The sequence below is a fragment of the Vibrio tarriae genome, from assembly GCF_002216685.1.
GTDB lineage: Bacteria > Pseudomonadota > Gammaproteobacteria > Enterobacterales > Vibrionaceae > Vibrio > Vibrio tarriae.
In genome coordinates this window covers 1,441,789-1,557,131 of record NZ_CP022353.1, presented here as the reverse complement: position 1 = coordinate 1,557,131, position 115,343 = coordinate 1,441,789, and the positions used below count along the sequence as shown (strand labels likewise).

Below are 115,343 nucleotides of genomic sequence, written 5' to 3'. Positions count from 1 at the left end.
GGATCGCCAGAGAGTGCCGCCCAGCGGAACGGTCCTATCCCTTCACAAAATAGGGGACGAATATAGGCCGGCACAAAACCGGGGAAATCGAACGCATTGGCAACACCTTCTTCCAGCGCCATTTGGCGAATGTTATTGCCATAGTCTAGCGTCGCAGCGCCGCGAGCTTGCAAATCAAGCATAGCGCGCACTTGGATCGCCATCGAAGCTTTGGCGGCTTTGACGACGTCGGCTTCATTTTGCTGACGCATCTGCGCGGCTTTTTCCATGCTCCAGCCGAGTGGTAAATAGCCGTTGAGTGGATCGTGTGCCGAGGTTTGATCCGTCACCACATCAGGCGTGATGTTGCGTTTGACTAATTCGGGGAAGACGTCAGCGGCATTACCCAGTAAGCCAACAGAAATTGGGCGATCGGTATCGGCGATCATTGCCAGCGCTTCATCAAGCGTGTTGGCTTTTTTGTCGACATAACCAGTGCGCAGACGATAGTCGATGCGCGATTCATCGCATTCCACCGCAATCATCGAGAATCCTGCCATCGTCGCCGCCAAAGGTTGCGCGCCGCCCATGCCGCCCAATCCGCCAGTCAAAACCCAACGGCCTTTGGCATCGCCGTTGAAATGCTTTTTCGCAACTGCGACAAACGTCTCGTAAGTGCCTTGCACTATGCCTTGCGAGCCAATGTAGATCCAAGAACCCGCCGTCATCTGGCCGTACATCATCAAGCCTTGTTTATCGAGCTCGTTGAAATGTTCCCAGTTTGCCCAGTGAGGCACCAAGTTGGAGTTGGCAATCAACACACGTGGCGCATTTTTGTGGGTGGGGAAAACCCCAACTGGTTTACCCGATTGCACCAGTAAAGTCTGGTCATCTTCGAGGCGCTCCAGCACTTCGACGATTTTATCAAAGCACTCCCAGTTACGCGCCGCGCGGCCAATGCCACCATACACCACCAGTGCATGAGGGTGTTCGGCCACATCGGGGTCGAGGTTATTCATCAGCATGCGAAGTGGGGCTTCAGTGAGCCAAGATTTGGCGCGCAGCTGTGTGCCACGAGGGGCGCGAATGGTGCGCTGAGTGTCCAGTCTTGTTCCTTGTGCAGATGACTGTGTCATGTTGAGACTCCTTTTGATTCACGGGTGACGGATGGATTGCACTTGTTCGGCCATGGCGTTAGCAATGTCCCAACACAAACGAGCGGCTAAGCGCGCCGTATGTTGATCGATATCGAAACTCGGGTTGTACTCGGCGATATCGGCAATCATCAGTTTGTTTTTGTTATGAAGAATTTGGTCGAAATAGGGGGCAAGCGCTTCTATGCTCACACCGCGCGCGGCAGGCGCACTGACGCCGGGCGCACTGGCCGCCGGAAACACGTCCAGATCAATGGTGAGATAGAGGTAATCACAATCATCAATAAAGTGTTGTAATTGAGTCAGGTGATCCTTGAGTGACAAAGGCGAAAACGCTTTATCTTCAACATACCAAACCCCTAGCTTATCTGCGCGTTCAAACAGCGCGGGCGTATTGCTGGCGCGGCTCACTCCCAAGCAGGCGTAATGAAAATCCCAACCTTGCTGCTGGCAAAAATGGTGGATTTGATTAAACGGCGTGCCTGAGCTTGGGCGTACTGGAACGAACGCTGTTTCAACCCCAGATTCAAACGCGCGCAAGTCAAAATGCGCATCAAAATTGATGATGCCGATCCGGGGTTGCTTTACGCCTGTTGCTAGAAAGTGTTGTGCCAAACCCTGAAAGGTTGCCCAAGCAATCTCGTGTCCGCCGCCGAGCACGATGGCCCGCGCGTGAGGCAGAGCCTGTTGAATCACTTGCGCGCATTCTTGCTGAGCTTGCTCTAATTCATCACCCTCACAACGAATGTTGCCCAAATCGTAAATGGGGGTGGGATGGTGCCACGCGAGATTGGCCAGCGCTTGCTTAATAAGGTTGGGCGCGTGCTTGGCTCCGGTGCGACCTTTGTTGCGTTGCACGCCCGCATCACACTCAAAACCGATCAACGCCACACCCGGATCTTGGTTCGCTAGCTCGCCCACTTGAATGGGACAAGCGATATAGTGCACACGACGCCCAGCTTGGCCATCTTCGACATCATGGCGGCCTTGCCAAGTGTGCTCTGTGGTGAAATTAGGATTCATAGCTTAGCTCTCCATTCACCATGCGAGCATGCAGGCGAGAAACGCCGACTTGATAGCTCAGCTCGGCGGGGTGATCGATATTCCAAATCGCTAAATCGGCATCGTAACCTTCTACGATTTGTCCACGATTTGCGGCGTAACCCAAGGCTTGCGCTGCATGGCAAGTGACACCGCGTAGCGCCTCTTCCGGTGTTAGGCCAAACAAGGTACAGCCCATATTCATCATCAATGACAGATCGGCAAACGGTGAGGTGCCGGGGTTTAAATCGGTGGATATCGCCATAGGTACGCGGTGTTGGCGCAGCCATTCAATCGGCGGCTTTTGTGTTTCGCGCAAAAAGTAGAATGCGCCGGGAAGTAAGGTCGCAACCGTGTTGTATTGCGCTAAAGCTTTCACGCCCGCTTCATCAAGATATTCGATATGGTCAACGGAGATCCCCCCCATGCGAGCGGTGAGTGCGCTGCCGCCTAAGTTGGAAAGCTGCTCAGTATGACCTTTGATTTGCAAGCCATGCGCTTGCGCAGCATGAAACACGCGTTCAGTTTGCGCCACGCTAAAGCCAATCGACTCACAAAACACATCCACGCTGGTGGCCAGTTGTTCTTCGGCAACCCGAGGAATGATCTTTTGGCAAATATGCGCGATATAGTCATCACTACGGCCTTGAAATTCAGGAGGCAGTGCGTGCGCGGCAAGTAATGTGGTGGTGATTTTTACGCGGCGATGCTGCTCCAGCGCTTTGGCGGCACGCAGCATTTTAAGTTCATCCTTGAGTGTTAAACCGTAGCCGGATTTCACTTCAACGGATGTCACACCGCTACGCAGTAGACCATCCAAACGCGGCAGCGCGAGTTCGATCAACGCTTCTTCACTGGCCTTACGAGTGGCATTCACGGTAGAAAGAATGCCGCCACCTTGGGCGGCGATGGTTTGGTAGGGCACACCTTGTAAACGCAGCTCGAATTCGTTGGCGCGGCTGCCGGCATAGATCAAGTGGGTGTGGCAATCAATCAATCCCGGTGTGACTAACTTGCCGGCACACGAGATAGGATGCGCATCGCTGGGAAGGTCAATATGTTGGCCTATGTGCTGAATGCGTCCCTGCTCAATGATGAGGGTTTGCGGCTCGGTTATCTGATAACCTTGCACGCCCGGTTGCATGGTTACTAAACGTGCTTCGGTCAACACACAATTCATCGCTTTCCATCCAGATATCGACATTTCAAATGTATATACAAATAAATAGTGGAAAGCGTAAAAGTTCGCAACTTGAATGTTGCGAAAATGTGATCATGTGGGGCTATTGGTTGAATAGAATTTTCGAGCTGAGTTTATAGCGCGAACCCGGATGATAGAGCAGGGCTGAGCTCACCAGCTTGTCACCACTCCAAGTACGGCGATTGAGTAGCAAGCAAGGTTCATTGGCCGTCAGCGCAAGTGCTTGTTTGACATGGGCATCTGCGATAATGGCTTCTACAGTATGCTCAATCGCGCTCAGTGGACAGTTTTGCGACAAATATTGGTTGGGCGTAATTTGGGTAAAATCTTGATCCAAATAGTGCGGTACCGAACGGCTGTTTACCCAGCGCACTTCCAGCTGCATCGGGATATCGTTAGCGTAGTGAATGATTTCACTGTAAAACACTGGGCTACCCACCATCACACCGAGCTTGATGGCGACAGCTTCATCGGCGCTTAGCGCACGCTGTTCAACCACTTTATTGTGATACTGCTTACCGCGACTGAGGATTTCATCCGCGATGTTGCGAATATCCAGCAAAGGCGATTCGGCTTTCTCTTCTGTCGCACAAACAAAGGTGCCTAAACGTGGGCGGCGCTGTAATTTTCCCTCACTGACCAGATCGCGCAGCGCTTTGTTGACCGTCATGCGGCTGACACCAAATTGCTCCGTTAACTCTAATTCAGTGGGGGTACGATAACCGACTGGCCAACGACCCGACTCGATGTTATCGAGCATAAATTGTTTGATTTGCAGATAGCGTGGAGACAAGTTTCAACTCTTTCAAAAAATCATTTGCATAGACAAATCATTTCTTTGAAATCGAAGTTTTGCAACTTTTTGTGTGTAAGTTGCCACATTGCGCAGATTTTACTGAGTGATAACGCCTACAAGCGATAGCGATAACTGATGTGCAGCGCAATATCCGTGCTGTTATCGGTGCTGAAGACGTTTTCAGTTAACGCAAGCTCCAAGGCGCTGGATGGCATTACGTAGCGATAACCCAGCACATATTCTGTTGCGGGTTTCTCAAGCTCCTTGGGGCTTTCCACTGTGCCTTGATAAAAATGAAAAGAGCTAAACAAGTGGTGCTTGGTATTGAGCTGGTACTCATAACCCGCTGCCAGAGTGAGGGTCGATTTTTTCGTTGGTAGCGTGCCTGTCGCACTATTGTGATGAACTACGCCGAGCAGGCCATAAATTCGATGCGCGTCCTGCTGATAGGTGTAGTTCAGTTGCAGTGCTTGCTCAAAACGGTTTAAGCGTAATAAGCCATTTTGGTTGTAATAGAGCGTAGCACCGAGTGAAAGACCATGCTGCTCGGAAGTGTGGATTTGGTACTGCGTGTAAACAGAAAAGGCGCTGCTGAGAGTGGAGCCAGAAAAGTCATCCCATGCAATCTTGTGCTCTGGAACGGCAATATGAAAACGGTGTTTATCAACACTATCACGCCCATTTTGATCCAGACCAAACAGGTCATGAAAGCCCATGGTCAGCGAATCCAACTGGTTATCCCACGCCTGACTAAACCGATAGCTCAGCTCCGCCTGCCAACGGGGTGCAAACTGCCATTTAAGACCTAAGGTGAACTGGTTTTGGTAAAAATCTCCCTCATAACCCGGACTATCACTCCAGATACTGGCAGCAGAAAATCCACCAAATAGCTCTTGGCTATCCAGCGGGAGTGAAAATCCGTCGCGTAGCTGTGGAGTAAGGGAATGGCTGGCGAGAGGCGCTTGGGCGTAATTGATGAATGGCCCGTAACGGTATTCGTTAGCCAGACTAGGAAAAGCCACCAGAGTACAAATAAGGCTAAGCAATGGGATGAATCGCATCGTCTAACTCACAGTTTGATTGCACTTGAGTTAAGTTTAGCGGAATTTTTTGTGATAAGGCTTGGGTTTATGTCTCAATCTAACATCTTGGAATGTCAATAAAGAGCAACGCCAGCTCGAAAGCTGGCGTTGAGAAGTTTAGTCACGCTTCCACAGCATATGGCAAAACTTCTGATCTGGGTCACGACTGATCAACATACGGGCGAACACATCGTCCAGCACATCATTTTCTTCGTTCACCAGACCAATGCGTACTTCGGCATAGATTTCTTTATCGACGTCGAAACCCACTTGGTCATCCCAGTCATCACCGACATCGACCAGCTCAGCCGCGCCGCGATCATCAAACTGCGCCGTGAACAGAATCACGTCAGCAGGTTCGAGGTTATCTGGCGCCATTTCCAAGAAAATGTCGTATGCGGTATCAATAGTGTCGTCGATAGAAATAAGCTCAGCCATAAGATTACGCTCGGTTCATGAATTTGCGTTCAGCAGTATTGATAACGATACGATCGCCCGTTGCAATGTACTCTGGAACTTGAACCACTAATCCAGTTGGCATACGCGCTGGTTTAGTACGAGAAGAGGCAGAAGCACCTTTGATTGATGGATCCGTCTCTTCAATCACCATTTCAACAGAAGATGGCAGTTCAATCGCAACCGCTTCACCGTCAACCAATACTACGCTCATGCCTTGAATTTCTTCAGTGATGAACAGCAGTTCGTCTTCGATTTCATCTTTCTTGAAGTTGTATGGGGTGTAGTCGTCATTGTTCATGAAGACATACTCATCGCCATCAATGTAAGAGAAAGAGATCGGACGTTTGTTCATTTCTACGGTATCCAGAACGTCATCAGATTTGTAACGCTCATCTACGCGTGCGCCTGTGTTTAGGTCAGTACAACGTAGTTTGTAGATTTTAGAACCGCCGCGACCACCAGGAGTGGTCACTTCGATATCTTTGATCAGCAGAGTCTTACCGTTAGAAATGATGGCAAAACCTTTTTTGAGTTCACTTGCCTTTGGCATGAAATATATCCTTCGTGTAAAAAGTGGCAGCATTATAACTAAAGGAAGGGGAGAAAAGGAATATCTCTCCCCCTGCTACGTGACGTGGTGCGTGCACCGTGGCTAAGAATTAAGGTTTGACTGATTGATTGCTCGCCAGTGAGGCAAGTCTGCTATTGATTGATGGTCACGCATCATAGAACATAAGGCCTGTGCAAATTAAGCGAGTATGGAGCGGTATGACTCTGCCGGTGATTGACCCCAAGCAACCTTTTCAACCTGAATATCAAAACGCGATTGCCGATTTGGTGCGCTTTTGGCGCGCAGGGGCAGGGCAGGCATTACACAGTATTTATCTCTACGGCAGCGTGGCACGAAAAACGGCCAAGCCGAATCGCTCCAACCTCGATGTCGTGGTAGTGACCTATGGCTCTTTTGAAGAAAACCGCGCGACGTTAATTAACACCATCCGTTGGCGTTTTCAAAAAAAGCTACCCGTGGATCACCGATGTCTCCTTTAAGATCGCAGCCGTTGAGGAAGTGGCGACCTTAGAGGCGATTTTTTCTTGGGGTTTCATGCTGCGCCACTGCTGTGTTTGTGTGTATGGCGATAATCTGGCCGAATGTTTTGGCCATTACGAGCCAAGCTGGGAAATTGCTAAGCATTGGAATATGGATGTAGGGGATTGGCTTGCCTATTACCGAGATAAAATTGCCAAAGCCGCAACCGAGCAAGAACAGATCATGGCTCAGCAGATGGTGGCCAAAAAGCTACTGCGTGCCAGCTATTCGCTGATTATGTACCGCGACAAGCAGTGGTTTGATGACCCTATCGAATGCGGTACCCATTTCCTACGCTATCACCCAGAGAAGCAGCTTGAAATTGACCGCCTTGGCTTGCTACTAAAACCCCGTGCAATTCCCAAACGCTCGGTGGTTGGTTTACTCGATAGTTTTGGCCCTTGGCTGGTGTCTCAATATCAAAAAACCGAGTTTCGAATTGGTTAGTCTTTTTTGAGAATAAGCAGTAAGTATAAGTTTTAACCGCTGAATCATTTATTGATAAAGAAATTAGTGTGCTAAGTTTTTAATACGCGTCACTTGAGCCTCTTTAGCATGCTGAGTTTTAATAAGTACTTACCCACGGTGAGAAAAAATGAGTTAACCAAGGTTTCTCAATACCTTGTTTCAGCGATGCATTCGATTCGTGAAGGGATGGTGTGGCTGATCCCGTGCTTAATGATCTCTTCCTTTGTCCTGTTTATTGCCAGCATGGGCGAGCTGTTTAGCGGTGGCCGTCCTGAATGGGTTTTGATTTTGTATCGCGCGAACCAAGTGATCGCCGAAACCTTTCCTTATTTGATGATGGCCACCATCTCATATCTACTGGCCATGCATTGGCATTTGCCACGTCCCCCGATTGCGCTATTGAGCATCATTTATTTGGTGGTCTCATCAGCTTCGGTGAGTGCCGAGAATAATTTGCCAACGTTTCAAATCATCACAGCACTGATCACACCGATTTATGCTATTCCGCTGATAGCTTGGTTGATGCGTTATCCGGTCTTACACTTAACCCACTCAAACAGTGCTGGCAGCATAGTACGTGAGTCACTCAATCTGGTGTTGCCTGCGGCACTGACGGCCATGGTTGTGGTGGGCATAAATTTAATTTTATTTGGCCCGATCACTCGTCAGATCTTTGCAAGCTTGATGCATTTTGATTATGCCAATGACCCTTATTCCTTCGGCTTAACATTCGCCAGCCTAAACTCGCTGCTTTGGTTTTTCGGCATCCACGGTTATTACGCTTTATTACCTTTAGTGGAATTATTGCAAGAAGCGAGTCGGCTGTCCGAGTCCTATTTTTTGATCGGTGAAACCGCCCCTTATCCAATGAATTTATCCTTTATGGGCACGTTTGTGTTTATCGGAGGCAGCGGTGCAACCTTTTCTTTAGCTTTAGCTATCCTATTGTTCGGAAAACAGAAAAACATTCGCTTGCTCGCGATTGCCAGTCTTCCGATCGGGCTGATTAATGTGAATGAGATTTTCCTATTTGGTTTGCCTCTGATCCTCAATCCGCGTTTATTCTTCCCCTTTCTCCTCGCACCTATGGTGAATGTGGTGGTATCACTCTGGGCGGTAGAGTCCGGTTGGGTCGCGTACCCGAGTGTTTCAGTGCCGTTCAATAGCCCGATTTTTCTCAATGCTTGGATTGCGACTAGCGGTGACTGGAATGGATTACTCTTGCAATTGGTCAATATTGTTCTTGGTTGTCTCTTATATTTGCCCTCGGTGCTGCGTCTTAATGAACAATATGGTCAGCAAACGATTCGAATTCCTTCGTTGGATACTATGTATACTCGCCGTCAAGAAGAGGCGGCTCATCTGCAAGATGATCCCATTGCGTTGGCGCAGAAACGGGAGCGTGAGCAGCTTAAAGTTGAACAGCAACTACAGATGATGAGCAGCAAAGAGTTCTGTTTGGAGTATCAACCGCAAGTTTGCCACCGAACAGGACAAGTGATTGGTTGTGAGGCATTAATTCGAGCCAAAGATCAACAAGATAACATTCTATCACCGGCAACCTTTTTACCCTCCCTTGCCAAAGCTGGGTTGATGAAGGAGATGGATTTATGGGTAGTGAAACAGGCTACGCGTGATGTTCGTAAACTAACGAATGTCGGAGTTTATGTGCCTGTCAGTATTAATCTGACGGCAGAAACCTTGATGGATTTGACTGTAATGGCTCAGATTGAAGAGATCATTCGCCCAGTGGCAGGATTAATTCATATTGAGCTGACGGAAGAGAGTTTACTGGCGGATGAACAGCGTTTGACTTGGGTGTTTAACCAACTTCATCAATTAGGCGTCAAAATTTACATTGATGATTTTGGTACCGGTTACTCTTCTCTCAGCTATCTGCACCGTTTTGATGTCGATGGCATCAAGATTGATCGCTCCTTTGTGCTGGCTTTGGCCTCTGAAAAAGGGCGCAAAGTGTTTGCAAATTTACAGCTCGTTGCTCATTCCCTTGAGCTGGAAACGATCGTCGAAGGGGTCGAAACCCAAGAGCAATTAGACGCGATGGGAGATGAATACCCATTCTCTGTACAAGGTTGGTTTTACAGTAAATCTCTGAATCGTGGTGATTTCGTCGAGTTTGTACAGCGTCGAAACGTTTCTAAAACAGTCCTAGTTGAGGCGCAATAAGCTCATCAAATTGTTTGCCAATAAAAGGCAAAATCGCATCTGCGACCGGTTTAAGCTGTTTATCGATGTAGTGCTGATAATCGATAGGGCTTTTGGAATACTCTTTCGGCTCAGGACCATTGATTGTAATCACATATTCAATCGTTCCGCGGTATTGGTATTGTAACGGTCGCCCAAGTTTGGCGTTAATGTCATCCGCCATTCTGGCCGCGCGTACTTGCGGCGGCACATTCTTTTGGTACTCATGTAACCGTCGGCGCAAACGCTTTTGATACACCAACTGCTCATCCAGTTGGCCTGCCAATGTCTGTTCTACGATAGTGCGAATATAGGACTCCGGATCCTGTCTGTGGAATATCAATTGATACAACTGATATTGAAAACGTTGCGCGAGCGGTGTCCAGTCGGTGCGTGCGCTTTCCAAACCTTTAAAAATCAGTTGCTCATTGTCACCATCCCCTTTTAAACCCGCATAGCGTTTTTTGGAGCCCGTTTCCGAACCGCGAATGGTCGGCATTAAAAAACGGCGATAGTGGGTTTCGTATTCCAGCTCTAAAATCGATGTCAGCGCATACTCTTGTTGAAGATGCGTTGTCCACCATTGGTTGATTTCGCGGACCAAAGCGTGACCAATGTTATCCGCTTCTTGCTGAGAGTATTGCCCACCGAGTGCGACAAACGTTGAATCCGTATCGCCATAGATCACTTGATAACCGCGCGCTTCAATCAACCGTTTTGTTTGGATCATGATTTCATGGCCGCGCATGGTAATGCTCGATGCCAATCGCGCATCGAAAAAGCGGCAGCCTGATGATCCGAGTACGCCATAGAACGAGTTCATGATGATTTTGATCGCTTGCGAAAAAGCCTTTTCTTGGTTGCGTTTGGCTTCATCGCGCGCTGCCCATAGCTTTTCGATCATCTCAGGTAAAAAGTGTTTGGTGCGATGAAATTGACCACCGCGAAATCCCGGAACCGCGTGATCGGCTTGTTTGCCTATCGGCAGTTTTAATCCTTCAATCAGCCCAAGTGGATCAATCAAAAACGAGCGAATAATCGAAGGGTAGAGGCTTTTAAAGTCGAGCACGAGTACCGAGTCATACAGCCCCGGAATCGAATCCATCACATAACCACCAGGGCTGGCAACCCAGTTTTCTGGCTGCAAATTGGGAGCAACATACCCTGCGCGGTGCAGTTGTGGTAGATAGAGATTGGTGAATGCGGCCACGGAGCCACCAATGCGATCTAACTCGACACCCGTTAAACGTGAACGCTGAATGGCGAAATCGAGCAGATGAGTGGCCGCAAAAATCTTATTCACTAATACGCAGTCTTGCAGGTTGTAGCGAGCGAGTGAGGGCTTATCGTGGCGAAACATCTGGTTAATTTCATCCATCCGATCATGTACGTTATGAATCGCTTTTCCTTCGCCGAGCAGCTCTTGCGAGACCGACTCCAAAGACCATGAACGAAAATGGTAAGTCGCGGTTTTTAACGTATCGATACCATCGAGCACCACACGCCCGGGAATACTGATAAAACCCTGCTGCGTTTGGCTCGCCGTACGGAAAAAGCTCGGTTGCTGAGCTCGGCCAATGGTGAGTTTCAGTTTGTGGAATTCCGCGCGTTTGTGCAGCAGCCGAAAATCGAAATCCACCACGCTCCAACCAATAATCACATCAGGATCAAACTGCTCAAACCATGCAATGAGCGCTTTGAGTAACTGGTATTCATCCTCGACCCATTGAATCGGCGTTTCTGCAGGCTCCGGCTGACCAACCATAATCACTCGGCTGTCCATCGGGCTATCCAAACCAATCGAGTAGAGCAGCCCTTTTTCGGAGCATTCGATGTCTAGCGACACCATATTCAGCGCCGGCAGGTAATCACCTTGGCGACATTTGGCTTGCTGAACTTGGCGATAATGGCCGAAATCGGTGATCTGACCAGTAAATTCGATGCTACCTTGGATAAAGCGTTCCATCAGAAAACGGTCAGCCAAACGAATATCCGCCTCTAAGGTCAACATGTCCGCTTGAGCGAGTTTCTCCGCTAAGATTTGGCTATCGCGAATTGTATTGCAGTAGCAAGCGGCGAGGGGATGGCCTGCAAAGCTACGTAATGACAGAGGCGCTAATGAGGGCGTTATTGATAATTCTGCGGCAATTCGCATCACTTCTTGGCTAGCTGATTGTTCAATAAAAAAAACCGGACGCTCACCGCGTATGATCAGTTGTGTTGGGCCTGAAGGTGTCGCGAGCCAAAGTTCAATTTGGGTTTGTCCAGCCACATCACGAGCGTGACGCGTTAATACAAACCCTTGTTCAATCTTCAATCTGGCCCACCTTTTTCAACACTCATACATTTTTGCGCTGGCACATTATACTGATAGTGAAGCTGATTACATCGCATTGTGGCATCACAAGCAGGAGTAGGCGAGCACCTAGGTGATTGCGACGCAAAAGTAGGCCAAAAATTACGGTTTATATTCACCAAACCTTTCAATTAGGCGAATATAATTTTTATTAACTTATTGATTTTTATGTGCCACATGTGCGATTCGACACTTTGAAAAATAAGTGCTTGCTAAAGTGTAGGTTTCAGATCATATTCACGGGAGAAAAGTTGCCCGCGTTGGTTTGGGGTAGCTTCGCTGTAATCCACTGTCTCGGTGGGTGCAGAGCCAATAGATAAGTGTGGAGATACAAGTTTGATTAGTGTTTTCCTTGTAGATGATCACGAGCTGGTTCGCACAGGGATACGACGTATTATTGAAGACGTCCGTGGAATGAAAGTAGCAGGGGAAGCTGACAGCGGTGAAGAAGCAGTAAAATGGTGCCGTACTAACCATGCGGATGTCATTTTAATGGATATGAACATGCCGGGTATTGGTGGCTTGGAAGCAACCAAGAAGCTGTTGCGTGTTAATCCGGACATTAAAATTATCGTATTGACGGTACATACCGAAAATCCGTTCCCAACCAAAGTGATGCAAGCGGGTGCCGCAGGTTATCTCACGAAGGGCGCGGCACCGGATGAAATGGTCAATGCGATCCGTATCGTTCACAGCGGTCAGCGTTACATTTCTCCAGAAATTGCGCAGCAAATGGCGTTGAGCCAGTTTTCGCCCGCCTCTGAAAATCCTTTTGCTGATCTCTCCGAGCGTGAATTGCAGATCATGTTAATGATCACCAAAGGTCAGAAGGTGACGGACATTTCCGAACAGCTCAATTTGAGCCCGAAAACCGTCAACAGCTACCGCTACCGTTTGTTCGCCAAGCTGAATATCAACGGTGATGTGGAATTAACCCACTTAGCTATCCGACACGGGATCTTAGATACTGAGAAGTTATAGTGTCGACACAGTTTGATTCTGCCCCTTTTCTTAAGACAGTCACCAACCAGCCCGGTGTATACCGAATGTATAACGCTGAGGCTGAAGTGATTTATGTCGGCAAAGCCAAAGACCTCAAAAAGCGTCTAACCAGCTATTTTCGCAAGAATCTCGACAGCGAAAAAACCAAAGCTCTCGTCAGCAACATCGCCAAGATTGACGTGACGGTCACCCACACCGAAACGGAAGCGTTGATCCTTGAGCACAATTACATCAAGCAGTATCTGCCTAAGTACAACGTGCTGCTGCGTGATGATAAGTCTTATCCCTACATCTTCTTAAGTGCGCACAAACACCCACGACTGTCCTCACATCGTGGTGCCAAAAAACGTCGTGGTGAATATTTCGGGCCTTATCCGGATTCGGGTGCAGTGCGTGAAACTCTGCATTTGATTCAAAAGATATTCCCAGTTCGCCAGTGTGAAGATACGGTGTACAGCAACCGTACTCGTCCTTGCTTGATGTATCAGATTGGGCGTTGTGCCGGACCTTGTGTTAAAGGGTTAATTTCTGACCAAGGCTATCAAGAGATCGTCCATTACTTGCGCCTTTTTCTGCAAGGTAAAGACAATCAAGTGTTGTCGATTTTGGTTGAGAAAATGGAGCAGGCGAGCCGTGAGCTGCGTTTTGAAGATGCCGCCAAAGCGCGTGACCAAATTCAAGCCATTCGCCGCGTACAAGAGCAGCAGTTTGTGTCGGATGACAGTTTGGAAGACATAGATGTGCTCGGTTTTGCGCAAGAAAATGGCATTGCTTGCATCCATATTTTGATGATCCGCCAAGGCAAAGTGCTCGGCAGTCGTAGCCATTTCCCGAAAATTCCAAGTGACACCTCGCAGGTCGAAGTGTTTGAGAGCTTTTTAAGCCAATATTATTTGAGTCACAGTGAAGCTCGCAGTATTCCGGCACGGATTATTTTAAATCGAGGATTGACCGAAGAAACCGAGGCGCTACAAACCGCGATCAGTGAACTTGCAGGGCGCAAAGTCACTTTCCATGTCAATCCCACCGGCACGCGAGGTCGTTATCTGAAACTCGCCAATACCAACGCGCTGACGGCGATCACGACTAAGATTAATCACAAGATGACCATCAGTCAGCGCTTCAAAGCCCTGCAAGAAGAGCTCGGAATGGATGCGATTACCCGCATGGAGTGTTTTGATATCTCGCATACCATGGGCGAAAGCACTATCGCCTCCTGTGTGGTGTTTAACCAAGAAGGACCGCTAAAGCAAGAGTATCGGCGTTACAACATCACGGGCATCACCGGTGGGGATGATTACGCGGCGATGGCGCAAGTGTTGGAACGTCGCTACAGCAAGCAGCTCGATAGCAGCAAGATCCCCGACATTATTTTCATTGATGGTGGTAAAGGGCAGCTCAATCGTGCCTATGAGATCATTTCGTCCTGCTGGCAAGATTGGCCTAAGTACCCAAAAATCATTGGTATAGCCAAAGGTGTGACGCGTAAACCCGGTTTGGAAACGCTGATCACCATTGATGGTGACGAGTTCCATCTGCCGAGTGATGCGCCTGCGTTGCACTTAATTCAACACATTCGGGATGAAAGCCATAACCACGCGATTGCAGGACACCGAGCGCAGCGCGGAAAAACTCGCCGTACTAGTACGCTTGAGGGTATCGAAGGGGTCGGGCCGAAACGGCGTCAAGCCTTGCTGAAATATCTGGGTGGTATGCAGGAGTTAAAACGCGCTTCTGTTGAAGAAATCGCCAAAGTGCCGGGCATCAGCCACGCATTGGCAGAAAACATTTATCAAGCATTGAAACAATAAGAAAAATACAGCAACATTAACGCGCCATCGAAAAGAGCCTATACATTATGCGTTTCAACATTCCTAACCTTCTCTCCTTGCTCAGATTATTTCTGATCCCCGTGTTTGTGGTGACCTTTTATCTCCCTTTTGAATGGGCTCCCTTTGTTGCCGCTATGGTATTTTGGGTCGCTGGATTCACTGATTGGTTAGATGGAATGTTGGCGCGAAAATTAGGCCAAACCTCGCGTTTTGGCGCGTTTATTGACCCAGTGGCCGATAAAGTGTTGGTAGCTACGGCGCTGATTTTGATCACCGAACATTATCACAGTATCTGGATCACCATTCCTGCGGTGACCATGATCGCTCGCGAAATCATCATTTCAGCACTGCGTGAGTGGATGGCAGAAATTGGCAAACGAGCCAGTGTCGCGGTGTCATGGGTTGGCAAAGTAAAAACTCTGACTCAAATGTTTGCGCTGTGGGTACTGATCTGGCGTTATGACGACTGGATGATTTGGCTTGGCTACATTTCTATCTATGTGGCGACTGTGCTGACCTATTGGTCAATGGTGCAATATTTGGCGGCGGCCAAAGACGACTTACTGAATGAAGAACATCATTAGAAAACGGGCGAAAGCCCGTTTTTTTATCGTTGCGCGATAGGCGAGTAAAACAAAAAAGTGAAGCTTGGGATCCAGTTATCTCTATAAAAATCCGGTGTTTTTTGCTAACAAAGTGAGCAAATATCGCGTTTTTGCACGTTAAATAGTCAAACGATTAGAAAGGCAAAAAAATTGTGTTGACTCAATAACTCGAATGCGTAGAATGCATTCCCGTAGTCAGGCAGCCACCGAAACAAGTGAAAGTCTGAAGTTACAGAGGCGCGTTGGCAGAGTGGCCATGCAGCGGATTGCAAATCCGTGGACCTCGGTTCGACTCCGGGACGCGCCTCCATTGCGACACTAGCTCAGTTGGTAGAGCGCAACCTTGCCAAGGTTGAGGTCACGAGTTCGAACCTCGTGTGTCGCTCCAAATTAAATGATATGGCGTTAAGCGGTATCACAAGATGGTGTCTTCCATCGCAAAGATTTTGCGTGCCCTGGTGGTGAAATCGGTAGACACAAGGGATTTAAAATCCCTCGACTTTCGAGTCGTGCCGGTTCAAGTCCGGCCCGGGGCACCATCTCCATTTCGCGACACTAGCTCAGTTGGTAGAGCGCAACCTTGCCAAGGTTGAGGTCACGAGTTCGAACCTCGTGTGTCGCTCCAAATCAAAACCCCGCTCATTGAGCGGGGTTTTGTATTTCAGAATTCTATTCATCAATGTTCGGTGCGATTTTTCTTCGATTTGATTAGCACTTGCTAACGTTTTCCAGTTTTTATGATTGAAGTCACGTTGAGCGATTCGCTTCCCGTTACAATTACCCTAAATTAACTAAGGACTAATCGTGACTTAGCGGTACAGGCTAAAGAGTTGAGCTCCGAACATGCAATCATTCAAATGGGATCAATACTTCGAAACAGGCTTGAATGAGGTTGATGAGCAGCACCAATATTTGGTGAACATTGTCAATCGCTATAGCTCTCTGTTGACTGAAAATCATGTCTCGCTAGAAGAGATCCGTCTCGCGTTATTCGAGTTGTCCCGCTATTCCGAATATCATTTCAAAGAAGAAGAGAAGCTAATGCGCGAAGTCGGCATTTCAGCACTTCATCTCGAAGAACACATTCAAGTTCATCGTACTTTTATGTCTGAAGTGTTTAGCATGCAGGCCTTTATCCACGATGTGGATGACCGTTCAGCGGTTCAGTTACTGGAATTTTTGATCCATTGGCTGGCGTACCACATCTTAGGTATCGATCAGAATATGGCGCGACAAGTGATTGCGATTCGCTCAGGCATGAGTGCCGAAGAGGCCTACGCTAAAGAGGAGCGTGAGAAAAATGCCGCGACGGAGCCATTACTCAATGCCCTTAATGCGTTATTTGATCAAGTCTCTGAACGTAATCGGGAACTCGTCAGGCTGAATCAATCACTGGAAGAAAAAGTGATTGAGCGCACTCAGCAGCTATACCAAGTTAATCGTCAACTTGAAGCGCTGTCGATGACCGACAGTTTGACGGGCTTACCGAACAGGCGTAAAGCCATGCGCCAGCTCGCGCTGCATTGGAGTCTTGCGCAAGACAACCAGCAGCCTTTTGTGTGTGTCATGATCGATATCGATGGCTTTAAAGCGGTTAATGATCATTACGGGCACGATGTAGGCGACAAAGTGTTAACTAGGGTGGCGCACATGTTGAGAGATCACTTTCGTAGTGACGATCTGGTATGTCGCTTAGGCGGTGATGAGTTTTTAGTGATTTGCCCTGAAACGGACAGCGCGGGTGGCGTCTATATCGCAGAGCAGGTCTGCTGTGCGATTCAACAGCAAGTGATCTCGTTTGAAAATAATATTCATTGGCAAGGCAGTGTCAGTATGGGGGTTGCCGCGTTTGCCTCAAACATGAAAGATCACCATGAGCTGCTGCGCGCGGCGGATCAAGCGGCTTACCTTGCCAAAAACAGCGGAAAAAATCGTGTTTGCGCTTTTGATGCGCCGAGCTAGTTGAGTGATTTCAGCATCCATACGTCGCAGCCATTATGCTCAGTTCCTGCCATGGGCTGCGTTAAGTGCTCAAAACCAAGCTGTTGGTAGAGCTTGATCGCTTGGGTCATGCTAGAAAGGGTATCTAAATAACATTTGGCATAGCCTTGTTGTTTCGCAAAATTCAAACAATGTTCACTGAGCGCTCTGCCTACGCCATGGCCGCGGCTTGTGGGGAGCAGAAACAACTTCTTCAGTTCACACAAATCCGTATGACCAGCAAAAGGGGCAATGCCACCACCGCCGACTACCTTCCCCTCCAATAACGCAACAAAATACGCGCTACGGTCTTGCTCTCGATAGTGCTGACTCATGGCAAGCACTTCGGCATCCGATGGGCCAAACCCTTCACCAATCGCGCCAAATTCAGCGCCGACGCTTTGAATAATTTGGCAAATTTCAGCGTCAAACTCAGGTCGAATCGGTACGATTTCTACTCTCATTGATAGTCCTTTTCTGGATGAAAAATGCGGTGATGTGGCTTTTTTAGCATGTCACCGCGTATTTCTAATTAGTGGGTATTGATGTAAGACTTTTCAAGTGCATGAATAATGCACCAATAATGCATACAGGATGGATTTCAATTTGGCTTTAATCCTGGCTTTCGGTACTATGTACAGCTATTTGAAAACCCCAAGAATCCCTTACGGTAACACTATTGGCGGTCTTGCGACTCCCAAAGAAACCTACTCGGGCTCCTAAAGGAAACTGCTGATTGGCAGACGAGGAAACGATGCAACATCTACAAGAGATTATTGCTAATGCGACCGCAGCGATTAACGCTGCAGAGTCGCTCGTCGCACTGGATGAAGTGCGTGTTCAGTATCTGGGCAAAAAAGGCGAACTGACGGTTCAACTGCAAAGCCTAGGTAAACTACCGCCGGAAGAGCGCCGTACTGCTGGCCAAGAAATTAACGTTGCGAAAGACGCGGTGCAAAAAGCGCTGGCTGAGCGTAAAGATGCGCTGCAAAGCGCAGAGCTGGAAGCCAAATTAGCGGCTGAAACCATCGATGTGACACTGCCCGGTCGCCGTATCGAAAATGGTGGTTTGCACCCAGTGACTCGTACTATCGAACGTATTGAAAGCTTCTTTGGTGAGCTTGGCTTTACTGTAGAGTCTGGCCCTGAAATCGAAGATGATTTCCATAACTTCGATGCTCTGAACATTGCCGCGGATCACCCAGCGCGTACTGATCACGATACTTTCTTCTTCAATCCGAAGCTGATGTTGCGTACTCACACCTCTGGCGTGCAAATCCGTACTCTGGAAGAGCGTCAGCCACCACTGCGTTTCATCGCTCCTGGCCGTGTTTACCGTAACGACTACGACCAAACGCATACCCCAATGTTTCACCAAGTGGAAGGTATGTTGGTTGATGAAAACGTTAACTTCGCACAACTGAAAGGCATCCTGCATGACTTCCTGTGCAACTTCTTTGAAGAAGATTTGGAAGTGCGTTTCCGTCCTTCTTACTTCCCGTTCACTGAGCCTTCAGCGGAAGTGGATGTGAAAGGCAAAAACGGCAAATGGCTAGAAGTGCTAGGCTGTGGCATGGTGCACCCAAATGTACTGCGCAGCGTAGGCATCGACCCTGAGAAGTACTCAGGCTTCGCGTTTGGTATGGGCGTTGAGCGTTTAACCATGCTCCGCTATGGCGTGAATGACCTGCGTGCATTCTTCGAAAACGATCTGCGTTTCCTAAAACAGTTCAAATAATTCAGGGTTCCCAAGAGGTATATACAATGAAATTCAGCGAATCATGGCTTCGTGAGTGGGTTAACCCGGCAATTACCACTGACGAATTAACTCACCAAATTACAATGGCGGGTCTGGAAGTGGACGACGTACTGGCTGTGGCTGGTGTGTTCGACGGCGTAAAAGTGGGTCACGTGGTTGAGTGTGCTCAACATCCAGATGCTGACAAACTGCGCGTCACCAAAGTCGATGTAGGCGAAGAAGAGCTTCTGGACATCGTGTGTGGTGCAGCCAACTGTCGTCAAGGTCTGAAAGTTGCGGTTGCAACCGTAGGCGCGACGCTGCCAGGCGATTTCAAAATTAAGAAAGCCAAACTGCGTGGCCAACCGTCACACGGCATGCTGTGTTCTTTCTCTGAGCTGGGTATCGATGTTGAATCAAACGGCATCATGGAACTGGCTGAAAACGCACCGATTGGTATGGATTTCCGCGATTTTCTGTCACTGAACGATGTGACTATCGATGTGGATTTGACGTCTAACCGCGCGGACTGTTTCAGCATCCGTGGTTTAGCTCGTGAAGTGGGCGTATTGAATCGTGCGGACGTGACTGCGCCTGCGGTGAATGCGATTGCTGCGACCATTAATGATACGATTTCAATTGACGTGAAAGCGCCAGCGGCGTGTCCACGTTACCTTGGTCGTATCGTAAAGAACGTGAACGTTCAAGCGCAAACGCCACTCTGGATGCAAGAAAAACTGCGTCGTTGTGGTATCCGCTCTATCGATCCGGTGGTTGATATCACTAACTTCGTGATGCTGGAGCAAGGCCAACCAATGCACGCGTTTGATCTGGCGAAGATTGAAGGCGGAATCGTGGTTCGTCTGGCTGAGCAAGATGAAAAACTGACACTGCTTGATGGCTCAGAAGCCAAATTGAACGCAGATACGCTAGTGATTGCTGACCAACAAAAAGCGCTGGCGATTGCTGGTGTATTCGGTGGCGAGCATTCTGGTGTCAGCACTGACACCAAAGATGTATTACTTGAGTGTGCGTTCTTCGCACCAGACCACATTCGTGGTCGTGCACGTAGCTACGGCCTACACACCGATTCTTCAATGCGTTTTGAACGTGGTGTGGATTATGCTTTGCAACACGCCGCGATGGAGCGTGCAACGCAACTGCTGGTTGAGATCTGTGGTGGTGACGTTGCGCCAGTGGTAGCTGCAGAATCTGCGGCCGATTTACCAAAACCAAACCAAGTTGCGCTGCGTCGTAGCAAGCTCGACAAACTGCTGGGTCATGCGATTCCGGATGCGGACGTCGTGGAGATTCTAGAGCGTCTAGGTATGCAGGTCGAAACCACCGCAGAAGGCTGGCAAGCGACTGCACCAACATGGCGTTTTGATATTGCTATCGAGCAAGATCTGGTGGAAGAAGTTGGCCGTATCTATGGTTACAACAACATTCCTAACCAAGCGCCAGTGGCCGCGTTGAACATGAACCTGCACAACGAAGCGAAATTACCGCTGAAGCGTGTACGCGATCTGCTGGTTGACCGTGGTTACCAAGAAGCGATCACCTATAGCTTCGTTGAGCCTGAGCAACAGAAACTGGTTGTACCGGGTGTTGATGCGTTGATCCTGCCAAACCCAATTTCTGCTGAAATGTCAGCGATGCGTTTGAGCTTGATCCAAGGTCTGCTGAACACTGTGGTTCACAACCAGAAACGTCAGCAACCTCGTGTTCGTCTGTTTGAATACGGTTTGCGCTTCATTCCTGATGCGGCGGCAGAAAATGGCATGCGCCAAGAGCCTATGCTGGCGGGTGTGATCTCTGGCGCTCGTGGTGAAGAGCACTGGAATATGGAAACGGCAACCGTTGATTTCTTCGATATGAAGGGCGATCTGGAAGCGGTTCTTGAACTGACAGCGAAAGGCAAAGCCTATAGCTTCGCAGCAACTAAGCATCCAGCGCTGCATCCAGGTCAAGCTGCAGCGATTATGGTGGATGGCAAAGCGATCGGTGTGATTGGTACGGTTCACCCAGAACTTGAGCGTAAGTTTGGCCTCAATGGTCGCACTATTGTGTTCGAGATCGAGTGGAATGCGATCAACACACGCGTGATCCCAGAAGCCGCAGCGATTTCTAAGTTCCCAGCCAACCGTCGTGATATCGCGTTGGTGGTCGATGGCAACATCGCTTCTGGCGACATCGTTGAAGCTTGCCGTGTGGCGGGTGGTGAGCTATTGAAAGACGCAAAACTGTTTGACGTTTATGTCGGTAAAGGCGTGGAAGAAGGCAAGAAGAGCTTGGCGATTGCGCTGACGTTGCAATCGGTTGAACGCACACTTGAAGAAGCGGATATCGCAGCAGCGGTAGAGGCGATTGTGCAAGCCGTATCTGCCCAATTCGGCGCGGCTCTGCGCGACTAAGCTTAGGTCTATCTTCGCTTTAAATCAGATGAAAACAGGCTCTTCGGAGCCTGTTTTTTTATCGTGATAATCTGGAACTGAGCCAACAACTCTCTGATTTTTAGATGAAACTAAGAAAAAATTTTTGGCGTATCGAAAAAAATTATCTACGCTAAATAGTGATGAGGGTCTGAAAATCATTTTAGTGACAATGATGTAAATAACTAAAAACTCAGATTTTTTTCCTCTTGTCATCCAAGAGAGAGTCAGTGATTTTTTGAAAGAGATGTAAATCGTAACGTTTTGAATCGCTTACTGAGTAATAAAAAAGTTGGCGAAAATCAGAAGGTTGGCATACACTTTCACTGTTCGGCAGTTAGGTTATTGATTGGCCGAATAAAAATTGCTTTGGCGCTGCCAACCAGCAGCAAGGTTTAACTTAGCTTTGAGGGAAGTTTTATGGCGCTCACAAAGGCCGAATTGGCTGAAGCCCTGTTCGAACAGCTCGGCATGAGCAAGCGGGATGCCAAGGATACGGTTGAGGTGTTTTTTGAAGAAATTCGTAAAGCACTCGAAAGTGGCGAACAGGTAAAACTCTCCGGTTTTGGTAATTTTGACCTACGAGATAAAAATGAACGTCCGGGTCGAAACCCTAAAACCGGTGAAGATATTCCTATTACCGCTCGACGTGTCGTAACGTTCCGCCCAGGGCAAAAATTGAAAGCCCGTGTCGAGAACATCAAAGTCGAAAAATAAGACCGAGCAATAGACCACGCCGATGAGCGTGGTCTTTTTGCTTTATCCCCATTTCAATAAAAAACGCAACCGAGATGTCTAGGCTGCGTGTTTTGTTTGTGCTGTCCGAAGCGGCTTGGGTCGGGTATTTATGCCGCTTGAATGTGCGTTGTGATGTAAGGCTGCCACGCTTGTTGATAGAGATCGCGTGAGGTTGAGCGCATCTTGGCAATTTGCGCATTTTCCCATTCGGTTAACTCACGTTGCTCTTGGCGCGCGGTGCGCTCAATGGTTTGGATCTGCTCATACAGCTCATGCTCTGCACCACTTTTTACTTGCGCAATCGCCGCTAAATGCAACTGAACCTCAGCAATAATCCCTGTTTTAGGTAGCTGAACTAAAACGTTAAGATCGCGATAACCAGATTCTGCTGGATTCTTGAAGCGGTTTTTCACTTTTACGACGGTCGCTTCTCGACTTAATGTCTCATAAGCGGTGACGAGACTCGCCACATCATTCGTCACTATGGTAGCTCGGGCTAAATCGGTAATACGTTCGGCCTGACCATCTAACTCTAACTCAACCTTTTCTAAAGCACGCTGACGAGATTTTGTGCCAGCAAAGTAGGCTTGAGTATGGGTCAAGAGGGCGGTGCTTTTGCACAGAGTTTCTAGCTCGATTTGCGCTTGATGTGCTTTACTGTATAGCACATCAAAATCTTGATAAGGCTGGACAATAGGATAATTTTGGTTAGCGATACCGTACAAACCACTTAAGCTATGACGAAACAGCTTAGAGCTGACTTCGTTTTGTTGTGACTCTTCGCGGTTATCTTCCGTTGAATTGGTGGTTAATGGCACAGCCGCCATGGCAGGAGCACGGCTCAGCAGCAATAACATTAAGGCTGTGGTACGTAGCAATAGACTCATTCACTCTCCTTAGCTTGCGCTGTTCAGTCAAAAAGTAGACCTAGAAGGCGTTTTCTGACAGTGCAATCAAAGTGGGTTTAGTGTTCCTTTCTGCTCACTATGATCAATTGGGCCTTGTTGTTCCTTTTCCAATTCAATCTGGATTTTCAGTTGTAAGAATTTGTTATCCATCACATATCTTCTTCCTATTTGAAGCTGCAAAGGCGATGTTCGCGCACACCAATCACATAGTCTGTCTGTGTTTATTGGAATTCACTCATCTGCGCCTATCTGCCATTTCAGGTTCTGCAACTTCAAATCGTTTGGAAAGAACATAGGCATTCATTCAGACTTCGAGTTTTCGATGGAGTTCCAAAGCCTTAGGTAAAGAAATGTAACCGTCGAACAGATGGGGAGGGACAAATTCGTGCTACCGCGGGAGCAGAAGATCCGCTACTCTTGGTGGCAGCAAATGAAAAGGAGTAGAAGATGCGAGATCCTGAGTTTTGGCATAACAAATGGGCGGCGAACCAGATTGGTTTTCACCTTGAAGACGTGAACCCGCTATTGATCCGCTTTTGGTCTGATCTTGCCCCTAAACGCAGTGAAAAAGTGCTCGTCCCTTTGTGTGGTAAGAGTGAAGATCTGATTTGGCTGGCAAATCAGCATGACAGTGTTCAAGGGGTTGAACTGAGTCAAATCGCGGTACGTTCTTTCTTTGCCGAGCATTTCTATACCCCGACAGTGACCCGACTCAATGCGCAACATGAACTGTATCAGTTTGATGAGCTTACGCTTTTTACCGGCGATTTCTTCACAGCTCCTGTTGAATCGGTGGACTTAGTTTATGATCGTGCAGCGCTAGTGGCATTGCCGGAAGAGATGCGCGCAGAGTACGCGCAGCGCGTGTTGCAACTGCTTAAACCGGGTGGGCGCATTTTGCTGGTCAGTATGGATTATGTGCAAACTGAGTTGTCAGGGCCGCCATTTTCGGTTCCTGAAGCGGAAATTCGCACCTTGTTTATGGGGTGTGAGGTGCGCAGAGTTTACCAAGATACGGGCATAGATCCGCATCTGAATAAGCGTACACAAGCGGGCTTAAGCCGCTTTGCCGAAGAAGTTTGGGTGATTGAGAAAAGCGAGTGACTCTGACTCTTTGAACTCCACTAAGTAGAAATGAAAAAAGCGCGCTGAATGAGCGCGCTTTCTGATAGTGCTGATAAAGATAAAGAGCTGAATTAGTAATGAATCTTTACAGCTTTCGCACACTCAATCGCGCGATCAGTGGCTTCTTGCGTCGTTTTTCCTCGGCTCAGGGCAACACCTAAGCGACGACGACCCGCAATATCTGGCTTGCCAAATAAGCGCACTTGGGTGTGAGGAATGCTTAGGGCGTCATCAAGCGCACTGAACTGGATGTTCTGTGACTGGCCTTGGCCGAGGATCGCCGCAGAAGCTGATGGGCCATATTGCACGATTTGACCAATCGGTAGACCGGTAAACGCGCGCACATGCAAAGCGAATTCAGAGAGCTCTTGAGAAATGAGCGTCACCATTCCGGTATCGTGTGGGCGAGGGGAAACTTCATTGAAGATGACCTTGTCACCTTTCACAAACAGTTCAACCCCAAACAATCCATAACCACCAAGCGCGTTAACCACCTGTTCTGCCACATATTCAGCCGCTTTAATGGCATTTTCTGACATCACTTGTGGTTGCCATGACTCGCGGTAATCGCCATCTTCTTGGCGATGGCCAATTGGAGCGCAGAAATGGACGCCATCCACAGCGCGTACGGTCAGCAGTGTGATTTCGTAATCAAAATCCACGAAGCCTTCCACAATCACTCGGCCAGCGCCACTGCGTCCACCTTGTTGAGCGTATTGCCAAGCCGCTTCAATCTGCTCTGGTGTGCGAATAACACTTTGGCCTTTGCCCGATGAACTCATCACAGGCTTACAGACACAAGGTAAACCAATGGTTTCTACTGCCGCGGCAAAGCTCTCATAGCTGTCTGCGAATTGATACGCGGAAGTGGGCAGCCCTAACTCTTCGGCGGCTAAACGGCGAATGCCTTCACGGTTCATGGTGAGTCGAGTTGCATTGGCGGTAGGTACAACGTTTAAGCCTTGCGCTTCTAACTCCACTAACTTGCTGGTAGCAATCGCTTCAATTTCTGGAACCACGAAATGTGGCTTTTCTAAATCAATCACTTGTTGTAGTGCATCGGCATCGAGCATATCAAACACGTGGCTGCGATGGGCGACCTGCATGGCAGGCGCATCAGCGTAACGATCACAGGCGATGACTTCGAGGCCAAGGCGCTGACACTCAATCGCGACTTCCTTACCAAGTTCACCAGAGCCAAGCAAAAGTACTCGCGTTGCGTTATCCCGAGTCGCTGTCCCAAACATAGACAATCCTTATAGTCATTCAGTCAACATTAGCAAAAAACAGCGGCCATGATACTGGAACAAAGCACAAAAGAAAACGTTTGCTTCCCGCTGTAGCCAGTCAGATTACCCCGTATTCGGGTCAAGTTTATGACAGTTTTATGGCGAACAGGATCAGAGTGAAAGAGCGATAAACAGTAATATGGGCAGGCTTAATAAGCTGAAGAAATTACCAAACAACACCATAGCCGCAACCTGAGTAGGCTCGATGTGATAACGCTCGGCGAACAGATAATTCATCACTGCGGGGGGCAACATGGTAAACAGCACCATCATTTGCAGTTGTAAGGGAGGCAGTGGAATGAAAAAGTAAATCAGCGCAAACGCGCAGGCTCCGGTGAGCAGAGATTGTGCCGTTGAAACAAGGCCAACTTTGAGTCCGGCTAAGCGCAGGTTGATCATTTGTGAGCCGAGTGAAAGCAGCATCACAGGAACGGCGGCTTGCCCAAGTAAAGCAGTGGCGTTGTACAAGGGGGACCAGATAGAGACTCCGCTTAGATTGAGCAGTAAAGCCAGTGAGGATGCTAAAAAGACCGGAGCGCTGAGTACGGTTTTTAACACGCTACCTTTGCTCAGCATGGCTACCCCTAAGCTAATGTGCAGACACATAGAAACCACAAACAGCAATACGGCAGAGGGGAGCGCGGTTTCGCCAAACGTATAAGTAAACAGAGGAATCGCTAAATTACCGCTATTGCGAAACATGTGCAGTGGAGCCCATGTTTTAAATGACCAACGACCCAAACGACATATCAAGAGCATTAAAATACCGGGCAGCAATACCGCGACAAGAGCGGCAAGCAACAGAGGTGTTTGCTGCGTATCCAGTGGCATGTTGACCAGTGAAGAAAACACCAACGCAGGCACAAAGGCCTCCATATTGATGCGATTGATCGGGCGAAAATCGGGTTTGAGCCAGAGACCAATCAAATAGCCAATCAAGACTAAGCTCATCACAGGAAAGAGAATGGCAATGATTTGTTCAAACATAGCTTGCGAGAGATACGTGTAAAAAGCGCAAGTTATCAGGCTTTATTCAGAACGTCATGGTAGGTGATGGAAAAGTGTGCGCGCGACATCTTTAGCAAGATGTGGACTAAGAGAGCTAGTACCAAAAAGTGAAGAGGCCAATGGCCTCTTCATTCGGTTTACAGTGAGAGATAAGAAAGTGGGATATCGGGATTGATCACTTCCAGCGTTGCTTGAGTATCGGCAAGATGGCTGATTTTGCCGGTTGCACTCTCTACCAGAGCGGCGGCTTCAATATCCTCGAATGATTCACCCATCATCATCGCTTGTGCTAAGGCAACTTGTAGCGGTGGCAAACTTGGGTTAAATGCTGCATTTTCGGCATACGCGCCAAGGTAAATCGCACCACTGCGCATTTTCAGTGCCACACCACTGAAGTTTTGGGTATAAGGCGAGTGGCTGATGTTCATCGCGCGCAGGGCTTGCTGGATAAGCTCTTCATCATCGTCACTGGTTTTACCATGATTGACTGGGCTCATCAGGCCAGAATCAATGCCGAGATCGGCAGGGCCAAACGACTCAGGGAGGTACTCTTGCAAAGTTTTGGCAGCACGCTTGGGCAGTTGAATTTTCAGCGAAGACGCGGTGGTCAGTTCATTCATAAACTGGCGGCAATGGCCGCAAGGGCTAAAGTTGATGGTGATGTCTGGCACCCCTTTTTCACCTTTCATCCACGCATGGCTAATGGCGCACTGTTCAGCATGTACGGTTTGCCCAAGCTGCGCACCAGTAAATTCCATATTGGCGCCAAGATAGAGGCGGCCGGAGATGCCACGTACAATCGCACCGACATAAAATTCAGAGATTGGGGCATACGAGTAAGCGGCAGCGATAGGTAACAGCGCGACGCGCAAATCGGCATCTTCCAGACCCGAAAGGGTCAAAAGCTGCTGATACTGCTCGGCAGAGAAAGTGGCATCGAAATCCTTGGCCAACACCAATTCACGTAAATATGGGGCAAAAGAAGCAGGCATTTGTTGTAATGCTTGTTCAATACGGTTTCTCATAGTGATTCCTTTTCATTGCATGGAATCCTATTTTAGGTAATGCGAGATTTTATAAGGTGATAGGCGTCACATTAAGTTATGTAATTTATTTTTATGTTTCATTATTAGAGTGACGTCACACATGATAACGATTGCAAGCGTATGAGATGTGACGCCACTCGAAATGAAATTATTGAAGCCAAAGTGCGAAAGCAAACAGACTTGGCGCTAAGACAGATGTGATAACACCACACACGACAAGGGCTAGTGAGCTGAACGCGGCGTCGCGAGGATCTTTCTCAGCGCACGTGGCTGTGCCGAGGGCATGGGATACCGTACCCATGGTCAGCCCTTTGGCGATGGGATGAGTAATATTGAGCAGTTTGTAAATCGGGTAGGCAAGAATGGCACCAAATAGCCCGACGAGTAGTACCAAAATCGCAGCAATCGCGGGCTCGCCGCCCAACTGGCGCGCCACTTCCATCGCGATCGGCGTTGTCACTGATTTTCCCATCAAGGCGGCAATCAGCTCTATATCTGCCCCCATGTTTACGGCTATCAAACTGGCGGTGATCATCGACATCACACTGCCCACGCCACAAGCCAAAGCGATAATTCGCCAGTTGGCACGAATTTGTGGCAACTGCTCATAAAGTGGATAAGCCAAAGCAACAACCGCTGGTTGGAGTAGATAACTCAACCACTGATTATCAGCGTAGTAAGTCTCAAAAGGTACTTTGAGGTAAGTCAGCAGTGGAATAAGTATGCCAATACTGATCAGAAGCGGATTGGCCAGTGGGGTATTGCATTTTTGAGCCACCCAACGGGCGACGAAAAATACCCCAAGTGTGATGATCAGCCACATGACTTTTTCCCCTTCTTGAGCATTCGATCCAGTATCAGTCCCAGTGTCACCATGACAATTAAGGTACCGCCGATAGCGCTAGCGAGGATCGGGGCGAGGTTTGCCAGTAGCGTATCGAAGTGCACCATCAAGCCGACACTGATAGGGACGAACAGTAAAATCATGTAACGAATAAACAGGGTGGCACTGGGCTTGACCCATTCGACAGGCACTAAACCGCTGGCCATCAGGCCAAATAGGATCAGTAACCCAATAATGCTGCCGGGAATAGCAATGCCTAACCAAGTTTGTAAGTTGATGCCCGCCAACAGACAGAGAAAAATCAGTCCCATGGAGACACAGTATTGAGCTATTTTTTTTATCATCAATAAAATCAGCAAGTAAAAATAAACGATGTTAGCAAGCGAGTTTTTCCACGTAATGGTAGACGGATTTTAAAATCGCCATTTTCTTTGGATCAGCTTGATGTTCATGCACCAGATTTTCCAAATTCAACATATAACCTTCTAGATTGCGCTCGAAATAGTCACGGCAATGCGCTGCCCAGCGGCGTTGCTCGGCATCGGTTAAGGTATGGGGATAATGGCGCGCACGATAACGAAACAGCAGTGGTTCAATGCGCTTATCGGCCACCCGGATCGCTAAGCTGCCCAGATTCTCCGGTGCAGTAGTGCGGATGATCTCCATTGCCGCGCGATCGGCTGGGGAGAAAAAGCCGGCATAGAGTTGGCTATCCACATCACTCTCTTGGTTAAATTCGCGCTCTTGGCTAAATACAGTCACCAGCTTTTCACGAATCTCGGGGTGTTGACGAATCACATTCAAGTGCGCGAGACACTGTTCGCGGTCAATACCAATCTTTTGTGCATTTTCTGCGGTCAAGGTTTTAGCCGGAGCCAGAATGGGGCATTTATTGAGATGCACCAATTTCACGGGTACTGGTCGCTCATCCGGCGCTAGGTCTTCATGCCGCGTATAGAGACGCGCTTGCAGCGTTTCGGCATCGAGATCCATTAGCGGCTGAGGGTCTTTACCCAAATCCACCACAATCACCGCATTTTGATTGGTCGGATGCCAAGCAATCGGCACAATCCAGCTAGTGTAGTGGCGCTCACGCCCAAGCATGCCAGAAACATGCATCAGCGGAGTTTGGTTCACAATATCAATCAGTTCTGTCAGCTTGCGTTTGTGGCGCATAGTGAAGAAGTAGTCGAACAATTTCGGCTGCGCGGCTTTGACTTTTTTCGCCAGTTCAATGGTGGCAATCACATCGGCCATCGCATCGTGCGCGTTGCTGTGCTCAATGCCGTTGGCAACAGAAAGATGTTCCAGTTTAAAGCTGGTAAAGCCATCATCATTTTCCGGCCACTCGATACCTTCAGGACGCAAAGCATGACACGCGCGAAGCACATCCAGCAGATCCCAACGGGAATTGCCGTGTTGCCAGCTCCAAGCATAGGGGTCGATAAAGTTGCGATAGCAGGTGTAGCGCGTCACTTCATCATCAAAACGTATGCTGTTATAGCCAAGGCTGGTGGTATTGGGTGTGGAGAGCTCAGCATGAATACGCGCGATAAATTCTGGCTCCGCCAGACCTTGGCTATTGGCTTTTTGAGGGGTGATCCCTGTGATCAATGCGGCCTCAGGGGCGGGCAAATAGTCGTTGGGCAGCTGACAGTAAATCACCAAAGGCTCACCGATGATGTTGAAGTCCATATCGGTACGCACACCCGCAAACTGACTAGGACGATCTTTGGCAGGATTGACTCCCCAAGTCTCGTAATCAAAGAAGAAGAATGTGGGCTGGTGTTCTTGCTGCATGTGGCTTACCAAATCGCTAAAAATTGCCGTTATTAGACCATCCTGACCCTGACATAGCAATTGCTGCCCTTGTGCTATCCCATTATTTGTTCAGCCTTTCAACAAAAAAAGCCGATGCTGGGCATCGGCTTTGGCAAGGTAAGATTAGGCTTGCTGAGTTTGCGGCTCGAGCTCTTCGTTTGTCTCTTTAAGCAAACGGCTCGTTACTGTGCCTGCCGTCATCGAACCTGACACGTTAAGCGCCGTACGCGCCATATCAATCAGTGGCTCGATAGAAATCAAAAGCGCCGCAATCGTGACAGGTAAGCCCATGGCTGGCAGCACAATCAGGGCTGCGAAGGTCGCACCGCCACCCACACCTGCAATACCAAAGGAGCTGATGGTGATCATCGCAATCAGCGACACGATAAAGTGAATGTCCAGTGGGTTAATCCCAACGGTTGGAGCAACCATTACCGCCAACATCGCAGGGTAAATGCCCGCACAGCCGTTTTGACCAATCGTTGCACCGAATGAAGCTGACAGGTTAGCAATTGCAGGTGGCACATTCAGTTTGGTGATTTGCGCTTCCACATTGAGAGGAATCGTGGCCGCAGAGCTGCGCGATGTGAAGGCAAAAGTCAGTACTGGCCAGATGTTTTTAAAGTAACGGGTTGGGTTAACGCCCACCATAGCAACCAGTAATCCGTGCACCACAAACATCAGGGCTATCGCCACATAAGAAGCCACAATGAAACCGAGTAAGTTCAGAATGTCGGTAGCACTGGATGTCGCGACGACTTTCGCCATCAGCGCGGCGATACCGTAAGGTGTCAGCGCCATGATCATTTTCACTAAACGCATCACAATCGCTTGTGCCGCTTCAACAAAAGTGCGAATTGGCGTTTCTAACTCTTGTTTATCGGCAATCACTTTGCGTGCGGCAATACCAGTGAGCACGCCGAAAATCACCACCGCGATGATGGAGGTTGAACGTGCGCCGGTTAAATCGGCAAAGGGGTTGGTTGGGATAAAGCTCAACAGAATTTGTGGAATCGTTAGGTCGGCAACCGTTGATGCGCGGCTTTCAAGTGCTGCAATACGTGCGGTTTCCCGTGCGCCTTCAACCAAACCTTCAGCCGTCAGGCCAAATGCTTGAGTGATGAGAATACCGATCAGCGCAGAAATCGCAGTAGTCACCAGCAAAATACCGATAGTCAGACTGGAGATTTTGCCCAGTGAACCGTTTTTATCCAGACGTACCACGGCAGAGATCATCGATACCAGCACCAGCGGCATGATGACCATTTTCAGTAGACCCACGTAGCCATTGCCGACGATAGCAACCCAAGATAGGGTTTCTTGAATAGCAGGATGGCCTTCACCGAGCACCACTTGCAGTGCCAAACCAAATGCACTACCTAGTACTAAACCAAACAAAACTTGACGAGAAAGGGTGGCGGCTTTTTTCTGTAGCCCAAACAGATAGAGCAATAGACCGGCGAAAATCACCAGTGCTGCAAGGGTAACCACTGACATAAGCAAATCCTTAAAAGGGGGAAGGAGAGTGACAACGGCCATCAAAGCAAGCCGATTGTTCTATCCTAAATGAGAACGATTTTCTTGGAATATAGCGATCGCTATCACGAAAATAAACTGAGAAAAAATCATGTTTTATAACTAATGGTTATCAAAAACAGAGCTTTGACTAATTGGCGATCAATTTGACTAAGCATTGCCCGAACTGTGCTGCTTTTGCAGGTGTGTATTTTGGTGATCTGAATGCAATAAGATTGGTGCATCCGCGGTCTATATTCTTCCCGCTTGACGCTGCCGTACTAAGTCGTTTGAGCATAGTCAATAGTCCAACAAGAGGAGAGAGCAATGTTGAACTGGCAACAGGTGTTGGATTTTGCAAACCAAGGCAATCCTAAGCCAGAGCGTGAAGTGACGCGCAGTGATGAAGAGTGGCGCACTTTGCTTGATGAACAGCAGTATTACGTGATGCGTCAACATGGCACAGAGAGAGCCTTTTCTAATGCGATGTGTGAGCTGTTTGAGCCGGGTTTATACCAATGTGCCGGTTGCCAAACCTTGTTATTTGATTCGGCAACCAAATTTGATTCAGGCACAGGCTGGCCTTCGTTTTCCCAGCCAGTCAAATTCAATGCCATTTCCTACCATATGGATCACCGCTTAGCGCGTGCTCGAGTGGAAGTGCGTTGTAATACTTGCGAGTCGCACCTAGGGCATGTGTTTCCTGATGGGCCACCGCCAAGCGGTTTGCGTTACTGCATCAATTCGGTTGCCGTGAACAAACTCAGTGCATAAATAAACTCATGCCCTCAGGTCTGTGTTCCGCAGGCCTGAGGGGCATTTCTTTTTCAATGGAATTAGGTCAGTGCAAACGGTACGCGCTTGCCTTTTTTATTGGCAGGTTTATTCGGCTTTGGTTTCGGTGATCTTTGGTTAGCAATCATGGTACAGCTCCTTGTGGTGTCTCAAGCAAGAGACAACGTTAAAACAGGATAACCAAACTGAAGCATTAAAAGATGAAGCACTATTTGTACCAAAGTATAGGACAGACTGGTTCAAATGCTTATATCCGTCTTATCTCCTTCCTACTTGAAGCTGTAACTCCAAGTAGTGTGGGTATATTGGATGCCGAGACTAATGTCAGACGCGGCGGCAAGTCGTTTGCGCTGAGAGTGTGGTGTAGTAGGCAAAATAAGTGAAGGCTTTTGCTTTGTTGTTCAGAGCGAGTAGACTGTGCCGCATTTGTTTTCATGCCTTAAAAAGAAGTAAGGATGCCCGCATGTTAGATCGCTCATTCAGCGCCGAAATCCAACAACGAATCGATCAAAAAACCAAGCCACTCGGGGCGCTAGGGCAACTTGAGCGCGTCGCGCATCATTTAGCACTAATCCAAAGCCAAAACCAAGATCAAGCGGTAACTCAACTGGCGATTCATCAGCCGACCGTTTTGGTTTTTGCCGCCGATCACGGCATCGCTGCGCAAGGTGTCAGTATTGCGCCAAGCGCAGTGACTGAGCAAATGGTGCAAAATTTTCTCGCGGGCGGCGCGGCCATCAACTGTTTTTGTCGTACTGAACACGCCGTGATGCGGGTGATTGACTGCGGTATTTTGCGAGCTCAGCCCGCTCACGCGGATTTGATTGCGCAGCGTCTCGGTGCGGGTACGCATAATTTGGCCGAGCAAGCCGCCATGTCTTCAGAGCAGGTGCAACAGGGAATCGCACTCGGCAAGGCGTTGATTCATCGTGAAGTTGAGTCGGGCTGTAATCTATTGATGTTTGGTGAGATGGGCATTGGCAATACCAGCAGTGCAGCAGCAATCTTAGCGGCACTCTCCGGCTTGCCGATTGAAGTGTGTGTTGGACGTGGCACCGGCATTACGGATGAGCAGTACCAACGTAAACGAGCGTTGGTCACCCAAGGTGTTGAGCGCTGTTTAGGCGCTGCGCCACAAGATGTCTTGCAGCAAGTCGGCGGGTTTGAAATTGTCCAAATGGTCGGGGCATTTATGGGGGCATACGAAAAGCAAACCCCAGTGCTGGTGGACGGTTTCATTGTGACGGTTGCAGCTTATGTTGCGACCTTAATCGAGCCGAATGTACGAGACTTTTTGCTGTTTGCCCACTGCTCACAAGAAACGGGGCACCGCGCAGTATTAGAAATGCTAGTAGCAGAACCACTGTTGGATTTAGGTTTACGTTTAGGTGAAGGCACCGGAGCCGTGTTGGCTCTTGGTCTTGTCCGTGCTGCTGTGGAGTTTTACAACCATATGGCCAGTTTTGCTGATGCAGGAGTCACAGTGTAATGGCTGCCATTTTACGTTATCAACTGGAGCTGTTTTTGCTGGCCGTGAGCTTCTTCTCACGCATTCCTGTGCCGGCGAGTTTGCCTTATAGCAGTGAGCGAATGAATCAAGCTGGGCGCTATTTTGCTCTGGTTGGACTCCTGCTCGGGGCGATTTGCGCTTTGGTTTACTCGCTCGCGACGCAGCTTTTTTCTACCAACATCAGCGTGTTTTTGACCATGGTGTTGAGCTTGTTATTGACTGGCGCCTTTCATGAAGACGGCTTAGCGGATATGGCTGACGGCGTGGGCGGTGGTATGACGGCTGAGCGCCGTCTAGAGATCATGAAAGACAGCCGCATTGGCACTTATGGCTCTAGCGCTTTGATTATGGTTTTGCTGGGTAAATATTTGCTACTCACCGAATTGGCCGATCTTACTTCACTGGTTCCTGTTTGGTTACTGGCTTATACCCTAAGCCGCGCGGTGGCGGCGTCTTTTATTCGTAATACGCCTTATGTCTCCGATACCGACAGCAGTAAAAGTAAGCCGCTGGCGCAGCAGCAGTCGGGTACTGATTTGGTGATTTTGGCGCTCACCGCCTTGGCGACACTACTCTACTTCTCAGGGCAGTTTATTGCGGTAATGATTTCGGCCTGCTTGATTTTCAGACAGATTTTCCGTCAATGGCTTATCAGACGTTTGGGTGGCTTTACCGGCGATTGCCTTGGGGCCGCACAGCAGTTGATGGAGATTCTGATCTATCTGATCTTGCTTGCTTTTTTACAGCATGAAGTGATGATTTAGGAGGCAAAGTGACGGTTCATTTCGTTTTGGGCGGTGCCCGTAGTGGTAAATCGAGTCACGCAGAGTTGCTCGCCAAACAAACCGCACAAGCTTCGGGTGCGACCTTGCATTATGTGGCGACCGCCACGGCCTTAGATGATGAGATGCGCGAGCGTATTGCCCATCATCAAGCCCGACGAACCGCAGAGTGGAATGAACATGAAGTGCCGCTGGCTTTGGCTGAGGCGTTAACTCGTTTTCAACGCCAGGATGTGGTGTTAGTCGATTGCCTCACGTTATGGCTCAATAATCTGCTTTTTGAACACGAAGCCGCGCTCTCCGCAGCGCGGATTGAGCAGCATGTCGATTCGCTGTTAGCGGCATTGGCTCAAACCCAAGCCCACATTATCTTGGTCAGCAATGAAGTGGGTATGGGAGTCGTACCGATGGGCGAATTAACTCGAATGTTTGTTGATCACGCGGGATGGATGAACCAGAAAATCGCGGCATTAGCCGATTCGGTGACGTTTGTCGTGGCGGGGCTGCCACAGCGTTTAAAAGGCGAGTAGCAAGGCATGATCCGAATTTGGTTACTGCGTCACGGCAAAACACAAGGCCCTGCAGCCCTGAATGGTATAACGGATGTTGCGGTGGAGCCGAGCGTGCAACAAGCGATAGCCAGCCAATTGAGCGCTCTGCCGTTTACTCGTGTGATAAGCTCACCCTTACGTCGCTGCGCCGATCTGGCGCGACTGCTCCAATCGGCTCGTCCGCATGGCATACTCGATTTCGACCCGCAGCTCCAAGAACTTAACTTTGGTGAGTTGGATGGACAAAGTTTTGCCGACTTAGAGACTCAATGGCCAATATTGGATGCCTTTTGGCAAGACCCCGCAAGGAACACACTGCCACAAGCTGAACCTCTCGCTAAGGCTTATCAAAGAGTGAGTCAAGCTTGGCAACAATGGTTACCTCAGCTTGAGAGCGATACGCTTATCATCTGCCATGCAGGGACCATACGTTTGATTTTGGCACACGTATTGGGTGTCGATTGGCGCAACCCACACTGGCATACTCGGTTAACCATTCCTCATCAATCGGTGACTGAGCTTGTCCTTTATCCAGGTGAGCCACCGATAGTGAGCGTGACCAGCATCGGAAATGCGCTTTGCTGTTAGCCCATAAAGCGAATTGAATATGGAGCATCTCATTGAATTAGTGGTAGAATCCGCGCCTATATCGTCGTCTGGCTGGGAATAAAAAGATCTATTCCTTCCTACTTGAAGCTGCAGCGGTGTTGGCTATATTCGCTCACCCCAATCACTGAGTATTTCTATGATGGGGAATCACTTTCCACCTGCAACTCCAAGCCGTTTGGGTAGAGTGCCGTTAACGACCACGGATATTGAATGGGTGATGATAAGTGCGATCATCTTGGCATAAATTGTTCGTACAATTTCTTAACATACCGCTGTGCAATAAAGGAGTAGCGCATGACGAAGTCTCTCTTCCGCCAATCTTTTCTTTTCGACAGCTTAGATCTTGACCATCCCATGGTCGCGCAAACCATACGTACAGAGCAGGGTGTGACCTTAAAGCTGCATCAACGTGGCGTGTTGGAAGTGATCCCAGCTCAAACGGACGTGGCGACAAAAAATATGGTGATCTCCTGTGGGGTGCATGGTGATGAAACCGCACCTATGGAACTGCTGGATAAATGGATTGAAGATATTGTCAGCGGATTTCAACCCGTTGCTGAACGCTGTTTGTTTATTCTGGCGCACCCGCAAGCCACAGTGCGTCATATCCGTTTTATTGAGCAGAATCTCAACCGCTTATTTGATGATAAGCCCCACAAACCGAGCACTGAGCTGGCGATTGCCGATAACCTCAAAGTACTGCTTAAACAGTTTTTTGCCAACACGGAAGAGCACTCGCGTTGGCACCTAGATTTGCACTGTGCCATTCGAGGCTCGAAACACTATTCGTTTGCAGTAAGCCCGAAAGCCCGTCATCCGGTGCGCAGTCGTAGCCTGATGCAATTTATCGAGCAAGCCCATATTGAAGCAGTGATGCTATCGAATGCGCCCTCCAGTACGTTTAGTTGGTATTCGGCCGAGCATTATGCCACGCAAGCCTTAACCTTAGAGCTTGGTCAAGTGGCCCGTTTAGGTGAAAACCAATTAGATCGCCTGTTGGCCTTTGATCTGGCGATGCGTGATCTTATCTCTCGCCATAAACCAGAGCACTTACCGAGAAAAACGGTGATGTACCGAGTCAGCCGCACCATAGTACGCCTGCACGATGATTTTGATTTCCGCTTCAGTGATGATGTGGAAAATTTCACCGCCTTTATGCATGGGGAAGTGTTTGGTCACGATGGCGATAAGCCTTTAATGGCGAAAAATGAAGGGGAAGCGATTGTTTTCCCGAACCGCAATGTGGCCATCGGCCAGCGTGCCGCCTTGATGGTGTGTAAGGTGAATACGCGCTATGAAGATGACCAACTGGTGTACGACTGATCTTGCTTGGTAATGATCTCCTTTCTATTTGAATGGCTTAACGGTAAGGTTAGGCCATTCTTTTTTCTATGAACGACAAGATGGATTTTCATCGACTGCTTCAACATAAACAGCAACGCTGGCAACGCAGCAGTTATCTGCTGATCGGGTTGTTTTTGGGTGTGTGTTTCCTTTATTTGTTGGTGGGAGAGCTGTGGTTATCTCCTTTTTCCGCTTGGTCTTCCCTCGAACAACAGCTAGTGTGGGAACTGCGTTTGCCAAGATTACTGGCTGCGGCGGTGATTGGGGCTTCTCTGGCCGTGGCAGGAGCCACCTTACAAGTGTTGCTAGGCAATGTGCTTGCTGAGCCGGGCGTAGTGGGGGTATCGGGTGGGGCAAGCGTAGCGATGGTTATTCTGCTGCTGTTTTTCCCAAGTTTAAATTCCCCTGTGGCTTTTATGGCGGCCGCGGTATTGGGCGCGCTGCTGTTTACGTTGCTCTTGGTGGTGATGGCTCGTAAGTTACGCTTGACCACCGCAAGGCTATTACTGGTCGGGGTGGCATTGGGGATTTTGTCTGGCGCGGTAGTCACTTGGGCTTTCTATTTCAGTGATGACCTTGGTTTGCGCCAACTGATGTACTGGTTAATGGGCAGTGTCGCAGGAGTCAGTTGGTATCAACATCTCCTCTCTTTGGTGGCGGTGCCTGTAGTGATTTGGCTTGTCTTGCAAGGTGGCGTTTTGGATAAGCTGATGCTTGGTGAAGGGCATGCCAAACAGTTAGGGGTCGATATTCATCGTGTTCGCTGGCGGCTCATTCTCGCTATCGCACTACTGGTCGGGGCTTCCGTAGCACTGGGGGGAGTGATCGGTTTTGTTGGGTTAGTGGTTCCTCATTTGCTGCGTTTAACGTTAGGCTCGGAAAATCGTCTGTTGCTGCCAATGTCTGCACTGTGCGGGGCGTTATTGCTGGTAAGTGCGGATCTGATTGCGCGTTTGGCGCTGGGTAGCGGCGAATTGCCATTGGGAGTGGTCACCACCACTCTGGGCGCGCCCATTTTTATCTGGATGTTGGTGAGAAACCATGATTCATGTTAACAGCTTACAGGTGGATTCTCGTCTGCTGCCGTTGTCATTGCAGGCTAACGCTGGCGAAGTTTGGCATGTGATTGGCCCCAACGGCTGTGGCAAAAGCACCTTGCTTGCCGCCTTAGCGGGCATGATCCCTTTCTCTGGTTCTGTGCAGATAGATGGGTTAGACGTGAGTCAAGCAAGCTTATCTGAACTCGCACACCATCGCGCTTATCTGGCGCAAAATGATAAACCCAGTTTTCAACTGCACGTTTTCCAATATTTGGCGCTGTCGGTTCCTGCGAACGTAGCCCTAGAACGCTCGGAAGTCGCCCGCGAAATCGATCAGATCAGTCGTTTACTCAATATTGATGACAAACTACACCGTTCGATCCACCAGCTTTCTGGGGGGGAGTGGCAGCGTGTGCGTCTGGCCGGAAGTTGTCTACAGGTCTCACCGGTTTTGAATCCTTCTGCGCGTTTACTGATTTGGGATGAGCCAGCGGCACCATTGGATATTGCTCAAGAAAGCCTGTTGTATCGTCTGATTGAGCGCATGGCAGGGCAGGGATTAACGGTGATCATGGCCAATCATGACCTTAACCGCACTCTGCGTCACGCCGATCAAGTGCTATTGCTCAGTCGTGGCGTTCTACACTGTGCAGGTAGGGCGAAAGAAGTACTGACTCAAGAAGCGCTGCAATCCGTATTTGGCACATCAATTCGCCGAGTAGAACTGGAAGGGCATGCTCATTTGCTGTTCGATTGAGTTGAGGAAGCGGGCATTTCTCTAGGTGCTGAGTTGACCAATCATGGCGCATGGAGCACTGTTTTAGCGCATGTTTCTGGAAGAATAGGTGAGAAAGTGTTTTGGTATTTGTTTATTTATCAATAAGTTGCGCTTTTTATCGCAAAGAAAAAATATTGGCACACAATTCGCAGTACTAGGTTTGATACATTCTCGTTCTTGTTAGGCTCATCACACTTCGGCAGATCCCTTGGCACTCTCTCCTGAATGGTGCCTTGGTATAAGAGTATTGAGTTTGTGCTGAACTGATTGGCCCCAATCAGACGCAGTATGCCACCTTAGTCACTAAGGTGGCCTTTTTTTATCTGGATACTCAATACCTTACCAACGTAAAGCAGAGGCTGATTACTGAGTGAGTGCTGCAAGATCAGCTGGTCGGTAATAAACTGACTTCAGCACTTTGCCCTGACGCACGGTTTTGGACTCAGAGATAAAATCCTCTGCGCATTTGGCAATAATGTACTCACCTTGATGAACCGCCATTAGCTTGACACCTTGTTCAGCATAGAATTTCTCAGTATCTAAATACTCTTGTTCACTACGACACACTTTACTCATGTTGGAGCTGTGTACTTCATCCCAGCATGGAAGAAAGTCGATATTTAAGTTGGCCGCGACATGCAAAAGTAGGTCAATCAAATAGCTGATCGCTAGATTGTCTTCTACCTTAGCGTGGCCTAAATGCACCAATCTTCCCATCAACACATAGACGGTATCCACAATCGCATCCGCTTGTTCGGTTTTATTGTCGGCTTGGGCAAGTTCAGTTAGCTCTTCAATCGCCAAAGAAGTGTGTAAGGTGTCAGCCTGGGAGTTTAAGGTTTGTGGTGCAGCGACAGGCAGATCAAAGGTTTGGCGGAATTCACTGATATCACGGTATAAGTGGTCGAAGATCTCTTGCGTCAGCTTAGTTAATTGCATGCTTGCGTTCCGAATGGGGTTTAACAGGAGGGCAAGTGTAACAAAGCTTGTGCAGTGGAACTATCCCCTTCCTACTTGAGTCCCTCACACTATGTCATTTAAGTATATTCTGGAGTGACTTCAAACTTATTCACAGTATGTATAAGCAAGGTATTGATATAGTTATTTTTTGTTAACTGTAGGCAAATCTAGGGAATTGATGTGTTAAAAAAAACTTTGTTAGCAGCATGTTCGGTTGTGATTATCGGTTGTGGTGGTGGTAGTGATGGCTCATCGGTAGCGGTTGAAAGTACCGATGGAGAAGTAAGTTGCGGAAACATGCCTGAAATGGCTTGCACTTATCCATTAGAGAAGTTGAGGTCTAATATTCAATTCATTCATGATCCAGCACAAGTAGGCATTAAAGAAAGATATACTGTTTTCGTGGATATGTACGGGCAAGATAAGTTAGGGAATAGTTCAGAAATTAAGTTACCGTACGATCATAGATTTGAACTATTGGTGGACGGAATAAGTTATCCATTAAAACAAGGGCCGCACCAAATTATATTTTTGGCGGAGGATGTCCCCGTAGATGGACAAACTTACGAAATATCTTGGTTTAAAGGTGATGTACTTGTGGAGAGTAATGCAATTCAATCTTTAGCCAAATCAGTTAAAGTAGCTATTGATCTCAACGCAAGCAATGAGATGCAATTATGGGTGTTAAACTGGCAAAATGGTTACACCTATGAAGTGAATCACATTTCTGTAGATTGCTTAGATCAAAATAATACACGTGTGAGATATGACGCGATTGGAAATACTGAAGCGCTTCTAGAAACAGATCAAATGATGTTATCTTTGTCCGAAAATTATGGGTTGGATTACAGTAAGTTAGTAAACGATTTCAAGACTTGTGAGTTAGGCATGATGGTACGTGCTCACAAAAAAATCGAACCAAGAGATCCGATTAATAAAATGAGTATCAAGAGTTATACTGAACTGTTCATTGGGCAAAAATTGTTCTAGTCATTAGCGGCTAATAATCCGTCAGTCATTATTAAATGCAGTATCGTCAAAGTAGAAGTCCAAATGCACTCTTTGGACTTCTTTTTATTACTCTCTAAGTAGCACTAGGGTTAGCAACGCCTGTTACTCTTATACTTTAAAGATTGCCGAATTCATGAAGATGAACGCATTTTCCGAATGCTTTTAGCGCAAAGTCTTTGGTATATCTCAACTGATAAAAAACAAAAGGCGCAATCATGCGCCTTATCGGTAGGGAGAACCGAAATACCGATTAACCTACATAGGGAATAGGTTATAGGTAGAGTTTGGCCAGTTGTAATGGCTCTAATTCTTTACCTTCGAGGTTGGCATTCCAGTTCGTTCCGACCAGAACACCATCTTCATCAAGAGTGATTAACCAATCTTCTACAAAAACGTCCAATGGGATTTCTACCACTTCAAAGTCAGCCCACTCTTCAACATTATGAATCTGCGCATCTTCTTTGGATGACCAGAAAGGCATTACTTCACTTTCTTCAAATTCAGTCGACTCACAAGAGAGCCAACCTTCTTCATTACGTAAACCCCAAACAAGTTGGCTTTCTTGGGTTTCTTGAATAAACAGCGCTAGATTCGCTTCGATATCTGCCGTTAATTTGCTCATTGTGTTCTCTCGCAGTAGATAATGCCGTAAGGGTAGCACTTTCATCGAAGAATGCCCATGACGATCTCTGTCTGCTCATAAAAAGAGTGAGATCACAGTTTAAAGGCTGTCAGTTTTTGGTCGAGTTGGCGCGACAAGTCAGCCAGTTTTTCACTCTCTTCAGCTAAATAATTCGCGGCTTGCGACATTTCTAACGCTGCATCATTAATGCCACTTACGTTGCGGTTCATCTCTTCGGCGACGGCGCTTTGCTCTTCCGCTGCGGTGGCAATTTGAATTGCTTTGTCGCTGACGTGCTGAATGTGATTCACAATCAGTGATAAGTCACTGCCTGCATTTTCTGCGGTTGCCACGCTGTTGGCGGCCAATTCTTGGCTCTTTTGCATCGCGCTGGCTGTGCTCACTGCCAGTTGTTGCAGGCGGTTAATCATGGTTTGGATTTCATCAGTTGAATGGTGAGTTCGACTGGCTAAATTCCGTACTTCATCGGCTACCACGGCAAAGCCGCGGCCTTGATCGCCCGCTCGTGCCGCTTCAATCGCCGCATTTAAAGCAAGAAGGTTCGTTTGTTCGGAAATGCCACTGATGACCGAGGTGACTTCGCTAATCTGCATAACCCCTTCTTTGAGCTTGTTCACTTGGTCAGTCGCAACGCCAAGTTCAACCGATAGCGCGCGAATGCTATCCACACTCGAATGGACGTCCTTATCCCCAAGGTTCGCTTCTTTGCTGGCATCGAGCGTATCGCGCGCGGTGTCTTCAGCATGGCCAGCTACATCGGCCACAGTAGCAGTCATTTCGTTCATCGCGGTGGCAAGTTGGCTTAGTTGGTCACGTTGTGAAACCACGGCTTGGCTGGTTTCTTCGGCAGAGGAGGCGATGCGGATCGCTGCTTCCGCGACAGAAGAGGCGGACTGTACAGATTCAACTAAGGCATCATGTACGGCGGCAATACTGTTATTGATGCGCTGGGCAACAATACCAAGCTCATCTTTGCCCATCACAGGAATCTGTGCGGTGAGATCGCCTTGGGCAACTTTTTTCATCACATCTTTGATGGTATCGAGTGGTTGAATCACCGCGCGGCTGATCACAACACCAAGTCCGATCATGACGAGAGTTACGATGAGGGTTGCGAAACCCATTTTAAGAAACTGTTGGTAGACTGCGTGTTCAATATCATCCAACAGCATGCCTGAGCCTAAAATCCATCCCCAAGGGGCAAAGCCATTGACGAACGAGAGTTTATCGGCAGGGTTGCCTTGTTGATTTTTCCAAGGGTAGATCAAAGAACCTTGCTGACCACTGCGCGCTAAGTCGATCATAGTGAACCAGAATTGACCTTCTGTATCTTTACCCGGATTCCCCATCTGTTGACCGACCAAATCCTGACGGATAGGGTGCACAACCGTATAGCGTGATTCATCAATCACGAACATATAGTTGTTGCCATCAAATCGCAGCGCATTGATAAGGGCTTTGGCTTGCTCTTGAGCTTGTTCTTTTGGTAGAGCTTGGTTGAGGTAGGCCATCTGAGAGAGAGTGCTTTGAATCACCGCTTTCAAACGTGCTTCACGCTCAGCAACCAAGTTTTCTTTTAGGGCATTGGCAGAGATAAAGAGGAGACTCAAAAATCCAACAATACCGACGACAACAATAGCGGCCAGTTTATAACTGACCTTGATATTCTCTAGCTTCAACATGACGTTACCACCTAACTGAGCGCTGTGATGATTATGGTCTTATTCGGTCAGGTTATTGTTTGAGTGGATAGGCCGATAAGAACTAATAAAAGGATGGATCACAACGGCTGATTTGCCACTGGCCTTGGTTCATTTTGTTAACTGGCTCAACTATTTGATGGGAAGTGATGTAATAACTAAAATTCAGCGAGGGAGCCTTGGCCTCCCTCGTTAGTATGAGATGAAAAGGATTAAGCTTCGAGCGTGACGCGAGTATCTTCACTTAACGCTTCAAGCTCATTGATGACGTCATCGATTTCAATATTTACCGGTAGGCGCATGGCAACATTGGCCGTAAATAGGCTGGAGCTGATGCCGCCGCCACCTGCGATAAATACACGTTGGCAGTCCATATCCAAGATGCTAATACCTTGACCATCGAGTAGATGGGTAATTTCATTAACGATCCCTGCTCGATCGTTAGCATCCAGCCTGACTTGATAGACAGCGTCACTCTTATGAACATGTGGATCGGCATCGGTAATTTCGACCAAAAGGCCGGGATAAGCTTGGAAGGCTTGTTTCACTGTGCTGGCATTGTCTGTAGGTAATTCAATCTTGATCACAGCGGCAACGCTGTCTTCAATGAAATTCACCTTACTGATGAGCCATTTACCTCCATTTTCGTGAGTGACGGCCGCCAGTTGTTTTATGGTGGCAGGGGTTGCTTTTCCGACAAAATTCACAATAAATGTGCTGTTCATGTTGGCCTCCTGACAAGGAATTCGCGTGCTCGCTCTTTGAGTGTAGGAGGTTAGCTTGGGTGGGAATTGACCAAAATCAATTTTTGGACAGGGAGTCTCAACAGAAGGACAATAATTCTACTTACACCACAGATTTATCCCCCTATGACTTGTCTCTGACTGGCAGCCCTAAGTTTTTTGGGGTATATCGTTAGAAGAATAGAGCGACAAGCAAAATGATGTAAAAAGGAAAGCGATAAATGAAAAACAGGCTACACCGAGGTATAGCCTGCAAAAGCGATTAGAAGGTAATTTTCAGATTCACACCGTAATACTGTGAATCGTATGGAGCACCAGCATCCAACGCATATTTGGCCGCATCCGGGTTGTTTGACCAAGGGCTGCTTTGGAACGAGACATCCGCAGAGCCCCCCCAAGCACTGCTCACCCAGCCATGAATATGACCGATCGGGTTTAGGACGAAGAGCGTCACGCCACCCACAGTGTCGGAGCCCATCACTTCACCACCATTGGCAACAATGTTTTGTTCGGCTTCAAACATCAGTTCACCGACCACAGCACCAAAAAACGGAGTGATGAAAATATCTTGCCACGAGGGGATTTCCGCAAAAGCTTCAACCCCGTATTCCCAGAAGAACGTCGACATGGTGGCTGAGTAGAGGAAGGATTCGAATTCATTGAATCCTGCATGACGCGCTGCAGTGTAATAAACCCCACCGAAGTACGGATGCATAATGTAGTTCAGGAAATGCTCGTCACGGTCCCAAGTTGGGCCTGAGGTAACGTTATCTTTCCATTTTTTACCAAGGCCGCTCAGTTTGCGATCTTCTGCGTCCCATTTGGTGATGGACTCAGGGAGTAAAGTCATCAATCCTGCGGTCATAACACTCAGGCCGAGAATGGTATAAGTTTGACCTTTCAGATAATCCCAGTCACGGGTGTCTTGTGCCATTAAATATTTGGGAAGAGGTTCATCGAGTTTAAGTGAAGAAGCATCATTGAGACTCAAAGAAAAAGGATTACCAACAGAGTCGGTATAATAATTGCTTGAATAGCAGCCGTTCTGCTCACAGCTCAATGGATAGGCAAAATCAGATTTGAAGTTCACATCTTTTTGCGCGTTTACGCAGGCGGAAAATGTTAACAACATCATTATTGAGGTGATGTTTTTCTTGAGCACAGATGTCTCCAGTCAGGTTATATATCGATCAGGGTCACAATTATCCATAAAACTTACAAACAATAAAACTGATAATTAACGGTAGTTTGAATTAGCTTAGTCGATAAAACGTTCTTTTCTATTAGCTTATTGTAGGCCAATATGGCAACAGCATTTACATCAGGATGGCAAATATGTTGAAAATAGCAATGCTCAGCACCGGCGAAGAAGTTTTGCACGGTGATATCGTCGATTCTAACGCCGCTTGGCTAGCGCGCGAATTTTATCAGCATGGCTTTTCACTGGCTAAACGCTCCACGGTTGGAGACAGCCTGCCTGCTCTGGTGGAAGAATTAATGATGCTGAGCTTTAACTTGGATGTGGTGATCGTTAATGGTGGCTTAGGCCCGACCAGCGATGATATCACTGCCCAAGCTGCGGCTCAGGCAGCAGAACAACCGCTGGTTTTGAACGCAGATTGGTTGAGTCAACTGGAAGCCTTTTTTACTGGGCGCGGTAGAGCCATGCCAGAAAGTAACCGCAAACAAGCGATGCTGCCAGCCAATGCCGAGGTGATTGATAACCCAATTGGTACCGCTTGTGGCTTCAAAATGCAAATCAACGATTGCTGGTTCTACTTTACCCCTGGGGTTCCTAAAGAGTTTTACAAAATGGTCAGCGAGCAGATTTTGCCTGATCTGCAGCGGCAATTTCCTTCCGTTCAAGGGCAACAGTGTAGCCGCTTATATACCTTCGGCACTTCGGAATCCTCCATCTCCGATAAGCTAGATAAAATGCATTTGCCGGAAGGCTACACCTTAGGTTATCGCTCTTATCTGCCGTTTATTGAAGTCAAACTGTTTGGCCCCGACCAAGATCAAGAACGTCGCCTCAGCTTACTGAAAATCATACATTCGCATTTAGAACAGTATGTGGTGAGCATTGATGAACCCATGTTGACCTATTTAGGCCATGTGATGGCAGAAAAAGGGCTCTCTTTGGCTTTGGCAGAGCAAGCTACCCAAGGTGGGTTGTCGAGTTGGTTGTTAAGTGATCCCAACGTTGAAGCCCTCGCTGGCCATTCTTGGATCTTAAGCCACAGAGTATCATCTGAGCTTGCTCATCAAGATCCACTAGCAGCAGCGTTTGCCCTAGCAGGAGCGACGAAAGACAAATGCGGTACCCAAATGGCACTGGTTACAGGGGCTTTGAAAGAGGATCACGTTTCGGTTGCTCTCTCAACTCCAAATGGTGAGTGGGGGCAAACGGTCAAATTTGTGCGTCGTTTTAGCGCACAAGAGCAAAAAGAGTGGATCGCAACACTGGCTGCGGACATGTTACTGCGCTATCTCACTGGACGTTCTATGTTTGTGGGTTACAGTGCGGTTGAGCGGGTCAAAGAGATGCATTTGCCGAGTAGCGTGCTCAATTAAAAATCAAAATCTTACAATAATTGATTGATTTTAAATGGCTTTTTTATCGTTACGCGTTCGGTGTTAACTGAATGAATCCGCTACTTATTCTGCTTATTGATGATTTAGCTTTCGTTATGCGTATTTTGTCTAATCAATAAGCGGATGATTTATTTAGAGAGCGTGATTTGTCTCAAAAGAGAGGCTTTAAACCCTTGGTTGGATCGGTACACTGACTGCTCCCCCGAAAAATGGCGGCAGGAGGCTGACATGTTTCAACACTCGAAAATCTTGGTTTGGTATAAAATCGCCAGTCAAAAAGTCGTTTTAGGAGAAGCACATAGCGACGGAACTGAGGATGTAGTTTCACTCTGGTTACACGCTCCAACCCAATTCGATAACGCCAGTAACCAAGGCTATTGGTTATCGCTATTTGATGATGGCGGACGCGAAATCGGCAATAAGTGGGTATCCATGAGAACTGCAGATGCGATTTTGTGTGGCGGGAATAGAGCCAGAGCCTAAGCTCTGGCTTGTGCATATCCTGTGAAGCCGCCGTATTAATGGCGGCAACTTCATATTCAATGGCTTTTCCCCTTCCTACTTGAAGCTGCAACTCCAAATAGTTTGGGTAGAGTTCACATCACTTTTCTCAACTCAAACGGTTATCGACCTATTGATAAAGTCGAAAACCATTGGTTGGTCGCGATGGGTTAAGCGCGTTTGGCTTTGAGTTGATAAGTGATTTGTTCTATCTCAAGTGCCGTTTTTGCACGGCAGATACAAGGTAGAATTTCATTGCCTTGTGTATAAGCCATGGCAAAACCAACATACTCGACTTCACCAGAGATGAGCTGGCAACGACAAGCACCACAGTGCCCGTCGCGACAGTTGTATTCTGGCTCTAACCCTGCTTGTTCCATACTTTCAAGCAGAGTATGGCTCGAGTTAGATTCAATGGTCAGCAGCTTGTTGATTTTGATTGCAGCCATTACAGTTCAAAGCCCTCGAAATCATCGGCGCTTACCTCGTTGTCGATTTGACCCACTAAGTAAGAGCTGATTTCTGCTTCTTGAGGTGCCACTTGTACGTTATCTGAAGATAACCAAGCATTGATCCAAGGAATGGGGTTAGTGGTTGCTGCTGGATAAGCAGGCTCCAGTCCCACCGCTTGCATACGAATGTTAGTAATGTATTCCACATACTGACACAGAATGTCTTTGTTGAGGCCAATCATCGAACCATCTTTGAACAGGTACTCTGCCCACTCTTTCTCTTGCTCAGCCGCTTCTTTGAACAAGTCGAAGCTTTCTTGCTTACACTCTTCTGCTACTTGTAGGAAGGTAAAATCATCCATGCCGTTGCGCAGTAGATTCAGCATGTGCTGAGTACCCGTCAGATGCAGTGCTTCGTCACGCGCAATCAGTTTGATGATTTTTGCGTTACCTTCCATCAGTTCACGTTCTGCAAACGCGAAAGAGCAAGCAAAGCTCACGTAGAAGCGAATCGCTTCCAGTGCATTGACTGACATCAAGCAGAGATACAGCTTCTTCTTCAACTCTTTCAGCGATACCGTGATGGCTTCACCGTTGATCTGGTGTTGGCCTTCTCCGTAACGGTGATAGTCATTCGTCAGCTGGATCAAATCATCGTAGTAGTGGGCAATGTCTTTCGCACGCTTGATGATGTGCTCGTTTTCAACGATGTCGTCAAACACCACTGCAGGATCATTCACGATATTGCGGATGATGTGAGTGTATGAGCGAGAATGAATCGTTTCAGAGAAGGACCAAGTCTCAATCCACGTTTCCAGTTCTGGCAGTGAAACCAGTGGCAGCAGTGCAACGTTCGGGCTGCGGCCTTGAATGGAGTCGAGCAGAGTCTGGTATTTCAGGTTAGAAATGAAAATATGCTTTTCATGATCCGGCAATTTGCCGTAATCAATTCGATCGCTTGAGACATCCACTTCTTCTGGACGCCAGAAGAATGAGAGTTGTTTTTCAATCAGCTTCTCAAAAATCTCATATTTTTGTTGGTCGTAACGTGCGACGTTGACAGGCTGACCAAGGAACATAGGTTCTTTTAGTTGGTCATTCTTCTTTTGGGTAAAAGTACTGTAAGCCATTGTTGCCTTCATCCGTTTGGCCTCTTGTCTAAGCAAGAGGCATGCAAATCAAAGAGTTAAACTATTTTCTCGTGTTGTGCTTTAGAAGCAGGAGCTTAGATCTTACAAGCGCCGCTGGCACAATCGTCTTCCTGCACTTTCACCGTAGCATCGGTCTGCTCGTCTTTCGCGCCATCACGAGTGTTATGGTAGTACAAGGTTTTCACACCAAACTTATACGCTGTCAGCAGATCTTGGAGCAGTTTTTTCATCGGTACTTTGCCCGAATCGAAATTGCTTGGATCGTAGTTAGTATTGGCAGAGATCGCTTGGTCAACGAACTTTTGCATGATACCCACTAAGTGCAGATAGCCATCGTTTGAGCCGATGTTCCACAGCAGTTCATAGTTCTCTTTTAAGCGAGTGAATTCTGGAACCACTTGCTTCAAGATGCCATCTTTTGACGCTTTGACCGAGACGTAACCACGTGGTGGTTCAATACCGTTGGTCGCGTTCGAGATTTGTGATGAAGTCTCAGAAGGCATCAGTGCCGTCAGCGTCGAGTTACGCAGACCGTGTTCCATGATCTCGTGACGCAGCTTGTCCCAGTCGTAATGCAGAGGCTCTGCGCACACCAGATCGATATCTTTCTTGTAAGTATCGATAGGCATCAGGCCTTTCGCGTAGTTAGTCTCATGGAACAGTGGGCAACGACCTTGTTCTTTCGCCAACTTCATTGAAGCGCGCAGCAAGTGGTATTGCATGGCTTCAAACGTGCGGTGGGTCAGGCCATTTGCGCTGCCGTCAGAGTATTTCACGCCGTTTTTCGCTAGGTAGTAAGCGTAGTTGATCACGCCCACCCCCAGAGTACGGCGGTTCATTGAAGAACGACGCGCCGCAGGCAGCGGGTAGTCTTGGTAATCGAGCAGTGCATCCAGAGCGCGCACCACCAGATCCGATAATTCTTCAAAATCATCCAGTGACTCAATCGCGCCTAAGTTAAACGCAGAGAGGGTACACAGAGCAATTTCACCGCTTTCATCTTCCACATTCGCCAGTGGCGAAGTCGGCAGCGCGATTTCCAGACACAGGTTTGATTGACGTACAGGCGCAACCGCCGCATCAAATGGGCTGTGCGTGTTACAGTGGTCAACGTTTTGGATGTAGATACGGCCTGTTGAAGCACGCTCTTGCATTAGCAGAGTAAAGATTTCCAGCGCTTTAACGGTTTTCTTCTTAATAGAAGGATCGTTTTCGTACTTCACATACAGACGTTCGAATTCATCCTGATCTTGGAAGAAAGCGTCGTACAGTCCCGGTACATCAGAAGGAGAGAATAGGGTAATGTTACCGCCTTCAACCAGACGCTTGTACATCAGTTTGTTGAGCTGAACACCGTAATCCATATGACGAACACGGTTCTCTTCTACACCACGGTTGTTCTTCAGAACCAGCAGAGATTCTGCTTCACCATGCCACAGAGGGTAGAACACGGTTGCTGCACCACCACGAACACCACCTTGCGAGCAGCATTTCACCGCGGTTTGGAAGTATTTGTAGAAGGGGATACAGCCAGTGTGGAACGCTTCACCACCACGGATTTCCGAACCCAGCGCACGAATGCGGCCTGCGTTGATACCAATACCGGCACGCTGTGAAACGTAGCGAACAATGGAGCTCGCCGTTGCATTGATAGAATCAAGGCTGTCACCACATTCAATCAGTACACAAGAGCTGAACTGACGAGTAGGAGTACGTACACCCGACATAATTGGTGTTGGCAGCGAGATCTTAAAGGTCGACGTCGCATCGTAGAAACGCTTGATGTAATCAAGGCGCGTCTCTTTCGGATACTTCGCAAACAGGCAAGCCGCAACCAGAATATAGAGGAACTGTGCACTTTCGTAGATTTGGCCCGTAACACGGTTTTGTACGAAATATTTGCCTTCAAGCTGTTTCACCGCAGCATAAGAGAAATCGAGGTCACGACGGTGATCAATGAACTGATCCATCAGCTCCAGCTCTTCACGGGTATAGTCTTCGAGCAAATGCTTGTCGTATTTACCTTTCTCAACCATCTTGGTGACATGAGCGAGCAGTGTGGGTGGCTCGTATTGACCGTAGGCCTTTTTGCGCAGGTGGAAAACCGCAAGACGCGCAGCAAGGTATTGGTAGTCGGGGGTCTCTTCTGAGATTAGATCCGCGGCTGACTTAATGATGGTTTCATGAATGTCTGAAGTCGTAATGCCGTCATAGAACTGAATGTGAGCGCGCAGTTCTACTTGTGAGACAGATACGTTTTGCAGACCTTCGGCAGCCCAAGTGATCACTCGGTGGATCTTATCCAGATCAATGTTTTCTTTGCGGCCATCACGCTTGGTGACAGTAAGTTGTTGGTTCATTCTGCTTCATTTCCCTAACAAAACTGATAAAAGCCGTGTTTTTGTCTAAATCTTGTAAATTGAATCGCGGCTTTTGTGATCGAGCTCGCCCTACATATAGTGTCATAAACACTATATGTAGGGGTGCTTCAGTGTTTGGGTTACAAGATAGTGCTATAGAATCGGTATTGCAAGTTGCAGCTTTGGGACAGTTTGTGGATAACTAGTAAAATTAAAAAATCAGTTAGTACCCACTTACTGATGATCAAAGAGCAGAGTTGATTGTAAAAAATCGCCTTTTGCACATCGCTTTATTCGTAACCACAAACGAAAAAAAATTTCTTGATCTTTAAGGGAAAATTTCACCCTAAAAATGGATCGTTTAAAATGGAATCAAACGCACGAAAAATAGGCTAAAAAAGCGCGGTAACTTGTGCTACCGCATCGATTTTTTAGCGTGAAGTATGCGCTAAAAAAGGCGAGTATGGACGATGTAATTCACATCGACATTTGGCCCTAAACGATAGGTATCGGTAAACGGATTGTAGTGTAAACCTGTGATGCCTTGTTCTTGCAGCGCAGTATGATCAACCATCTTCAAAAGTTCAGAAGGGCGAATGAATTTGTTGTGGTCATGCGTGCCTTCTGGAACGATTTTCAGCAGCTTCTCAGCCCCCACAATCGCAAATAGATAGGATTTGACGTTGCGATTCAGGGTCGAGAAAAACACATGACCGCCGGGCTTAACCAGTTTAGCGCAAGACTGGATCACGGAAAGTGGGTCAGGAACGTGCTCCAGCATCTCCATGCAAGTCACTACATCATAGGTGTGCGGGTTGGCCTTAGCATGTGCTTCCACCGTGCTTTGGATGTAGGTGAGTTGGGTACCCGTCTCAAGGGCATGCAAACGCGCCACTTCTAACGGCTCTTTCCCCATATCAAGACCAGTCACTTGTGCGCCTTCGCGCGCCATGCTTTCGGCTAAAATGCCACCACCACAGCCGACATCCAAAACCCTCTTCCCAAATAGGCCATTGGCTTTTTCTAGCACATAGTTCAAACGTAGAGGGTTGATCTGGTGTAAAGGCTTAAATTCGCCTTCCAGGTCCCACCAACGGGAAGCCATATCCTCAAATTTTTTGATTTCATTAGGATCGACGTTCTGTGTTGCTGTCAGTGGTGTCGAAGCCAAGTCTATTGAAGCCATCTTGTATCGCCTGTGTTACGCATCCGTGAAGAGTGGGCATTATAGCGCGCTGAGTAAATCGCACCAGTTGAGATGCCAGATTTGACGATGAGCGTTTAAAAAACAACCATCTAACTTTGCCAAGTGCAAGGAATGTGTAAATTCTCGGCATTTAAGACGCAACCAAGGTCACAACCTGATAAAAGGTCAGGGAAAGTAATGCCGAAGCGTGGAAACATGTGTTATATTTTTTCACCTTATAAGTATCAAGAATATCCAGTTCTCGACTGACTTGGCGCTCAATCTTGTAGTGAGCTTCGTTTCAGTAAGAATTTGGGTATACCGATCAAACTATAGAGGGATAATGGCTCTATGAGCGATCTAGCTAAAGAGATCACGCCCGTAAACATCGAAGACGAGCTACGCAGTTCGTATTTGGACTACGCGATGTCGGTTATCGTGGGTCGTGCTCTTCCTGATGTGCGTGATGGCCTTAAACCAGTACACCGACGCGTACTGTTCGCGATGAATGTGCTGGGCAACGACTGGAACAAAGCCTATAAAAAATCTGCCCGTGTGGTAGGTGACGTAATCGGTAAATATCACCCTCATGGTGACAGTGCGGTTTACGACACCATCGTGCGTATGGCGCAGCCTTTCTCACTTCGTTACATGTTGGTCGATGGCCAAGGTAACTTTGGCTCGATCGACGGCGACTCCGCGGCGGCAATGCGTTATACCGAAGTTCGTATGTCGAAAATCGCGCACGAACTCTTGGCAGACCTAGATAAAGAAACCGTTGACTACGTTCCGAACTATGACGGCACCGAGCAAATTCCAGCGGTATTGCCGACAAAGATCCCGAACCTGCTGATCAACGGTTCATCCGGTATTGCGGTGGGTATGGCAACCAACATTCCTCCGCACAACTTAGGTGAAGTGATCGATGGCTGTTTAGCCTACATCAACAACGAAGCGATCACCATTGATGAGTTGATGGACTACATTCCGGGTCCAGATTTCCCAACCGCAGCACTGATCAGTGGCCGTAAAGGCATTATTGACGCGTACAAAACCGGCCGTGGCAAGGTTTACATGCGCTCGAAAGCGGAAATCGAAACCGATAAGAACGGCAAAGAAACCATCATCGTCAGCGAAATCCCTTATCAAGTGAACAAAGCTCGCTTGATCGAAAAAATCGCTGAGTTGGTGAAAGAGAAGAAAGTCGAAGGTATCAGTGCACTGCGTGACGAGTCTGATAAAGACGGTATGCGCATTGTGATTGAGTGTAAGCGTGATGCGGTTGGCGAAGTGGTTCTGAACAACCTGTATGCCAACACTCAGCTACAAACCACTTTCGGTATCAACATGGTGGCACTCGATAACGGTCAGCCTAAGCTGTTTAACCTGAAAGAGATGCTGAAGTGTTTCGTCGACCATCGCCGTGAAGTGGTGACTCGTCGTACTATTTTTGAACTGCGCAAAGCGCGTGAGCGTGCCCATATCCTTGAAGGTTTGGCACTGGCTCTGGCGAACATTGATGAGATTATCGAACTGATCCGTCATGCCGCCACGCCTGCAGAAGCAAAAGAAGGCTTAATTGCCCGTGGTTGGGATCTTGGCAACGTTTCAGCGATGCTTGAGCGTGCGGGTACTGATGCGGCGCGTCCTGAGTGGCTTGAGCCACAATACGGCATCCGTGATGGCAAGTACTTCCTGACTGAGCAACAAGCGCAAGCGATTCTGGATCTGCGTCTGCACAAGCTGACTGGTCTAGAGCACGAGAAGATCCTCGATGAGTACAAACAACTTCTCGAAGAAATCGCGGCATTGATGCACATTCTGGCGAGCACAGAGCGCTTGATGGAAGTGATCCGTGAAGAGCTAGAAGCGATTCGCGCTGGCTTTAGCGATGCGCGCCGCACTGAAATTACTGCAGCAACGCATGACATCGACATGGAAGAGCTGATCGCCCGTGAAGATGTGGTTGTGACTCTGTCACACGAAGGTTATGTGAAGTATCAATTACTGAGCGACTACGAAGCACAGCGTCGTGGTGGTAAAGGTAAGAGCGCAACCAAGATGAAAGAAGAGGACTACATTGAGCGTCTTCTGGTTGCCAATACCCACGATAACATTCTGCTGTTCTCAACTCGCGGCAAAACTTACCGTATGAAGGTGTACCAACTGCCGCTCGCCAGCCGCACTGCACGTGGTAAGCCAATCGTGAACCTGCTTCCTCTGGAAGAAAACGAGCGTATTACTGCGATTCTGCCAGTCACTGAGTTCAGTGAAGATAAATTCATTTTCATGGCGACCGGTGACGGTACCGTGAAGAAAACCTCACTTGATCAGTTTGCTAACGTTCGCGCCAATGGTTTGATTGCGCTCAACCTGCGTGACGAAGACTCGCTGATTGGTGTGGATATCACCGATGGCGAAAGCGAAATTATGCTGTTCTCTAAATTCGGTAAAGTGGTTCGCTTTAAAGAGTCCGAAGAAACCGCGGTTGTGGATGAAAATGGTCAACCTGTGCTGGATGAAAATGGCCAGCCAGAGATCAAGTTCAAAGGCGTAAGACCAATGGGTCGTACCGCTGCCGGTGTTCGCGGCATGAAACTGGCTGAAGGTGACCAAGTAGTATCGCTCATCGTGCCGAAGGCCGAAGGTGACGTGCTCACCGTAACCGAAAATGGTTACGGCAAGCGTACTAGCCTATCTGAATACCCAACCAAGGGTCGTGGTACTCAGGGTGTGGTTTCGATCAAAGTCTCAGAGCGTAACGGCAGCGTTGTGGGTGCAGTACAAGTGGCCGAGGGTGATGAGTTCATGATGATCACCAATGCCGGCACACTGGTACGTACTCGCGTGGCGGAAGTGAGCCAAGTGGGCCGTAATACTCAAGGTGTGACCCTGATCCGTACTTCGGAAGGTGAAAGTGTGGTAGGTCTGCAGCGTATCGATGAAATCGAAGAGTCGGAATTGCCAGAAGGTGAGGAAGCACTCGTTGAGAACGATGCACCTGTTGCACAAGATGATGATGGTGAACAAGAGTAATCTGCTCTGTCATACCCCTGCCTAATCATCCTTGGGTAGGGAAATTCATAAAGTGCCTAATCAAAGCCGGACAATCGTCCGGCTTTTTTGATCCCGCTTACAGGCTATAAGCCCCACTCAGTTTTCTCACAAACACTTCGTTATACTGACTGGGCAAAATGGTTAAGGAGTCGATATGGATTGGATGACGCTGATACTGGGTGCCGCTGTGGTAGTGGCAATGGCGGTTTATCTGGTGATTCGAACACCACGCCGAGTCGCAGTTGGGTTTGTTGGTGTTGTGACTATAGTCAGCGTAGGGCTTTTTTTATGGATGCAGCAGCCAGAGCCTAAAGCCCAAGTTAAGGCCGAAACAAAATCACTGGCTCAGACGATGAGTGATGTGCAGGAAGCGTTACGCAAAGATCCCAATCAAGCCGATTTATGGTTCTCTCTGGGGCAAGGCTATTTACTAGAGAGTGATTTTCCCGCGGCTACGCAATGTTTTGATTACGCGATTCGATTGACCGAGTTTCCGACCGCCAACCAATATTCCGCCAAAGCGACAGCGCTTTACTACCAACATAAGCAAAACATGAGTGATGACGTGACTCAGCTTTTGAATACGGCTTTAGACATCGAGCCTTTTAATGAAACGGCACTAACGCTGATTGCTCAAGATCACATGATCAGCTTTCGGTATCAGCAGGCGGTCGAAACTTGGCTTCATTTATTGGATTCTCCCGATCTCGCTCTCGATAGAGCTAAAATCATTCAACAATTGGAGTTGGCAAAATCACGAGTGGTCAAAGCTAGCTAAACGGTTACTACACTAATCACCTTCGACTTGAAGCCATTAGATTGTTTGAACTTATCTTGTTTAAATAGAAGAAAAGCCAACGTACTGTTGGCTTTTCGTTGAGGGCACGAGAGTGCAGAATCGAGGTTTAAACGCTGACTTCTCTACGGACTTTTCGCCTAATAGTTCGCTTCGCGTTGCTCGGCTTTCTTATCCCATTCAGGTACGACAGTGTCGAGGAAGTGTTGTTTTTCGGCTTTCATCTTCTCCATATCCATGCCTAAGGCTGCTTGGGCTTTCTCTTTACTTGAGATATCAGGCTGCTTAATTGGGTCAGTGATGCCTTTAGTCGCTAATAGGCGCGCCAGTTTAGTTCGTGCATCCGCCGCGCGATCCACCGCGGTTCCCAGCACTTCCAAAGCGACTTCAGGCGCATGCATGTGCACACCATGTGAAGCGATGGAGTAGTCCCAACGCCATTGTGCATGACGGATATCTTGCAAGATAGATTGCATCTCTTGCTCCGTTGCACCGGCTTTCCATGCCGCTGCGGCTTCAAAGTGTGCTGCAACGATCTGTTTTTCAGCCGTCAGCTTCATTTTCAGTACTTGAGCTTTACGAGTTGCGACAATGTTTTTCAACTCATCTTTGCTTTGGGTATGGCAATTGGCACAGGTATTTTCAAAGCGATCAAATGGGTTACCGATTTTATGGTCGGTATACACTGTGCCATCTTCGTTTTTCACTTTAGGCATGTGGCAATCGGCACACACCACATTATTTTTGCCATGGATACCAGCACGCCACGTTTCATATTCAGGGTGCTGCGCCTTAATCATCGGAGCTTTAGAGAGTTGGTGCGTCCAGTCACTAAAATTCAGTGCATCGTAATAGCGCTCCATGGAGTCCACATCGGTCCCCATATCCCAAGGGAATTTCACGGCCTTGGTAGGACCTGAGAAATAGTATTCCACGTGGCACTGACCACACACGCCCGCTTGTTGATCGAGACGTGACATTTGATCAAAGGGTTTACCAATCGTCTGGTAGGCACGTTCTACATAAGGACGGGTGATTTTCAGTGCCGGTTCGCCGTTTTTGAACGCCTCACTGCGCGTGTCATGGCAGTCTGCACAACCAATCGGGTTAGAAATTTCTTCACCTAAACGCGCCCATTTACCTTCGAAATAACCGTCTTCACCGCGTTCTTCGATCACTCTTGCCACATCGGGTGATTTACAGCTCCAACAAGCCATGGGCATTGGGCCAGAATTAGCATCGGTTGGACCGCCAGTCCGTAAGGTTTGGCGAACATCGTCTAGGGCGTAAAAATGCCCACGAGGCTTGTTATAATCTTTTGCAAAACCGTAGCCTGCCCATAACACAACCATGTTGGGATCTTCGGCCAGAGCATCTTCGATAGGTTTACTTTCTGACGTCTCTTTCCATGTTTTGTATTGATCAGGGTGTTGCGCCTGATATGCCTCATTACGTGGATCTGCAAGTTGGTTTTCTGTTGCTGCAGACACACTAAGACTCGCCACTCCCAAGGAAGTTGCGCTCACAAGCAACAATGCTGCTGATTGTTTTATCCAGTGCTTTTTCACAATGGCTTCTCCATATTCCGTGTTGGTTTCTGCGTTGTGGACTGAATATCCAAATTAAGAAAGGAGAATGCACAAGCCATTATTGTTTATATTTTTAAAAACAAAATTAGGTAGATTAATATTCATTGTTTTGGATCAATTTATCACTGTGACCAAGCTTCAAAAAAATTTCATATACCCCTAAAGTGGTATGAATTCTTCAAGAGAATAAAGAAAAGACTAATTATTGAAATTAAATCATTCCCAATGATTTAGGTGATGAACCTCACCGATTCTTATTTTTAAAATACCCATAAAGGAGAAGAGGGGATATTCTACTTATATAGCGTTGTGGCTTATCCAAAATAAGAATTGATTGCATTTGGTGAATAATCGAAACCAAGAGTAATTATTTTTCTGATTTGACAATAATCCTTATCAGAAATAAGGACAGGATAATATGGGCAAAGTTCAATTTGCCATAGCCATAATGCTGAAGTCCCTTCTTGCATTTTGTCTCTATGGATATTCTATTTATGCCGTTGCGGAACCTTCCGATATAAAATCGGAGGTATCTCCACAACGCCATGAAGTCACTCTCATCCGTGATGCTGATTACAAATGTGTTCAGTGTCATAAGGATGCCAAAAATACACTGCTTGAATCGCACAGTGAGCAAGCGCTACAACGAGTGGGGCGTGAGCTGAACTGTACTAATTGCCACAGTAATATTGGCCCTGAACACCGTAATGGCGCTGAGGACGTGACCAAATACTTCAGTGCACAATCGCAACCGGGTACAGAAAAGGTTTATCTGGAACCTGAACAAATTCTGCAAGCCAATAGTGTTTGTATGGACTGTCATCGGTCGAAGAAGCTACGTGAAAAAAGTTGGACGCACGATGTGCATGCAAAAAACCTCACTTGCTCTAATTGCCACACCGTACATGCCATGGATGCCAAAGTGCTGAGCTTTGACCACAAGCAGAAGATAAAGCTATGTGTCGATTGCCATTCCGATTTCAAAGCGAAGGAAGAGGAGAAATAACATGAGCTGTTCAAGACGTCATTTTCTCGCGGGTTCCGGAGCTTTAATCATGACCACGGGCATTGCGGGTACGGCCGTGATCAATAGTCGCTATGTGCTTGCTGCTGTGCAGGAAGAGGGTAATAAACGATACGCCATGGTACATGATGAAACCGCTTGTATTGGGTGTACCGCATGTACCGAAGCGTGTCGTGAAGTGAACAAAGTGCCTGAAGGAGTCTCCCGTTTGGAGATTATTCGCAGTGCTCCGCAAGGTGAGTTTCCGAATGTGGACTACCGTTTTACTCGCAAATCTTGCCAACATTGTGAGAATCCGCCTTGCGTCTATGTCTGCCCAACAGGGGCCGCTTACAAAGATGAAGCGACAGGCATTGTTGATGTGCATAAGGCACGCTGTGTGGGTTGTGGTTACTGCCTTGCGGCTTGCCCTTATCAAGTGCGCTTTTTCCATCCGGTCACTCATTCGGCGGATAAGTGTAACTTCTGCCGTGATACCAATCTGGCACAGGGCAAACAGCCTGCGTGTGTGGAATCTTGCCCCACTAAGGCGCTGACATTTGGCGATTTAAACGATCCGACCAGTGCAGTCAATCAACTGCTGGCTACCCGCACGGTGTATCGAGATAAAGTCCAGCTGGGTACTAGCCCTAAACTGTATAAAATCCCGCATCAGAAAGGGGAGGTGTAATATGAGCACTTTACAAACCGCTTTTCATTTTGATTCTTTAGTGTGGGATTGGATTATTGCCATCTATTTATTTTTGGCAGGGATGTCCGCGGGTGCAGTCATGATTTCGCTCTATTTGAAACGCAACGTGATACAAGGCGATGCGGCAGAAAATGGGATTATTAAAGCGACCGCTTGGCTGGCACCGTTCGGAATTATTGCTGGCCTGACGATTTTGATTTTCCACCTCACTAAGCCACTCGAGTTTTGGAAGATCATGATTTATTACAACCCCACCTCAGTGATGTCGATGGGGGTGATTTTGTTTCAAGTGTATATGGCGGTGTTGTTCGTTTGGATCGGGATTATTTTCAGACCTGTGATCATGCGACTCTTGAAGGGAAAATTCACCTTTGTGGATGGTTTGCTGCTGAAAGCCAAGCAATTTGAAAATGGGATTGAAATTTTCCTCGCCATTTTAGCCATTACTCTTGCGGCTTATACGGGCTTCCTGCTTTCGGCATTAAAAACTTATCCGATGCTGAATAATCCGGTGTTGCCAATCCTGTTCTTATTCTCCAGTCTTTCATCTGGTTTCGCGGCTTGTTTGATGGTTGGGGTGTGGATCTTTAAAGAGCCGATGAACAGCCCAAGCATTGCCTGGCTGCACAGATTTGAGCGCCCAACGGTATTGTTTGAGTTGTTTGTGTTAGTGACTTTCTTTACTGGGCTGATTTTCAGTGGTGGTCAAGCACAGGCTTCCGCGTGGAATGCCATTTCAGGCGGCTTTTGGGCTAACTGGCTTTGGTACGGAGTGATTGCACTTGGTATGGTGCTGCCTTTGTTGCTGAATGCGCTGTCGCCAAAATCCCTCAAACATTCGCTCGGCTTTGTACTGTTTGTCACCTCGCTCAGTTTACTTGGGGTGTTAATGTTGCGTACCTTTGTGTTGTACGCCGGACAGATGACCGCCATTTGAGTGTGATAGGAAAAGCTAATGAGTGACTTAGGGCTGTTTTTACTCATTCTGGTCGCCGTGTTAAGCACGGCGATGAGCCTTTGGGGGCTAAGTTGCTTTCGCGCTCTTTCCTTACATCTATCGAGTTTTGAGCCACAGCAAATATTGCTTACCAAAACCTGCCGACTGGTGTTCCTTTGCGCTTTCTCGGCCTTGGTGCTGTTAGCGTATGCGTTCATCACTGACAATTTTGCGCTGCATTATGTTTCATCCCACTCCAATTCTGCGCTGCCTGTGTTTTTCAAAGTGGCAGCTGTATGGGGAGGGCATGAAGGATCGATGCTGTTTTGGGTGATGACATTGGCTGGTTGGTCTGCAGTGATCTCCTATCAGCGTTGTTACCCGCAATCGTATCAGTTCAAAGTGCTGACCTTGATGAATGCGCTGGTGGCCATGTTCGCGTGGTTTACCTTGTTCACCTCCAACCCCTTTGAATTAAATGCAGTTTTGCCGAGCGAGGGGAGAGATTTAAACCCGATGCTGCAAGATGTCGCGCTGATTTTTCATCCTCCTTTGCTGTATCTCGGCTATGTGGGTTACTCCACAGTGTTGGCGTTTGCTCTGGCCGCGTTATTGGAAAAAGAGATCCCCAGCCAGTGGGTGGAATGGTGCCAGCCGTGGGCAATGGGCGCGTGGCTGTTTTTAACCTTAGGCATCGGGCTAGGTTCATGGTGGGCGTATTACGAACTCGGCTGGGGTGGTTGGTGGTTCTGGGATCCGGTTGAAAACGCATCTTTACTGCCTTGGCTGACCGGAACGGCGCTGTGTCACACCTTATTGGCTAACCGATACCACGGTGTATTGCAGCGTTGGTGTTATGTGTTGGCGCTGATGACTTTCAGTTTAAGCATCATAGGCACGTTTATTGTGCGCTCTGGTGTACTGACTTCCGTACATGCGTTTGCGGTTGACCCCGACAAAGGTATCGTCTTACTCGGCATTCTTGCTTTGGTGCTGCTTGTGGGCTTGGGCAGTCTTGTCCTGCGTTTAGACGAGATTCGCTCTGCACCTCTTACTCACTGGTGGAGTGCGCCATTTTTAATGCTGATCGCGACAGGGTTACTGGCCATCGTCGCATTTACCGTGGGCATGGGTACCTTTTACCCCATGTTGTACACCTTGTTTGGGTTTGGCAGCATTTCAGTGGGCGCGCCGTATTTCAATGCCATGATTTTGCCTTTTGTCTTCTTGGGCCTGCTGGCATTAGGCGCTGTTCCATTAATCAAACACAAAAACCGACGACGAATCGCGTTAGGGCTAGCGCTTCTTTCAACACTGCTGGGAACCACGCTGTATTGCCTGCAAGTCGATAACCCTGTGTTGTGGGTTCAACTATTCTGGATTTTGGGATGCTGGGTTGCCAGCACACATTTGCTCTGTTTATTGGAGAAAAGAACGCGCGCGATCCCTATGGTGATGGCGCATTTGGGTTTGGCATTTCTGGCCGTGGGCGCGGCGATGAATGCTGAACACTCGCAGGAAATCGCGAAAAAAATGGCACAGGGAGACACGCTGACGTTTATGCAGTGGCAGGTGACTTATCAGGACATGAACTGGGCGATAGGGCCGAATTACACGCTAGAGAAAGCGCAATTTATATGGCAAAAAGAGGGGGCGAGTTCTTTTATCATGGAGCCTGAACGCCGTCACTATCCAGTACGAGTGATGAACATGAATGAACCTGCTTTGCATGGACTGTGGAATGGGGATTTGTACGTTACGCTTGGTAGCAAGTTTAGCGAACAGAGCCATTCTGCAAAAAGCTATGCCGTAAAGAGTTACGCTGTGAAGTTACAATTCAAAGCTTATATAGGTTGGATATGGTTAGCGGTACTGATGTTTGTAATGGGCAGCGTGCTGGCGTTAGTGAGTCGCAGGAAAGGGAGGAGAGTGCAGAGTGTTGAAAGCCAAAGCCAACGTTATACGCTTGCTTAGTGTGGTCTTAGTGATTGGTGGTGTGCTCGCCGCGATTGGCTTGGGTTTGGAAAATAAAAATACCAACAAGGCAGAAGCGAGTGTAGTCAAACAGTTACCGGTGTTTGATGTCCCAGATTTACTCGACCCAAACACACGCGTAACGCAGCAAGATTTTCTCATTTCAGACTACAAACTTCTCAATGTGTGGGCTTCATGGTGTGGTAGTTGTTTGAGTGAGCATGAATTTTTAAACACCTTAGCTCAGCAAGGTGTCCCCATTTATGGCTTAAATTATCGGGATGAACCCCGCGCGGCGACACGTTATTTGCAGCAGAACGGCAACCCGTTTGTCAAAGTAGCTCAAGATCCACAAGGCTCTGTGGCGTTAGATCTTGGTGTGATAGGCACACCGGAGACGTATTTGATCAACTCGGCAGGAGAGATTGTTTTTAAATATTCAGGGCAATTGACCCAAGAAAAATGGCAACGTTATTTTCAAGCTTACTTTAAACAGGAGAGTTAATTGTTACTCCGGCTGGTTTTCTTTCTCTTTTTTATCGTATCGCCACTGCAAAGTTGGGGGAGTGTTCCTTTCTCAAGCTCAGAAGGCGTTAATGCTGTTGAGTTTTTTGAGTTTGATTCCGATCAGCAGCAACGTATGGCGACCGAGTTGGCGAAATCATTGCGCTGCCCGCAGTGCCAAAACCAGAACTTGATTGAATCAAATTCGCCGATAGCCAAAGACTTACGTTTTAAAGTGTTTGTGATGGTAAAAGAGGGGAAAAGCGAACAAGAGATTGTCGACTACATGGTTGAACGCTTCGGTGATTTTGTGTTGTACCAACCGCCATTCAAAGTCCAAACTTGGCTGCTGTGGTTGACCCCTGTGGTTATTTTGAGTCTCTTTTTGATCTACGCCGCCCGATTGGTGCGGCGTAAATAGCTACCAGTCAGACAAAACACGGCACAGTCTGGACATAAGACGTATTTTTGGCCGTATTTTTAAATAGATAAATATGGATAAAATCAGAGGCTAAGATACAAATTGCACGGATGTTTTTCATATTGATCTACTTGCAGTGTCTTCAAATCAATTTGTATTAAAACATGACTAATTATTAGTGATATTTTGGGTTAAATTGATACAAGCAGAGGTGATTGATTGAAAGCTGTTAATTTCTATTGATATACCGTTCGGCATTGGAGAATAGCTTTTCACATAATTTTTTCTGACTCATATACTCTGGTGTATCTTGTTCCATAGAGTCAAGAACTTCTTTCGCCGCTTGATATTCTGTGACCATAACAGAGAATTGTTCTTCAAAACTGTTTCTTTGTGTTTTTTTATTTGATTTTCTTACTGGTTTTCGCATGTTTCTTGTACCTTACAGATCCCAAAGCTTTTTTTGTTCTCGTTCTAATAAAATGTCTTCAATTTTTTTTCTTATCTTGTGAATGTTATCTGGACTTTCATCTGCATTAAGAACTTTCACTTTGGAAATTTTGGATTTAGAACCTGTTAGTGGTTTTTTCAAAGTTTGATCTCCTTCTCTAACGTAGAAATAAATAGTCCATCGAACATCACATCTTGCGAATATTTAATTTCGAAAGAAATTTCATCCTAGAAAATTTAAATTATCATTAGGTGATATGACATGAAGTTGGATAAGATTAAAAAACACTATTTATCTGATTTACAGTAGGAAGATATAATCTAACATTACTACTGTAAGATTAATGATTAAAGAACGGTGTTTATTTAAGTATTTAATGAAAATTTAAATGACTAGATCTCATCATATAAGCAAGATCTAGTCATAAATGCTTATAACAAAGTAACGTTAGCAGCTTGAGGGCCTTTATTACCTTGTTCTACGTTGAAAGCAACTTTTTGGCCTTCAGCTAATGTTTTAAAGCCGTCACTAACAATTGATTTGAAATGAACGAATAGATCAGCACCTCCGTTGTCAGGGGTGATAAATCCAAAACCTTTAGTTTCGTTAAACCATTTTACTAGACCAGTTGTTTTATTAGACATATATATCTCGATAGATTAATTAAATTGAAATGGAAACTACTAAATATGGAATGAAGAAAAAATTATCGCAGGATAGATATGACAACAAACTGAATCAAAAAACTGAGAAGATCTTAAACTAAATTTTATATCAATAGCTCACTATTAAAACCAGCACTACTATACACGATGTTCACACAATAGATACGTATTTCTTCACTTTAAATTTTTAATCATTAAAATCATTAACTTAGATTCTGTCTTGAGTTAGGCTAAAGATAGAATTAATCCAAATAGACACAATTTAGTCAATTAGCTACGATAAAACTATTATTCGTGATGAAGATAAGCTCGGTTTATAACTAAGTTATACCCCCAAAAACACTCCGTATTTGTCATCGGTTTGCTTGGGTATAATGCCCGCCCAATTTCTAGGTGTTGTATTTGAAAGGTCATACCATGAGTCAATATGTTGTCTGTGCGCTCTACAAGTTTGTTGAGCTCAATCATTACCAAGAGCTAAGAGCACCGCTGCTGGCACTGATGGAAGAGAACCACATTCGCGGCACATTATTGCTGGCGCAAGAAGGCATTAACGGTACGGTCGCTTCTTCTCGCCAAGGGATTGATGCGCTGCTGGCGTGGCTAGAAAACGAACCGAGTTTAAAAGGCACTGTGTATAAAGAGTCTTTTGCCTCTGAGCCGCCGTTTAACCGTACTAAGGTCAAACTCAAAAAAGAGATTGTGACTATGGGCGTAGAAGGCATAGATCCACGTCATGTAGTGGGCACTTATGTGAAGCCGCAAGATTGGAACGCGCTGATTTCTGATCCTGAAGTCTTGGTGGTGGATACCCGAAACGATTACGAAGTACAGCTTGGCACCTTTAAAAACGCGCTCAACCCAAAAACGGAGACGTTCCGCGAGTTTCCACACTATGTGCAGGAAAACCTTGATCCGCAAAAGCACAAGAAAGTCGCCATGTTCTGTACTGGCGGGATCCGCTGTGAAAAATCCACCGCATATTTGAAAGAGCAAGGCTTTGAAGAGGTGTATCACCTTGAAGGCGGCATCTTGAAATATCTTGAAGAAGTGCCTCAAGAGCAAAGCTTGTGGGAGGGGGATTGTTATGTGTTTGACGGGCGCGTTGCGGTAGGGCATGGCCTTGCCGAAAGTGACTATCAAATTTGTAATGCTTGCCGTTTGCCTATCACAGAGGCAGATAAGCAGAGTGAGCAGTATGAACAAGGCGTCAGCTGTCCGCGTTGCTTTGGATCACACACGGAAGAGCAGCTAGAGCGTTTCCGTGAGCGTGAAAAGCAAGTCCAGCTAGCGAAACTGCGTGGTGAAAGCCATATCGGAGAGGAGAGTGCGACACTGATTGAAAAACGCCGCGCGGAAAAGCTGGCGCGCAAAGCGGCGCAGCGTGGCCAGAAAGGTTAGCGAGTCGTGAGTGGGGGCATGTCTCTACCCACTCACTGCTTGAAATCGCTGACGAAATTCCCTCGGAGTCATGGCTTTGAGGGTTTTAAATTGGCGGTTAAAGTTCGACAAATTGCCAAACCCAGTTCGCTCGGCAATTAACGCAATCGGCAGCGCAGAACTGGCTAAAAGCTCGCACGCTTTACCGATCCGAAACTGCTTCAAATGCTCCGAAAAACTCATCCCATAATGCTTTTCAAATAAGCGATACGCCGAGCTTTCACTCAAATGTAAGTGATGGCATAAGTCGGTAATTTTTATTGCTTGTGCGTAGTGCTGCTCCACATACTGTTTCGCCAACTGAATTTTCTTGTGAATGTCGCTGTTACTGGCGAGTGGTGTCACCAAATACGGCGCAACGGATAGGCGCTGTGCTTGCGGATCGTCCGCCATCACAAGTAAGGACTCAATCACGCGCAGAGATTGATAACTGTGAGGCTGTTGATCGACATTGGCTAGGAGTTCGGCGACGCGCGTAGCGGTTTGCTCACTGAGACGCACGCCATAGGTGGCATGTTGCTGCAAGCGTTGCAAAGCTTGAGCTTGAGGCAATACGCTCTGTAGCTTGTCTAACCACTCTTGTTTGAACCAGATAATCGTTGAGTGCAGAGTTTGGGCTTTATTGATCAGCTGTCTACCCGCAATCATATGTGGCAAACCGGGGCCGTAAAGTAAAAGTGTGTTGTGCTCAACCCCACCAATCGCATCACCTGCAAAATAGTTACCGACAAAACGTTGATCTGGGTTCTGGTAGAGCACCAGTTCATACTCGGTGTGATAGTGCCAAGGACAAGAAAACTCTTCTTTATTCGTGTTGCTGTGGAATTCGCGCAATACCCAATCCTGACTGATGCCACTCATCACATTTTCAATTAAAGGTCGCATAACGATTTACGTGAGTTTTCCTGCGCTCAATGTGTGGCGATAGACTAGAGGAATGGCTTGTTTTCTGTCAAATCATCAAGTGATTTCGCCTGAATAGTATTAGAACTGGCTCGAATAACATCAATAACTCATGTCCAGATTCAGTACACTAGCCGCCATAATCCCCCTGCTGCTCTAAGTCGTTTAGGGATAAAGCGACGCTGCCAAGTAGGAAGGAGATTCCATCGAATATTGCTATGAGGTTACTGCATGTATCGAGACAAAACCGCCTTACTGTTTATTATGTCGACACTGGTTACGGGTCTATGCGGAGCGTTTTTTTACCCACTCTCCAGCCTGTTTATTGTTGAGGCGCTCGATGCTTCACCGATGCAACTGAGCCTGTATATGGTGTTGGCAGTCGTCAGCTCAGTTATCGTCTCGCAGTGGCTTGCGCGCCAATCAGATCGTCATTGGCAGCGTAAAACCATCTTATTGGTTTCGTTAATCTGTTATCTCATCACTGTGGTCAGCTTTATGTTTATTCGCAGCTACAGTCTCGCCATCATGGTGGTGGTACTGTTTGCTAGCGTGAGTGGCGCGTCATTTGGCCAGCTTTTTGCGCTTGGCCGCGAATACGCCGATCAGCATTTAACCGATAAAACGACCTTCCTCTCTACCATGCGTGCCGGAATTGCGATTGCTTGGGTATTTGGCCCTCCGGCGGCGTTTATGCTCAAAGCCAGTTTTGGCTTTAATGCCGCCTTTGCGGTGTCTGCTCTGATAGTATTTTTAGGCATAGTGCTGATTGCTCGCTTCTTGCCAGCAGGGGTGAAAACCGCCGCAGCCGTTGGAACAACGCCAGTCGAACTTGGACAATATTCCCCCCGTAAGCGTGCATTGATCGTACTGTACTGCGTGACCTTGGTATGTACTTTTGGCTCAAACAACCTTTATATCACCAGTATGCCGCTCTATCTGTCTCGTGAATTGATGGTGCCTGAACACTGGTTAGGGGTACTGTTTGGCACGGCCGCGTTGTGTGAAATTCCGGTCATGTTAATGGCGGGAAAGCTTGCCGAGCGATGGGGCACGAATAAATTGCTGATGCTTGGGATCACCAGCGGCATCTTGTTTTACGGTGTGATGCTGACCCACACAGGGTTTGTCGCCATGATGATAGCGCAAGTGCTCAATGGCTTTTTTATCGGTGTGTGCGCGACGCTAGGCATGGTGGTGCTGCAAGATATGATGCAAGACCGATTAGGCACCGCTTCCACCTTGTTTTCGAGCATGCTCAGTATCAGCACTTTAGTGGCGAGCTTATCGGTCGGCGTGGTCGGTGAGTTTTATAACTACTTCAGCACCTTGTATGTTTCTTTAACCGGTGCATTCAGTGCTTTGCTGCTGTTGGTGTTGTTTAGTCAACTGCAGCGTAGAGCAATGCCAACCGAAGCGGTGCAAAGTGGGGTATCGGTCAGTTAAGGACAGAGAGAAATGCGCGGCCTTGAGATCGGCTAGGTGTTAACCAAGGAGTTTGCTGCGTAATTATTCTCTAAAGTGTAAAAATTATGTGACCATACTTCCATATCTTATTGCGTGATAAGAAATAATTATGAAAGAAGGTATTCTTTTTAAGAAATGGATGAAATTGTGGAGAGAGTAGGTGGACAATTTTGTTGTTACCCAGCTGAAGAAAGAGTTTTACGCGCAGTTGAGCGCGTTGCAAGCACATTCGGCGCCACAATCAAAACCGACACTCTCGGTATTAACCGATGAAGAGTTACGCCAATTAGAGCAAATCTGGATTGAGTTGTGCGTCTGGAAGAAGTCACAAAACTGATTATTTTCATCCCTATTTTGATATCTGAACGAACCCAACCCAATATGGTTGGGTTTTTTGTTGCTCAAAAAGGCATTTGTTATAACATAACAATTTAAGCCTTCGAGTGATCTTTTCTTTGAAAAAAGGGGTATCAGCCCTCATAGTTAGGTCACTAGTAGAGACAAGTTATGCAAATGTTGAGAAACGTGCATCCCGTTACAAAGATTCAAGTGAGTGCAAACATGGCGGAAGTAAGAGCCAGAGTCGATTTAAAAGTCGGTGCGAAAAGCAATATTGACGCAGAAATCCTGTCATTTCATGGACTGCAATCAGACAAAGAACACGTTGCAGTGATTTTCAAATCAGCGGATACCATCCAAGAAGCTCCGCTTGTGCGTATGCACTCGGAGTGTTTAACAGGCGATGTTTTCCATTCCTCTCGTTGTGACTGTGGTGAACAGCTAGAAGAAACCATTACTCGCATGGGACAGTTAGGCGGCATCATTCTGTATTTACGTCAAGAAGGGCGGGGCATTGGTCTGTACAACAAGATTGATGCGTATCGCTTGCAAAGTCAGGGCATGAATACTTATGAAGCCAATAATCATCTCGGTTTTGGGGATGATCTGCGTGACTTTACGGAAGCCGCGCAAATGCTACAAGCCTTGGGGGTGAAGAAGATCCGTTTGGTGACGAACAATCCGAAAAAGATCCGTGAGTTAAAAGAGCATGGCATTGAGATTGTCGAAGTAGTTCATACCTCGGCACATATCAAAGATGGTAATGAAAATTACCTGAAAGCCAAAGTTTCACACGGCAAGCATCAACTCAAACTGTAACCTTCAGTTTTATAAATAGATTCGCGTTACTGCCGATAATATCGCATGTTATTAAACCCCACACTTGTGGGGTTTTTTGTGTGTTCAAGTTGAAAAAAAATTGTAAATTTGTATTATCTGCAATGAAATAATAAATGATAATAATTTGCAATTCATATCAAGCTCAACAAGGATGCTCCATGAACGTTAAGTCTATTCTTTCTTCTACCATTCTGGCTTCACTTGCACTCAGTGCTTCAAGTAGTTTTGCAGCCGCCACGACTCAAACTCAAGTGGTTGAACATTATGCCGATATCGCGCATGCCGTTTATGCCGATTCACGTGTGACTGCGCAGCAACTGCAAAAAACCATCGACCGTTTCTTACAAGCTCCGACCGCACAAGGTCTGGAAGAAGTGAAACAAGCGTGGTTGGCGGCGCGTGTGCCTTATCAACAATCGGAAGTGTTCCGTTTTGGTAACGCGATTGTCGATGACTGGGAAGGTCAGTTGAACGCGTGGCCGCTAGATGAAGGTTTGATCGATTATGTGGCAGGAAGTTATCAACATGAACTGGGCAATGAAGGCGCAAATGCCAATATCATTGCCAATACTGCACTGACCATTGGCGCAATGAAAGTCGATGTGAAAGAGATCACGCCTGAACTGCTGGCCAGCCTCAACGAAATCGGTGGCTCTGAAGCCAACGTGGCATCGGGCTACCACGCGATTGAATTTCTGTTGTGGGGACAAGATTTAAACGGCACGAAAGTGGGGGCGGGTGCTCGTTCATACACGGATTATCTGCAAGGCAAAGCCTGTACCAATAATCACTGTGATCGCCGTGCACAATACCTCAAAGCAGCCGCGCAACTTTTGGTGACCGATCTTGAGTGGATGGAGAAGCAGTGGGCGAGTGGTGAAAAAGGTAACTCTCGTCAGCAATTGTTGAGTGAATCGAGTGAGAATGGCTTGCGTAAGATGCTGTTTGGGATGGGTTCTCTTTCTTTGGGTGAGCTAGCGGGGGAACGCATGAAAGTCGCGCTTGAAGCGAATTCAACCGAAGATGAGCACGACTGTTTCTCAGACAACACGCATAACTCGCACTACTACAACGAGCAGGGTATCTACAATATCTACACGGGTAGCTACACTCGCGCCGATGGTTCTGAGTTAAAAGGCCCAAGTCTGTACCAATTGGTTGCAGAGAAAGATGCCAATGCGGCAAAAGAGATCCTGCAACAGTTTGAAGTGGCGCGCACGCAAGTGGGTGAGTTAGTCACGGCAGCTGAAAAAAATAACCAGCACTTTGATCAACTGATCGCGGCAGATAACGCGGCAGGGCATGCGATTATCAATCAAGCCATTATGGCGCTCGTCGCGCAAACGGGTTCGATTGAGCGCGCGGCAGGCATCATCGGGATCGATAATCTAAACCCGGATACAGCAGATCACGAGTTTTAATCTCGTCACTGTCCTCATCCCTTTCTTCGCGCAATGGCCTTTGGGTTATGCATGAAGAAAGGGATAACTTATTTTTGCAATAAAACCCAATATCGCTTTACGTCGATGATAATTCCTCAATAGTTTGGTATGCAGCGTCAATTCCGCGGCTACTTATAGCCTTCCTAATTGAAGCTGCAGCGGTGTTGGCTACGTTCGTTCACCCCAATCACATAGTGTATCTATGCTCATGGGGATGGACTCACTTGCCGCCTACCTGCAACTCCAAGTCGTTTGGGTATATACGGTAAAGGGAATCAGGGATTGGGTCGTTTTTTTTACAGGAACCATGTCATGAAGTCGTCTTTATCTCTGTTATTACTCACGAGCGCCTTGAGCAACTTTGCTTTGGCAACAGAGATTAAATCGGGTGGGGAAACCAGTACCACGAAAGAGGGAGCCAATGCGTTTTCGATGCCGGCCGCGAATTTGCCGATGGCGAAACGCCTTGATTTTAGTGTTGGTAACAGCTTTTTCCGCAATCCTTGGGTTCCCGCTCCCGCTTCGACGGATGCGCGCGACGGACTAGGACCTCTTTTTAATACCAATGGCTGCCAAAACTGCCACATTAAAGACGGGCGCGGACACCCACCAGAGCCTAATGACACCCAAGCAGTTTCCATGCTGGTGCGTTTGAGTATTCCCGCAGTCACTGAGCAGCAAAAAGCCATCTATGCGGTCAATGGCGTAGTGCCAGAACCGACTTATGGCGGGCAGCTACAAGATTTTTCGCTACCCGACCAAAAACCAGAAGGGCGAATCCACATTACGTATGATGAAGTGGTTGTCACTTTTGCCGATGGTACTCCTGTGGCACTTCGGAAACCGAACCTAAAGATTTTGGATCTCGCTTATGGTGAGATGCAGCCAGATGTGCAAATGTCGGCGCGGGTTGCGCCGCCGATGATTGGACTTGGACTGTTAGAAGCGATCCCGGATGCGACCTTATTACAGTGGGCTGACCCTGAGGATCGCGATGGCGATGGAATTTCCGGCCGCGTTAACCAAGTGCTCGATGTACGCACTGGCGAAATGGCGATTGGCCGTTTTGGCTGGAAAGCGGGCCAACCCAACATCATGCAGCAAAATGCGGCCGCCTTTAATGGCGATCTGGGATTAACCAGCCATCTCTTTCCGCAAGAAAACTGCACCGAAAGACAGACACTCTGCCGTGATTTACCGAATGGCGGCTCACCAGAAGTGAGCGATAACATTCTGGATTTCGTCGAGTTTTATGCTCAGCACTTGGCAGTGCCTGTGCGTCGAAACGTGCAAGATCCACAGGTACAACAGGGGGAGAAACTGTTTGCTCAAGCGGGTTGCCAATCTTGTCACAAAACCGATGTTTTGACGCAAGAGCTGGCTGAGCGTCCTGCGCTTTCCAGGCAGCGTATTCAGCCGTACACCGATCTGCTGCTGCATGATATGGGGGAAGGCTTGAGTGATGGTCGTCCAGAGGCCTTGGCATCTGCGCGTGAATGGCGTACTGCCCCTTTGTGGGGGATAGGTTATACCCAAGAAGTCAATGGCCACACCTATTTCTTGCATGATGGCCGTGCGCGAAATGTGCTGGAAGCAGTGCTGTGGCACGGCGGTGAAGCGCAGGCGAGCCGCGATAAGGTACTGCAGTTTGATAAAGCGCAGCGTGACGCGCTAGTGGCATTTTTGAATTCACTCTAGGAGAGAAGGATGAAAAAAACAGTGACTCTGCTAGCAGTGTCTTTGCTGGCGGCGTGTCAGAGTGCTCCAGACATGGAGCATCCTAGCCAAGCGGTCTTCGAGCTAGAGCGTGAATATGCCCACATTCTCGCTCAGCAAACCAAGCAGTTACAGCAGCGTATGGCTCACTATTGCCAAGCGCCGACGACGGATATATCACCACTGAAGCAAGAGTGGCAAGCCAGCATGCAAGGTTGGATGGCCTTACAAGGACAGCAGCGTGGGCCGAGTGCCGCATTAGATTTGAGCTGGAATATGCAGTTTTGGCCAGATAAAAAAGACACGACTGGGCATAAAATGAAGCAGCTACTCGCCAAACCGCCAGTATGGGAAGTCGACGATATTGCAAAACAGAGTGTCGCAGTACAAGGGTTGGGGGCATTGGAATGGCTCATTTTCGATAGCGCATCGCCTTTGTTGACGGCACCGCAGCAAGCTTGTCCAGCCGCGATGGCCATCAGCGCGACTGTGCAGCGTAATGCCACTCATATTGCCAAAGCTTGGCAAGAAAACCCATGGCAAACCTTGGATGATCGCACTTGGCGTGCGGAGTACATCGCGATGCTTTCCAATCAGTTGGAGTTCACGCTCTCTAAGCTCAATCGGCCGCTGGCCAACATTGGTCAGCCGCGGCCTTATTTCTCAGAGTCGTGGCGCTCGAAAACCTCGCTGAGCAATATGCGTTACAACTTATTGGCAATTCAAACGTTATACCTTGCCGATGGCAAAGGTATGGATGCGATGCTGCGCCAACAAGGTATGAATGCCACGGCGGATCGCGTCACCACGCAGTTGGCTGGGATTATCGAAACTTGGCCGCAGCATGCAAGCCTGTTTGATTTGCTGCAAACCAAAGCGGGATATCGCGAGGGTTTAGTTTTGCGCGACAAGCTCGAGCAATTGAACTATCTGCTGCACGACGAAGTGGCTGTGGGACTGGGTGTGGTCATAGGGTTTAATGCAACCGATGGTGACTGATGCAACACGTCGCCACTTATTGCAAGTGGCGCTTTTTGGCTGCACGACACCTTGGCTAATCAGCGGTTGTAGCTCTGCGCGATCGCCCCAGCCAGCCTTGATTGGCTGTGCAATAGAAGGGCGAGAACGCTTTAGTGTAGTGATGGCAGATAACGCTGGGCAGGCGGTCGGTAAACTTGCCTTACCTGCTCGAGGGCATGGTATTGCCATTCACCCAAGGTTGCCGCATGCGGTGGCTTTTGCTCGCCGCCCCGGTCAGTTTATGTCGGTGTTTGATTATCAAACGGCGCAGCAAATTGTGCTGCGTCCCGCCGATACGCAGCGTTACTACTACGGACATGGTGTCTATTCACATGATGGCCGCTACTTATATGCCACGGAAGGGGAGCAGAAAACCAGTCGTGGTGTGATAGGCGTTTATGATGTGACTCACTACTATCAAAAAGTCGCGGAATGGAGCGGTTTTGGGATTGGTCCTCACGAAGTGATCTTGATGGCCGATGGTCGCTTAGTCGTGGGGGTCGGTGGTGTCCACACTTTGGGCCGTGAGCCGTTAAATCTAGAGAGTATGCAGCCGAGTTTGACTTATCTCTCAGCGCAAGGTGAGGTACTGGAGCAAATCACTTTACCTGATCGCCATCTGAGCATTCGTCATTTGGCTCATGATGGGGATAACACAGTCCTGTGTGGTCAGCAATATCGCGGCCAGCCAGACGATTATCCTTCATTAGTTGCCATGCACACGGGGACAGGTCCGCTTAAGCCATTACAAGCAGAGCCTGAGCAGTGGGCGCGTTTTAATCACTATATCGCCAGTATTGCGGCGACCGATGAGTGGATTCTTGCCACCTCTCCCCCCGGGAATTGCTATGGGATCTGGTCAAAAGCCACGGGCGAATTGGTGGAATTAGCCGCTTTAGCCGACGCTTCCGGTGTGGTTGTTCGCCATGGTGCTTTTCAAATCAGTTCGGGGTCGGGCAAGATCATTTTGCAATCTGCACCTGAGCTCTCGCAATCGCATATGAGCAATGTGATGTGGGACAACCATTGGTCAGCGATCTAGGCATAAGCCTCCTACTTGACGTGGCAGCGGCGTTGGCCACCTTTGTTCACCTCATAGTCTCTCTGGGCTTATGGGGATGAACGTACTTGCCACCGACTTGCTTGCCGTCGCCCTGCAACGCTCATTCGTTTGGGGATAGAACGACCGACGATAAAGATGAGACACGAGTGAAAATAGTCCTACCAATAGCTTAATTTTGCGGCTGAGTTTTGCCATACTTACTGCATCTTCAGCCAGTAGGGTGTTTTGATGAAAAGCCGAGTCGTTGCCGCTATCGCATTGTTATTCTTTGTTATTCCATGTTCTGCCACCCAGCGTTTTGTTGAATTGGGGTGGATTGATAGCACTTCGCCGGTCAATGAACAGATCACCAATCCGGCTTTGGTTGAGCAAATCTATCACAGTAATAATGATCAGTTACTGTGGAGCGATCTTGCCACGGCGAACCATTTTGAAGCTCAGCTTGAGGTGATTCACCGTGCGAGTTTCAGTCCTTTGTTTAGCCGACAACTTTTCGCGCTCAAAAGCTATCGTCAGCAAGATAGATGGCATGAGTATGATGTGTTAGCGACCGACACTTTACTGCAATACCTCAGCTATGCTGAGCTGGCACCAAAAATCGGTATTGCTTGGTTTTTTGAAGGTCAACTTGATCAACCTCTTGCTCCGCCGAGTGAAGAGGCGCAACTGGCTTTGCATATGGCGATCGGTAACCAGTCGCTCGCTCGCTTAATGGATGAATACACCCCACAAGACCCTGCTTATCAACAACTGCTGCAGGCGTATCAATCACTCTCGAGCATTGAGTTTAATGAGGTGGCTCTATACGAGCAGATGGAGCGGCTTAAGCGTCCGGGTGACCCATTAAGCCACCGTGAAGCTTTAGTACAGCGTTTAGCTTTGGTGAATCTGGATACCACATCCATCTTGAATAATGTGGCCTATTACGACGCCTCCCTTGAAAAACCGATCAAGCAGTTTCAGAAGATGCATGGCTTGCAGCCTGATGGCGTGATTGGCCCACAAACCATGAAATGGTTGAACACATCCGTAACTGAGCGCCTTGCCTTATTAGCGCTTAATGCAGAGCGGATCCGCTTATGGCAAACCCAGCAAGACAGCATGATTGTGGTCAATGTGCCCGGTTTTGATATGAAGTATTGGGATGCCGGACGCGAAGTTTTTGAAGCCAAGGTCGTGGTGGGCAAAACCACCAGACCGACACCGGTGATGAATACCAAACTCGATTCACTGATCATCAATCCAACTTGGAATGTGCCGCATAAAATCATGGTGGAAGACATCCTACCAATGGTGAAACGTGATAGTGAGTATCTCGCCAATCATCATATGGAAATCATTCGTGGTTGGAACGATCCAGAAGTGATTGATCCTGCGCTGATTGATTGGGAAGCCGTTGAACCGGAAACCTTCCCATACCGTCTGCGCCAACAGGCAGGCGTGCAAAATGCGCTTGGGACCTATAAGTTTAATACGCCCAATTCACGCGCTATCTATCTGCATGATACGCCGAGCAAGCATCTGTTTAATAACGCGTCTCGGGCGTTCAGTTCTGGCTGTATTCGGGTAGAAAACGCTGAAAAGTTTGCGCAAACCTTACTCGCTAATCAGGGCATTACGCTCGACGATTTTCCAGTGAGCACCCAAGCGATTGCGCTCAAAAAGCGCATTCCAGTCCATATCATCTATCAGACCGTTTGGTATGAAGAAGGTGTACTGCATTATCGTGATGATATTTATCACTATGATGCTCTAGCACTCGGCAATGGTGACGCGTCTCCAAAATTGACTAAAATTTGACAGCGGATATTTTCCTTTGCTGCTCAAGGAATAAGCGAGTTTATCTCCAGAAATAGTGATAGTTAGCACGTTTTATGCATTTGATATCGAACCCAGAGTCCGGTACTTTCCGTATCGATGGAGCCCAGTTCGGTAGGTGATTAAAGTGCAAACAACACGTCGAGATTTTTTAAAACTGACTGCGGGCGGATTAATTTTAGCCGCCTGTACGCCCAGCATCGCGTTCGCGAGTTATGCCGCCAAGCCAAGAGAATTGGCACTCAGTAATTTACACACAGGCGAAAGCATTGAAACGCGCTATTTCAATGGCAAAAATTATGTTCGTTCCGAATTGAAACGGCTGAATCATTTATGTCGTGATTTTCGTCGTGACGAAGTGCATGCCATGGATAAGCTGCTGTTTGATCAACTGTGCCAAATCCAATTGCTACTTGGCACTCAAGCCGAAGTGCATATTGTCTCTGGTTACCGCTCTCCCGCGACTAACAAGCAGCTACGCAGTAAATCAAAAGGCGTGGCCAAGAAAAGTTACCACATGTCTGGGCAGGCCATCGATTTCCGTTTGGATGGCGTGTCGCTAAAGAAAATTCGTGAAGCGGCGATCAGTTTGCAAGCGGGTGGTGTTGGTTACTATCCGAAAAGCCAATTTATCCACATAGATACTGGCCCTGTACGCCAATGGGTCGGTGCCTAACTTGTCAAAGGCGGGCGTTAATGACATAGTGCCTGCCAGTTAAGAATCAGACAGGATAGGTTTATGTCTTTACAATATCAGGTGGTGCCTGTTACGGCCTTTGCTCAGAACTGCTCTATCGTGTGGTGTGATGAAACCATGGAAGGCATAGTGGTGGATCCGGGTGGTGATGTGAAACAGCTCGCGATGTTGATCGCGGAGCTAGGCGTAAAAGTAACCCAACTGGTACTGACTCATGGTCACCTTGATCACGTTGGTGGTACGCAGTCACTGGCGCAAGCTCTCGGTGGAACTCAGATTGTCGGGCCGCACAAAGCGGATAATTTCTGGCTACAAGGGCTCGAAGGGCAAAGTAAAATGTTTGGCTTTCCGCTTACGGAAGCCTTTGAACCTGATGAGTGGCTCGATGATGGTGATGTGATCCGCTTTGGTCAGCAAACTCTGCAAGTTATCCATACTCCCGGACATACACCAGGTCATGTTGTGCTGTTTAGTGAAGCGGCACGTTTGGCGTTTGTGGGTGATGTGCTGTTTAACGGCAGTATTGGCCGTACGGATTTCCCGCAAGGGGATTTCAATACTCTGATTGGGTCTATCAAAAATAAACTCTGGCCGCTTGGCAGCGATGTCACCTTCATCCCCGGTCATGGCCCCCAATCTACCTTTGGCCGTGAACGTGCCAGCAACCCATTTGTCGCGGACGAAATGCCGCTCTACTGAAGATCCACTGGCTCGGCAGCGGCAAGATAGCGCCGAGCCAATCCGACAAACTCTTCCGCACTGCGATCCAAGTCCTGCTCTGAAATAAAAATATCGTAACCAAAGAAGTCTCGTTGATACTGCATTCGATTGGCCAGCATGGCTTGCAGTCCAGTGTATTGTTTACCCTCGGCGTCCACATAGGGGGTGGAGTCCAATACCAGATCTTCAAATTGATGATGCCGCGCTTTTTGTTGAGCACCGAGATAGAGTAAGGCGCGTTGACTGAGCAACAGTTGAGTCGATAAGCGAGGGCAAATACTGTTGAGGTAGGGCGCGTAATGTTTAAGACGAATGCCAACCCAAGGTAGAGGTTGATGCCAGCCTTCCCGATCGTAACTGCATACACCAATCTGGCTGATATTATTCCATTTCACCACCCAACCGCCTTGATAAAAATGCTGCTGTAGATGGGTTGCCGTTAATGTGTAAGCCACTTGTCCTTTTAACATCAACCAGTAGGCAATGCCTGCCCAAGCCATGAGCGCGAGTATTCCGACCACGGCTTGCAAAAGGGATTCGGCGATGCCAATGACTACCAAAGTGATAAGGCCAGCCAAGGCTAACAGTCCCTTTATCACGAAAGGCGTGAAATGGATCTGATGATTGTATAGTTGCAAAGTGGGCATGCCCTTCTCACTCTTTGGCCGTGTCGCCCAAATTATAGTCATCTAAGCGGGCTAAAGATCATTTGTCGCCGAGAACTTGACCTCATCCCTACAAACGTCGAACGTAATTTGCTATAAAGCGCGCTTCAAAATTTTATGACTGCCTTTGGGCAGTGAAATGGAGACCGACCCGATGAGACTAGCTCATAAGCGTAAAGTGCAGGCTAAGCTGCAAAAACGCATTAAAGCGATCGTTGCTAACCTTGCCACGGTAAAAGTGACGGTAAAATCGAGCACCTCTGTGCAGCAACCTGCGCAATCCGTGCACTCAAAGGCCCTTTCGGCACACCAATCTGAGCAAGCGGCAACGCCAACGGTGGCTTGTCAACTGACGCCAAAACAGCAGCAAGTCCTTGAGATTGTGCGTGGCGCAGTTGAGGGGATTAACCCCAAAGCGATTGGTTTGCTTGCAGGCCAAGAGGAAGCGAAAGCTTCTGCATGGGCCGCGGGCGCGCTAAAAAAACTGCTCGATGAAAAGCTGGTTGAGAAAAACCAAGTCGGCAATAAAGTGACTTACACTCTGGCGGTATAAGTTCTAAGTAAAGCTCCGTTATCGGAGCTTTACTACTGCTGACCCAGGTGTCTACTGGCTCCTAGTTCACTTGAGCTGTTTTCGTCTTGTAAGTGATAGCTATGCCTTTGTCACATTTTTTACTCTTTTCTTTAAAATCCTCTCACGTAGAAATGACTACGTATTTTCCTATCATATATTCATTAATCTTTCTTTATCATTTTGTTTTTCAATAGATTTTGTTTTTGTCATACGTAGTAATACTTAAGACGAATGGCTAAGTCGTGCGGTTGGGGTGTTACTTGGCTGCGTGGTCTCGCCGATTTCTTGTCTTACGAATATCGACCACATTGTTGACGAGCCTGTTGCAGGGTGCGCAGGTATGGATAACCAAGGACGTCAAACCATGAGTCTGATTCATCAATCTGTATCACGAGTTATGAAGCGAAGCGTGCTGCTTATTGCGGCGGGTGTTGCGCTGTTCACAACTTCCGCTTTTGCAGAAGAGAAAGTTTACCGTTTAACACTGGCTGAGACATGGGGACCTAACTTCCCAATCTTCGGCGACACCACAAAGAATATGGCGGCAATGGCGGAGAAAATGTCCAATGGCCGTTTACAAATTCGCATTGATTCTGCCAACAAACATAAAGCGCCACTGGGTGTGTTTGATATGGTGAAATCGGGCCAATACGACATGGGACACTCCGCGTCTTATTACTGGAAAGGCAAAGTTCCGAACACTTTGTATTTTACCTCTATGCCTTTTGGTATGACGACGGGCGAGCAATACGCATGGTTCTACCACGGTGGTGGTATGGAACTGATGGAGAAGGTTTACTCTCCACACAATATGCTCTCATTCCCCGGTGGTAACACCGACGTGCAGATGGGCGGTTGGTTCCAAAAAGAGATCAACAGCGTTGAAGATCTGCAAGGGCTGAAAATGCGCATTCCCGGTTTTGCCGGAGAAGTGTTAGCGGAGCTCGGTGCCAAACCCACCAACATTGCACCGGGAGAGCTATACACCTCGCTCGAGCGTCGCACGATTGATGCGCTAGAGTGGGTTGGGCCGTCACTTGACCTACGTATGGGTTTCCACAAGATTGCACCTTATTACTACACCGGTTGGCATGAGCCAGCAACTGAGCTGCAATTCTTAGTCAACCAAAAGACGTGGGATAAATTGCCTGAAGATCTGCGTGAAATCTTACGTGTTGCGATGCGCACTGCTGCTTACGACATGTATGTTCAATCAGTTCATGAAAGTGGCAAAAACTGGGTTTCGATTACCCAAGAGTTCCCAGATGTAAAAGTGAAGACCTTTCCAGCGCCTGTGATTAAAGCCCTGCGTGAGGTTAACGACCGACTACTGGCGAAACACGCGGCAGAAGATCCACTGGCCAAAGAGATCCAAGAATCGCAAGCCAACTATCTAAAACAAACACGTAGTTGGACAGATATTTCACTGCGAGCCTACCTCAATAGCGAATCACAATGATAAGCTGAACTGCGTGTGCAGGAAGCCCAAGAAAAGCACATAACGATAAGCTCCGTGCACATCCGTGACACGGAGCAATTTGATTAGACAGGGAGTGTGTAATGAGAAGTCTGATTTATGTTGAGCGGTTATTTAACCGTCTTAGCGATCTACTGGGGTGGCTCTCCAGTATTCTGTTTATTCTGTTGGTGGCCAACGTCGTGTATGACGTTGTGATGCGCTATGCCTTTAACGATGTTTCTATCGCCTTTCAAGAATTAGAGTGGCATCTGTTTGCCACGGTTTTTTTGCTTGGTATTCCTTACGCCATTAAAGCGGGCGGCCATGTACGAGTCGATCTGTTCTATGAACGTTTATCGATGAAAGCACAGGCGGTGATCGACATTCTTGGCACTCTGTTTTTCCTGTTGCCGTTCTGCTTGTTGGTGGTCTATTTCGGGATCGACTTTGCTAAAGAAAGCTACGCGCTGGGTGAAACGTCCGGTGACCCGGGTGGTTTGCCATATCGTTGGATTATCAAGGCGATGATCCCAGTCTCTTTCACTTTCATGGCGATAAGTGGCGTCGGCTTGATCATCCACTCGCTGAATAAAGTGTTTAACCCACGTCTGATGCACGCAGATCAAACTAAGTAAGGGAAACGTATGATTGGTATTGTGATGTTTTTCGTTGCCCTGTTTGCGCTACTACTGGGTTTCCCCGTCGCTTTTACTTTTGGTGGCATTGCGCTGATTTTTGGCGTGTGGGCTGAAGGCATAGAGATGTTTGCGTTCATGCCTTACCGCATTCAATCGATCATGGAAAACACCGTGTTAATGGCGGTGCCGCTGTTTGTGTTTATGGGTTTGGTGCTACAAAAAACTAAGCTGGCGGAGCAGCTATTAGAGTCGATGGGGCGCTTATTTGGTGGCATTCACGGTGGTGTGGCGATTTCTACCGTGTTGGTGGGCACTTTACTCGCCGCTTCGACAGGGGTCGTGGGGGCATCGGTTGTGGCGATGGGGCTAATTTCACTGCCTGTGATGCTCAAATACCGTTACGACAAAGGGTTGGCGTGCGGCACCATCTGTGCGTCGGGGACCCTTGGACAAATCATCCCGCCTTCTATCGTATTGATTCTATTGGGGGATGTGCTTGGGGTTCCGGTTGGCGATCTGTTCCAAGCCGCACTCTGGCCGGGCTTGATGCTGGTGGCGGCGTATATCATCTACATCCTGATTTACGCCAAGCTGAATCCGCAAGCGGCGATGCCTATTGAACCTGATGCCGATTTATCACGTCGTCAAGAAGTGGTGAAAGCACTGAAAGCGGTTATCCCGCCGTTGGCGCTGATTGTAGTGGTTCTGGGCTCGATTTTCGCTGGTGTGGCGACGCCCACAGAATCCGCAGCACTTGGTGGCGCGGGCGCGATTTTACTGGCATTGGCGTATGGTCAATTCAGTTGGTCAATGGTCTATGATGCCTCTAAAGAAACCGTCAAAGTGACCGCCATGGTGTTTGCTATTTTGCTGGGCGCGACCGCGTTCTCGATGGCGTTTACTTATACCGGTGGTGATGAGCTGGTCGAAGAATGGATGATGAATCTGCCCGGAGATAAATGGGGCTTCTTGATTGCCACCATGTTGGTGATCTTGATTCTGGGTTTCTTTATCGACTTCGTAGAAATCTGTTTTATCATCGTACCGATTTTGGCTCCAGTCGCGGTGCTGATGGATGTGGATATGACGTGGTTTGCCATCTTAATTGCGATGAACTTGCAAACATCGTTCTTAACTCCCCCGTTCGGCTTTAGTTTGTTCTATCTGAAAGGGGTTGCGCCAAAGTCGGTCACAACCATGGACATCTATCGCGGCGTGGTGCCCTTTATTCTGATCCAAATTTTGGTTTTGATTTCGTTGATGGTATTCCCAAGCTTTTATGGAATGTGATCCGACTCAAGAGTGAGCGTATCGAAATTCAATCCACAACAACAAGTTGTTAGAGTGAAACTGCTTTTCGAAGGGTCGGAAAGCAGTTTTTTTATGGGGAAATGGAATGCCTCTCAAAGCCAAATTGATTTTGCTGGCTTTACTGCCTCTCTTAATTGCCACTGCAAGCATCAGTTGGATTTCGATCCATCAGGCTAAAACCTTAGGCCAGCGTGAAATTGAGATCTTCCGAGCTAAGCTGATGGAAGAGCGCGAAACCTCACTCAAAGACAGCGTCGAGGTGGCGTTTGATGCGGTGAAGTTGATTGCCAGTAATCCCAACTTAAGTGAAGCGGAAGCCAAACAGCAGGTCAAAGCGGTATTAACCAATATTCGTTATGGCTCTGATGGCTATTTTTTTGCTTATGATGCTCAGGGCACGAACTTGGTGCATCCGATCCAGCCTGAGCTAGTAGGGCAAAACTTATGGCAGTTGCAAGATGAACGCGGTGACTTTCTCATCCAAGCGCTACTTTTCCAAGCTCAATCTGGTGGTGGGTATCACCAATATTTGTGGCGCAAACCCTCAAGTGGAGAGACTGTCCCTAAACTCAGCTATTCGGCTTGGCTTGACGACTGGGAATGGATGATCGGCACCGGCTTGTACATTGAAGATCTCAGTCATGAAGTCGAGAAGATGCAAGCGGCAGTCAATGCAAATATTGATACCACCTTTTTTTCTGTTGTGGTGATTTTGATAGTCACTGTAGCGGTGATCATTGTGTTGACCTTAGCCATCAACCTGCATGAACACCGTTTGGCGGATAAGAACCTCAAAGATTTGGTACACAAAACCGTGTTGTTTCAGGAAGATGAAAAGAAGCATCTTGCCCGTGAACTGCATGATGGAATTAATCAGTTATTGGTGTCTAGCAAGTGTCATCTTGAGTTACTAGCCAACCAGTTGAACGACCCTAAACAGATCGTGCATCTGGAAAAATCTCAGCACTCGTTGATGACTGCAATTAACGAAGTTCGGCGAATTTCACACCATTTGCGCCCCAGTGCGCTGGATGATCTCGGTTTACAAGCGGCACTCACGACGCTGCTTGAGGATTTCAAACTGCATTCACAAATGGAGATCGAGATGTTGTTTGACACCCAACCGGGCAAGCTAAAATCGGAAGTGGCCACCACGCTGTATCGAGTGGTGCAAGAGTCACTCAATAACATTGAAAAACACGCCAAAGCCGAGAAAGTCACGGTGTTACTGCAGCAAATGGGTGATATGTTGCAGCTTATGGTGCGAGATGATGGGGTAGGATTTTCCAGCAAAGAAGCGCTGCAAAAACGCGGGATTGGTTTACGTAACATGCGCGAACGTGTGGAGTTTATTGGCGGTGAATTTGAATTAAGCAGCGAGCCACAATTGGGCACCGAAATTACGGTTTTACTGAAGTTGGATGGAAGTGTTTATGGATAAACCAATCAGAGTGGTGATGGTGGATGATCATCAGGTGGTGTTGGATGGTTTTATTGCGCGTTTAGAGCAAGAGCCGGAAATCGAGGTCGTCGCCACGGCGAGTAATGGATTGGAAGCTTTAGAATTGGTCAAACTTCACCAACCGGATGTGGTGCTGATGGATGTGAGTATGCCGATCATGAACGGTATTGAAGCCACCCGCTTAATTAAAGAGGAAGTCCCTCACGCCAAAGTATTGATGCTGACCATGCATGATAACCGCGAGTACATTATGCAAGTGATGCAAGCCGGCGCAATGGGCTACATGCTCAAAGAAATCTCAGCACTGAAAATGGTGCAAGCGATCAAAACGGTTCATCAAGGCGCGACGTACTTTTGCGAATCCACCACCTCGACACTGTTTAGCCAAGAGATTTTACCTGTGGCGAATAAGCCAAACCCGCTGAGCCGTCGTGAAGAGGCGATTTTACGTATGGTTGCACAAGGTTGCAGCAGTAAAAAAATCGCGACCTTGCTGAATATCAGCTATCGCACGGTCGAAACCCATAGGCAAAATATTAAGCATAAGCTCGACATCCACTCCACGGCAGAGTTGGCTCAGTACGCGCTACAACATGGTTTACTGGAGTGAACTATTCTGGCTGCGTGATGCTACCAATCGTCAGCATCGGCGCGGCATCCATATCTTGCGCATTCATCATGGCAGAGATGCGTTGTACAGAAGAGAGCAGTAAGCTCTGTTCCCAATCTTGTAATTGATGGAATTGCTCAACAAAGCTCTCTTGTAAAGGCTGTGGGGCTTGTGCGAGCAGCTTACGCCCCTCATCGGTTAAGTGAGCATGAACTTTGCGTTTATCACTGTTACTGCGCACGCGCTGTACATAGCCGTTACGCTCCAATCGATCCAAAATCGTGGTAGCCGTGCCTTGGCTCATATTGGTATGCACCGCGAGCTCACGGATTGTGACCTGTTCACCTAAGTCATGAATTGAACGCATCAAAATCAATTGGGGGCCAGTGAGCCCTGCGTCCTTATTAAGTTTTTTGGAGTGTAGGTCAATGGCGCGGATGATCTGGCGCAGTGCGACTAATACTTCTTCGTGCTTTTCCACAGAGGGTTCACCCAGTTTGTGCTGAATCTGTCGCGAACCATACCTTACTTACCTTGATTTTTAAAGTGTTGAGCTAAGAGTAACCCATAGCGTTATTGCGATATTTTTTGAATTTTTTACTCCAGATAGATGCTTTGAATAAGAATTAAATTTCGATAATTTCTGATATGATTTTTTGACATGAACAAAGGGTTTTCTATCTTAAACTGACTTAAATGGCCTGAAAACTGGATCTTTTCTGTGATCTATGTAAAATAATCGTGCTTTTAATGAATGGAATTAACAATGAGTACAAAGCAATTTGTGATTAAAAAAACGAAAATGCTTTGTTGTCATTGTTGTTGAGCTCGATTGAAATGACTCAGAGAGGATACATGACCAAAGAAATTGATAAGTACAGTATCGATAATACGGACTACACCGTAGGCCAAGATAATGTGCAGAAATGGGGGTTTGATGTGCACAATCCCGTGTTTGGGATCAGTGCAGGTTTGATTGCTGCATTTTTACTACTGACCGTACTCGTGGATGCCCACCAAGCTAAGATTGGGCTTGATACCGTAAAGCAGAGCATTATTGCGAGTTTCGACTGGTTGTTTATCTGGTCGGGTAACCTATTCCTACTGTTTTGTATCGGATTGGTCATTTCACCGTTTGGTAAAATTAGGTTAGGTGGACAAGCCGCGAAAGCGGATCACTCTTTTCTATCTTGGTTAGCGATGTTGTTTGCTGCAGGGATGGGGATTGGTTTGATGTTCTGGAGTGTCGCAGAACCCGTGGCCTATTATACGGGCTGGTATGAAACACCACTGGGCGTAGAAGCCAACACTCCTCAAGCTGCGCAACTGGCGATGGGAGCAACCATGTTCCACTGGGGACTTCACCCGTGGGCCATTTATGGTGTTGTTGCTCTATCATTGGCTTTTTTCTGCTACAACAAAGGCTTACCACTTTCAATGCGCTCGGTTTTTTATCCGTTACTGGGTGATCGCGCTTGGGGTTGGGCAGGGCATGTGGTCGATATTCTTGCGGTATTAGCCACGCTGTTTGGTCTGGCAACGTCTCTCGGTCTTGGGGCGCAGCAAGCGGCTTCTGGTATCCACCATGTATTTGGTTTTGAATCGGGCATCGGGCTACAAATTGCGGTGATCTGTGTGGTGACAGGTTTAGCCACATTGTCTGTGGTTCGAGGTATTGATGGCGGGGTGAAAGTCATCTCTAACATCAATATGATTGTCGCGTTTTTATTGCTCGCACTGGTGGCTGTGATTGGTTATAGCGTCACATTGACTTCGATTCCGACGACTTTAATGGCTTACCTACAAAACCTAATCCCGCTGAGTAATCCTCATGGTCGTGAAGATGAAGTGTGGTTCCAAGGTTGGACGGTCTTTTACTGGGCATGGTGGATTTCATGGTCACCGTTCGTGGGCATGTTCATCGCACGTGTTTCTAAAGGACGTACCATTCGTGAATTCATTGTGGCAGTCTTATTGATCCCAACGTTAGTGACACTGGTGTGGATGTCGGTATTTGGTGGTCTGGCCGTGGATCAAGTGATTAATGAAATCGGCGTGTTAGGTCAAAATGGCTTAACCGATGTTTCGTTGGCCATGTTCCAGATGTTTGATTCGCTGGTTTTCGGTAAAGTGCTATCCGTGATTGCCGTGGTGCTGGTTCTGGTATTTTTTATTACGTCGTCAGATTCGGGTTCACTGGTCATTGACAGTATTACCTCAGGCGGCAAATTAGACTCACCAGTATTGCAGCGTGTATTTTGGGCAGTACTCGAAGGCGCAGTCGCGGTTGCACTGCTATGGATTGGAGGCACGGAAGCGGTACAAGCGCTGCAAGCGGGCGTTATCTCTACAGCCTTGCCATTTACGGTGATCTTGCTACTGATGTGCGTCAGCTTATGGAAAGGGTTAAAAACCGAACCTGAGTTTATGGCTTCCAGCAAGCGTCTTCACCAATCTTAATACGCGGTATGCGTTGTCAAAAGGGCGGCGCAAACTAAAATCCGCATCAATCATTTCCTAGCCAAAATGTTCAAAAAAGCGCGGAGAGCTCTCCGCGCAAACTATCTGACGATAGAGATACCATCCCTACTTGAATCTGTAGGTTGGCTATAGGAGCAGCTTTTTATAAAGCTGTGAATAAGGTGTTCTGAGTGTCTGGTGTCCAGTCTTGTTGTGAAACATGTGGGACACTGACTAAATAGCGTTTACCTTTGTAATTGACGATGTCGCCTTGCTCATAGGAGACATTGAGTGTCCAGTTTGTCGCAGGGTCGGCGTTGGTCCAAAGGCTTGACGTGGATGATGGAGCCCAATCCTGTTGCGCAGTGTGACTAATGACCGCTTTATACACCACACCTTGGTACAGAACATATTCTCCCGCTTGATACGTTTTACCTACGCTCCAACGAGGAGTGTAATTATCCATCGTATCGAAGACATAACCTGCTTCTTTGGCAATCCGGATAAACTCGGCAAGTTTAGGTAAGTTTTGTGTCGCTCCCATACCGCGTTTGCCATCTTCAAATAAGAAATCATGGGTGAGCACAATCACTTTATCGGCGTGCAGTGGGGTGCCACAAGGGAACTCTTGTGTTTTCGAGTTAATTGGTTCGATAGTGGTTGGTGAGCAACTATTTAAGGCTTTATCCACATAGGCCAAAAAGGGAACGGCTTCGGTTAAGCTGTTGGCAGGCATAGGAATACCCCAGTTTTCGGGAGCCCAATCCACATCCCATCCGTGAGTTTGATAGCCTTGATTAGCAAGAATATTCTGTACTTGAATCGAGGCTTTCACACTGTTTGACGGGTTAGCTGGATCGCACACATAACCCGGCTCCCAAGGTTTTAAATTGTCGGATGTCGCGCATAAACCATCTGCTTGGAAATGCTTTGTGACACGCCAACCGTTGGTATAGGGCAGGCGAGCCAACTCATACCCTTTGTAGTTTGGATAGCTACGAATAGTAGGCAGGTATTTTTCTAATGTGATCAAGTTTTGCTCAAAACTGGCCGCATCACGAACGGGATCTTGATACGAGTGGATTTGATGGTTACCGGTTGCATTACAATCTGCACCACTGGTGGGGCCAAACTCTTCCACACAGTTATGAATCATATGATCGTAGCTGTGGTTGCCGACAATATGACCTGAATCTAGAGCTAACTTTAGAGCCTCTAGAGCACGATCTTCATTTTCATCACCGATACCATCCAAGTGCCAAGCGTTAAAATAAAAAGTGGCTTTTACCCCGCCTTGATTTAAAACCTTAATGACTTCTACTGAAGCATTGACCGGGCCATCATCAAAAGTTAAATAAATCGTGCCCTTAGGGGTACTGCTTGCAAAAGAATGACCGGAAATGGCTAACGATATCGCGGTAAATAGAGCCAATTTTTTTAATTTCATCTTAGTGTCCATTATTTTAAATCAGAAATTTAAGAGTGACGTTGCTAGTGTTTATATTGATAGAAATAACAAGTCCATCAGGTAGGCTTATATATTTCTTCTCATTATCCTATCCAGAAGTGCATCGATAAAAATAGCGCTAACTATCCGAAATGGGATTTTGTTCACGAATAACGCAACCGGTTGCGCTTTTTAATGCGGATTTATTTTGCTACAGTTTTTAGGTCGATATTTAAACAAGGGAAGTGTAGAGCATGAAAAAGATCCTACTCTGCTGTAGTGCTGGTATGTCTACCAGTATGTTAGTGAAGAAAATGCAGCAAGCTGCTGAAAGTAAAGGCATTGAGTGCAAGATTGATGCATTATCAGTGAATGCATTTGAAGAGGCCATCCAAGAATATGATGTTTGCTTATTAGGGCCTCAAGTCCGTTTTCAGTTGGAAGAGCTACGCAAAACGGCCGATGAATATGGCAAAAACATTGCAGCTATCTCTCCTCAAGCTTACGGCATGATGAAAGGTGATGAGGTTCTTCAGCAAGCTTTAGATTTAATAAACTAAATCTGTTTTTTCGGACAATATTTTCACTCAATCCTCATTAATTAAATGAGGATAGGGAACTCTTTATCTTAATATAAGGTGAATCCTATGAAGCTTTATGATGCGATAATTGGAATCGTAGAAAAGCATATAGCCCCCATTGCGGCAAAAGTGGGGAATCAGCCTCATGTACGTGCCATGCGTGATGGTTTTATTGTGGCAATGCCATTTATTATTGTGGGTAGTTTTATTTTAATTTTTGCATTCCCTCCTTTTGCTGAAGATACCACCAATGTTTTTGGTCGCGTGTGGTTAAACTTCGCTACGACGCATTTCGATATCATCATGATGCCGTTCAATATGTCGATGGGCATTATGACCATATTTGTCTCGTTGGGTGTGGCATACAGCTTAGCGAAAGCTTACAAAATGGACGGTATCACGAGTGCAGTTCTGTCACTGATGAGCTTTTTGTTGGTCGCGGCGCCCGCCAAAGAAGACAGTCTATCGATGGCGCATATGGGCGGCACAGGGATTTTCACGGCAGTTATGTGTGCTTTTTTTGCCGTCGAACTGTATCGCTTTATGAAAAAGCATAACATTACCATTCGTATGCCAGAGCAAGTTCCACCTGCGATTGCTCGCTCATTCGAAGTTTTGTTGCCTGTCTTGGCGATTTTCTTGACGCTTTATCCGCTGAGCCTTTTTGTACAAGCCGAATATGGCATGTTGATCCCTGATGCTGTGATGGCGATGTTCAAACCGTTGATCAGTGCGTCAAACACACTGCCAGCGATTATCGGCGCGCTGCTGGTGTGTCAATTGTTATGGTTTGCGGGCATTCATGGGGCTGCGATTGTGGTCGGTCTGCTGTCTCCCATCTTCTTAACCAATATCAGTGCTAACATTGATGCGTTTGTGACTGGGCAGCCCGTCCCGAATATCTTCACACAGCCATTCTGGGATTTTTACATCTTTATCGGTGGTTCTGGTGCAACCTTAGCGTTAGTGATTTTGATGTCCTTCAGTCGCTCAGCTCATTTAAAAAGCATCGGTCGTATGAGTGCGGTACCAGGATTCTTCCAAATTAACGAACCTGTGATTTTTGGTAGTCCAGTGGTGATGAACCCGATTTTATTCCTGCCTTTCGTTTTCGCTCCCGTAATCAATGCCACCATTGCTTATTTTGCGATTCAGTTGGGCTTTGTCGGTATGGGAGTGGCAACCACGCCATGGACAACACCCGCCATTATCGGTGCGTCATGGGGTAGTGGTTGGACGTTTACGCCAGTGTTGCTGGTTGTGGGTTTACTCATCCTTGATCTGCTCATTTACTTACCTTTCTTCAAAATGTTTGAGAAGCAAGTGCTTGAACAAGAGCAACCTGTGGAAAGTAAAGTCAAAGCAGCGCAACCAAGTGGACAAGGTGTCACGGCATAAACGGTTTAAGGCTGCCGATGGGCAGCCTTAGCTTCGGGAGAGAGAAATGGAACAAGAACTTATCGTGATGGAAATTATTTGCAACGCGGGTGAAGCGAGAAGCTTATGTTATGAAGCTTTACGTTTAGCGCGTACTCGATCTTTTGAGCAGGCAGAAGAGAAATTGTGTCAGGCTAAAGAGTGCTTAAACCGAGCTCATTTAATTCAAACACAATTGATTGAAGCCGATCAGGGTGAAGGCAAAGTACCAATGACCTTGGTGATGGTGCATGCTCAAGATCATTTAATGACGACGATTCTGGCACAGGAAATGGCGACTGAAATGGTGGCTTTACAAAAACACTTGGCGGGTGAGGAAGCAAAATGTCTCGAAATGCATTAAAGCTGGCAATCATCGGCGGCGGCAGTAGCTACACCCCCGAATTGGTGGAAGGTGTCCTCAAAAGATTAGATTTTTTGCCTGTGAAACAGCTGTACTTTGTGGATATTGAAGCCGGAGCAGAAAAATTACAGATCATTCGAGATCTTGCGCAGAGAATGGTCGACAAAGTTGGAGCTGACATTGAAATTAAAGCGGGCTTTGATCGCCGAGAGGCGATTGCCGGCGCTGATTTCGTTATGACCCAGTTTCGGGTTGGAGGGCTTGCCGCTCGCGCGAATGATGAACGAATTCCACTGAAATATGATGTGATTGGGCAAGAAACCACAGGGCCTGGTGGTTTTGCCAAAGCACTTCGAACGATCCCAGTCATACTGGATATTTGCCGAGATATTGAAGAGCTAGCACCCAATGCCTGGATGCTCAACTTTACCAATCCTGCGGGCTTGGTCTCGGAGGCAGTCAGCAAATACTCAAAAGTCAAAAGCATAGGATTATGTAATGTTCCCGTCTCTATGCAGATGATGATTGCTGAGATGATGGCGTGTGAACCCAAAGATCTTCAGCTTGAGTTTGCTGGGTTGAATCATTTAGTTTGGGTGCACCAAGCTTGGTTGGATGGTCAAAATATCACGCAAACCGTTTTAGAAAAGGTGGGTGATGGTGCCAATTTCAGCATGAAAAATATCTGGGAAGAACCTTGGGATCCTGAGTTTTTAAAAGCGCTAGGCGCGATTCCGTGCCCCTATCACCGCTATTTTTACCAAACCGATGCCATGTTGGCAGAAGAGAAACAGAGTGCTCAAGAGAAAGGCACTCGAGCTGAGCAAGTGATGGTGACTGAAAAGGCCTTATTTGAGCTCTACCAAGATCCAAATCTGGCTCATAAACCCAAAGAGTTAGAAGCGCGTGGTGGTGCCTATTATTCCGATGCATCATTAAATCTTGTTGATGCCATCTACAATAACCGCAACGGTATTCATGTGGTGAACGTGCTGAATAATGGAGCGATCAGTTCATTACCTCACGATGCGGTGATTGAATGCAGTGCAGTGGTGGGAAGTTGGGGGGCCAAACCGATTGCGGTCGGAGAACTTTCACCAAAAATCAGTGGCTTGTTACATCAAGTGAAAGCCTATGAGCAATTGGCGATTGAAGCGGCGGTGCATGGTGACTATCACCTTGCTTTAATGGCTTTAACCAATAACCCATTAGTACCCGATATTGGTCGAGCAAAAGCGATTTTAGATGATATTCTGCGTGAAAATGCCGAATATCTGCCGCAATTTAAATTGACCACATGGTAACGGAAATAAGGTAAGTCATCTCGATGAAGGTAATTTTTAACGCGGACGATTTTGGTTTAACCCAAGGCGTCAATCAAGGCATTGCCAAAGCCCATCTTGATGGGGTGGTAAAATCAACCACTTTGATGGTGGGCATGCCTGCAGAGCTGCATGCGGTTCAATTGGCAAAACAACTCCCTCGGTTAAAAATTGGCCTTCATCTGAGGTTTACAGCAGGGCGCCCTTTAACAGGAGCAAGAAATTTAACCGATGAACATGGCGTCTTTACTGCTTATCGTGATTTTTGGCAGCGTAGAGACTATCAACCTGAGGCGATATACCATGAAGCTATCGCCCAGGTTGAACATTTTCTAAAGCTTGGGCTCACTTTAAGTCATCTTGATAGCCATCACCACGCCCATACTCATCCTCAATTGGATCCGATCATTTATGAAGTGGCTAAAAAATACCATGTTCCACTGCGGGATATTGGCATGGCAGAGGAAGAGGAGTTAGGCTGTCGTTATCATTTCACTGATTTTTTCTATGACCAACGCTTGGGAATAGAATCCTTAGTGAAACATTTGCTCGAACTCAAAGAGCGTTTCGATCTTGTTGAGGTCATGTGCCATCCTGCGTTAGTCGATCCACTACTCGAAAAGTGCAGTGGCTATGCCAAACAAAGAGAAGAAGAGTTGCGCATTCTAACCAGTGCTCAATTAATGCAATTGTTGGTAGCGCATGATATCGAAATCACGGATTACTCAGCTTTGGTTTCTGCTCCTCTGCACTCCTGTGTATGATGGGATCTTTCTCGCCGAGTGGATGCTTCCGTAAGGGAGTGTCGTGCAAGCTCGCAGTTCCTTGTTTTTCTGAAGTTTCTGACTTCCTATAGGCTCTAATATGGCAAGAATTAAAGATGTTGCAGAACTTGCAGGTGTAAACCGTTCTACTGTATCGAGAATCATCAATGGCGAGGGGAAATTTAAAGAGGAAACGCGGCGTAAGGTTGAGCAAGCCATGGCTCAGCTTAATTATCGACCGAGTGCAATAGCCCGTTCTCTGGCGACCTCCTCATCGAATATGATGGGCCTTCTAGTCACGTATTACACGGGTGGCTTTTTTGGTGAAATGATGGAACAGGTGCAAACCGAGTTGGATATGCATCATAAGTTTTTGATCACAGCGCAAGGCCATCACTCTGCACAAGGAGAGAGAGAGGCGATACAGCGTTTTCACGATCTGCGTTGTGATGGGTATGTGTTGCACAGCCGATATTTATCAGACGATGATTTGCGAGCCTTAGCTCAGCAGCCGACACCTTTTGTTCTTCTCGATCGTAGTGTTGCAGGCTTGGAAGAGCGCTGCATTACTTTTGACCATCGTGGTGCAAGCCAGATAGTGGTGGAGCATCTCATTCAGCAAGGCCACCGAAAAATTGCGTGTATCACCGGACCGCTACATAGACACAATAGCCGTTTGCGTCAGCAAGGCTATCTCGATGCATTAGCTCATGCGGGAATTCTCCCGAGTGAGTCACTGTGCGAAGAAGGCAATTACGGTAGAGAAAGTGGTTATATTGCGATGCAGCAGCTATTAGCTTGCCACCCAGAGATTACGGCGGTGTTCTCTTGCAGCGAGGAGATGACCACTGGGGCGCTGCAGTATCTGCACGAACAAGGTATTGCGGTACCGGAGCGGATTTCAATCGTCAGTTTTGACAGTGTCGATTTGTGTGAGAGCTTGTACCCAACAGTGACAGCAGTGCATTTCCCGATCAGTGAAATGGCACGTGCAGCGGTGCAGTCACTGATTGCGATGGTGAAACAGCAACCGACAGTCGGTCCACGAAGCTTTAGCCCAATTTTAAAAAAACGTCACGCCGATCAACCTCTCTTGAAGATAGCTGAAAGTGAAAACTCATAAACAATCACTAAACGACTCGAGATTGGAGCCAACGCGGCTGCTGCGTTAAGTAAGAGAGGAATAAAAAAGAACAGGGGAGAAAAGTGTCGCGAACACAAAGTGTAAGCGACACTTTTAGTTTAGGCAGTCTGGCTCGCTAAGCTGGGCGGCAGTTTGGCTACCTGTTGGATCAGCAGTGGATTGCCCAGAACATAACTCAGTTCAACTTTGGTCAACAGCGACAGTAGGCTTTCCTGACTTTCCGCTTCCTGTACTTTAATACGTGCTACCGCATCCAAAGGTTCGATGGTAGTTCCGGGTTGGCGAGACGGCAGTTTATCCATCATAGCGATATGTAGCGCGATCAAGTTTTGGTCGGCAAGTACCATACGCGCGCTCCACACTTCCTGAAGATCCGCCACATACTTTTCACGACGGGCTTGGGCAGCAAGCACAATCTCCGGTGTTTCAATCTCTTCTGGTGTTGCAAGAATGCGTTTTTGCTTAAACCAAGCCCCGATGGTGTATGAGGCTGTGATCCCAGAAAGTGGCACAGAGAACCACAAACCGATTAAGGCCGGAGACATCCACGCTAGCAGAGTCCATGAGTCGAGCATCGCTGCATAACCAAGGAGCAATCCAGCGGTCATGTGCCAACGGTGGCGGTACAGCAAATCTTTGATTGGCAAGCTACCATCGTCGCGTCGCTGAGGAGCCCAACCACTATCGCGTCCAAAGAGGATTGACACAACCGCGCCGCAGTGAATAAGCATCATGATGGGAGCGACCAGCGCAGAAAGTATGATCTCTGTAATTGCGCTGAGTACGATTCGAATCCGTCCGCCTAAGGTACGACACATTTCACCATCAAACATCAGCAGCAGTAAGCCGAAAATTTTCGGACTAAATAGAATACCCATGGTGATGTAAAACAGTTGTAACGCGCGTGCGGAGTCCATAACTGGCCAAGTCGGAAATAGTGAAAACTGCTCGGTAAAATACTCAGGACGAATAAAGTGTGCTTGCAGTGCCAGTAACAAACCCGACAAAATCAACAGCAGCCAAAATGGTGAAGAGAGGTAGGACATAATGCCCGTGGTCAGGTGCAAACGACTGATCCAGTGCAGACCTTTAGTACCTATGATTCGGCTGTGTTGCAGGTTACCTTGGCACCAACGGCGATCACGTACTGCTAAATCGATAATCGAAGGAGGGCACTCTTCAAAAGAACCACTCAGATCCGCGGCGATGGTAACACTCCAACCTGCACGACGAATTAAAGCCGCTTCCACGAAATCGTGGCTGAGGATATGTCCACCAAAAGGTGGTCTGCCAGACAAATGCGGTAGGCCTGCGGCACTCATAAAGGCTTCAGTACGAATAATCGCGTTGTGTCCCCAGAAGTTACCTTCCTTTTGTACCCACCAAGCAAGGCCAGTACCGACCACTGGACCATAGATGCGTGCAGCAAACTGCTGCACACGAGCCATGAGCGTCGTGCCATTGATCAGCGCCGGAATGGTTTGAATCAATCCAGCATCTGGGTCACTTTGCATCCGTTGAGCCAATGAAATCATAGTACTTGGCTGCATCACACTATCGGCATCCAATACTAATAAGTGATCGTACCCTGAGCCCCAACGACGGCAGAAATCGGCGATATTACCCGCTTTACGCGCAATGTTTTTACGGCGGCGGCGGTAATAAACGTTAGCTTTACCTGCGGTTTGTTGACGTAGCAACCAGAAGGCTTGTTCTTCAGCTAACGCCACTTCAGGATCGGTGGTGTCGCTGAGAATAAACCAATCGAAGGCATGCCCATGTTCAGTATTCGCCAGAGCTAAAGCCATGGTTTCTACTGCGGCAAATACGCGATCGGGTGCCTCGTTGTAAGTCGGCATCAAGATTGCGGTACGTGTCGTTAGGGGTTGCTCTGTTTTGGTGGCTGGTTTGCGGCTCGCGAGAACAAAAAATCCGGCGATCGAGCTTGAGAAGGCTAAGGCAATCCAGCAGAAGTTGATAGCAAAGAGAACCAGTACAGCGTATTCGATAGGCGTTAGTCCACCGACCAAAAATACACCGCGCATTTCAAAGATGGCAAAAGCAGAAATGAGTAAAGCAAAACCGACCACGAACACACGTCGCCAAGAAAGGGATTTGACCCCATCCGTTTGAATAGCGTCACGCGGAAAACCTTCACTCAGTCGTTTAAGATTTTGTTCCGGCATTTCGCCGTGTTGTTCTGGTGGCATGGCAGAGCCTCCCATTAACTGGGAGGCTCCTTGTTCAACCATTGGGTTTGTCATAAAAAATCCGAGTACTTACTACAGGGTCCAACGATACAACCAAGTTTCCACTGGACGCGCTTCTTGCAAAGTCAATTCTGCTCGCAATTCGGCTAGCGTCACTTCGCCTGGATCAAATTCAAATGAGAGGCGATAGCCATTATTGGCAGGGTTACCACGCAGTACAACATTGCTGATCACCCCTGCATTGCTGCGCACTTTGGGTTCTGGCATCTGTGCAGGTTTGGCACCTTGGACTTGGTAATCAATCACAAACAAACGTTTTGGTGTTGGTTTGGCAATATCAGCACGTCCACTCGCAGTACGACTCACAACGATCGCTTGTGGATTCTCTTCGGGTTGCGCCCCCCAATTGAGGTGATAAGAGAAGCGATATTCACTGCCAGCAGCAAGAGGTTGTGCTGGCTTCCAGAAGGCGACAATGTTGTCGTGAATTTCTGATTGAGTTGGAATTTCTGTCAACACGACAGCACCAGGACCCCAGTTACCGACTGGTTCAACCCACAGACTTGGGCGTTTTTCGTAATGGGCTTCCAAATCTTGGTAGTTGGCGTAATCGCGCTCACGCTGCATCAAACCAAAGCCTTGCGGTGAGTTGTCCATAAAGGCGCTCACTTGCAGTGTGCTAGGGTTAGCCAATGGACGCCACAAACGTTCACCACGTCCGTTGATCATCAATAAACCATCAGAATCATGCACAGAAGGACGGAAATCATCGGTCTTCTCACGGCCATTTGGCGAATGCATGAACATACTGGTTGCGGGAGCTAGACCAACTTTGCTTAACTCCACGCGTGGGAAGAGTACCGCCTCAACGTCCATACGAGTATTTTCTCCTGGGCGGATAGAGAAACGATACGCGCCAGACACGCTTGGGCTATCCAGTAGGGCATGAACCACAATCAAGTTGGTGTCGTAGTTTGGTTTTTCCACCCAGAAGGCACGGAAAATAGGGAACTCTTCACCCGCTGGATCGGCAGTTTTGATGGCTAAGCCACGCGCAGACAAGCCATACGCATTGCCTTTACCCAGAGCACGGAAGTAGCTTGCTCCTTGGAATACAAACAGTTCATCAAAATAGGATGCACTGTTGAGAGGGTAATGCACACGAAGGCCACTATAACCAATATCTTCAGTCGGCAGGTTCTGTTGCAAAACTTCCCCCGCGGTGAACATATTAGGGTCGTAACTTAAGTGAGTAGATTGGTTGCCTTCGACAAGCGCAATCTCAATCAGATCCTGAAAGAAGAAACCGCGATGAAATAGCTGCATCTGGTATGGCAAGCCATCCGCTTTCCACACAGCGCTGTCGGGTTTAAAACGAATATCGCGGTACTCATCATAACTGATATTAGCCAAACTCTCCGGTAGCGGATCTTTTAAGGCAACATAAGGCTTTTTCGCTAGCTGGCGAGCTAGGCGAACGACCGTATCGTTATCAAACGTTCCGGTTTTGGCAAAGCGAACCACATTTTTAACTTCGCCAGTTTTATTTGGCTTAGAAGACTCTGAATTCACTGGAGAAGAGGCATTAGTATTTTTAATGTCTGTAGCAAAGCCATTATCAGACATCAATAAAGAAGCCCCAAACAGCAGGGAGAAAAGTACAATCAGTTTTTGCGCATGACGTTGCACGGCGCTGGACACACGAATCATATAGAAATGAACCGATAACAAAGTGAAATACGAAGATAGCTTAAGAGTTTACTGCAATTTTGCTTACCGGACGGTATGGCAGGAAATTGCAGGTCTCATTAAGCGCGAAAGATAACAGAACTGTAAAAAAATGCACAACATATGTTGTTGAGAACTGTCTTTATCAGATATTTTCTATTCATAAGCTTATATCCTTTAGTTATATGTGATTTTGGAAGGCAAATCACATTATATGAGGGATTGAAATTTGGCAGCAGTCAGTAATTTGTTGTTTAAGACCTTATAACATAAATGGTTAATTCAGGTCTGTGATAAGTTGTGAGAAAAAATGACAAAACGAGTGCGTTTTAACCGAATAGTGTTTACTATCGCCCCCCCTCGTTCCAACCTTTTGTTTGACCAAATGAAACTAACACTAAAACACAAACTGATTGGCGCAAGTTTATCGGCAGTGGTGGTGATGGCGACGGCATTGACTTGGTTTTCAGCCAATCAATTGCAACAGCAAACCAGTAATGCTGTTTATACTCGCGCTGACGCAATTTCTTCGACCGCTGCTAAAGGTATCGCTGATTGGATTTCTATCCGTAAATCAATTAGTACTGCGTTTAATGCTCACATTGAAGCACAAGATGTTGTCCCTTATCTGCAACAAGCGCGCAATGCGGGTGGTTTTGACGATATTTTTTACGGTACGACTGACGGCACGATGTATCGTTCACATCCAGAACGTAATCGTGCGGATTACGATCCACGTACGCGCCCTTGGTATAAAGATGCAGCCAGTGCGGGTAAGCAGATCATCACCACCGCTTACAGTGATGCGATAACTGGCGCACTGCTTGTGACGATTGCAGAACCTGTTCGCCTTAACGGTAATATGAGTGGTGTAGTTGGCGCAGATGTTCTCATTGATCAGCTGATTGCGGACGTGATCAGCATGGACGCAGGAAAAAATGCACAAACCATGTTGATTGATGGTCAAAACGGTTCGTTCCTAGCGCATCCAGACAAATCCTTGCTACTGAAGCCTGTGACGACGCTCTCTTCTGCTTTGGACATGCGCACTATCGAGCGTGCTGCGAATCAAGGTCAGTTGCTTGCGCTTAAACTGAATGGCGTGGAGAAGTTCTTCTTTTTCACTGCGGTACCCGATACACCTTGGTATTTCGTAGTACAGATGGACAGCGATACCGAATACGCTTCTCATTCTGAGTTGTTAACGGGCCTTATTACTACTGCGCTGCTGATCACTGTGATTGTGGTTGTGATTGTCTCTTGGCTCGTCAGCTTCTTGTTCCGTGATTTGGGTCGTGTATCGAAAGCGCTGGAGGAAATTGCCTCTGGTGATGCCGATTTGACACAACGTTTAGAACCTCGCAGTGATGATGAAGTCGGACAACTGGCAAGCAACTTCAATACTTTCGTGAGCAACATGCACACCATGGTACTCAAGTTAAGCCATGTTTCAGCCGCATTGGCGCAGCAGTCGAAAGTGACGGCGGCACAAGCGGAAGAGCGCAGTAGCCGAATTCGCTTGCAACAAGACGAAATCAATATGGTGGCTACTGCAATCAATGAGATGGCTGCTGCCACTCAAGAAATTGCGGGTAATGCGGATCACACGGCGCAAAACGCAGGTGAAGCCGTGACGGCGTGTGTCCATGGCGCGGGTCAAGTCACTCAAACGCAGCGTTCGATTCAATCTTTGGCTGAAGAAGTGCAAGTCGCGACCGAAGTTATTCAAGAGCTGGAAGCGCATGGTCACCAAATCAGTACGATTCTGTCGACGATTCAGAACATCGCTGAACAGACCAACCTACTGGCGCTGAATGCGGCCATTGAAGCTGCCCGTGCGGGCGAGCAAGGACGTGGTTTTGCTGTCGTGGCTGATGAAGTTCGTGTGTTGAGCCAACGTACCCACGCGTCGACCAAAGAAATTCAGCAGATGATTGAAACGCTGCAAGCCACCACAGGTAAAGCGGTAGGTATTATGGATGACAGTCGTCGCCTCGCGGACACCAGTGTTGATGATGCGAATGAAGCTTCGGTTAGCTTGGAGCAGATCCATAAAACTGTAGAACGTATCAGTGATATGGCGACGCAAATTGCATCAGCGGCTGAAGAGCAAGCCTCTGTGACTTCGGAAATCACTCGCAATACAGTAGGTATTCGTGATGTTTCAAATGATCTCGCGCAAGAAGCTCACTCCGCTGCTGAACAAGCTACAGAGTTGTCTGAACTGTCTCATGAGTTAGAGCAAGAGATCCGTCGTTTTAAACTGTAATGACGTCACAGACAAAGTCAGAGTAAGGAGCGCTTGATGCGCTCCTTTTTCGTTCTTATGCATCTCGTCGTTTCGAGTTTCGATTCGCGGTCAAAGACCTATATAGGGCTCTTAACCACAGAGCACAGAGGCTAAAGCCACAGAGACTGAATGGCGGTGTGGGGTGGGAGATGGTGCGCGCACTGCGCTTGAAAAAGTTCTGCGGTCGCAATGGCATCCGTCAGTGCATGGTGAGGTGAGTAGGGCGGTAAGTGATAACGCATCCGTGATTGCCCAAGGCGTATTGAGGGTAAAGGTCGACGTGCAATCCGTTGCCACAGCGAGCGTTGCTTATCCAGTAACTGACGTTCAATTTCTAATGTATCCAACACGGGAAACTCGATCGCCTCGCCCCATAAATTCAGGCTAATCTGGCGCAAAAATTCACGTTCAATATGCCTAAAGTGCACGACGACAATCTTGCCGTGCAGCGCCTCGAGTAATTCCTTCAATACCTGTTCTGGAGCTTGCGCATGCTGCAACTCGGAGTGCGTGATCCCATGGAACACTATCGACTCCTCTTCAAGCGGTTGAGAGGGTTTTACTAACCAATACTGAGCTTGATTGAGAAAAATCCGTTGAGTAGTAAAAGGCACTAAACCGATACTCACAATGGCATCTTGCTCGGCATTCAGTCCCGTTGTTTCAAAATCGAGGGCAACCAGTGAGCACTGATGAATCGGTGTTGAGCCTTCAACCAGAGGTTGAGCATAAAAGCGCTGTAAATGGGCTTGCCGAGCCTGCTGGGCTAAGTGAGCAAACCGAGCGGGCCAGTATATCGCAGAGTCGAACATGGCGCTCACTTAAAATGTTGGTTGGCTTGGTAACGATACTTAAGATAATTCTGCCCGTTACTGAGGATCTGAAACGCATCTTTTAAGTTGCGTCGTTCAAACTCCGAAAGATGTTCCGGCTCGATGCTGTTGTCGGCCTCACGCTCTTGTTCAACATCAATCGCTTGATGGCGAATCCGCACCATAGCGATGAATTCCAAGGCATCACGCAGATCTTTGCCTTTACCTTGCGGGAGCAATCCTGCTTCAATTACATCATCTAAACGTTCAAACGAGTTTTTAGCGCGTGAACCTGCGGCGAGGGCATGTACGCGGATCAAATCCGCCAGTGGTGCTGTCCCGCGACGTTTCAAATTGATGGAGTTGTTATGGCGTCCATCTTTTTCCATCACGAAATTCTTAAAAAAGCCCAGTGGCGGCGTGCGATTGAGCGCATTACGCGCCAAACAGGCTAAAAATCGCTGATTGCGTCTGGCGCGGCGTACAATAAAACCAGAAAGTTGCTCGGCCCATTTGGTGCGTCCATAGACACCATCGAGATCAAAAAAAATCGACGCATTGAGCAGGGCTTGCGGGTTGGGATTATCAATCCAGTCAGCAAAGCAGGTTTCCCATTCTTTGCGAGTCATGCGCCATTTCGGATTGCTAGCCATGATATCACCATCACATAATGGGTATCCGCAGCGGTCTAATCCCCTACACACCAAATCAGCAAATTGAGCAAAATAAGCACCATGCTGCTGCACATCGTAGCGATCATCTAAAATTAGAGCATTATCTTGATCGGTTACAATCAGTTGTTCATCGCGTCCCATCGAACCAAAGGCGACAAAACAGTAGGGTAGCGGCGCAGCACCCAACTCGGCCTCGACTAATTCAATGATGCGCTGCGTGAAAGCGCGGCCAATGGTCGACATCGCAGTACCAATCATGTGTGAATTGGCGTCTTCGTTAACTAAACGTACGAAGCTTGCTTTGACTTCATGGACGAGTTGAGCCAAATCATCAATACAAGTTTGCTGGTAGATACGACTGACTAAAAGCAATGAGTTTTGCGACTCATGGCGTACGATGTCGGTCATGTCGATGATACCAATCGGCTGCCTTTCTCTTAATACAGGGAGATGGTGAACGTTATTGCGTAGCATGGCGAGCATGGCTTCATAGACGTAAGCATTATGATCCAGCGAGATGACCTCATGAGTCATGACTTGGCTGACGGTCTGTGTGACATCCATACCTTGCGCCAAGACGCGTCGGCAGAGGTCTCGTTCCGTGACAATGCCGACCACAGGCGTTGAGTCATCTTCCGTGTCAAGCAGGATCTGGTTATCGAGGATCAGCAGCGCAGAGACGTTTTCATCTGCCATGCGCTGTGCCGCCTGTTGAATAGAGGCTTGTTTGTCTATCGTTGGTGCTGGACGAGTTAACAGCTGTTTGACTTTGCTGGTGATAAGATCATTTTGTTCTTTTTGTTTAGCAACAGTTTGACGCAAGCGTACGGCTTGCTCTACTTCAACAAAATCGGCAAAACTATCAAACTCTTGGTGTAAACGGTGAAAGAGCGCTTCAGGCAAACAGTACAGCAGCGTATCTTCAATTGCAGTGACCGCGAAAGACACTTGGTTACGCGTTAATAACCCCATTTGTCCAAATAGACTGCCTTCCGTCAGTCGATTGTACAGCTCACCATGACGTCGATAGACTTCGACCGCCCCACTACGAACCAAATATAAATCACTGATGGCTTGTTTATAGCCAATAATCGGTGTGTCTTTACGAAAGTAGGCAATTTCAATTTGTTGAGCGATTTCAGGTAGTCGTTCGTTGGGTAAGGCATCAAAAGGCGGATGCTGTTGCAGGAATTGTTGAATCTCGATTAACTCGGCGTCCATGGCGGCTCCTATCGTTACAAACATGCGTTAGGCGATGTTTTTGGCGGTATGGCCGACCATACTACCTCAATTTATTGCCTTAGGACTAATCGGAGCACGCAGAGAGAGGGAAAGGAGTCTATCTATATCCTTCCTACTTGAAGCTGCAGCGGTGTTGGCTACGTTCGTTCACCCCAATCACATAGTGTATCTATGCTCATGGGGATGAACTCACTTGCTGCCTACCTGCAACTCCAAGTAGTTTGGGTATATGAACAGTAAAAAAAACCGGCCATATTCCAGCCGGTTTAAGAGAGTCATTGACGATGCGATTACATCACCGCAGCAATGCCTTGGCACAAGGGTAGCATGTTTGATTTGGTCATCCCGCTACGCTGATGCGGCCAGAGCCGACGATATAGATACCCAACTCTGATTTGAGGCGTGCAACTTGCTCTTTGCTTAGGCCAGAGAAAGAGAACATGCCGTTTTGACGCTCGATAAAGCTAAAGTCAGCGTCTACACCCACTTCTTTCAATGTGTTAACGAAAAGTACGCGCATCTCTTGAATGCGTTCACGCATTTCTGCGACTTCGGCTTCCCATTCTGCGCGTAATTCTGGGTTGTTCAGAATATAAGTGACGACGGCAGCACCGTGAGCCGGTGGGTTTGAGTAGATAGAGCGGATAATCGCTTTAACTTGTGAGAACGCCGTTTCTGCAACGGCTGTTGAAGGTGCAACCAGCGTGAAGGCACCGACACGTTCGTTGTACAAGCCAAAGTTCTTTGAGAAAGAGCTGGCAACCAGAATCTCAGAGTTGTATTTCGCAAAAATACGTAGGCCAGCCGCGTCTTCTTCCACACCTGAAGCAAAGCCTTGGTAAGCAAAGTCAAACAGAGGCAGTAAGCCTTTGTCAGCCACCAATTTCGCCAGTACTTCCCACTCTTGCTCTGTTGGGTCAATACCCGTTGGATTGTGGCAGCAGCCGTGCAGTAAAACCACATCGCCTTTCTCTGCCTGCTCTAAATCTGCCAGCATAGCGGCAAAATCTTTGTCTTTGGCTTTGGCATCATAATAAGCGTATTGCGTAGTTTCCAAGCCAGCGGCATTGAACACACCGTGATGGTTAGCCCAAGTTGGGTTACTGATCCAGACTTTCACATCGCCCAGTTGACGCTTAATAAATTCACCCGCCACACGCAGCGCACCAGTGCCACCAGGGGCTTGCGCTGTTTTTGCCAGTTTTTGTGTCACTATGTCCGAATTCGCGCCGAACAGCAGTTTTTGTACTGCTAAACCGTACTCAGCTGTCCCTTCAATCGTGAGATAAGATTTGGTTTTCTCTGACTCAAGCAGTGCGGCTTCTGCTTTCTTTACAGTAGCGAGAACCGGGGTTTCACCTGCTTCATTCTTATAAATACCTACACCGAGGTTAATTTTGTCGGTACGAGGGTCTTTTTTGAACTCTTCAGTTAAACCTAGGATAGGGTCAGCGGGAGCGGCAACGACTTTTTCGAACATAAAGCACATCCATGTCAAGTTAGGGTGGGAAGGGATGATTGAACTCATCAAAATTTACCGTATTTATACCTCCCTCGTATTCAGGTGACAACAGCACCTGAAAGAAAATATCGAAAAATTTTTACTTGGGTGAAAAACTGGGAATAGTTGGTCATTTGTGATGTAAAAGCCTTGGGCTTTTCAGCCTAAGGCGAGATGAATTTTTGTCCGGTTATTGAGGCAATACATCAATAAGATAAGATTTGGCGATGTACAGATCATTACGTATTAAATTTTCATTTCTTTCCATCGTCATGGATTGAGCATCCGCAAAGCAAAGCAAAGCAAAGCAAAGCAAAACAAAGCAAAACAAAGCAGCAAGTGAGTTCATCCCCATGAGCATAGATAAACGATGTCATTGGGGTGAACGAACGTTGCCAACACCGCTGCAGCTTCAAGTAGGAAAGGTATAACTACAACCTTATGCAGCATCTTTAAAGTGTGCTGCAATGGCTACGAACTTTTCCTCAACCGCGAGAAAAGCCTCGACCACGGCAGGATCAAAATGGTGACCACTGCCTTCGACAATAATTGATTTGGCTTTGTCATGACTAAAAGCCGGTTTATAAACCCGAGCTGAAATCAAGGCATCATACACATCGGCTAACGCCATTAAGCGACCGGAAAGCGGGATGGCTTCTCCTTGTAATTGCGCCGGATAACCCGTGCCATCCCATTTTTCGTGGTGAGTGAGGGCAATTTCTTTGGCAATAGCGAGGAAGGAGCTCGTCCCTAAATGGCGCTCAGCAATCGCAAGTGCTTGCGCCCCGATACGCGGATGCTCTTTCATGACGGTGAACTCCTCATCGGTCAGTTTGCCCGGTTTGAGCAGAACCGAATCTGGAATGCCAACCTTGCCTACATCATGTAATGGCGCGGATTTGTAGAGTAGTTCGATATAAGCCGGGGTTAACAGCGTTGAATATTGGGGAAAAGCAGCGAGATATTCTGCTAACGCTTTGACGTATTCTTGAGTGCGAAGAATATGTGCCCCTGTCTCGTTATCTCGTGATTCCGCAAGAGCCGATAAGCTGACGATAGCCACATCACGTGTGGTTTTGACCTCATTTTGCGTAGCTTCTAAGCTGTCTAACATCTGATTGGTCAACATGGCGACATTGCCTAACTCATCGTTAGAGTAGACGGGAAGGCGTACTTGGAGGTTGCCTTGCGTCACGGCTTGCAATGAGCGCTCCTGATGGTCGAGGATCTCTTTCATCACTCGACTCCAGAGAACGAGAATGGCCGTGATGTAGCCGCCTAACACCAAGGACAAAAAGGCAAACTCTTTCACAATGCTGATCTTGCCACTGCCATCAAGTAGGCGCGCAGGGTTATTTTCCAGCCAGTGAATATCTTTGATTGCGACCATGCTGAGCATCACCGTCAGTGTGCTGATTAAAAGGACGATCAAGCCAATCAGCTGTTTGACTAAGGAACGTCGCTCATCAGAAGAGAGAGCAAGGTTCTGACTTTGAGGCATTTGGCGCAGCGTTCTTAACTTACTGCTTAATTGCAATAACGCTCCGGTGAAGAAACCAAATAAGGTCATTCCAAACAGTACTTTTAAATTACTGTCTAACGTGAACTGGTATTGCAGATTGTAGTAAAGCGCTAAAGGCAAACTCATTGCGAAGAGGAGTGCCGTGTCCAATTGGATAAATTGCTGTTTTCTTGCCCAAATGTGCTGGCGAAGCAGAGTATGCCGAATCAGCCATGCGAGGATGAAGACAGCACCCACCTGAGTGGCGATTTCACGAGTGCTTAATGTCGCGAGAAAAGGACAGACTCGGCTTGTGTAAAGCGCAAAGAGCACTCCAGCAAGCGCATAAAGTCCAAACGTCAGTGGGGCATGGTAAATCGTGTTTTTCATAGCAAGTGATAGAACCCAAATGGTCAATAAGTTACGGCTAGTTAAGTATAAGTGGCATCATTAAAGTGAGTGCGATTTATTATCATTTTGAATAAAGGCGCGGATTCTATAGACATTGTTGGGTGATGACCACTTTAAAGCGAACATTTTTTGAGTGGTCGTATCAGAGTGTAACGATTGAGAGGAGCAATAATTGCTTTTTGTATCAAGGAATACTGTTAAGATACGCCCTGTAGTCGGGGAGCCTGAGAGCGTATATACCCTTCTTACTTGAAGCTGCAGCGGTGTTGGCTACGTTCGTTCACCCCAATCACATAGTTTATCTATGCTCATGGGGATGAACTCACTTGCCGCCTACTTGCAACTCCAAGTAGTTTGGGTATAACAACGTGCGAATCAAAGGCTGAGATCGCGCAGCGAGACCCGTTGAACCTGATTCAGTTAGGACTGACGTAGGGAACTATCCTCAACAGCTCGTATTGTCTTACCATTTATCTGCGGTTTGGGATCAGTTCCTGTTTTTCACAGGAGCCTTTATGCCATCAAATTCTTCTCTTCAAACACCGATTGTACTCACCATTGCCGGTTCAGACAGCGGCGGGGGGGCGGGCATTCAAGCCGATATCAAAGCCATTTCAGCGACAGGGGGTTACGCCTGCTCAGTGATTACCGCGATTACCGCACAAAATACGCAGGGTGTTTCCGCCGTTTTTCCTTTGCCATTAGCGGTGGTTGAGCAACAGTTAGACGCCGTGTTTAGCGATATTCCCGTCTTGGCAGTCAAAATTGGTATGCTGGCGGATGCCCCAATCATCGCTCTGGTTGCTAAAAAATTACGCCAATATCAACCGAAATGGATTGTGCTCGACCCAGTGATGATCTCAACCAGTGGCCATCATTTATTGGCGGCAGAGGCAGTCGAGACGTTAAAACGTGAGCTATTACCGTTAGCCAATCTCATTACGCCTAATCTGCCAGAAGCGGCGGTTTTAGTGGGGATGACGCAACAAGAATGGCAGCAGAATCCGCAGCAGGGTATTACCGCGCTTAGTCAGTTAAACACACCAGCGGTACTGCTCAAAGGCGGTCACGACCATCAGCAAGCCAACAGTGATGACTTACTGATTCAAAGTGGTGATAGTCGTCATTTCTGTGCGCCCCGTATTGCTACGAAGAATACGCATGGCACGGGCTGCTCACTCTCATCTGCGATCGCCTCATACTTAGCGCAGGGGGCTGAGTTAGTGGAAGCGGTCGATAAAGCCAAACAATATATCCACCAAGCGATTGTGCATGCCGATCAATTAAGGATCGGCCAAGGTTATGGGCCGATACACCATTTTTATCTACTGAAAATGGCTAAAAGCCACCAGAAAAGCCAATAAGAGTGAGCTTGAAGTATAAAAAAACCGTCTCGTTTGAGACGGTTTTTACATTCAACAGAGCGGAATTAGAAACTCGCGCTGCGTGGGGTACGTGGGAATGGGATCACGTCACGCACGTTGCCCATACCAGTGACGTAAGAGACTAGACGCTCGAAGCCCAGACCAAAGCCCGCGTGCGGCACTGTGCCGTAACGGCGCAGGTCGCGATACCAGTCCATGTGCTCAGGATCGATGCCAAATTCACGCATACGCGCATCAAGAATATCCAAACGCTCTTCACGCTGTGAACCGCCGATGATTTCACCAATGCCCGGTGCCAAGACGTCCATCGCTGCAACGGTTTTGCCATCTTCGTTCATACGCATGTAAAACGCTTTGATGTCTTTTGGATAGTTCTTCACGATAACCGGTGCTTTGAAGTGCTCTTCTGCAAGGAAACGCTCGTGCTCAGAAGCCAAATCAATGCCCCATTCAACAGGGAACTCAAACGTTTTGCCGCAGTTTTTCAGAATTTCAATCGCATCGGTGTAATCCACTTGTGCGAAATCAGATTCAACAAATTGCTCAAGACGCGCAATCACTTCGTTATTAATACGATCGTTAAAGAACTCAAGATCGTCACGACGCTCTGCCAGTACGGCTTTGAACACGTACTTCAGCATGTCTTCAGCCAGTTTTGCTACAGTGTTCAGGTCAGCGAATGCAACTTCAGGTTCAACCATCCAGAATTCCGCCAAGTGACGGCTGGTGTTTGAGTTTTCCGCACGGAATGTTGGGCCGAAAGTGTACACTTTGCTGATCGCACAAGCGTAAGCTTCCGCGTTGAGCTGGCCAGATACGGTCAGGAAGGTTTCTTTACCAAAGAAGTCTTGGTTGTAATCCACTTTACCTGCATCCGTACGCGGTAGGTTTTCCATATCCAGCGTTGATACGCGGAACATTTCACCCGCACCTTCTGCATCAGAAGCGGTGATAAGAGGCGCTGAAACCCAGAAGTAACCTTGTTCATGGTAGAAACGGTGAATCGCTTGTGCCAAGCAGTTACGAACACGCGCAACCGCACCGATCACGTTAGTACGTGGACGCAGGTGAGCCACTTCACGCAGATATTCAATCGAATGACGCGTTTTCGCCATTGGGTAAGTGTCAGCATCTTCAACCCAACCGACGACTTTTACGTCAGACGCAGCCAGTTCAAATGCTTGGCCTGAAGCTGGAGATTCAACAATCTTACCGGTTACTTCAACGGAACAGCCTGTAGTGAGCTTCAGAACTTCGTTGTCGTAGTTATTGAGATTATTAGGAACCACGGCCTGAATCGGGTTGAAACAAGAGCCGTCATAGATGGCAAGAAACGAAATTCCAGCTTTGGAATCACGACGTGTGCGAATCCAGCCGCGAACAGTGACTTCACTGTCTACTGCGAGCTTGCCGCTGAGTACGTCATTTACAGGCGCGTAAGTCATGTTTATTACAGTCTCCGTTGAGATATAAAGACATCCCAATGCCATTTGCGCTCGTCATCGCGCAAAAAATAGACGAAACATTGGGTTGTAGAGAGTTTTACAGATTCAACGGAACATATTACCTGTCAATTTGTCAGCTTCAACCTTTAATGTGGTTTCCGCGCAGAATTCTTAGCAATCAAAGTAAATTGATTCAGCAAGGACTCCAATTGTTGTGACAAATGTTCAAGATCGATGCTGATCTCACGTGTCTCACTTGCCGATTGTGATGTGTTGTTCGCGTGATGAGTGATGACATCAACCTTATTTTGGATCTCATGACTGACTTCCGTGGTGCGTTTGGTCTGCTCTTGAATACCCATAGCATGGCTTAGCACTTGTTGCATTTCGCTGACCACACGAGTCATGGCCGCTGAGAGCTCTTCCACTTCGGATGAACGCTGATGAGCATGAGAGCAGACGGTATCGACCGAAGAGAGCGAGGCTTGGCTGTCACGCTGAAATCCTGCGATGATGTTTTCAATATTTCCGGTGGCTTCCGTGGTGCGTGATGCAAGATGACGCACTTCATCTGCAACGACAGCAAAACCGCGACCTTGTTCGCCCGCTCGCGCCGCCTCAATAGCGGCATTCAGCGCAAGTAAGTTAGTTTGTTCGGCAATGCCTTTGATCACGCCAAGAATGGATGATACTTGGCCAGTTTGATTATTTAATTCCACAATACGTTGTTTTACCGCCTCAATATCGCCCACCAGATTTTTGATATCTTCACTGGCTGCGTGTGCTTGCTTGGCACTTTGCTGAACAATACTGGTGGTGTGATTGACCAATTTAGACGCTTCTTCGGTAGCAAACTCCACTTGTTGCTGCTTACCTTGCATATCCGTGATGTTGGTTTGCACTTCTGCAGTTTCTTTTTGTTGATTGTTGGCCGCCTGATCGGTGACTTGTGCGACATTCGTAAGCTTTTTAGCCGAATCAGCAAGGGAATGGGAAGTGTCTTGCACTTGTTGCAAGCTGTCTGACACCGTATCCATCAGGGAGTTGATGGATACCGCCAGTTGTCCGAGTTCATCTTTTCTATCGTTTTCGAGTCGATGGGAAAGATCTTTACTCTTACTCACCTCACACATAAAGGCCGACGTTTTTTGCAAAGGCAGAACGATAATTCTACGCATAAAAAACAGCGTCAACATAAAACCAAACAGCGCAATAACCGACATAATGCCGACACCAATAAGAGTGCGATGATTCACCATTTGTGTTAAGTGATTAAGATTAAACTCAAGACGAATCACACCAAGCACTTCACCTTCTGGTGCGATATGACAAGCCACACAGTTAGTACCACGATAGTTTTCACTCGACTTCATCGGCAAGGCAACCACAATGCCTTTCCCCCAATCGGCTTGATAGGGCTCTATAATGGTCTCGCCTTGTAATGCCCGTTGATCAATTTCATCTTTCGGTTGTTGATCCATGCTTCCAGGGCCATAAATCTTATTTAAAGAAGGCGCTCGAATGACGCGAACTTGTTCAATGCCATCTTGTGCTAATGCTTTTTGGCGTAGCGTCTCTTTTTGTGCCATGGTGCCAGTCAGCATCATCATGTTCAGGCTATCAAAGTAGTTACTGGCTTTGTCGTGTAGCTGCTCACTTAACACGGAATGAATGAGATCTTTTTGCTGCCAATATTGATAAGACGTTGAGCCCGCCAAAACTAAGGCAAACACGGTGATTAATGTTAGCAGCAATTTACTAAGAATGGATGAGTTCATAATAGTTTTGTAATTATAAGTGACCCTGATTCATGTAAATATAGCGTTAATTCACTGGGTGACAAACGTAGACCAATTGTTAGTGTGACCTTAACCAAAGTGTGAGTTTAAATATGAGGTATGACGCATACTCTTAGGGGGGAGTTAAAGCCTATCACATGGATGACTCTTAGCTATTGCATTGATTATTGAGGAATGTTTTTCGGTAGCTTATGTGAAAGAGGTGGTTTGTCTGAATTATGTTTTGAATAGCCTTGTTTCAGCTGCAGAGATTTCTTAGTATTGCGGCTCTTTTTATGCCCCGAGAATGATGATGAAAACAGAATTATACAAAGAGTTTATGTTTGAGGCTGCTCACCACTTACCGCATGTGCCAGCTGGTCATAAGTGTGGTCGTTTGCATGGACACTCTTTTTTAGTTCGTCTGTATGTTGAAGGTGAGGTTGATCCTCATACAGGTTGGGTTGTGGATTTTGCGGAAATTAAAGCCGCATTCAAACCGATTTATGATCGTCTCGATCACTATTATCTGAATGATATCGAAGGGTTAGAAAACCCAACCAGTGAAGTATTGGCAAAGTGGATTTGGCAACAGCTCAAGCCCAGTTTACCGCTGCTGAGCAAAGTCGAGATCAAAGAAACCTGCACGGCGGGTTGTATTTATCGCGGTGAATAGCGCATTGATGTGAGATGTAATCTGATCATGCAAAGCATAAAAAAACGCCCGGATATCCGGGCGTTTTTGTAACCACAAAAGGTTCCGATTAACAGATCACCTTGATTGCCAAGCCACCTTGTGAGGTTTCACGGTACTTAGCATTCATGTCCTTGCCGGTTTCCAGCATGGTTTCAATCACTTTATCCAGTGAAACACGTGGGGCAGAGGAACGACGCAGCGCCATACGGGTTGAGTTGATCGCTTTCACGGCTGCAATGCCGTTACGCTCGATACATGGCACTTGTACTTGTCCTGCAACTGGGTCACAAGTCAAACCAAGGTTATGTTCCATCGCGATCTCAGCGGCCATACAGACTTGCTCTGGGCTACCGCCTAAAAGCTCAGCAAGACCGGCTGCTGCCATAGAGCAAGCTACACCCACTTCACCTTGACAGCCCACTTCCGCCCCAGAGATAGAGGCATTACGCTTGTACAGACCACCAATCGCGCCAGACGCGGCGAAGTAACGGATGTAGTCTTTCTCAGTCACTGTTTGGATGAATTTGTCGTAGTAGGCGAGTACCGCAGGGATAATGCCACACGCACCGTTAGTCGGTGCAGTAACTACACGGCCACCGGCTGCGTTTTCTTCGTTAACTGCAAACGCATACATGTTTACCCAGTCAACCACCGCCATTGGATCGTTGGTGGTTTTTTCGGACGTCAGCAGTTGTTGACGCAGCGCTGCCGCACGGCGTGGTACACGCAAAGGCCCAGGCAGGATACCTTCGGTGTTCATCCCACGTTCCATACACTCACGCATGGTACGCCAAATGTTCGCGAAATAGGTGCGTACTTCTTCGTCTGAATGCATGGCTTTTTCGTTCGCCATCACCAGTGTGCTGATCGAAAAACCACTCTCTTTACACTGGTTCAGCAGCTCTTCAGCAGAACGGAAAACATAAGGCACTTGAATAAGAGATTCACTCTCTTTGCCAAAATGCTCTTCATCAACGATGAAACCGCCGCCGATAGAGTAGTAAGTTTTGCTGAAGATTTTTTCGTCGTTGATCCATGCGTGAATCTGCATGCCGTTTTCGTGCAAAGGCAGATTAGTGCGGTGGAAATTCATCCCACCTTCACGAGGGAAAGAGACGGTATGACAGTGCATACCAACAGGAAGACGTTCTGTTTCTTCTACACGAGCAATAAAGCTCGGAATTGAGTCGATATCCACTTTCTCTGGCGTATTGCCTGCCAGACCCATGATGATAGCGATATCTGTGTGGTGACCTTTCCCTGTCAGTGATAGCGATCCATAAACGTCCACGGTGATTTTAGTGACGTCGCGCAATTTTCCCATTGAGCGTAGTTCGTCAATAAACTCTTTACCCGCTTTCATCGGTCCAACCGTGTGTGAGCTCGAAGGACCAACACCGATTTTATAGATATCAAATACACTAATCATTTTGAATGCCTCAAAACTAAGCCCCCCTAAGGGTAGGGAGGCTTTTGGTATAGTTATGTTTTGTGTTTTAAGCTCATACGCAGAGGTAGAGATTAAAGAGCGCCGTAGATTACAGAACTAATCGCAGCCAAGCCACAAATAACTGTAAAAATCTGTACAGGTGCTGAAGTCTTGAACTTAGCCATTGCAGGTACTTTGTGCATTGCAAATACAGGCAGTAGGAACAAGATGGCAGCAATCATTGGAGCGCCCATGGTTTCAATCATACCTAGGATGCTTGGGTTCACAATTGCCACAATCCAAGTGGTAACTACGATGAAGCCGAGAGAGATTTTTTCAATCTTACCAATTGGCATATTGCTGCGAGATTTCACCAGACCAACCAGACCTTCATGAGCACCTAAGAAATGACCGAAGTAGCTTGAAGTGATCGCTGCGAATGCCACGATTGGACCTAAGTAAGAGATGATTGGTGAAGCGTGTTCGTTGGCTAGGTAAGACAGAACTGAGATGTTTTGCTCTTTCGCCATTGCCAGCTCTTCAGGAGACAGTGACAGTACCACAGAGAATACGAAGAACATCACGAAGCCCATCAGCATCATGGCTGCACCGCCAGTGATCATGTCAGTTTTCTTCACCGCATCGTCACCAAACTGTTGGCGCTGCTCTTTAGAAAACTGAGAAATGATTGGGCTGTGATTGAAAGAGAACACGATGATTGGAATCGCAAGCCATACGATCGCTGGCATAGCAGACCAGTCAGGTGCGACTTCGATCATTGAAGTGTTCCAATCTGGGATCAGGTAGAAAGAGAGTGCCAGCAGGATAAACACCAGTGGGTAAACCATGGCAGAAGTGGCTTTCAGCATCAACTCCTTACCAAATACCACACCTGCTGTCATCGCAATAATCAGCGCGCCAGAGAGCAACCAGCGAGGAATCGATTCCATGCCGATTTGGTTAACGAGGAAAGAATCCACCGTGTTAGTGATGCCCACGCCGTAAATCAGCACGATAGGATAGATGGCAAAAAAGTAAGCAAAAGTAATAAGGTTGGCGCCAGCTTTACCAAAGTGCTCTTCAACGGTGTCGGTGATGTCTGCATCAGGGTTTTTGGCAGATAAAACGAAACGAGCCAAAGATTTATGAGCAAACCAAGTCATTGGTGCTGCGATTAACGCGAGGATAACTAATGGCCAGAAACCACCAGCACCGGCTTTAATGGGTAAGAATAGTACACCTGCACCAACCGCAGTACCAAAAAGGGACAGGGCCCAGGTGAAATCTTTGTAGGTCCACTTGCTAGCAGAACGTGCTGTAGAAGTGGCCGCTGTTGTAGTATTCATATGTTTTTACTCATTTTGGGAACAGGAAATAAGTCGGAGCGCATTTTTGCACATTTTTCACATAAGAAAACTAGATCTAAATCATGATTGACAGTGCTTATTGAAACTTCTATCAAAAACCTATTTTTGATCACGAAATTGGCGTGCCACATGTGAGAATTGTTAATGGGTTGGATTAGATTTAGTTATGTTTGCGTGAGAAATTCTCGATGGATAGCTTGGCAAACGTTTGCTTTCTTTGTGGATTAGAATTTTTAATGATTAAAGCTGACGTGCTCAAAGAGAGAAAAGTCATTAATTAAACTAACTCATTGTAATTAATAAATTGTTTTTGAAGGGATTGAATGATTTGTGCGGTCATACCCCATATAAAATGTTGTTTATAGGAGAGGGCGAACAGTTTATGACGGTGGTTTTTTAACTGAAAAGTCCCGCTGTAGATCTTTTTTCGATCAAGCAAAAAACTGATCGGCACTTCAAACACTTCATCGACTTCGTTGTGATCGAGCTGAATCGGGTAGTCGGATTCCACAAAAGCTAAAAAAGGCGTCACGGCAAACTGGCTTACGGTCACTAACTCAGGCAACTGGCCAACAATACGAATTTTCTCTTCTGGGATGCCAATCTCTTCTCGTGCTTCTCGTTTTGCCGTCTGCTGTAATGAGTGGTCGATCTCTT

Annotated in this window: 99 protein-coding genes, 4 tRNA genes and 2 pseudogenes (2 of these 105 only partly in view); 60 read left to right on the top strand and 45 right to left on the bottom strand. The window is 47.5% G+C overall.

Annotated features, from left to right (window positions below; all coding sequences use genetic code 11):
- The 7 genes from hutU to yeiP form a co-directional block, all read right to left on the bottom strand.
- Positions 1–1,115 carry the 5' portion of a urocanate hydratase gene (hutU, locus tag CEQ48_RS12755; protein WP_089071503.1) on the bottom strand. The gene continues 583 nt to the left of window position 1, outside the view, so the window shows 1,115 of its 1,698 coding nt (coding positions 1–1,115); its start codon is at positions 1,113–1,115; its stop codon lies beyond the left edge, outside the window.
- 18 nt (positions 1,116–1,133) lie between these two features.
- Positions 1,134–2,156: a formimidoylglutamase gene (gene hutG / locus CEQ48_RS12750; protein WP_089071502.1), complete on the bottom strand. Its 1,023-nt coding sequence runs from the start codon at positions 2,154–2,156 to the stop codon at positions 1,134–1,136.
- Positions 2,146–3,354: an imidazolonepropionase gene (gene hutI, locus CEQ48_RS12745; RefSeq protein ID WP_089071501.1), complete on the bottom strand. Its 1,209-nt coding sequence runs from the start codon at positions 3,352–3,354 to the stop codon at positions 2,146–2,148. The genes hutG and hutI overlap by 11 nt, the downstream gene beginning before the upstream one ends.
- Before the next feature lie 103 nt (positions 3,355–3,457).
- Positions 3,458–4,168 carry a histidine utilization transcriptional repressor HutC gene (gene hutC / locus CEQ48_RS12740; protein WP_002043714.1) on the bottom strand — a complete coding sequence of 237 codons (711 nt, stop codon included), beginning with the start codon at positions 4,166–4,168 and terminating at the stop codon, positions 3,458–3,460.
- Positions 4,169–4,284: 116 nt separating this feature from the next.
- A complete protein-coding gene (locus CEQ48_RS12735; protein WP_001211039.1) occupies positions 4,285–5,232 on the bottom strand; it encodes a DUF3187 family protein in 948 nt (315 codons plus the stop codon).
- A gap of 138 nt (positions 5,233–5,370) precedes the next feature.
- Complete coding sequence (locus tag CEQ48_RS12730; protein ID WP_000818866.1) at positions 5,371–5,691, bottom strand: HI1450 family dsDNA-mimic protein; 321 nt, start codon at positions 5,689–5,691, stop codon at positions 5,371–5,373.
- 4 nt (positions 5,692–5,695) lie between these two features.
- The gene (gene yeiP, locus CEQ48_RS12725) at positions 5,696–6,262 is read right to left on the bottom strand and encodes an elongation factor P-like protein YeiP (RefSeq protein WP_001123591.1); all 567 of its coding nucleotides are present in this window, start codon (positions 6,260–6,262) and stop codon (positions 5,696–5,698) included.
- 218 nt (positions 6,263–6,480) lie between these two features.
- On the opposite strand from yeiP, the pseudogene CEQ48_RS12720 reads away from it, so the two are divergent.
- Positions 6,481–7,249: pseudogene (locus CEQ48_RS12720) on the top strand (nucleotidyltransferase domain-containing protein).
- 108 nt (positions 7,250–7,357) lie between these two features.
- Positions 7,358–9,457, top strand: a complete 2,100-nt coding sequence (locus CEQ48_RS12715; RefSeq protein ID WP_198301145.1) for a PTS sugar transporter subunit IIC/EAL domain-containing protein — start codon at positions 7,358–7,360, stop codon at positions 9,455–9,457.
- Here CEQ48_RS12715 and CEQ48_RS12710 read toward each other — a convergent pair.
- On the bottom strand, positions 9,429–11,792 hold the full coding sequence (locus CEQ48_RS12710) for a DNA polymerase II (RefSeq protein WP_089071499.1): 2,364 nt from the start codon (positions 11,790–11,792) through the stop codon (positions 9,429–9,431). The two genes, CEQ48_RS12715 and CEQ48_RS12710, sit on opposite strands and share 29 nt — an antisense overlap.
- 375 nt (positions 11,793–12,167) lie before the next feature.
- Between CEQ48_RS12710 and uvrY the strand changes: the two genes are divergently transcribed.
- From uvrY to CEQ48_RS12670, 8 genes are all read left to right on the top strand, one after another.
- Positions 12,168–12,812 (top strand): UvrY/SirA/GacA family response regulator transcription factor, encoded by a 645-nt coding sequence (gene uvrY, locus CEQ48_RS12705; RefSeq protein WP_089071498.1) that lies wholly within the window; start codon positions 12,168–12,170, stop codon positions 12,810–12,812.
- Positions 12,812–14,644, top strand: coding sequence for an excinuclease ABC subunit UvrC (gene uvrC, locus CEQ48_RS12700; protein ID WP_089071497.1), 1,833 nt, complete (start codon positions 12,812–12,814; stop codon positions 14,642–14,644). Before uvrY ends, uvrC begins: the two co-directional genes overlap by 1 nt.
- 47 nt (positions 14,645–14,691) lie before the next feature.
- The gene (gene pgsA, locus CEQ48_RS12695) at positions 14,692–15,249 is read left to right on the top strand and encodes a CDP-diacylglycerol--glycerol-3-phosphate 3-phosphatidyltransferase (protein WP_001211977.1); all 558 of its coding nucleotides are present in this window, start codon (positions 14,692–14,694) and stop codon (positions 15,247–15,249) included.
- A 257-nt stretch (positions 15,250–15,506) separates the two neighbouring features.
- Positions 15,507–15,580, top strand: a tRNA-Cys gene (locus CEQ48_RS12690).
- Positions 15,581–15,582: 2 nt separating this feature from the next.
- Positions 15,583–15,658: transfer RNA gene (locus tag CEQ48_RS12685), tRNA-Gly, on the top strand.
- Positions 15,659–15,722: 64 nt separating this feature from the next.
- Positions 15,723–15,809 (top strand) — tRNA-Leu (locus CEQ48_RS12680).
- A 10-nt stretch (positions 15,810–15,819) separates the two neighbouring features.
- Positions 15,820–15,895: transfer RNA gene (locus tag CEQ48_RS12675), tRNA-Gly, on the top strand.
- Positions 15,896–16,113: 218 nt separating this feature from the next.
- Positions 16,114–17,232 carry a GGDEF domain-containing protein gene (locus tag CEQ48_RS12670; RefSeq protein WP_089071496.1) on the top strand — a complete coding sequence of 373 codons (1,119 nt, stop codon included), beginning with the start codon at positions 16,114–16,116 and terminating at the stop codon, positions 17,230–17,232.
- On the opposite strand, the gene CEQ48_RS12665 is transcribed toward CEQ48_RS12670, so the two are convergent.
- Positions 17,229–17,714 carry a GNAT family N-acetyltransferase gene (locus tag CEQ48_RS12665; RefSeq protein WP_002043720.1) on the bottom strand — a complete coding sequence of 162 codons (486 nt, stop codon included), beginning with the start codon at positions 17,712–17,714 and terminating at the stop codon, positions 17,229–17,231. The genes CEQ48_RS12670 and CEQ48_RS12665 overlap by 4 nt on opposite strands.
- Positions 17,715–18,004: 290 nt before the next feature.
- On the opposite strand from CEQ48_RS12665, the gene pheS reads away from it, so the two are divergent.
- From pheS to ihfA, 3 genes are all read left to right on the top strand, one after another.
- The gene (gene pheS / locus CEQ48_RS12660; protein ID WP_001164214.1) at positions 18,005–18,988 is read left to right on the top strand and encodes a phenylalanine--tRNA ligase subunit alpha; all 984 of its coding nucleotides are present in this window, start codon (positions 18,005–18,007) and stop codon (positions 18,986–18,988) included.
- Between the two features lie 26 nt (positions 18,989–19,014).
- Entirely contained in the window at positions 19,015–21,402 is a 2,388-nt protein-coding gene (pheT, locus tag CEQ48_RS12655) for a phenylalanine--tRNA ligase subunit beta (protein ID WP_002043721.1), read from the top strand.
- A gap of 438 nt (positions 21,403–21,840) precedes the next feature.
- On the top strand, positions 21,841–22,137 hold the full coding sequence (gene ihfA, locus CEQ48_RS12650; protein WP_001229260.1) for an integration host factor subunit alpha: 297 nt from the start codon (positions 21,841–21,843) through the stop codon (positions 22,135–22,137).
- Positions 22,138–22,265: 128 nt separating this feature from the next.
- Here ihfA and relV read toward each other — a convergent pair whose 3' ends face one another.
- A complete protein-coding gene (gene relV / locus CEQ48_RS12640; RefSeq protein WP_089071495.1) occupies positions 22,266–23,045 on the bottom strand; it encodes a (p)ppGpp synthetase RelV in 780 nt (259 codons plus the stop codon).
- Positions 23,046–23,513: 468 nt separating this feature from the next.
- Here relV and CEQ48_RS12635 point away from each other — a divergent pair, with 468 nt between their 5' ends.
- Positions 23,514–24,170, top strand: coding sequence for a thiopurine S-methyltransferase (locus CEQ48_RS12635; protein WP_088127737.1), 657 nt, complete (start codon positions 23,514–23,516; stop codon positions 24,168–24,170).
- Positions 24,171–24,262: 92 nt separating this feature from the next.
- On the opposite strand, the gene purT is transcribed toward CEQ48_RS12635, so the two are convergent.
- The 7 genes from purT to CEQ48_RS12595 form a co-directional block, all read right to left on the bottom strand.
- Positions 24,263–25,438 (bottom strand): phosphoribosylglycinamide formyltransferase 2, encoded by a 1,176-nt coding sequence (gene purT / locus CEQ48_RS12625; RefSeq protein ID WP_032477225.1) that lies wholly within the window; start codon positions 25,436–25,438, stop codon positions 24,263–24,265.
- 153 nt (positions 25,439–25,591) lie between these two features.
- On the bottom strand, positions 25,592–26,467 hold the full coding sequence (locus tag CEQ48_RS12620; protein WP_089071493.1) for an AEC family transporter: 876 nt from the start codon (positions 26,465–26,467) through the stop codon (positions 25,592–25,594).
- A 158-nt stretch (positions 26,468–26,625) separates the two neighbouring features.
- A complete protein-coding gene (gene cdd, locus CEQ48_RS12615; RefSeq protein ID WP_089071492.1) occupies positions 26,626–27,513 on the bottom strand; it encodes a cytidine deaminase in 888 nt (295 codons plus the stop codon).
- 169 nt (positions 27,514–27,682) lie between these two features.
- Positions 27,683–28,357, bottom strand: coding sequence for an LrgB family protein (locus CEQ48_RS12610; RefSeq protein ID WP_089071491.1), 675 nt, complete (start codon positions 28,355–28,357; stop codon positions 27,683–27,685).
- The gene (locus CEQ48_RS12605; RefSeq protein WP_001881007.1) at positions 28,348–28,722 is read right to left on the bottom strand and encodes a CidA/LrgA family protein; all 375 of its coding nucleotides are present in this window, start codon (positions 28,720–28,722) and stop codon (positions 28,348–28,350) included. The genes CEQ48_RS12610 and CEQ48_RS12605 overlap by 10 nt, the downstream gene beginning before the upstream one ends.
- A 31-nt stretch (positions 28,723–28,753) precedes the next feature.
- Complete coding sequence (gene sbcB, locus CEQ48_RS12600; protein ID WP_089071490.1) at positions 28,754–30,178, bottom strand: exodeoxyribonuclease I; 1,425 nt, start codon at positions 30,176–30,178, stop codon at positions 28,754–28,756.
- Positions 30,179–30,322: 144 nt separating this feature from the next.
- A complete protein-coding gene (locus CEQ48_RS12595; RefSeq protein WP_198301144.1) occupies positions 30,323–31,696 on the bottom strand; it encodes an L-cystine transporter in 1,374 nt (457 codons plus the stop codon).
- Between the two features lie 345 nt (positions 31,697–32,041).
- Here CEQ48_RS12595 and msrB point away from each other — a divergent pair, with 345 nt between their 5' ends.
- The 8 genes from msrB (at position 32,042) to btuD (ending at position 39,102) form a co-directional block, all read left to right on the top strand.
- Positions 32,042–32,488, top strand: a complete 447-nt coding sequence (gene msrB, locus CEQ48_RS12590; RefSeq protein ID WP_000935882.1) for a peptide-methionine (R)-S-oxide reductase MsrB — start codon at positions 32,042–32,044, stop codon at positions 32,486–32,488.
- 484 nt (positions 32,489–32,972) lie between these two features.
- The gene (cobT, locus tag CEQ48_RS12585) at positions 32,973–33,998 is read left to right on the top strand and encodes a nicotinate-nucleotide--dimethylbenzimidazole phosphoribosyltransferase (protein WP_198301143.1); all 1,026 of its coding nucleotides are present in this window, start codon (positions 32,973–32,975) and stop codon (positions 33,996–33,998) included.
- A complete protein-coding gene (locus CEQ48_RS12580; RefSeq protein ID WP_089071487.1) occupies positions 33,998–34,783 on the top strand; it encodes an adenosylcobinamide-GDP ribazoletransferase in 786 nt (261 codons plus the stop codon). The genes cobT and CEQ48_RS12580 overlap by 1 nt, the downstream gene beginning before the upstream one ends.
- A gap of 8 nt (positions 34,784–34,791) precedes the next feature.
- Positions 34,792–35,331 (top strand): bifunctional adenosylcobinamide kinase/adenosylcobinamide-phosphate guanylyltransferase, encoded by a 540-nt coding sequence (cobU, locus tag CEQ48_RS12575; protein WP_089071486.1) that lies wholly within the window; start codon positions 34,792–34,794, stop codon positions 35,329–35,331.
- Positions 35,332–35,337: 6 nt separating this feature from the next.
- On the top strand, positions 35,338–35,940 hold the full coding sequence (locus tag CEQ48_RS12570; protein ID WP_089071485.1) for a histidine phosphatase family protein: 603 nt from the start codon (positions 35,338–35,340) through the stop codon (positions 35,938–35,940).
- A 315-nt stretch (positions 35,941–36,255) separates the two neighbouring features.
- On the top strand, positions 36,256–37,284 hold the full coding sequence (locus CEQ48_RS12565; RefSeq protein WP_089071484.1) for a succinylglutamate desuccinylase: 1,029 nt from the start codon (positions 36,256–36,258) through the stop codon (positions 37,282–37,284).
- A gap of 80 nt (positions 37,285–37,364) precedes the next feature.
- Positions 37,365–38,360, top strand: coding sequence for a vitamin B12 ABC transporter permease BtuC (btuC, locus tag CEQ48_RS12560; protein WP_181710890.1), 996 nt, complete (start codon positions 37,365–37,367; stop codon positions 38,358–38,360).
- Entirely contained in the window at positions 38,347–39,102 is a 756-nt protein-coding gene (btuD, locus tag CEQ48_RS12555; protein WP_089071482.1) for a vitamin B12 ABC transporter ATP-binding protein BtuD, read from the top strand. Before btuC ends, btuD begins: the two co-directional genes overlap by 14 nt.
- Positions 39,103–39,486: 384 nt before the next feature.
- Here btuD and CEQ48_RS12550 read toward each other — a convergent pair whose 3' ends face one another.
- Positions 39,487–40,062 carry a nucleoside triphosphate pyrophosphohydrolase family protein gene (locus CEQ48_RS12550; protein WP_002051973.1) on the bottom strand — a complete coding sequence of 192 codons (576 nt, stop codon included), beginning with the start codon at positions 40,060–40,062 and terminating at the stop codon, positions 39,487–39,489.
- Positions 40,063–40,263: 201 nt separating this feature from the next.
- Here CEQ48_RS12550 and CEQ48_RS12545 point away from each other — a divergent pair, with 201 nt between their 5' ends.
- On the top strand, positions 40,264–41,073 hold the full coding sequence (locus tag CEQ48_RS12545) for a hypothetical protein (RefSeq protein ID WP_089071481.1): 810 nt from the start codon (positions 40,264–40,266) through the stop codon (positions 41,071–41,073).
- A gap of 292 nt (positions 41,074–41,365) precedes the next feature.
- On the opposite strand, the gene CEQ48_RS12540 is transcribed toward CEQ48_RS12545, so the two are convergent.
- The 4 genes from CEQ48_RS12540 to CEQ48_RS12525 form a co-directional block, all read right to left on the bottom strand.
- Positions 41,366–41,716 (bottom strand): DUF2750 domain-containing protein, encoded by a 351-nt coding sequence (locus CEQ48_RS12540; protein WP_181714818.1) that lies wholly within the window; start codon positions 41,714–41,716, stop codon positions 41,366–41,368.
- 92 nt (positions 41,717–41,808) lie between these two features.
- Entirely contained in the window at positions 41,809–43,419 is a 1,611-nt protein-coding gene (locus CEQ48_RS12535) for a methyl-accepting chemotaxis protein (protein WP_089071479.1), read from the bottom strand.
- A 230-nt stretch (positions 43,420–43,649) separates the two neighbouring features.
- Positions 43,650–44,162, bottom strand: coding sequence for a glycine cleavage system transcriptional repressor (locus CEQ48_RS12530; protein WP_089071478.1), 513 nt, complete (start codon positions 44,160–44,162; stop codon positions 43,650–43,652).
- A gap of 280 nt (positions 44,163–44,442) precedes the next feature.
- Positions 44,443–45,342, bottom strand: coding sequence for a DUF3943 domain-containing protein (locus CEQ48_RS12525; protein WP_089071477.1), 900 nt, complete (start codon positions 45,340–45,342; stop codon positions 44,443–44,445).
- Between the two features lie 173 nt (positions 45,343–45,515).
- Here CEQ48_RS12525 and CEQ48_RS12520 point away from each other — a divergent pair, with 173 nt between their 5' ends.
- Both CEQ48_RS12520 and CEQ48_RS20120 read left to right on the top strand, forming a co-directional pair.
- A complete protein-coding gene (locus tag CEQ48_RS12520) occupies positions 45,516–46,754 on the top strand; it encodes a CinA family nicotinamide mononucleotide deamidase-related protein (RefSeq protein ID WP_181714817.1) in 1,239 nt (412 codons plus the stop codon).
- Between the two features lie 249 nt (positions 46,755–47,003).
- Positions 47,004–47,258, top strand: a complete 255-nt coding sequence (locus tag CEQ48_RS20120; RefSeq protein ID WP_000486262.1) for a hypothetical protein — start codon at positions 47,004–47,006, stop codon at positions 47,256–47,258.
- Between the two features lie 188 nt (positions 47,259–47,446).
- Here CEQ48_RS20120 and yfaE read toward each other — a convergent pair whose 3' ends face one another.
- The 4 genes from yfaE to ubiG all read right to left on the bottom strand — a co-directional run bounded on the left by yfaE (position 47,447) and on the right by ubiG (position 52,425).
- The gene (gene yfaE / locus CEQ48_RS12510; RefSeq protein WP_089071474.1) at positions 47,447–47,725 is read right to left on the bottom strand and encodes a class I ribonucleotide reductase maintenance protein YfaE; all 279 of its coding nucleotides are present in this window, start codon (positions 47,723–47,725) and stop codon (positions 47,447–47,449) included.
- Positions 47,725–48,858: a class Ia ribonucleoside-diphosphate reductase subunit beta gene (gene nrdB, locus CEQ48_RS12505; protein WP_089071473.1), complete on the bottom strand. Its 1,134-nt coding sequence runs from the start codon at positions 48,856–48,858 to the stop codon at positions 47,725–47,727. The genes yfaE and nrdB overlap by 1 nt, the downstream gene beginning before the upstream one ends.
- Before the next feature lie 95 nt (positions 48,859–48,953).
- A complete protein-coding gene (nrdA, locus tag CEQ48_RS12500) occupies positions 48,954–51,239 on the bottom strand; it encodes a class 1a ribonucleoside-diphosphate reductase subunit alpha (RefSeq protein WP_001075912.1) in 2,286 nt (761 codons plus the stop codon).
- A gap of 448 nt (positions 51,240–51,687) precedes the next feature.
- On the bottom strand, positions 51,688–52,425 hold the full coding sequence (gene ubiG, locus CEQ48_RS12495) for a bifunctional 2-polyprenyl-6-hydroxyphenol methylase/3-demethylubiquinol 3-O-methyltransferase UbiG (RefSeq protein WP_089071472.1): 738 nt from the start codon (positions 52,423–52,425) through the stop codon (positions 51,688–51,690).
- Positions 52,426–52,776: 351 nt separating this feature from the next.
- Between ubiG and gyrA the strand changes: the two genes are divergently transcribed.
- On the top strand, positions 52,777–55,461 hold the full coding sequence (gene gyrA / locus CEQ48_RS12490; RefSeq protein WP_089071471.1) for a DNA topoisomerase (ATP-hydrolyzing) subunit A: 2,685 nt from the start codon (positions 52,777–52,779) through the stop codon (positions 55,459–55,461).
- 175 nt (positions 55,462–55,636) lie between these two features.
- Positions 55,637–56,260, top strand: coding sequence for a tetratricopeptide repeat protein (locus CEQ48_RS12485; RefSeq protein ID WP_089071470.1), 624 nt, complete (start codon positions 55,637–55,639; stop codon positions 56,258–56,260).
- A 158-nt stretch (positions 56,261–56,418) separates the two neighbouring features.
- Here the strand turns inward: CEQ48_RS12485 and nrfA are convergent, their stop codons facing one another.
- Complete coding sequence (nrfA, locus tag CEQ48_RS12480) at positions 56,419–57,804, bottom strand: ammonia-forming nitrite reductase cytochrome c552 subunit (RefSeq protein WP_373419686.1); 1,386 nt, start codon at positions 57,802–57,804, stop codon at positions 56,419–56,421.
- A gap of 481 nt (positions 57,805–58,285) precedes the next feature.
- On the opposite strand from nrfA, the gene nrfB reads away from it, so the two are divergent.
- From nrfB to nrfF, 6 genes are read left to right on the top strand one after another with little or no spacing between them, the layout of a single operon-like run.
- The gene (gene nrfB / locus CEQ48_RS12475) at positions 58,286–58,873 is read left to right on the top strand and encodes a cytochrome c nitrite reductase pentaheme subunit (protein WP_089071468.1); all 588 of its coding nucleotides are present in this window, start codon (positions 58,286–58,288) and stop codon (positions 58,871–58,873) included.
- Position 58,874: 1 nt separating this feature from the next.
- Complete coding sequence (nrfC, locus tag CEQ48_RS12470) at positions 58,875–59,561, top strand: cytochrome c nitrite reductase Fe-S protein (protein ID WP_089071467.1); 687 nt, start codon at positions 58,875–58,877, stop codon at positions 59,559–59,561.
- Between the two features lies 1 nt (position 59,562).
- Positions 59,563–60,519, top strand: a complete 957-nt coding sequence (gene nrfD, locus CEQ48_RS12465; RefSeq protein WP_089071466.1) for a cytochrome c nitrite reductase subunit NrfD — start codon at positions 59,563–59,565, stop codon at positions 60,517–60,519.
- A gap of 18 nt (positions 60,520–60,537) precedes the next feature.
- Positions 60,538–62,493 carry a heme lyase CcmF/NrfE family subunit gene (locus tag CEQ48_RS12460; protein ID WP_089071465.1) on the top strand — a complete coding sequence of 652 codons (1,956 nt, stop codon included), beginning with the start codon at positions 60,538–60,540 and terminating at the stop codon, positions 62,491–62,493.
- Positions 62,456–62,998, top strand: coding sequence for a DsbE family thiol:disulfide interchange protein (locus tag CEQ48_RS12455; protein ID WP_232477889.1), 543 nt, complete (start codon positions 62,456–62,458; stop codon positions 62,996–62,998). The genes CEQ48_RS12460 and CEQ48_RS12455 overlap by 38 nt, the downstream gene beginning before the upstream one ends.
- Positions 62,999–63,418 carry a heme lyase NrfEFG subunit NrfF gene (gene nrfF / locus CEQ48_RS12450; protein WP_089071464.1) on the top strand — a complete coding sequence of 140 codons (420 nt, stop codon included), beginning with the start codon at positions 62,999–63,001 and terminating at the stop codon, positions 63,416–63,418. It begins immediately after the preceding gene.
- A 229-nt stretch (positions 63,419–63,647) separates the two neighbouring features.
- Here nrfF and CEQ48_RS12445 read toward each other — a convergent pair whose 3' ends face one another.
- The 3 genes from CEQ48_RS12445 to cspE all read right to left on the bottom strand — a co-directional run bounded on the left by CEQ48_RS12445 (position 63,648) and on the right by cspE (position 64,513).
- Entirely contained in the window at positions 63,648–63,848 is a 201-nt protein-coding gene (locus tag CEQ48_RS12445) for a hypothetical protein (RefSeq protein WP_089071463.1), read from the bottom strand.
- 12 nt (positions 63,849–63,860) lie between these two features.
- A complete protein-coding gene (locus CEQ48_RS20115) occupies positions 63,861–64,010 on the bottom strand; it encodes a hypothetical protein (RefSeq protein WP_181710887.1) in 150 nt (49 codons plus the stop codon).
- 290 nt (positions 64,011–64,300) lie between these two features.
- A complete protein-coding gene (gene cspE / locus CEQ48_RS12440) occupies positions 64,301–64,513 on the bottom strand; it encodes a transcription antiterminator/RNA stability regulator CspE (protein ID WP_000066841.1) in 213 nt (70 codons plus the stop codon).
- 438 nt (positions 64,514–64,951) lie between these two features.
- Between cspE and trhO the strand changes: the two genes are divergently transcribed.
- A complete protein-coding gene (gene trhO / locus CEQ48_RS12435) occupies positions 64,952–65,935 on the top strand; it encodes an oxygen-dependent tRNA uridine(34) hydroxylase TrhO (protein ID WP_181717629.1) in 984 nt (327 codons plus the stop codon).
- Positions 65,936–65,959: 24 nt separating this feature from the next.
- Here the strand turns inward: trhO and CEQ48_RS12430 are convergent, their stop codons facing one another.
- Positions 65,960–66,859, bottom strand: coding sequence for a helix-turn-helix domain-containing protein (locus tag CEQ48_RS12430; RefSeq protein WP_089071461.1), 900 nt, complete (start codon positions 66,857–66,859; stop codon positions 65,960–65,962).
- A 249-nt stretch (positions 66,860–67,108) separates the two neighbouring features.
- Here CEQ48_RS12430 and CEQ48_RS12425 point away from each other — a divergent pair, with 249 nt between their 5' ends.
- From CEQ48_RS12425 to CEQ48_RS12380, 10 genes are all read left to right on the top strand, one after another.
- Positions 67,109–68,323 (top strand): sugar efflux transporter, encoded by a 1,215-nt coding sequence (locus tag CEQ48_RS12425; protein ID WP_089071460.1) that lies wholly within the window; start codon positions 67,109–67,111, stop codon positions 68,321–68,323.
- A 181-nt stretch (positions 68,324–68,504) separates the two neighbouring features.
- Positions 68,505–68,681, top strand: a complete 177-nt coding sequence (locus tag CEQ48_RS12420; RefSeq protein WP_089071459.1) for a hypothetical protein — start codon at positions 68,505–68,507, stop codon at positions 68,679–68,681.
- A gap of 170 nt (positions 68,682–68,851) precedes the next feature.
- Positions 68,852–69,502: a GTP cyclohydrolase II gene (locus CEQ48_RS12415; protein ID WP_089071458.1), complete on the top strand. Its 651-nt coding sequence runs from the start codon at positions 68,852–68,854 to the stop codon at positions 69,500–69,502.
- Between the two features lie 179 nt (positions 69,503–69,681).
- A complete protein-coding gene (locus CEQ48_RS12410; protein WP_198301284.1) occupies positions 69,682–70,944 on the top strand; it encodes an imelysin family protein in 1,263 nt (420 codons plus the stop codon).
- A gap of 333 nt (positions 70,945–71,277) precedes the next feature.
- Positions 71,278–72,663: a di-heme oxidoreductase family protein gene (locus CEQ48_RS12405; RefSeq protein ID WP_089071456.1), complete on the top strand. Its 1,386-nt coding sequence runs from the start codon at positions 71,278–71,280 to the stop codon at positions 72,661–72,663.
- Positions 72,664–72,672: 9 nt separating this feature from the next.
- Positions 72,673–73,680: an imelysin family protein gene (locus tag CEQ48_RS12400; protein ID WP_089071455.1), complete on the top strand. Its 1,008-nt coding sequence runs from the start codon at positions 72,673–72,675 to the stop codon at positions 73,678–73,680.
- A complete protein-coding gene (locus tag CEQ48_RS12395; RefSeq protein WP_198301297.1) occupies positions 73,670–74,743 on the top strand; it encodes a DUF1513 domain-containing protein in 1,074 nt (357 codons plus the stop codon). The genes CEQ48_RS12400 and CEQ48_RS12395 overlap by 11 nt, the downstream gene beginning before the upstream one ends.
- A gap of 249 nt (positions 74,744–74,992) precedes the next feature.
- Positions 74,993–76,564 carry a L,D-transpeptidase family protein gene (locus CEQ48_RS12390; RefSeq protein ID WP_198301283.1) on the top strand — a complete coding sequence of 524 codons (1,572 nt, stop codon included), beginning with the start codon at positions 74,993–74,995 and terminating at the stop codon, positions 76,562–76,564.
- A 145-nt stretch (positions 76,565–76,709) separates the two neighbouring features.
- Positions 76,710–77,258, top strand: a complete 549-nt coding sequence (gene mepK, locus CEQ48_RS12385; protein WP_001195150.1) for a peptidoglycan L,D-endopeptidase MepK — start codon at positions 76,710–76,712, stop codon at positions 77,256–77,258.
- Positions 77,259–77,321: 63 nt separating this feature from the next.
- Positions 77,322–77,978 carry an MBL fold metallo-hydrolase gene (locus tag CEQ48_RS12380; protein ID WP_089071452.1) on the top strand — a complete coding sequence of 219 codons (657 nt, stop codon included), beginning with the start codon at positions 77,322–77,324 and terminating at the stop codon, positions 77,976–77,978.
- Here CEQ48_RS12380 and CEQ48_RS12375 read toward each other — a convergent pair.
- Complete coding sequence (locus CEQ48_RS12375; protein ID WP_198301282.1) at positions 77,972–78,646, bottom strand: DUF2982 domain-containing protein; 675 nt, start codon at positions 78,644–78,646, stop codon at positions 77,972–77,974. The genes CEQ48_RS12380 and CEQ48_RS12375 overlap by 7 nt on opposite strands.
- 172 nt (positions 78,647–78,818) lie before the next feature.
- Here CEQ48_RS12375 and CEQ48_RS12370 point away from each other — a divergent pair, with 172 nt between their 5' ends.
- From CEQ48_RS12370 to CEQ48_RS12340, 6 genes are all read left to right on the top strand, one after another.
- Positions 78,819–79,217 carry a hypothetical protein gene (locus CEQ48_RS12370; protein WP_181710881.1) on the top strand — a complete coding sequence of 133 codons (399 nt, stop codon included), beginning with the start codon at positions 78,819–78,821 and terminating at the stop codon, positions 79,215–79,217.
- 385 nt (positions 79,218–79,602) lie between these two features.
- Positions 79,603–80,697 carry a TRAP transporter substrate-binding protein gene (locus CEQ48_RS12365; RefSeq protein ID WP_001995160.1) on the top strand — a complete coding sequence of 365 codons (1,095 nt, stop codon included), beginning with the start codon at positions 79,603–79,605 and terminating at the stop codon, positions 80,695–80,697.
- A gap of 101 nt (positions 80,698–80,798) precedes the next feature.
- On the top strand, positions 80,799–81,332 hold the full coding sequence (locus tag CEQ48_RS12360; protein ID WP_001257145.1) for a TRAP transporter small permease subunit: 534 nt from the start codon (positions 80,799–80,801) through the stop codon (positions 81,330–81,332).
- A 9-nt stretch (positions 81,333–81,341) separates the two neighbouring features.
- Entirely contained in the window at positions 81,342–82,625 is a 1,284-nt protein-coding gene (locus CEQ48_RS12355; RefSeq protein ID WP_089071449.1) for a TRAP transporter large permease, read from the top strand.
- Positions 82,626–82,731: 106 nt separating this feature from the next.
- Entirely contained in the window at positions 82,732–84,087 is a 1,356-nt protein-coding gene (locus CEQ48_RS12345) for a cache domain-containing protein (RefSeq protein WP_001128506.1), read from the top strand.
- Positions 84,080–84,718: a response regulator transcription factor gene (locus CEQ48_RS12340; RefSeq protein WP_053034001.1), complete on the top strand. Its 639-nt coding sequence runs from the start codon at positions 84,080–84,082 to the stop codon at positions 84,716–84,718. Before CEQ48_RS12345 ends, CEQ48_RS12340 begins: the two co-directional genes overlap by 8 nt.
- A 1-nt stretch (position 84,719) precedes the next feature.
- Here CEQ48_RS12340 and CEQ48_RS12335 read toward each other — a convergent pair whose 3' ends face one another.
- Complete coding sequence (locus CEQ48_RS12335) at positions 84,720–85,199, bottom strand: MarR family winged helix-turn-helix transcriptional regulator (RefSeq protein ID WP_000410818.1); 480 nt, start codon at positions 85,197–85,199, stop codon at positions 84,720–84,722.
- 374 nt (positions 85,200–85,573) lie between these two features.
- On the opposite strand from CEQ48_RS12335, the gene CEQ48_RS12330 reads away from it, so the two are divergent.
- On the top strand, positions 85,574–87,178 hold the full coding sequence (locus tag CEQ48_RS12330) for a BCCT family transporter (protein WP_000159489.1): 1,605 nt from the start codon (positions 85,574–85,576) through the stop codon (positions 87,176–87,178).
- 163 nt (positions 87,179–87,341) lie between these two features.
- Here the strand turns inward: CEQ48_RS12330 and cod are convergent, their stop codons facing one another.
- A complete protein-coding gene (cod, locus tag CEQ48_RS12325; RefSeq protein WP_089071447.1) occupies positions 87,342–88,637 on the bottom strand; it encodes a chitin oligosaccharide deacetylase in 1,296 nt (431 codons plus the stop codon).
- Positions 88,638–88,879: 242 nt separating this feature from the next.
- Between cod and CEQ48_RS12320 the strand changes: the two genes are divergently transcribed.
- From CEQ48_RS12320 to CEQ48_RS12295, 6 genes are all read left to right on the top strand, one after another.
- Entirely contained in the window at positions 88,880–89,185 is a 306-nt protein-coding gene (locus tag CEQ48_RS12320) for a PTS sugar transporter subunit IIB (RefSeq protein ID WP_000722179.1), read from the top strand.
- Positions 89,186–89,272: 87 nt separating this feature from the next.
- Positions 89,273–90,604: a PTS sugar transporter subunit IIC gene (locus CEQ48_RS12315; RefSeq protein WP_000780652.1), complete on the top strand. Its 1,332-nt coding sequence runs from the start codon at positions 89,273–89,275 to the stop codon at positions 90,602–90,604.
- A 46-nt stretch (positions 90,605–90,650) separates the two neighbouring features.
- Positions 90,651–90,986, top strand: coding sequence for a PTS lactose/cellobiose transporter subunit IIA (locus CEQ48_RS12310; protein ID WP_089071446.1), 336 nt, complete (start codon positions 90,651–90,653; stop codon positions 90,984–90,986).
- Positions 90,968–92,290, top strand: coding sequence for a 6-phospho-beta-glucosidase (locus tag CEQ48_RS12305; RefSeq protein ID WP_089071445.1), 1,323 nt, complete (start codon positions 90,968–90,970; stop codon positions 92,288–92,290). The genes CEQ48_RS12310 and CEQ48_RS12305 overlap by 19 nt, the downstream gene beginning before the upstream one ends.
- 23 nt (positions 92,291–92,313) lie before the next feature.
- Positions 92,314–93,072, top strand: coding sequence for a chitin disaccharide deacetylase (gene chbG / locus CEQ48_RS12300; RefSeq protein WP_089071444.1), 759 nt, complete (start codon positions 92,314–92,316; stop codon positions 93,070–93,072).
- Between the two features lie 100 nt (positions 93,073–93,172).
- The gene (locus CEQ48_RS12295) at positions 93,173–94,195 is read left to right on the top strand and encodes a LacI family DNA-binding transcriptional regulator (RefSeq protein WP_089071443.1); all 1,023 of its coding nucleotides are present in this window, start codon (positions 93,173–93,175) and stop codon (positions 94,193–94,195) included.
- A 119-nt stretch (positions 94,196–94,314) separates the two neighbouring features.
- Here CEQ48_RS12295 and mdoH read toward each other — a convergent pair whose 3' ends face one another.
- Both mdoH and CEQ48_RS12285 read right to left on the bottom strand, forming a co-directional pair.
- Positions 94,315–96,426, bottom strand: coding sequence for a glucans biosynthesis glucosyltransferase MdoH (gene mdoH, locus CEQ48_RS12290; protein WP_232477898.1), 2,112 nt, complete (start codon positions 96,424–96,426; stop codon positions 94,315–94,317).
- 72 nt (positions 96,427–96,498) lie between these two features.
- Positions 96,499–98,136, bottom strand: coding sequence for a glucan biosynthesis protein G (locus CEQ48_RS12285; protein ID WP_089071441.1), 1,638 nt, complete (start codon positions 98,134–98,136; stop codon positions 96,499–96,501).
- 403 nt (positions 98,137–98,539) lie between these two features.
- Between CEQ48_RS12285 and CEQ48_RS12280 the strand changes: the two genes are divergently transcribed.
- A complete protein-coding gene (locus CEQ48_RS12280; protein ID WP_198301281.1) occupies positions 98,540–100,423 on the top strand; it encodes a methyl-accepting chemotaxis protein in 1,884 nt (627 codons plus the stop codon).
- A 131-nt stretch (positions 100,424–100,554) separates the two neighbouring features.
- Here CEQ48_RS12280 and CEQ48_RS12275 read toward each other — a convergent pair whose 3' ends face one another.
- The 4 genes and pseudogenes from CEQ48_RS12275 to CEQ48_RS12250 form a co-directional block, all read right to left on the bottom strand.
- Positions 100,555–101,256: a 3'-5' exonuclease gene (locus CEQ48_RS12275; protein ID WP_198301280.1), complete on the bottom strand. Its 702-nt coding sequence runs from the start codon at positions 101,254–101,256 to the stop codon at positions 100,555–100,557.
- 5 nt (positions 101,257–101,261) lie between these two features.
- A complete protein-coding gene (locus CEQ48_RS12270; protein WP_198301279.1) occupies positions 101,262–103,151 on the bottom strand; it encodes a CBS domain-containing protein in 1,890 nt (629 codons plus the stop codon).
- 311 nt (positions 103,152–103,462) lie between these two features.
- Positions 103,463–104,652 (bottom strand): annotated as a pseudogene (locus tag CEQ48_RS12260) (amino acid aminotransferase).
- A gap of 460 nt (positions 104,653–105,112) precedes the next feature.
- The gene (locus CEQ48_RS12250; RefSeq protein WP_198301278.1) at positions 105,113–106,564 is read right to left on the bottom strand and encodes an HD-GYP domain-containing protein; all 1,452 of its coding nucleotides are present in this window, start codon (positions 106,562–106,564) and stop codon (positions 105,113–105,115) included.
- A gap of 536 nt (positions 106,565–107,100) precedes the next feature.
- On the opposite strand from CEQ48_RS12250, the gene thiD reads away from it, so the two are divergent.
- A complete protein-coding gene (gene thiD, locus CEQ48_RS12245; protein WP_089071437.1) occupies positions 107,101–107,949 on the top strand; it encodes a bifunctional hydroxymethylpyrimidine kinase/phosphomethylpyrimidine kinase in 849 nt (282 codons plus the stop codon).
- 65 nt (positions 107,950–108,014) lie between these two features.
- Here thiD and asnS read toward each other — a convergent pair whose 3' ends face one another.
- On the bottom strand, positions 108,015–109,415 hold the full coding sequence (asnS, locus tag CEQ48_RS12240) for an asparagine--tRNA ligase (protein ID WP_000220370.1): 1,401 nt from the start codon (positions 109,413–109,415) through the stop codon (positions 108,015–108,017).
- Between the two features lie 146 nt (positions 109,416–109,561).
- Positions 109,562–111,193, bottom strand: coding sequence for a methyl-accepting chemotaxis protein (locus CEQ48_RS12235; protein ID WP_089071436.1), 1,632 nt, complete (start codon positions 111,191–111,193; stop codon positions 109,562–109,564).
- A gap of 313 nt (positions 111,194–111,506) precedes the next feature.
- Here CEQ48_RS12235 and queD point away from each other — a divergent pair, with 313 nt between their 5' ends.
- On the top strand, positions 111,507–111,869 hold the full coding sequence (gene queD / locus CEQ48_RS12230) for a 6-carboxytetrahydropterin synthase QueD (protein WP_000845978.1): 363 nt from the start codon (positions 111,507–111,509) through the stop codon (positions 111,867–111,869).
- Positions 111,870–111,957: 88 nt separating this feature from the next.
- On the opposite strand, the gene CEQ48_RS12225 is transcribed toward queD, so the two are convergent.
- From CEQ48_RS12225 to CEQ48_RS12215, 3 genes are all read right to left on the bottom strand, one after another.
- Positions 111,958–113,319, bottom strand: coding sequence for an L-serine ammonia-lyase (locus CEQ48_RS12225; protein WP_089071435.1), 1,362 nt, complete (start codon positions 113,317–113,319; stop codon positions 111,958–111,960).
- A 92-nt stretch (positions 113,320–113,411) separates the two neighbouring features.
- Positions 113,412–114,665 carry an aromatic amino acid transport family protein gene (locus tag CEQ48_RS12220; protein WP_089071434.1) on the bottom strand — a complete coding sequence of 418 codons (1,254 nt, stop codon included), beginning with the start codon at positions 114,663–114,665 and terminating at the stop codon, positions 113,412–113,414.
- 298 nt (positions 114,666–114,963) lie between these two features.
- Positions 114,964–115,343, bottom strand: the 3' portion of a protein-coding gene (locus CEQ48_RS12215; RefSeq protein ID WP_089071433.1) for a CoA pyrophosphatase. It continues 235 nt past the right edge of the window; 380 of the gene's 615 nt are visible here — the last part of the coding sequence; its start codon lies off the right edge, out of view; its stop codon occupies positions 114,964–114,966.

Coding starts and splice junctions, on each gene's coding strand:
- hutG (WP_089071502.1), bottom strand. CDS start 2,156: ATGAATCCTAATTTCACCACAGAGCACACTTGGCAAGGCCGCCATGAT.
- hutI (WP_089071501.1), bottom strand. CDS start 3,354: ATGAATTGTGTGTTGACCGAAGCACGTTTAGTAACCATGCAACCGGGC.
- CEQ48_RS12735 (WP_001211039.1), bottom strand. CDS start 5,232: ATGCGATTCATCCCATTGCTTAGCCTTATTTGTACTCTGGTGGCTTTT.
- CEQ48_RS12730 (WP_000818866.1), bottom strand. CDS start 5,691: ATGGCTGAGCTTATTTCTATCGACGACACTATTGATACCGCATACGAC.
- yeiP (WP_001123591.1), bottom strand. CDS start 6,262: ATGCCAAAGGCAAGTGAACTCAAAAAAGGTTTTGCCATCATTTCTAAC.
- CEQ48_RS12715 (WP_198301145.1), top strand. CDS start 7,358: ATGCTGAGTTTTAATAAGTACTTACCCACGGTGAGAAAAAATGAGTTA.
- pgsA (WP_001211977.1), top strand. CDS start 14,692: ATGCGTTTCAACATTCCTAACCTTCTCTCCTTGCTCAGATTATTTCTG.
- CEQ48_RS12670 (WP_089071496.1), top strand. CDS start 16,114: ATGCAATCATTCAAATGGGATCAATACTTCGAAACAGGCTTGAATGAG.
- CEQ48_RS12665 (WP_002043720.1), bottom strand. CDS start 17,714: ATGAGAGTAGAAATCGTACCGATTCGACCTGAGTTTGACGCTGAAATT.
- pheS (WP_001164214.1), top strand. CDS start 18,005: ATGCAACATCTACAAGAGATTATTGCTAATGCGACCGCAGCGATTAAC.
- pheT (WP_002043721.1), top strand. CDS start 19,015: ATGAAATTCAGCGAATCATGGCTTCGTGAGTGGGTTAACCCGGCAATT.
- ihfA (WP_001229260.1), top strand. CDS start 21,841: ATGGCGCTCACAAAGGCCGAATTGGCTGAAGCCCTGTTCGAACAGCTC.
- relV (WP_089071495.1), bottom strand. CDS start 23,045: ATGAGTCTATTGCTACGTACCACAGCCTTAATGTTATTGCTGCTGAGC.
- CEQ48_RS12635 (WP_088127737.1), top strand. CDS start 23,514: ATGCGAGATCCTGAGTTTTGGCATAACAAATGGGCGGCGAACCAGATT.
- purT (WP_032477225.1), bottom strand. CDS start 25,438: ATGTTTGGGACAGCGACTCGGGATAACGCAACGCGAGTACTTTTGCTT.
- CEQ48_RS12620 (WP_089071493.1), bottom strand. CDS start 26,467: ATGTTTGAACAAATCATTGCCATTCTCTTTCCTGTGATGAGCTTAGTC.
- cdd (WP_089071492.1), bottom strand. CDS start 27,513: ATGAGAAACCGTATTGAACAAGCATTACAACAAATGCCTGCTTCTTTT.
- CEQ48_RS12610 (WP_089071491.1), bottom strand. CDS start 28,357: ATGTGGCTGATCATCACACTTGGGGTATTTTTCGTCGCCCGTTGGGTG.
- CEQ48_RS12605 (WP_001881007.1), bottom strand. CDS start 28,722: ATGATAAAAAAAATAGCTCAATACTGTGTCTCCATGGGACTGATTTTT.
- sbcB (WP_089071490.1), bottom strand. CDS start 30,178: ATGCAGCAAGAACACCAGCCCACATTCTTCTTCTTTGATTACGAGACT.
- CEQ48_RS12595 (WP_198301144.1), bottom strand. CDS start 31,696: ATGTCAGTGGTTACCCTTGCAGCACTGGTGATTTTCGCCGGTCTATTG.
- msrB (WP_000935882.1), top strand. CDS start 32,042: ATGTTGAACTGGCAACAGGTGTTGGATTTTGCAAACCAAGGCAATCCT.
- cobT (WP_198301143.1), top strand. CDS start 32,973: ATGTTAGATCGCTCATTCAGCGCCGAAATCCAACAACGAATCGATCAA.
- CEQ48_RS12580 (WP_089071487.1), top strand. CDS start 33,998: ATGGCTGCCATTTTACGTTATCAACTGGAGCTGTTTTTGCTGGCCGTG.
- CEQ48_RS12570 (WP_089071485.1), top strand. CDS start 35,338: ATGATCCGAATTTGGTTACTGCGTCACGGCAAAACACAAGGCCCTGCA.
- CEQ48_RS12565 (WP_089071484.1), top strand. CDS start 36,256: ATGACGAAGTCTCTCTTCCGCCAATCTTTTCTTTTCGACAGCTTAGAT.
- btuC (WP_181710890.1), top strand. CDS start 37,365: ATGGATTTTCATCGACTGCTTCAACATAAACAGCAACGCTGGCAACGC.
- btuD (WP_089071482.1), top strand. CDS start 38,347: ATGATTCATGTTAACAGCTTACAGGTGGATTCTCGTCTGCTGCCGTTG.
- CEQ48_RS12550 (WP_002051973.1), bottom strand. CDS start 40,062: ATGCAATTAACTAAGCTGACGCAAGAGATCTTCGACCACTTATACCGT.
- CEQ48_RS12540 (WP_181714818.1), bottom strand. CDS start 41,716: ATGAGCAAATTAACGGCAGATATCGAAGCGAATCTAGCGCTGTTTATT.
- CEQ48_RS12535 (WP_089071479.1), bottom strand. CDS start 43,419: ATGTTGAAGCTAGAGAATATCAAGGTCAGTTATAAACTGGCCGCTATT.
- CEQ48_RS12530 (WP_089071478.1), bottom strand. CDS start 44,162: ATGAACAGCACATTTATTGTGAATTTTGTCGGAAAAGCAACCCCTGCC.
- CEQ48_RS12520 (WP_181714817.1), top strand. CDS start 45,516: ATGTTGAAAATAGCAATGCTCAGCACCGGCGAAGAAGTTTTGCACGGT.
- CEQ48_RS20120 (WP_000486262.1), top strand. CDS start 47,004: ATGTTTCAACACTCGAAAATCTTGGTTTGGTATAAAATCGCCAGTCAA.
- yfaE (WP_089071474.1), bottom strand. CDS start 47,725: ATGGCTGCAATCAAAATCAACAAGCTGCTGACCATTGAATCTAACTCG.
- nrdB (WP_089071473.1), bottom strand. CDS start 48,858: ATGGCTTACAGTACTTTTACCCAAAAGAAGAATGACCAACTAAAAGAA.
- nrdA (WP_001075912.1), bottom strand. CDS start 51,239: ATGAACCAACAACTTACTGTCACCAAGCGTGATGGCCGCAAAGAAAAC.
- ubiG (WP_089071472.1), bottom strand. CDS start 52,425: ATGGCTTCAATAGACTTGGCTTCGACACCACTGACAGCAACACAGAAC.
- gyrA (WP_089071471.1), top strand. CDS start 52,777: ATGAGCGATCTAGCTAAAGAGATCACGCCCGTAAACATCGAAGACGAG.
- CEQ48_RS12485 (WP_089071470.1), top strand. CDS start 55,637: ATGGATTGGATGACGCTGATACTGGGTGCCGCTGTGGTAGTGGCAATG.
- nrfB (WP_089071468.1), top strand. CDS start 58,286: ATGGGCAAAGTTCAATTTGCCATAGCCATAATGCTGAAGTCCCTTCTT.
- nrfC (WP_089071467.1), top strand. CDS start 58,875: ATGAGCTGTTCAAGACGTCATTTTCTCGCGGGTTCCGGAGCTTTAATC.
- nrfD (WP_089071466.1), top strand. CDS start 59,563: ATGAGCACTTTACAAACCGCTTTTCATTTTGATTCTTTAGTGTGGGAT.
- CEQ48_RS12460 (WP_089071465.1), top strand. CDS start 60,538: ATGAGTGACTTAGGGCTGTTTTTACTCATTCTGGTCGCCGTGTTAAGC.
- CEQ48_RS12445 (WP_089071463.1), bottom strand. CDS start 63,848: ATGCGAAAACCAGTAAGAAAATCAAATAAAAAAACACAAAGAAACAGT.
- cspE (WP_000066841.1), bottom strand. CDS start 64,513: ATGTCTAATAAAACAACTGGTCTAGTAAAATGGTTTAACGAAACTAAA.
- trhO (WP_181717629.1), top strand. CDS start 64,952: ATGAGTCAATATGTTGTCTGTGCGCTCTACAAGTTTGTTGAGCTCAAT.
- CEQ48_RS12430 (WP_089071461.1), bottom strand. CDS start 66,859: ATGCGACCTTTAATTGAAAATGTGATGAGTGGCATCAGTCAGGATTGG.
- CEQ48_RS12425 (WP_089071460.1), top strand. CDS start 67,109: ATGTATCGAGACAAAACCGCCTTACTGTTTATTATGTCGACACTGGTT.
- CEQ48_RS12415 (WP_089071458.1), top strand. CDS start 68,852: ATGCAAATGTTGAGAAACGTGCATCCCGTTACAAAGATTCAAGTGAGT.
- CEQ48_RS12410 (WP_198301284.1), top strand. CDS start 69,682: ATGAACGTTAAGTCTATTCTTTCTTCTACCATTCTGGCTTCACTTGCA.
- CEQ48_RS12405 (WP_089071456.1), top strand. CDS start 71,278: ATGAAGTCGTCTTTATCTCTGTTATTACTCACGAGCGCCTTGAGCAAC.
- CEQ48_RS12400 (WP_089071455.1), top strand. CDS start 72,673: ATGAAAAAAACAGTGACTCTGCTAGCAGTGTCTTTGCTGGCGGCGTGT.
- CEQ48_RS12395 (WP_198301297.1), top strand. CDS start 73,670: ATGGTGACTGATGCAACACGTCGCCACTTATTGCAAGTGGCGCTTTTT.
- CEQ48_RS12390 (WP_198301283.1), top strand. CDS start 74,993: ATGAAAAGCCGAGTCGTTGCCGCTATCGCATTGTTATTCTTTGTTATT.
- CEQ48_RS12380 (WP_089071452.1), top strand. CDS start 77,322: ATGTCTTTACAATATCAGGTGGTGCCTGTTACGGCCTTTGCTCAGAAC.
- CEQ48_RS12375 (WP_198301282.1), bottom strand. CDS start 78,646: ATGCCCACTTTGCAACTATACAATCATCAGATCCATTTCACGCCTTTC.
- CEQ48_RS12370 (WP_181710881.1), top strand. CDS start 78,819: ATGAGACTAGCTCATAAGCGTAAAGTGCAGGCTAAGCTGCAAAAACGC.
- CEQ48_RS12365 (WP_001995160.1), top strand. CDS start 79,603: ATGAGTCTGATTCATCAATCTGTATCACGAGTTATGAAGCGAAGCGTG.
- CEQ48_RS12360 (WP_001257145.1), top strand. CDS start 80,799: ATGAGAAGTCTGATTTATGTTGAGCGGTTATTTAACCGTCTTAGCGAT.
- CEQ48_RS12355 (WP_089071449.1), top strand. CDS start 81,342: ATGATTGGTATTGTGATGTTTTTCGTTGCCCTGTTTGCGCTACTACTG.
- CEQ48_RS12345 (WP_001128506.1), top strand. CDS start 82,732: ATGCCTCTCAAAGCCAAATTGATTTTGCTGGCTTTACTGCCTCTCTTA.
- CEQ48_RS12340 (WP_053034001.1), top strand. CDS start 84,080: ATGGATAAACCAATCAGAGTGGTGATGGTGGATGATCATCAGGTGGTG.
- CEQ48_RS12330 (WP_000159489.1), top strand. CDS start 85,574: ATGACCAAAGAAATTGATAAGTACAGTATCGATAATACGGACTACACC.
- cod (WP_089071447.1), bottom strand. CDS start 88,637: ATGGACACTAAGATGAAATTAAAAAAATTGGCTCTATTTACCGCGATA.
- CEQ48_RS12320 (WP_000722179.1), top strand. CDS start 88,880: ATGAAAAAGATCCTACTCTGCTGTAGTGCTGGTATGTCTACCAGTATG.
- CEQ48_RS12315 (WP_000780652.1), top strand. CDS start 89,273: ATGAAGCTTTATGATGCGATAATTGGAATCGTAGAAAAGCATATAGCC.
- CEQ48_RS12310 (WP_089071446.1), top strand. CDS start 90,651: ATGGAACAAGAACTTATCGTGATGGAAATTATTTGCAACGCGGGTGAA.
- CEQ48_RS12305 (WP_089071445.1), top strand. CDS start 90,968: ATGTCTCGAAATGCATTAAAGCTGGCAATCATCGGCGGCGGCAGTAGC.
- chbG (WP_089071444.1), top strand. CDS start 92,314: ATGAAGGTAATTTTTAACGCGGACGATTTTGGTTTAACCCAAGGCGTC.
- CEQ48_RS12295 (WP_089071443.1), top strand. CDS start 93,173: ATGGCAAGAATTAAAGATGTTGCAGAACTTGCAGGTGTAAACCGTTCT.
- mdoH (WP_232477898.1), bottom strand. CDS start 96,426: ATGCCACCAGAACAACACGGCGAAATGCCGGAACAAAATCTTAAACGA.
- CEQ48_RS12285 (WP_089071441.1), bottom strand. CDS start 98,136: ATGATTCGTGTGTCCAGCGCCGTGCAACGTCATGCGCAAAAACTGATT.
- CEQ48_RS12280 (WP_198301281.1), top strand. CDS start 98,540: ATGAAACTAACACTAAAACACAAACTGATTGGCGCAAGTTTATCGGCA.
- CEQ48_RS12275 (WP_198301280.1), bottom strand. CDS start 101,256: ATGTTCGACTCTGCGATATACTGGCCCGCTCGGTTTGCTCACTTAGCC.
- CEQ48_RS12270 (WP_198301279.1), bottom strand. CDS start 103,151: ATGGACGCCGAGTTAATCGAGATTCAACAATTCCTGCAACAGCATCCG.
- CEQ48_RS12250 (WP_198301278.1), bottom strand. CDS start 106,564: ATGAAAAACACGATTTACCATGCCCCACTGACGTTTGGACTTTATGCG.
- thiD (WP_089071437.1), top strand. CDS start 107,101: ATGCCATCAAATTCTTCTCTTCAAACACCGATTGTACTCACCATTGCC.
- asnS (WP_000220370.1), bottom strand. CDS start 109,415: ATGACTTACGCGCCTGTAAATGACGTACTCAGCGGCAAGCTCGCAGTA.
- CEQ48_RS12235 (WP_089071436.1), bottom strand. CDS start 111,193: ATGAACTCATCCATTCTTAGTAAATTGCTGCTAACATTAATCACCGTG.
- queD (WP_000845978.1), top strand. CDS start 111,507: ATGAAAACAGAATTATACAAAGAGTTTATGTTTGAGGCTGCTCACCAC.
- CEQ48_RS12225 (WP_089071435.1), bottom strand. CDS start 113,319: ATGATTAGTGTATTTGATATCTATAAAATCGGTGTTGGTCCTTCGAGC.
- CEQ48_RS12220 (WP_089071434.1), bottom strand. CDS start 114,665: ATGAATACTACAACAGCGGCCACTTCTACAGCACGTTCTGCTAGCAAG.